This is a genomic window from Pseudomonas sp. (genome assembly GCF_049653025.1).
Taxonomy (GTDB): domain Bacteria; phylum Pseudomonadota; class Gammaproteobacteria; order Pseudomonadales; family Pseudomonadaceae; genus Aquipseudomonas.
This window is the reverse complement of record NZ_JBASFM010000013.1, coordinates 115,344-228,771: the sequence shown is the minus strand read 5'-3', so window position 1 is coordinate 228,771 and position 113,428 is coordinate 115,344. Positions and strand designations below refer to the sequence as shown.

The following is a 113,428-nucleotide window of genomic DNA, read 5'->3' as shown; positions in this document are numbered from 1 at the left end:
GACGTCGTAATCGTCGGTGTCGCGCTCGGCGCGCTTGTAATCCAGCGCCGCATCGATATTGCCCTTCCAGACCAAATCCTCAACCAATGGCTTGGGCTTGAGAATCTGCGAAATGCTGGCCAGCTCGATGGTCTTCGGCGCTTCACCGTTGGCCAGCGTCACCTTGCCGGGTTCGGCCGCCTGCAAGGACTTGGCGCGCTCGCCGTGCACGGTGTTTTCCTTGACCAGCAGCTCCTGATCGCTCTCCAGGGTGGCGATTTTCGCCCAGTCCAGGGCGATTGCGCCGCCGTAATCGGTTTCCAGCAGCAATTTGCCGCCGTCATAGAACTTGATCTTGCCGGTCAGGCGATCACCGTTTTTCAACCATACGGTGTCCGCCAGGGCGGAGGTTGCAGCCACAGAAAGGGCCAGGCACAGCAGAGTCTTGGAGAACATAAGGCTGATTTGCATATCTCGAGTTCGCGAAAGGCCGGGCATTATCCGTAAGCGCGCCAGCAGAGCAAGCACTGACCGACAGAATCACTGCGAGTTCAGCCAACGCGGCGGCTACGGCCTACCAGCCCACGCCAAGCCCCAGCAGATAACGCCGCTCGCTGGTGGTTTGCCCCAGCCCGCGCACCTGGTCCAACTCATACAACAGCGATAGGCGCGCCCAGTCGTTCAGGCGGTAACGCAGGCCCATTTCACTGTCGAGCGCGTAATCGATTTCCTCGATCGCGGGCAGCTGCAACTCGGCATTGGTGTAGAACTCCAGCCGCGAGCCCCAGAGCAGGCGCTTGTAATCCCACTCCAGGGAGTAGGTGTCGAACTCCAGATCAGCCTGCGCCGTTTCGAAACGCACGCGATTGAACTGGCTGATCAGGTCAAAGCGTCCCAGCTCGTTGTCCCAGAAGCGATAGCCAGGCCCGGTACCGACAATGCGCTGGCGGTTGACCTGCGCGAACTCGTCTTCGCGCTGCTCAACACCGGTTCGCCAGAACCAGTGATCGGTAAAAAAGCGGTCGAGGTCGTACTCCAGCTGCCAGTTATCGTCGGTCTGGCTGCCGTTCTTGGTTTCGCGCTCCAGCTCACCGGTCAGCACATGCCGCCAACGCCCATGCTCGATGCGTGTATTGCCCTTGATCTTCCACTCGTCGGTTTCATCCTCGTTGCGCTCCATGTCCAGCTTGGCGTCGAGGTTGCCCTCCCAGATCCGGTCTTTGAACAGCGGACGCGGCGGCACCAGGCGGGTGATGCTGGCCAGTGGCACGGTCTGCGTGGTGGCATTGAGCACCCGCACCATGCCCTTGCCAGCGGCATCCAGTTGCTGGCTATGCTCGCTGTCGAGCCCCTGGCGGCGCACCAGCAAGGGTTTCTCCGAGCGCAGGGTGTCGATATCCTTCCAGGCAATCAGCACCTGGCCGGCATACTTGGTTTTCAAGGCCAGCTTGCCGCCATCGAGCAGGATGATCTCGCCGCTCAGACGGTCACCATTGTTCAGCCAGACCGTATCCGCCCATACAGGCGCGGCCAAGCCAAGAACCAGCGAAAACAGCAGGGTACGTAGCAGCATGATCGGAGAGCCAGATAGCGAGCCAGGACAGGTGCCGCAGCATGCCGCGCCGAGCATGCCGACAGCAAGCCAGGTGGAACGCCGCACGGCACTTTATGGCGTGCTGGCCCAGGTGCCCACCGGGTGCGTGGTGAGCTATGGTCAGCTGGCCGAGTATGCCGGCCTGGGCCGCGCGGCACGCTGGGTCGGGCGCACCCTGAGCCAGCTGCCAGACGGCAGCACACTGCCCTGGCACCGGGTGATTGCCGCCGGCGGACGCCTAAGCCTGCCGGCAGGCAGCCTCTCGGGCACGGAGCAACGCCTGCGCCTGCGCGAGGAAGGCGTGCAAATCCATAACGATCGGGTGGATATGCCCCGCTATGGCTGGCGTCCAATGGAGCACAGCGGTTAGAGTGCGCCCTTTATTAGGTCAAACTCAGGCTGAAACTCGCTCAATGCCCCGTAAAAGCTGGCGCGACGCCATTGCTGCTTACTCCAGCCCCTCGACACTGGTGCTGTTACTGCTAGGGTTCGCCGCCGGCCTGCCTTACATGCTGGTGTTCTCGACTCTCTCGGTGTGGTTGCGCGAAGCCGGCGTGGCCCGCGAAACCATTGGCTTCGCCAGCCTGATCGGCCTGGCTTATGCCTTCAAATGGGTCTGGTCACCCCTGCTTGACCAGTGGCGCTTGCCATTGCTCGGGCGCATGGGCCGTCGGCGCTCCTGGCTGGTGCTGTCGCAGGTGCTGATCGCCATCGGCCTGGTCGGCATGGCCCTGTGCGACCCACAAACCCACCTGACCTGGCTGATTTCCCTGGCCGTACTGGTGGCCTTCGCCTCCGCCACCCAGGACATTGCCGTCGACGCCTACCGCCTGGAGATCGTCGACGACACCCGCCAGGCCGCCCTCGCCGCCAGCTATATGGCCGGCTACCGGGTAGCTGCGCTGCTGGCGACCGCCGGCGCACTGTATTTCGCCGAAGGCTTTGGCTCCACCGTGCAGCTCTACCAGCACGGTGCCTGGGCCGGCACCTACATGCTGTTCGCCATACTGATGCTGCCGGGACTGCTGACCAGCCTGTGGATGCGCGAGCCGGCCGTACCGCTGCGCACCCAGCTGGCCGCCGCCCGCTATGGCTTCAGCCATCAGATTGCCTCGGTGCTGGTACTGATCGTGCTGCTGGTGTCGGTGCCGGCGATGTTCACCCAGTTCTTCCACAGCGACTTCGCCAGCCTGGTCAACGGCGAAGCCAGCCTGCTCGACCTGCTGCTGGAGGACCGCGCCTTCCTGCGCGCCCTGCTCTACACCATTCTCACCGCCCTGTGCCTGTCGTCCATGGGCCGCCGCGGCCTGGCCCCAGTGCTGACCCCAGTCAACGACTTTATCCTGCGTTACCGCTGGCAGGCTTTCCTGCTGCTGGGGCTGATCGCCACCTACCGCATGTCGGACACCGTGATGGGCGTGATGGCCAACGTCTTCTATATCGATCAGGGCTTCACCAAGGACCAGATCGCCAGCGTCAGCAAGCTGTTCGGCCTGGTCATGACCCTGATCGGTGCCGGCTTCGGCGGGCTGCTGATCGTGCGTTTCGGCATCCTGCCGATCCTGTTTATCGGCGGCGCGGCCTCGGCGGCGACCAACCTGCTGTTCCTGATGCTGACCGGCATGGGCGCAGACCTGCAGATGCTGATCGTGACCATCTCCGCCGACAACTTCAGCGCCGGCCTGGCCACGGCGGCATTTGTCGCCTACCTGTCGAGCCTGACCAACCTGAAGTTCTCCGCCACCCAGTACGCCCTGCTCAGCTCGATCATGCTGCTGTTGCCACGCCTGATCGGCGGCTACTCCGGGGTCATGGTAGAGAAGCTCGGCTACGCGCAGTTCTTCCTCGCCACCACCCTGCTCGGCATTCCGACCCTGATCCTGATCATCCTGCAATGGCGGCGCGAACGGCCGCAGGACAACGGCAGCGCCCCGCTCACGCAGCCTGAGCAAGCATAAAAAAGCCCCGCCATGCGGGGCTTTTTTATATCGCCGTGCTTAGCTGGCCTGCAGCAGATGCACCACCCGCTGCGGCAGCGGAATGCCGATGCCCGCCTCGGCCAGGCGCTCCTTGGCCTGCTCGGTAAAGGCGAAGGTCACCGGCCAGAAATCCGCCGTGGCCACCCAGACCCGTAGTGACAGGCTGATCGCGCTCTCGCCCAGAGCCGTCACCACCACCATTGGCTCAGGCTCACGTCGCACACGCGGATCCTGGGCGATGCTCAGCAGCACCGCACGGGCCTGCTGGATATCACTCGAGTAGCCGATACCCAGGTTGATATCGACACGCCGCGTGGACTCCCGCGAATAGTTGATGATATGGCCGTTCGAGAGGCTGCCGTTGGGCACGATCACCACCTTGTTATCCCCCGTCTTCAGCGTGGTGTGGAAGATCTGGATGCTGTCGACGCTGCCGGCAACGCCCTGTGCCTCGATCCAGTCGCCGGCACGGAATGGACGGAACAGCATAATCAGCACGCCACCGGCGAAGTTCGCCAGGCTGCCCTGCAGCGCCAGGCCAATGGCCAGGCCGGCGGCACCGATTACCGCGATAAAGGAGGTGGTTTCCACCCCGACCATCGAGGCAACGCTGACCAGCAGCAGAATTTTCAGCACGATGCTGGCCAGGCTGCCGATAAAACTGTGCAGCGCGCGGTCGACCTGGCGCTTGTCGAGCAAACGGCCGACCTTGCGCGTCAGCGTATTGATCAGCCACCAGCCGAGCAGCAAGGTAAGCCCTGCCAGCAGCAGCTGGGCACCGTACTGCAGCACCACCGGCAGCCAGGTCTCAGACATCTTCACCAGTTGTTCGAAGTTCATTTCCATCGTGCAGATCCTTTTCCATGGTTGAAAACAAACCGCCACGGCAAGCCGTGGCGGTTTTAGTGCGGCTCCTTGCGACGCCCGAACGGCGGCAAGGTTCAACCTCTGCGCTTAATCGCGGAAGTTGTTGAACTGCAGCGGCATGCCGAAATCCTTGGCGCGCAGGGCGGCAATCGCCTCCTGCAGGTCATCGCGCTTCTTGCCGGTAATGCGCACCTGCTCGCCCTGAATGGCCGCCTGCACCTTGAGTTTGCTGTCTTTGACATGCGCGACAATCTTCTTCGCCAAGTCTTTTTCGATGCCTTCACGCAGGATCACTTCCTGCTTGACGCTCTTGCCCGACGGGTAGGCATCTTTAAACTCCAGGCACTGCACATCGATCTTGCGCTTGACCAGGCAGAGCTTGAGAATCTCAACCATCTGCTCCAGCTGGAAATCCGCATCGGCTGTCAGGTTGACAGTCAGCTCTTTCAGCTCAAAGCTACCTTTACCGCGCAGGTCATAACGACGGTCCAACTCTTTGATGGCGCTGTCGATGGCGTTGGTGACTTCATGTTTGTCCAGCTCGGACACCACGTCGAATGAGGGCATGGGCTTGCTCCAGATAGACGGCGCGCCCTGCATCACGAATGGGGCACACCTGGCTTGACGGTTAAAAAACCGGGCCATTATATAGCGGTAGTAACAAACACTGCCCGGCGATGTACCGGGCCCATGTGATTTCCCTAGCGAGCCTGCCCATGCCTAACCCCCACCTGAGCATTTTGGTCGTCGATGACGCCAAGTTCTCCAGCGCCATGATTGGTCGCGCCCTGAGCCAGGCAGGCTACCAGGACCTCCGCTTTGCCAGCAGCGCCGCCGAGGCGATCAAGCTGCTCGAACAACGCCCCGCCAGCGTCTTGTTGGCCGACTGGCTGATGCCCGAGATGAACGGCCTGGAGCTTACGGTACAGGTGCGTCAGTTCGATGAAATGGCCCACCACTACACCTACGTCATTCTGCTTACCGGCAAGGAAGGCGAAAACGTACTGGGCGAGGCCTTCGACAGCGGCGTAGATGACTTCATCAGCAAGGCGGCGATGAACGAACAGCTGGTGCCACGGGTATTTGCCGCCGACCGCCTGTGCAACACGCTGCAGCGCCTGCTGCAGGAAAACCGCCTGCTCACCGAGAACATTGCCAGCCTGGAGCAGCGCAACCTGATCGATCCACTGACCGGCCTGGGCAACAACCGCTACCTGAACCAGAAGATGCTTGACAGCCTGCGCCAGGTCGAATCCCGCGGCGGCGCGCTGTGCTACCTGCTGATTGGCCTGCAGGACGTGCACGAGCTGCACCAGCAGCACGGCGACGCTTTTTACAACGAGTTGCTCAGCAGCGTCGCGCGCCGCCTGCAACAACTGGTCAGGCCGCTGGATGTGCTGGTGCGCCTGGATGAAAGCCACTTTGGCCTGATCACCCTGCTCAGCGACCTGCACGAATGCTCGCCGAGCAGCTTCAAGCGCCTGCATGAAGGCATCAACCTCAAGGCCTTCAAGACCAGCGAAGGCTTTCTCAGCCTCAAGGCCGGCATCAGCCTGGTCGGCCTGGATGCCAAAGGCCTGCCCATCACCCCGGAACAGATCATCAACCACGCCGCCCGACTCATGCCCGAGTCGCACAGCACCGGGCTGGTGACGGCCCTGCGCCTGCCATTGCCGCAATAAGCGGCGCAGCGCATGTGGCATATCCTCGGTGCGGGCAGCCTCGGTAGCCTCTGGGCCACGCGCCTGGCCCGTGCCGATATTCCGGTACAACTGATCCTGCGTGACCCCGCGCGCCTGCACAGTTATCAGCAGGCCGGCGGGCTGACTCTGATCGAGCAAGGCCAGACGCAGCGCTACCCCATTCCCGCACAGACGCTAGATCACCCCGAGCCCATTCAACGCCTGCTGCTGGCCTGCAAGGCCTACGACGCGCAAGCCGCCGTGGCGCGCCTGGCTCCACGCCTGGCCGCCGGAGCCGAAATCCTGTTGCTGCAGAATGGCCTCGGCAGCCAGGATCAGGTCGCCAGGCAGGTACCGCAGGCGCGCTGCATCTTTGCCTCCAGCACCGAAGGCGCGTTTCGCCCGGCGGATTTTCAGGTGGTGTTTGCCGGCCACGGCCATACCTGGCTGGGCGACCCGCACAACCTGCACGCGCCGGCCTGGCTGAAAGACCTTCACCAGGCCGGCATCGTCCACGACTGGAGCCTGGATATTCTCAGCCGGCTGTGGCGCAAACTGGCGCTGAATTGCGCGATCAATCCGCTCACGGTGCTCTATGACTGCCGCAACGGTGGCCTGCGCGAGCACCCGGCGGAAATCGCCAGCCTGTCTGCCGAGCTCAGCGAACTGCTCTGCGCCGGCGGTCACAGCGCCGCCGCCGAGGACCTGCACGGCGAGGTGCAGCGGGTGATCCAGGCCACCGCCGCCAACTACTCCTCCATGCACCAGGATGTCAGCCAGGGCCGGCGTACCGAAATTGCCTACCTGCTGGGTTACGCCTGCACCAGCGCGCAGCGCCACCAACTGGTGCTGCCGCACCTGCAAGCCCTGCATGGGCGGCTGCTGGCGCACCTGCACGCACGCGGATTGCCCAGCCACTGAGCCACGCGTTAACCTGCCCGCACGTTCACCACCGACCCTCCTCGCCATGTCCCTGCGTCAGCGCCTTGAAAACCTTCCGGTCGGTCGCAAACTGCTGGCCGCCCTGCTGGCCGTGCTCGCCACCGTGCTGCTGGTGGCCAACCTGGCCTTTATCAGTGCGGCCTACTGGATCTCCCAGGAAAGCGTGGCCCCACAGGCGCTGCATACCCTCGGCCGACTGATTGCCAGCCCAGCCCTGAGCGAGCAGGCACTGACCTCGGCCAGCGCCGCCGAAGCCCTGCTCAAGCGCATGGATGACTACGAGCCGCTGCGCGCCGCAGTGATCTACGACAGCAATGGCGTCAGCCTGGCGCAGCTGCAACAGGGCGACCACCTGCAATTGCCGCTGCGCCTGGAACAGGTCGAGTCCTGGCGCCACAGTGAGTTTCGCATCAACCAACTGATTGAGCTGCCACAAGCCGAGGGTAAGCCCGGCCACCTGCTGCTGGTCGCCTCCAGTGAGCTGCCAGGGGTGTTCTACACCGGCACGCTGACCGCCAGCCTGGCGATCCTGGCGCTCAGTGTGCTGCTCTGGCTGATCGTCTCACGCCAGGTGCGCCGTCTGATCACCCGGCCAATCCGCCGCCTGGAAGAACTGTCGCGCCAGGTCACCCGCGAAGAGAACTACGCCCTGCGTGCGCGCCGTGGCAACGCCGATGAAATCGGCAGCCTGGCCGACGCCTTCAACACCATGCTGGTGCGTATCGAGGCCCGCGAGCAGCAGCTCAAGCGCGCCCGTGACGATGCCCAGGCCGCCTTCGACCAGGCCCAGCACCTGGCCGAGGAAACCCGCCACTCCAACCGCAAACTGGAGCTGGAAGTGCAGGTACGCAGCAAGATCGAGAAGAAGCTCACCGGCTTTCAGAAGTACCTCAACAGCATCATCGACTCCATGCCCTCGGCGCTGATCGCCCTCGACGAACAGCTCTACGTTACCCAGTGGAACCAGGAAGCCAGCAGCCTGTCCGGCACCCGCCTGGACGAGGCGCTGAACCAGCCGATCTTCCTCGCCTTCCCGCCGCTCAAACCGTTTCTGCCGCAACTGCGGCGCACTGCCGAGCAGCACAAGGTGGAGAAGGTCGAGCGCGTCACCTGGGGCAGCAACGAAGAGCCGCGCCATTACGCCCTGACCTTCTACCCGCTGGTGGGCGGCAGCGGGCGCGGCGTAGTGATTCGTATCGACGACATCACCCAGCGCCTGAGCCTGGAAGAAATGATGGTGCAGTCGGAGAAGATGCTCTCGGTCGGCGGCCTTGCCGCCGGTATGGCGCACGAGATCAACAACCCGCTGGGTGCCATCCTGCACAACGTGCAGAACATCCGCCGGCGGCTGTCGCCCACGCTTGAGAAAAACCGCGAACAGGCCGAGCAGAGCGGCGTCTGCCTGGAAGCCATCGACAGCTACCTGCAGGCGCGGGAGATTCCCCGGCTGCTCGACGGCATCCAGCAGGCCGGTACCCGCGCCGCGAAGATCGTCAGCCATATGCTCAATTTCAGCCGCCGCAGTGATCGCCAACTCGCCCCCTGCCAGCTACCGGCGCTGATCGATCAGGCCGTAGAGATCGCTAGCAACGACTTCGACCTCACCGAAAGCTTCGACTTCAAGAGCCTGCACATCCTGCGCGACTTCGAGGCCGAACTGCCCGCCGTGCCCGGCACCGCCAACGAACTGGAACAGGTGCTGCTCAACTTGCTGAAAAACGCCGCCCAGGCCATTCACCAGCGCAGCCAACCCGCCACGCCCGGACAGATCACCCTGCGCGCCAAAGTGGCCGCGCCCTGGGCGGAAATCCAGGTGGAAGACAACGGCGTCGGCATGCGCGAGTCGGTGCGCAAACGCATCTTCGAGCCGTTCTTCACCACCAAGGAAGTCGGCCAAGGCACCGGGCTCGGTCTGTCGGTGTCCTACTTCATCATCACCAACAACCACAAAGGGCAGATGGAAGTGCAATCCAAACCCGGTCAGGGCACCTGCTTCACCCTGCGCCTGCCATTGACTGCACCCAGCCCCGACACAGGTCTTTGAACATGGGTTACCGCCTCTCGAAAATCTACACCCGCACCGGCGACGCCGGCGAAACCGGCCTGGCCGATGGCCGCCGGGTGAGCAAGGATCACCCGCGCATTGAGGCCATCGGCGAGGTCGATACGCTGAACAGCCAGCTCGGCCTGCTGCTGGCAGACCTGGCCGAACAGCAGGTCATCTGCCCAGGCCTGGCCGAGCTGATCGAGGTACTTACGCCCTGCCAGCACCGCCTGTTTGACCTCGGCGGCGAACTGGCGATGCCCGACTACCAGGCCCTGCAGACCCCGGAAACCGAGCGACTGGAAGCCGCCATCGACCGCTGGAATGAAGAAGTCGGCCCGCTGGAGAACTTTATCCTGCCCGGCGGCTCCCGCCTGATTGCCCAGGCCCACGTCTGCCGCAGCCTGGCGCGCAGCGCCGAGCGGCGCTGCCAGCACCTGAACGCGGTGGAGCCGATCCGTGCAGTCGGCCTGGCCTATATCAACCGACTGTCTGACCTGATGTTCGTCGCCGCCCGACTGATCGCCACACGTCAGCAGATCAGTGAAGTGCTCTGGCAAGCGGCGGCCAAAGAGCCACAAAACTAGAGCAGACTGAGTCGGCTTTCGAAACTGCGCCGTTCACCCGTAATGGGGTCGTCGAACGCCAAGCCGCGGGCCAGCAGTTTGAGCGGCTTGCTGTAGTCGTCGGGCGCGTCCGGGGCATCCGTGACCTCGGGGTAGAACGGGTCATTGAGAATCGGCGCGCCCAGCGCGGCCAGGTGCACGCGCAGCTGATGTTTCTTGCCCGTTACCGGGTACAGCCGATACAGCCAGTGCTCACCGAGCTGCTGGGCAACCTCGATGCGCGTTTCGGTGTTGGCCTCCCCCGCCACCTCCTGCATGCGAAAGAACGGCTCAGCACCCTTCAGCCGCGTCGCCCGCAGCAGTGGAAACGTCAGATGCGGCAAGGCTGGGGCCAGCGCTTCGTAGCACTTGTGCATTTCGCGCAGGCGAAACAGCGCCTGGTACTGGCCACGGCTCTGGCGGTTGGTGGAGAACAGCACCAGGCCGGCGGTGTGCCGATCGATCCGGTGCAGCGGCACCAGGTCGGCATTACCCAGACGCTTGGCCAGCCGCGCCTGCAACGTCTGCTCGACGTACTCGCCGGCCGGCATCACCGGCAGGAAGTGCGGCTTGTCGGCCACCAGCAGGTGCTCGTCGACATGCAGCAGCGTCTCCTCAAAAGGAATCGGCGTTTCCGCCGGCACCTCGCGAAAGTAGTGCACCTTGAGGCCCTCGCGGTACGCCGTGAGCGGGCTGAGCGGCTGCCCCTGGGCATCCAGCACGCGCTCGCGGGCCATGCGCTGCAGCCACACCTCGCGGCTGATTGCCGGGAAATGTGCGCACAGGCAATCGAGCACCGTCGCCCAATTACCGCGCGGCAGATGCAGGGTGCTGGGACGCATATTCGAGGGAGAACGGGCTTGCACGGACATAACGCTACTCAAGGGGTTTTCTGCGGATCAAACAGCCTGCGCCGCAGCCGGTGTGGGAGTCGGTGAGGGAGCCTGCAAGGACATGCGGAACAACGCCGCGAGCAGGTCCGACTGACTAACCAGCCCGACCACCCGGCACCGCTCATCCAGTACCGGCACCTGGTGCACATCGGTGTCGCTGAGAATCTGCAACAGGTAGGTGATGGGCCAGTCGGCACGGCAGGTCGGCGGCTGACGACGCATGCACTGGGCCACCGTGGTCTGCTCGGCAGTGGCTTGCAACAACTCATGCACGCTGAGCATGCCTTGCAGCTCATGCTGTGGATTGAGCACTGGCATGGCCGTCAGGCGGTGCTCACGCAGGCTGGCGCGGGCCTCGTCGAGGCTGCTGTCAGGCCGCAGGCTGAGCACATCGCGGGACATGATGGTGGCGCAACGCACTTCGCCGAAACGCCGCTGATAGGCCCGCGCTTCGGTTTGCAGCAGGATGTCTTCGAGGTCTTCGCGGGAAATATCCAGCAGCTCGCCACGCGCCTTGAGCACGGCATCCAGGTCATCCGGGGTAAAGCCCAGGCGATCGCGGGGAATCGGGTCGCGCGTCTGGTGCACGTTGGCATGCTCCAACGGGCGGTGCGGGTAACGCCGCCGTAGCGCGTTGTTGAACAGCAGGCCGATCAGCAACAGGCCGCAGGAGTTGAGCGCCACCGGGTAGAGGGCAAAGGAATAACCGAGTTGGGCAATCTCGCTGCCCGCCAGTACCGCCGTCAGGGCCACCGCACCACCGGGTGGATGCAGGCAGCGCAGGGCAAACATCACGGCAATCGCCAGGCCGCCAGCCAGCGCCGCCACCGGCGCGCTATGGCCGAGCCAGGCGGCACAGGTCACCCCGACCAGGGCCGAGACCAGGTTACCGCCGAGAATCGACCAGGGCTGCGCCAATGGGCTGGCTGGCACGGCAAACAGCAGCACCGCCGACGCGCCCATCGGTGCGATCAACCAGGGACTGGCGCTGCCCAGTACCGCGTGGCACAGCCAGCCGCTGAACAGCAAGCCCAGTACCGCACCGACACAACTCAGGGCGCGCTCGCTGGTGCTCACGGCCATGGGGGCCGGCCAGAAGCGCTTCAACCACTCGATCAACATCTGCACTGCCAGACTCTCGCTGTTCACGCACTGTTTCAGGGCGCGACTATACCGTTGCTGGCGAGCAAAGCGCCAAACCCGGCGTTCAGTCCGGCCAGAACGAGCGAATCCCCGCCACGCCCTGAGCCCCTACCTGCCAGGCGCGTTCGAGCTCCGCAGGGCCGACACCACCCAACAGATACACCGGCTTATTGAAGCCCTGCAGCAGCTCGCCCACCTGCTCCCAGCCCAGCGGCTGCGCCTCGGGATGGGTCTGCGTGGCCTGTACCGGCGACAAGGTGACGAAATCCACGCCCATCTGCGTGGCCAGGACCAGTTCGGCAGCCGAATGACAGGATGCCGCCAGCCAGCGCTCGGCCGGCAGCGGGCGACCGCCGGAGGTCAATGCCTGCAACTGAGCGGAGGTCAGGTGCCAACCGGCGGCCGGAAAATCGCCCAGCCACTCCAGCGGCCCCTTGAGCATCAACTGCGCCTTGCCCGCACACAGGCCGAGGGCGTCCACCGCGATATCGCGGTACTGCGCATCGAACATCGACGGTGCGCGCAGTTGCAGCAGGCGAATGCCGCTTTTCAGCGCGGTCTGAATGCCGCGCAGCAGCTCCGGACCGCTCAAGCCTTCGGGGGTAATCAGATAGCGCTCGGGCAAACGTGCCGCAGCGACTATCGGCTGGTTGGCCGCGGGGAACTCATAGTCGCCCAGCTGGCGTGGGCTAACCCAGGCCAATGGCTGGCCTTCGGCACCATGCGGTTCGCCGGTAAAGGCCGAGACGTCCCAGACATCCAGCAGCACCTGTTTGTCCGGGTAATCGTGGCGTACCTGAATCAGTGGCCGCGCGGCCGTTGGGCAAATCCCCAGCTCTTCCTGCAATTCGCGATTAAGCGCGGCGGGCACCGTTTCATCGGCCTCCACCTTGCCGCCGGGAAACTCCCAGAGACCGCCCTGATGCTGCTCATCCGCGCGCTTGGCGATCAGAATGCGTCCGTCGGCCCCACGGATCACCGCGGCCGCTACATGAATACGTTTCACCCCAGATGTTCCTCCTGCGCCGCCTGGTACCAACGCTGGAACGCTGGCCACTGATAAATGGTTTGCACATAAGCCGCCGCCTGCGCCGGCAACGGCACCCGATAACTGCGCAACCGCGCGGCCACCGGAGCAAAGAATGCGTCCGCCAGGCTGACCTGGCCGAACAGGAAAGGCCCATCCTGGCCAAAGCCGCGGCGGCACTCGGCCCAGAGCGCGCAGATGCGCTGGATGTCGGCCTGGACCTCGGCAGGAATCTCGGCCAGCGCCTGATCGCGCTTGAGGTCCATCGGCAGGTGCGTACGCAGGGCGACGAAAGCGCTGTGCATCTCGGCGCACACGCTGCGCGCCACTGCCCGGGCATACTGCCCGCGCGGCCACAAATGGGCCTCGGGGAAGCACTCGGCGAGGTATTCGGCAATCGCCAGGCTGTCCCACACCGGGCCGTCCTCGCTCACCAGCAGTGGCACCTTAGCGGTCGGAGAATGCTGCAGAATCTGCGCGCGAGTGTCGGCACGATTCAGCGCAATCACCACTTCGCGGTAAGGCGCGCCGGCCAGCTCCAGCGCCAGTGCGGCGCGCAGCGACCAGGACGAATAGGTTTTGTCACCGATAACCAGAGTAAGAGACATGGGCAGCGCTCGATGCGGGGAAGGTCAAAAGACCTTAAGAGGCGACTCCCCGAATAGCAAATTCCCGATATTCATAGCCCCATGAATATCGGGAATGTGGGGCAGCCAAACAGCAGCGTGGATCAGGTGCGGTATTCGGCGTTGATCTTCACGTACTCGTGGGACAGGTCGGTGGTCCAGATGGTTTCGCTGCAGCTGCCGCGGCCCAGTTCGATACGGATGGTAATTTCTTCCCTGGCCATCACCGCCGCGCCCTGCTCTTCGGTGTAGCTGACGGCGCGACAACCCTTGCTGGCAATGCACACCTCGCCGAGGAACACGTCGATCTTGCTCACGTCCAGTTGCGCCACGCCGGCGTAGCCGACGGCGGCGAGAATACGCCCCCAGTTCGGGTCGGAAGCGAACAGCGCAGTCTTGATCAGCGGCGAGTGGGCCACGGCGTAGGCCACGTCCAGGCACTCCTGGTGGGTGCCACCACCATTGACCTGCACGGTAACGAACTTGGTCGCGCCTTCGCCGTCACGGACGATGGCCTGGGCGACTTGCATAAACACCTCGAACACCGCCTGCTTGAGCTTGGCGAACAGCTCGCCGCTGGCTTCGCTGATTTCCGGCAGCTGGGCCTGGCCAGTGGCAATCAGCATGCAGCAGTCGTTGGTCGAAGTATCGCCATCGATGGTGATGCGGTTGAACGATTTGTTTGCCGCGTCGCGCACCAGATCCTGCAGCACGCTGCGCACCACCGTCGCATCAGTGGCGATATAGCCAAGCATGGTCGCCATGTTCGGCCGGATCATCCCGGCACCCTTGCTGATGCCCGTCACGGTGACGGTCACGCCATCGTGCTGGAACTGGCGACTGGCACCCTTGGGCAGGGTGTCGGTGGTCATGATGCCGGTGGCGGCTTCGGCCCAATGGTTCTCGGACAGATCGTCGAGGGCGGCTTGCAGCGCGCCTTCAATTTTTTCGACCGGCAACGGCTCGCCAATCACCCCAGTGGAAAACGGCAGCACTGCGCCCTCATCGACACCGGTCAATTGGGCCAATGCTGCGCACGTGCGCTGGGCATTCAGCAGGCCCGGCTCGCCGGTGCCGGCGTTGGCATTGCCGGTGTTGGTCAGCAGGTAACGCACGCTGCCTTGCACGCGCTTCTTAGCCAGAATAACTGGCGCAGCGCAGAACGCATTGAGGGTAAACACGCCTGCTACGGTGGAGCCTTCGGCACATCGCATCACCACCACATCCTTGCGCCCGGGGCGTTTGATGCCCGCCGAAGCGATGCCCAACTCGAAACCTGGAACCGGGTGCAGGGTAGACAATGGGCCAAGACCAACAGCCATAGAGAACGCTCCTTGAGGTAGTGAGACGACTAATTACGATGGTAAAACGCCGCGAGCGGTCAGACCGTTCGCGGCGTTATTCAAGCTGGGTAAAGCATAGCCAACGTCACTGTCGGCTCAACCCGCTCTACACGGTCAGCTTAGTTAACCTGACCGTGGCAGTGCTTGTACTTTTTGCCGGAACCGCACGGGCAGGCCTCGTTGCGGCCGATCTTCGGTTCGGTGCGCACCGGCGCGACGGCAACCGCAAGGTCACCCTCTTCGTCAGCGGCTTGCGGCTGCAGCAGTGCAGACGCTTCGGCGTGCTGGAACTGCATGCGCTCGGCCATGGCTTCGGCTTCGCGGCGCAGGCGCGCTTCTTCTTCGATCGGGTCTTCGCGGCGCACCTGAACGTGCGAGAGCACGCGGATGGTGTCGCGCTTGATCGATTCCAGCAGTTCCTGGAACAGGGTGAAGGACTCGCGCTTGTATTCCTGCTTGGGGTTCTTCTGCGCATAACCGCGCAGGTGAATGCCGTGACGCAGGTGATCCATAGTCGACAGGTGGTCTTTCCACAGATCGTCCAGTACGCGCAGCAGAATCTGCTTCTCGAAGGTGCGCAGGGCTTCTACGCTGGCCTCGATTTCCTTCTCGTTGTAAGCCTTGACCAGCTCTTCGAGGATGCGCGCGCGCAGGGTTTCCTCGTACAGCTTGTGGTCATCGTCGAGCCACTGCTGAATCGGCAGCTTAAGGTTGAAGCCGCTGTACAGCGCAGCTTCCAGACCAGAAACATCCCACTGCTCGGGCAGCGATTGCGGCGCGATAAATTCGTTGATGGTGTTGTCCAGCACTTCCTGACGGAAGTCGGCGATGGTCTCGCCAATGTTGTCGGCAGCCAGCAGGGTGTTGCGCATGTGATAGATCACTTTGCGCTGCTCGTTAGCCACGTCGTCGAACTCGAGCAGTTGCTTACGCATGTCGAAGTTGCGCCCTTCGACCTTGCGCTGGGCCTTCTCGATGGCGTTGCTGACCATGCGGTGCTCGATGGCTTCACCGGCCTGCATGCCCAGGGCCTTCATAAAGTTCTTCACCCGATCCGAGGCGAAGATGCGCATCAGGTTATCTTCCAGCGACAGGTAGAAGCGGCTCGAACCCGGGTCGCCCTGACGGCCGGAACGGCCACGCAGCTGGTTGTCGATACGGCGCGATTCGTGACGCTCGGAGGCGATCACGTGCAGGCCGCCCGCTTCGATCACTTGCTGATGGCGCTTCTGCCAGTCGGCCTTGATCTGCGCGATCTGCTCAGGCGTGGCGTTTTCCAGGTTGGCGACTTCAACTTCCCAGTTACCGCCCAGGAGGATGTCGGTACCGCGACCGGCCATGTTGGTGGCGATAGTCAGCGCACCCGGACGACCGGCCTGGGCAATGATTTCGGCTTCTTTCTCATGGAACTTGGCGTTGAGCACCTTGTGCTCCATGCCTTCCTTGTCGAGCAGCTGCGAGACGTATTCAGAGCTTTCGATGGTCGCGGTACCGACCAGGATCGGACGGCCCAGGGCCATGCACTCCTTGATATCGGTGACGATGGCGGCGTACTTCTCTTCCTGGGTCAGGTAGACCAGGTCGTTGAAGTCCTTACGCGCCAGGGCACGGTTGGTCGGGATCACGATCACCGCCAGGCCGTAGATCTGATGGAACTCGAACGCTTCGGTGTCAGCCGTACCGGTCATGCCGGACAGCTTGCTGTACAGGCGGAAGTAGTTCTGGAAGGTGGTCGAGGCCAGGGTCTGGCTCTCGGCCTGGATCGGCAGGCCTTCTTTGGCTTCGATGGCCTGGTGCAGGCCTTCGGACAGGCGACGACCCGGCATGGTACGGCCGGTGTGCTCGTCGATCAGCAGCACCTGGTCCTTCTGCACGATGTATTCAACGTTGCGGTTGAACAGCTTGTGCGCGCGCAGGCCCGAGTAAACGTGGGTCAGCAGACCCAGGTTGTGCGCCGAATACAGGCTTTCGCCCTCGGCCAGCAGGCCGACTTCGGTGAGCATCTCTTCGACGAACTGGTGGCCGGCTTCGTTCAGCTCAACCTGACGCGCCTTCTCATCCAGCTTGTAATGGCCTTCCTGAGTGACGACGCCCTCTTCTTCCTCGACATGCAGCTTGAGGCGCGGGATCAGCTTGTTGATTTCGGTGTAGAGGCGCGAGCTGTCTTCGGCCTGGCCGGAGATGATCAGCGGAGTGCGCGCTTCGTCGATCAAAATGGAGTCAACTTCGTCGATTACGGCGAAATTCAGCTCGCGCTGGAATTTGTCTTCCAGGCTGAACGCCATGTTGTCGCGCAGGTAATCGAAACCGAATTCATTGTTGGTGCCGTAGGTGATATCGGCGGCGTAGGCTTCGCGCTTCTCTTCCGGCGGCATAAACGGGGTAACGATACCCACCGACAGGCCGAGGAATTCATACAGCGGACGCATCCAGTTGGCGTCGCGGCGGGCCAGGTAGTCGTTGACCGTGACCACGTGTACGCCCTTGCCGGACAGCGCATTGAGGTACACCGCCAGGGTCGCCACCAGGGTCTTGCCCTCACCGGTACGCATCTCGGCGATCTTGCCTTCGTGCAGGGTCATGCCACCAATCAACTGCACGTCGAAGTGGCGCATGCCCATCACGCGCTTGCCGGCCTCACGGGCGACGGCAAAGGCTTCAGGCAACAACTGATCGAGGGTTTCACCTTTCGCCAGACGGGCTTTGAACTCCTCCGTCTTGGCACGCAGTTGCTCATCGGAGAGGGCAAGCATCTGCTCCTCGAAGGCATTGACGGACTGAACCGCCTTGAGCATGCGTTTGACTTCACGCTCGTTCTTGCTTCCAAAGAGTTTTTTCAACAAAGGCGCAAACATATCGACAGGATCTTCCAGGCGTATGGATTGAGGGCGGCTGATAAAACGACCCATGCAGCCGGCACGGCTGCGTGCGAAGGGGGCATTCTACCCGGATTCGCAAATGAGGAAAGCGGCGTTATCAGCCCGTTTCAAAATGTAACGAGCGCAGGTCTGGAGCGGTCAAACCGGGCCACGGGATTTACCCAGCGTACTTACTCGACATCATTGACGCGGGCGATATAGCTGGCCGGATTGACCAGCCGGCCATTCTTGGTCACTTCAAAATGCACGTGATAGCCACTGGAGCGCCCAGTGCGGCCAACCTTGGCGATGACCTGACCACGCTGCACCAGGTCGCCAACCTGCACCTGATTGCTCTGGTTGTGCGCATAGAGCGTCACATAGCCGTCGGCATGGCTGATTTCCACGGTATTGCCATAACCACTGCGGCGATCCGCGGCGGTCACCACGCCGGCGGCCACAGCAACCACTTCACTGCCAGCCTTGGCGGCGAAGTCGACACCCTTGTGCACGGTCAGACGCCCAGTCAGTGGGTCGCTACGACGACCAAAGGGTGATGACATATAGCCGTGCAGCACCGGCTGGCCGGCCAGGTACTCGGCATCGCCCAGGCTGCGCTCGGCCATCAACTGCTCCAGCACTTCCAATTGCTGCTCGCGGCTATCGAGACGCAGGCTCAGCTCATCCAGCGCACTGATAAAGGAAGGCGGCGCATAAGGCGAATCGCCGAGCAGCTCTTCCGGGCCGCCCTGACCAACGCTCAGGGAGAAATCGAATTCGCTGGCATCCAGATCGGCCAGCTCGGTGAGCCGCGCACCCAGCGCATCGAGGCGCGTCAGACGCGCCTGCAACTCGGCCACATGGGCGGAAAACGCATCCAGCTGGCGCTGCGCATCGCGGCGTACCGCGCCCACTTCGGCGCGCTGCTGATCCAGCGCCTGGGTCATCTGCGCATCATCATGCACCGCGACCACGCTCGCCGGAGCCCACCAGGCACCGACGGCGACACCACTGGCCAGGGCGACGCCGAGTGCCAGCAGCAATGCCAGCAGCAGCCAGCGTAGATCCAGGCTGAGTGAGCGCGCGGCACCGTGCTGCCGGCTGAGTAAAATGATCTGCATGGCCTTCCCCTAGTGGTGGAGCCCCGGTGGACAGCAGCGATTCTGCTACCATGGCGGCTTCACTTTTTCAGGCGTCCTGCCATGACTTTTCGTCCTTTGCCGGCCCGGGCTCCCGCCGCGCTGTTGCGCGAAGCGAAACCCCTGAAGGGGCTGTTCAATCAAGCGCAACGCATTGATCGTCTGCAGCACCTGCTGGAAAGCCAGCTGCAACCCGCCGCTCGCGAACACTGCCATGTAGCCTCATGGCGCGAGGGTTGCCTGCTGCTGATAATCACCGATGGCCACTGGGCCACGCGCCTGCGCTATCAACAAAAACGCTTGTTGAAACAACTGCAGGCACTCGAAGAATTCGCGACCTTAACGAAGATCCTGTTCAAGGTGCAACCTCCGACTGCCGAAAGGCGCGCACCAGGTCGCACAATCACGCTATCCAGCAGCGCTGCAGAAAACATCCAGGCCACCGCCGACGGCATCAGCGATCCCAAGCTACGCGCCGCCCTAGAGCGCCTGGCCAAACACGGCAAGCCCAGCGAATAACACCCGACCGCCAGGCACAGCGGAATAAATTTCAGGCCATAAAAAAAGGCCACCCAAGGGTGGCCTTTGAAAGCAAAGAAGGAGGATGTTGCGTTACACGGCCGCAACCGGGCGCATGTAAGAGATTGGCGCAGTGTTGGGGTCGTCGAAGGTGACCACTTCCCAAGCATCGGTCTGCTCGATCAGGGTACGCAGCAGGCGATTGTTCAGCGCATGCCCCGACTTGAACCCCTTGAACTCGCCAATCAAGCTGTTACCCAGCAGATAAAGGTCGCCGATCGCATCGAGAATCTTGTGTTTGACGAACTCGTCCTCATAACGCAGGCCGTCTTCGTTCAACACGCGGAACTCATCTACAACAATGGCGTTATCTACGCTGCCGCCGAGTGCCAGGTTCTGTGAACGCAGGAACTCGATGTCACGCATAAAACCGAAGGTCCGAGCGCGGCTGACTTCCTTCACGAACGACGTGCTGGAGAAGTCCACGCTGGCCGACTGGGTGCGATTGCGGAAGACCGGGTGATCGAAATCGATCTCGAAGGTCACCTTGAACCCCTCGAAAGGCACGAAGGTGGCGCGCTTGTCGCCCTCTTCAACTGTCACTTCACGAAGGATGCGGATGAACTTCTTGTGGGCTTCCTGCTCTTGCAAACCAGCAGATTGAATCAGGAATACAAAGGGCCCGGCGCTGCCATCCATGATCGGCACTTCGGACGCGGAGAGCTCGACGTAGGCGTTATCGATGCCCAGGCCAGCCATGGCCGAAAGCAGGTGCTCTACCGTATCCACCTTGACATCACCATTGACCAAAGTGGTCGACATGGTGGTTTCACCAACATTGCCTGCACGCGCGGGAATTTCCACGACAGGATCGAGGTCGGTACGACGGAACACGATACCGGTGTCCACAGGTGCCGGCTTCAGGGTCAGGTATACCTTTTCCCCGGAATGCAGGCCGACGCCAGTGGCGCGGATAATGTTCTTCAGGGTGCGTTGTCTGATCATGGCTTTGGCCGCTATAGCACTAGTTGCGAATTGTTTTCAACAATGGCCGGCGATGATAGCAGAACCGGCCTTTGCTGAACACCAATCACCCCAATACTCCTGATACATTTCATCAATCGGCCTGGCGACGCAGGAAGGCCGGAATGTCCAGGTAGTCCAGGTCATCCTGCGGATTCAGCTTGGCTGCAGTAGCCGCGCCGCCGTGGCTTTGACGCTGAACAGTTGGGCGTTCGTAGTCTTTGTAGTTGACGCTGTGTTCGGCGCGAGCCGGCGCAGCAGTGCTGTGCGCGCTGTTACCAGCAGACACTTGCACGGTGTTGTCGATGACTTTGACCGGCTTCTCGATGCGCGCGCCCAGGCCAGTAGCGACCACGGTTACGTGCAGCTCGTCGCGCATGTCCGGATCGATCACGGTGCCGACCTTGACGGTGGCGTGCTCGGAAGCGAACTGCTCGATGATGTTACCCACGTCGGAGTACTCACCCAGGGACAGGTCAGGACCGGCGGTGATGTTCACCAGGATGCCGCGTGCGCCTTGCAGGTTGACGTCTTCCAGCAGCGGGTTGCGGATCGCCGCTTCGGTGGCTTCACGTGCACGGTTCGGACCGCTGGCGCAGCCAGTGCCCATCATCGCCATGCCCATTTCGCTCATCACGGTTTTCACGTCGGCGAAGTCGACGTTGATCATGCCCGGACGCTTGATGATGTCGGAGATACCGCGCACGGCACCGGCCAGTACATCGTCTGCCTTGGCGAAAGCCGACAGCAGGCTGGCGTCTTTACCGAGGATGGTCAGCAGTTTTTCGTTGGGGATAGTGATCAGCGAGTCGACACTTTCCGACAGCGCGCGGATACCTTCTTCGGCGATCAGCATGCGCTTCTTGCCTTCGAACGGGAACGGACGAGTCACCACCGCAACGGTGAGGATGCCCATTTCCTTGGCCACCTGAGCAATTACCGGAGCTGCACCGGTACCGGTACCGCCACCCATGCCGGTGGTGATAAAGACCATATCGGTGCCTTGCAGCACTTCAGCGATACGCTCGCGGTCTTCCATGGCCGCCTGACGGCCGACTTCTGGATTGGCACCCGCGCCGAGGCCCTTGGTCACCGCAGTGCCCAGTTGCAGCACGGTACGTGCGCCGATGTTTTTCAGTGCTTGCGCATCCGTGTTGGCGCAGATGAACTCGACGCCTTCAATGTTGTTTTTCGCCATGTGATTGACAGCATTACCGCCGCCGCCGCCCACGCCGATGACCTTGATAACCGCACTAGCTGGAGCGCTGTCTACGAGTTCAAACATTTTCCCTCTCCTTTACTTTCTAGTTATAACGCCTACTGCAAAATCAGAAATTGCCCTGGACCCAGCGCTTCAGCCGTTCCAGAACAGGTTGTTTGGGTTCATCGCTGTAGCTGCCAAGTGCAGACATGGAGATGCCGTCGGCCTGCTTTTGCAGTCCGTACAGCAGCAGGCCTACACCTGTGGAATAGATGGGGTTACGCACGACGTCGGCCAATCCTTTGACACCTTGCGGCACGCCCAGGCGTACCGGCATATGGAAAATCTCTTCAGCCAGCTCGACGGCTCCTTCCATCTTCGCTGTACCGCCAGTGAGGACGATCCCGGCCGGGATCAGGTCCTCGTAGCCACTGCGGCGCAGTTCAGCCTGAATCAGGGTGAACAGCTCGTCGTAGCGCGGTTCGACCACTTCGGCCAGGGACTGACGCGAGAGGTCACGCGGCGGACGATCACCGACGCTTGGCACCTTGATGGTTTCGCCAGCACCGGCCAGTTTGGCCAACGCGCAAGCATAACGAATCTTGATCTCCTCGGCATACTGAGTCGGCGTACGCAGGGCCATGGCGATGTCGTTGGTGACCTGGTCGCCGGCAATCGGGATCACCGCAGTGTGGCGGATCGCGCCTTCGGTGAAGATGCAGATGTCGGTGGTGCCGCCGCCGATGTCGACCAGGCACACGCCCAGCTCTTTCTCGTCGTCGGTCAGCACCGCATACGCGGAGGCCAGTTGCTCGAGGATGATGTCGTCGACTTCCAGGCCGCAGCGGCGCACGCACTTCTCGATGTTCTGCGCGGCATTTACGGCACAGGTCACCACGTGCACCTTGGCTTCCAAACGTACGCCGGACATACCCAGTGGCTCACGCACGCCTTCCTGGTTATCAATCACGTAATCCTGCGGCAGGGTGTGCAGCACACGCTGGTCTGCCGGGATGGCCACGGCCTGGGCGGCATCGAGCACGCGCTCGAGGTCTGCCGGGCTGACTTCACGATCACGGATGGCGACGATGCCGTGGCTGTTGAGGCTGCGGATATGATTGCCGGCCACGCCGACAAAAGCCGAGTGGATGCGGCAGCCGGCCATCAACTGCGCTTCCTCGACGGCGCGCTGGATCGACTGCACGGTGGATTCGATATTAACCACTACGCCCTTTTTCAGGCCGCGCGACGGATGAGTGCCGATGCCGACGATTTCCAGCTGGCCGTCCGCATTCACTTCGCCCACCAGCGCCACCACCTTGGAGGTACCGATGTCGAGGCCGACGATCATCTTGCCGCTCTGCACGTTTGCCATGGCTCTTGCCTTCTCCTGATTCACTGCACGACAGCGGTTGGTGCCGCCGTGGGCGCTACCGGCTCGCGCCACGCCACGGCCAGGCCGTTGGCATAACGCAGGTCGATCCGCGCAATATTCGTTTGCTGCTCTTTCAATGCCTTGGTGTAGATGGCAGTGAAGCGGCGCATTTTTTCCACCAGATGGTCACGCCCCAGCAGCAGTTCAATGCCCTGCCCAGTGGAGAGGAACCAGCTGCCGCGCTCACGCAACTCCAGGCGTGCCACGGAAAAACCCATCGGCCGGAGCATCTGGCTGAGCACCTGGTATTGCTGCATCACCTGCTGCTGCGCACGCTGGGGGCCATACAGCTGCGGCAGGTGTTGGTAATTAGCCAGTTCCTGCGGCGCGAACGCGTCACCCTGGTTGTTCAGCAGCGCCTCATCGCCCCAGCGGGCAATCGGCAATTGTTCTTCCAGACGCACCACCAACTGGTCGGGCCATACGCGGCGCACCTGGGCGCTGGCAATCCACGGCATCAGTTCCAGCTCGCGGCGCAGGCTCAGCAGGTCAACGCTGAAGAAGCTCGCCGAGGCATAAGGCGCGATGCGCTGCTGCACGGCCTGCTGATTGATGTAGCTGAGGTCGCCTTCGACGCTGATCTTGGCGATCGGCTGGTCGGCATAAGGCAGTGCACGCAACGACAACTCGTAAGTGCCATAACCCAGACCGAGCAACAGCAGCGGCCAGGTCAGACGCTTAAGCCAAGCGAAGTTGGCTTTCGGCAGATTCACCCGCAGGCTGATCGGCTCCTTGGCCACCATACGGCTTGCGCCGCGCTGCACAGGCTTGCCGCGCACGGGGGCGCGGGAAGAACCTGGCTGGTGACGCAGAGTGGCCGTCATGACTTAACCCCGCGCCTCAAGGCTGTCGGCAAGAATCGCCAACACCAGTTGCTGGAAATCCAGGCCGGCGGCACGAGCCGCCATCGGCACCAGGCTGTGATCAGTCATGCCCGGTACGGTGTTGACTTCCAACAGCCAGAACTTGCCGTCGGTGTCCTGCATCACGTCGGCACGGGCCCAGCCCTGAGTGCCAACTGCTTCGCAGGCGCGCGCGGTGAGCTCTTTCAGCTCGGCCTCCTTGGCAGCATCGAGGCCACAAGGAACACGGTACTGGGTGTCATTGGCCAGGTACTTGGCGTCGTAGTCGTAGAAGCTGTGCGGGGTACCCAGACCAATCGGTGGCAGCACCTGGCCGCGCAGCATGGCGATGGTGAATTCCGGGCCGGCAATTACTTGCTCGACCAGTACTTGCGAGTCGTACTGGCTGGCGTCTGCCCAAGCAGCAATCAGAGTGTCGACATCGCTGACCTTGGCCATGCCAATGCTCGAACCTTCATGGGCTGGCTTAACGATCAGCGGGAAACCCAGTTCGGCGGCGGCCGCACGGCAATCAGCCTCAGAGGCCAGGGCGGCATGATTCGGCGTCGGCAGGCCGAGGCTCAGCCACACACGCTTGGTGCGCAGCTTGTCCATGGCCAGGGCCGACGCCAGGATGCCGCTGCCGGTGTAAGGAATCCCGGCGCACTCGAGCAGGCCCTGCATCGAGCCGTCTTCGCCGCCACGGCCGTGCAGCACGATAAAGGCGCGGTCAATTTTCTCGGCAGTCAGGCGCTGCAGCAGGTCATCGCCAGCATCGATGCCGAACGCGTCCACGCCAGCAGCCTGCAGCGCTTGCAGCACGGCATTGCCGGATTTCAGCGAGACTTCACGCTCGGCGCTCTTGCCGCCGAACAGCACGGCCACGCGGCCAAAGGCGCTGACCGGATATTGTGATTGCAGACTGGCAGCACTCATTTCGACTTACCTTCAGCCACGGCGAACAGCGGGCTTTGCAACAGTTGCGGGGCCAGGCCGCCGATATCGCCGGCACCCTGACAGAGAAGAATGTCGCCAGCGCGCAGCAGCGGCTTGACGATCGGCGCGAGGTCCACGCCGCGCTCGATATAGATCGGGTCGAGCTGGCCACGCTGACGGATGCTGTGGCACAGATTGCGGCTGTCAGCCCCAGGAATCGGTGTTTCACCGGCCGGGTAGACTTCCATCAGCAACAGCACCTGGGCATCACCGAGTACCTGAACGAAATCGTCATACAAGTCACGGGTGCGGCTGAAACGGTGCGGCTGGTAAACCATCACCAGGCGACGCTCCGGCCAACCACCGCGCACGGCCTTGATCACTGCGGCAACTTCACGCGGGTGGTGACCGTAATCGTCGACCAGCATCACGCTGCCGCCATCCACCGGCAGCTCGCCGTAGACCTGGAAGCGCCGGCCAACGCCCTGGAACTGCGACAGGCCCTGGACGATGGCTTCATCGCTGATGCCTTCGTCGCTGGCGATGGCGATGGTGGCCAGGGAGTTCAGCACGTTGTGGTTGCCCGGCATATTCACGGATACATCCAGCGGCTCACGGTCGCGGCGCAGCACGGTGAAGAAGGTTTGCATGCCCTGCTGACGCACGTTGATCGCACGGACGTCAGCACCTTCATCGAAACCGTAGGTCACGGTTGGACGGGCTACCTGTGGGAGGATCTCGCGCACGATCGGGTCATCCACGCACATCACCGCCAGACCGTAGAACGGCAGGTTGTGCAGGAACTCAATGAAGGTTTTCTTCAACTTGTTGAAGTCGCCGCCATAGGTGCTCATGTGGTCCATGTCGATATTGGTGACCACCGAGACCATCGGCTGCAGGTGCAGGAAGCTGGCGTCACTCTCATCGGCTTCGGCGATCAGGTAACGGCTGCTGCCCAGCTGCGCGTTGGTGCCGGCTGCATTCAGGCGGCCACCAATCACAAACGTCGGGTCCAGGCCGCCAGCGGCGAACACCGAGGCCAGCAGGCTGGTGGTGGTGGTCTTGCCATGGGTGCCGGCAACGGCAATACCGTGGCGGTAGCGCATCAGCTCGGCGAGCATCTCGGCGCGCGGCACCACGGGGATGCGACGCTCCAGGGCCGTGGCGACTTCCGGGTTGCTGGTATTGACCGCGCTGGACACCACCAGCACGTCGGCCTGCTCGGCGTTTTCGGCGCGATGGCCAATAAATATCTGTGCACCGAAGGTTTCCAGACGCTCGGTCACGGCCGAGGCCTTGAGATCGGAACCGGAGACTTCATAGCCGAGGTTGAGCAGCACTTCGGCGATACCGCACATGCCGGCACCACCGATGCCTACAAAGTGGATGCGGCGAATGCGGCGCATACGGCGGATTTCCGAACGTGCAGCGGCGGGAGACTTAGCCACGGGCCACCTCCAGGCAGATATCGACAACGGTGCGGGTTGCATCGGGCTTGGCCAGACGACGTGCGGTCTGGCCCATTTCATTCAGGCGTTCGGGGTGCATCAAAACCTCGGTCAGCTGCGCGGCCAGCTTGGCGGCGTCAGTGGAGCGTTGTGGCAGCAGTACGGCAGCGCCGGCACTGGCCAGATAATCGGCATTGCGGGTCTGGTGGTCGTCAATTGCATGCGGCAGCGGCAGCAGGAACGCCGGCAGGCCGGCAGCGGCCAGCTCGCTGACGGTCAGCGCACCGGAACGGCACACCACCAGGTCGGCCCAGGCGTAAGCCCTGGCCATGTCCTGGATAAACGGCGCGACCTGCGCTTCGACGCCGACGGCGCGATAACGTTCGCCGGTCACACCATCGTGCTGCTTGCCGGCCTGATGGAACACTTCAGGACGCAGCTCAGCAGCCACCAGCGCCAGCGCTTCGGGCAGTAACTTGTTCAGCGGTTCGGCACCCAGGCTGCCGCCCAGTACCAGCAGACGCGGGCGGCGATGGCGCAGCGAATCACGCGGAGTCGCCAGGAACAGCTCTTCGCGCACCGGGTTGCCGGTGGTACGGCGTTTGTCGCTGTTGCCGAAGGTATTCGGGAAGGCTTCGCACACGCGGCTGGCGAAGGCCACCAGACTGCGGTTGGCGGTGCCGACCACGGCGTTCTGCTCGTGGATGATCAGCGGCGCACCAGTCATGCGTGCAGCCAGGCCGCCGGGTCCGGTGACATAACCGCCCATACCGAGCACGCAAACCGGCTCAAGCTCGCGCATGATCTTGCGCGCCTGGAACAGCGCCTTGATCAGCTGGAACGGCGCTTTCAGCAGCGACAGCTTGCCCTTGCCACGCAGGCCAGTGACGTCGATCAGGTGCAGCGGCAGCCCAGCCGCCGGCACCAGTTCATTCTCGATGCCACGCGGCGTACCCAGCCAATGCACGCTGTAACCACGCGCCTTGAATTCGCGGGCACAGGCCAGCGCCGGGAATACGTGCCCGCCGGTACCGCCGGCCATGATCAGCACATTACCGCGCATGCTGAACCTCCTCGGCGGCTTGGCCTTCAAAGAAATCGGCCTCGTTGAAATCGACATCCTCGCTGCCCAGTTGGGTGCGACGCTCCCACTCGATGCGCAGCAGCAGCGCCAGGCTGACGCAGCAGATCACCAGCGAGCTGCCGCCGTAGCTGAGGAATGGCAGGGTCAAGCCTTTGGTCGGCAGCAGGCCGACGTTCACGCCGATATTGATCAGCACCTGGCCGATCCACAGGAACGCCAGGCCGTAAGCCACATACGCCGAGAAGAACTGCTTGGCCTTCTCCGCCCACAGGCCGATATACAGAGCGCGCACGCTGACGAAGACGAACAGGGCGACGGTGATCAGTGCGCCAACCATGCCCAGCTCTTCGGCCAGCACGGCAAACACGAAGTCGGTATGCGCTTCCGGCAGGTAGAACTGCTTCTGCACGCTGTTGCCCAGACCGACGCCGAACCACTCGCCACGGCCGAAGGCGATCAGCGCCTGGCTCAGCTGGTAACCGGCACCGTACTGGTCAGCCCAAGGGTCGACAAAGTTGGTCAGGCGCTCCAGGCGATAGGCCTGGCTGGTCATCACCAGCACGCCGAGACCGAGCACACAGGCCGCCAGCGGAATAAAGCGCAGCAGGTTGACCCCGCCGAGGAACAGCATGGCGATGGCCGCACCCACCAGTACTACGGTGGCACCGAAGTCAGGCTCGGCCAGCAGCAACGCGGCGATCGGCCCCAGCACCAGCATTGGCTTGATAAAGCCGGTGAGCTTCTCGCGCACTTCTTCCTGGCGACGCACCAGGTAGGCGGCGATAAACATCACGGTGAACAGCTTGGCCAGCTCGGACGGCTGCAGGTTGAAGATGCCGAAACCGATCCAGCGCTTGGCGCCGTTCACTTCGCGGCCAATGCCTGGCAGCAATACCAGAATCAGCAGCACCACCGCCGCCAACAACAGCATGCCGCTGTACCGCTGCCACAGCGCCATTGGCACCAACAGGGTCGCGAGCGCGGCACCGGTGCCGAGCGCCAGGTAAATCAGGTGACGAATCATGTGATAGAGCGGGTTGCCCGACTGCACCGCGGCCACTTCCGAGGACGCCGAAGCGATCATCACCAGACCCAGGCCGAGCAGCGCCAGGCAGCCAGCCAGCAGCGGGAAGTCGATGTCGATACCGCGACGGGTATGCAGCGGCGAAGGCGCGGCGAGCAGGCGGGCCAGCATCATTGCAAACCCTCCACGGCCTGGGCGAACAGACGTCCGCGCTCTTCGAAGTTCTTGAACATGTCCAGGCTGGCGCAGGCCGGCGACAGCAGCACGGCATCGCCCGCCTCGGCCAGCTCGGCGGCGCGCTGTACGGCTTCTTCCAGGGTCTTGACCCGGATCAGCGGCGCGGCATCGCCCAGCGCGGTGGCGAGCAATTCGGCATCGCGACCGAGCAGCACCACGGCGCGGCAGAACTTGCTAGCCGGCGTTTTCAGTGCGGAGAAATCTGCACCCTTGCCATCGCCACCGGCGATCAGCACCAGCTTGCCGCTGATATCCGCGCCCAGGCCTTCGATGGCGGCCAGTGCAGCGCCGACGTTGGTGGCCTTGGAGTCGTCGTAGTAGCTCACGGCCTTGCGCTCGCCAACCCACTGGCAGCGATGCGGCAGGCCAGCGAACTGCTTGAGGGTTGCCAACATCGGCTCGAACGGCAGACCGACGGCATGACCCAGCGCCAGCGCCGCCAGGGCATTGGACTGGTTATGCGCGCCGCGAATCTTCAGCTCACGCACCGGCAGCAGCGCAGCGAACTGATAAGCCAGAGACTTCTCGCCGTTTTCTTCGAGTAGGCCGAAACGTTTGAAATCTGGCTTGCCCAGACCGAAATACCAGCACGGCAGTTGGTCGGCCACCAGCGGACGCGACAGCGCGTCATCGCGGTTCACCACCACCTGCCGCGCGCCGCGGAAGATGCGGTGCTTGGCCAGGTGATAAGCCGGCAGATCGGCGTAGCGATCCATATGGTCGTCGCTAATGTTCAGGCAAGTCGCCACTTCAGCGTTGAGCTGGTCGGTGGTTTCCAGCTGGAAGCTCGACAGCTCCATGACATACAGCTCGATCTCATCATTCAGCAGGTCCAGCGCCGGCGTACCGAGGTTGCCACCGACCGCGACCCTCTTGCCCGCCGCTGCGGCCATCTCGCCAACCAGGGTGGTCACGGTGCTTTTGGCGTTGGAGCCGGTAATGGCGACGATCGGTGCCTTGGCATAACGGGCGAACAGGTCGATATCACCCGACAGCTTGACGCCACGTGCAGCGGCCGCCTGCAGCGCCGGGGTGGCGATAGCCAGGCCCGGGCTGACCAGCAACTCGCTGGCGCGGCAAAGGAACTCCACATCCAGTTCGCCACAACGCACTTCCACCTGCGGGAACTGTTCACGCAAGGTGCTCAGTTCCGGCGGGTTGGCACGGGTGTCTACCACGGCGAACGGCAGGCCCTGGCGTGCGAGGAATCGCACCAGGGACATGCCGCTCTTGCCGAGGCCGACAACGATGCGGAAGTGGTCAGAAGCGATCAGGGTCATGCTGTTATAAATCCTCAGTCCTTAACGCAGTTTCAGAGTGGCAAGGCCGATCAACACCAGAATCACGGTGATGATCCAGAAGCGCACGATCACGCGCGGCTCGGGCCAGCCTTTCAGTTCAAAGTGGTGATGGATCGGTGCCATGCGGAACACGCGCTTGCCGGTCAGCTTGAAGCTGGCGACCTGGATGATCACCGACAGGGTTTCCACCACGAAGATGCCGCCCATAATGAACAGCACCACTTCCTGGCGGACGATCACCGCGATGGTGCCCAAAGCCGCGCCCAGCGCCAGCGCGCCGACATCGCCCATAAACACCTGCGCCGGGTAGGTGTTGAACCAGAGAAAACCGAGGCCAGCACCGACCAGGGCGGCGCAGAACACGATCAGCTCACCCGCGCCCGGCACGTAGGGAATAAACAGGTATTCGGCGAACTTCACGTTGCCCGACAGGTAGCAGAAGATCCCCAGCGCACCGCCGACCATCACTGTGGGCAGAATCGCCAGGCCATCGAGGCCGTCGGTGAGGTTGACCGCGTTGCTCGAACCGACGATGACGAAGTAGGTCAGCACCACAAAGCCCAGGCCCAGCTCCAGGCTGAAGTCTTTGAGCATCGGCAGAATCAGGGTGGTTTCCACCGGGCTCTGCGCAGTCATATAAAGGAAGAACGCTGCACCGAGGCCGAACACCGACTGCCAGAAATACTTCCAGCGGCTCGGCAGGCCCTTGGAGTTCTTCTCGATCACCTTGCGGTAGTCGTCGACCCAGCCGATGGCACCGAACAGCAGGGTCACGGCCAATACGGTCCACACGTAGCGGTTGGACAGGTCGGCCCAGAGCAAGGTGCTGACGGCAATGGCCGAAAGAATCAGCGCGCCGCCCATGGTGGGCGTGCCCTTCTTCGACAGATGCGACTGCGGGCCGTCGTTGCGCACCGACTGGCCGATCTGACGAATCTGCAGGGTGCGGATCATCCACGGGCCGAGCCACAGCGACAGGGCCAGCGCGGTGAGCACGCCCAAGATGCCGCGCAGTGTCAGGTACTGAAACACTGCGAAACCCTTGTGGAACTGTTGCAGGTATTCCGCCAGCAGCAGCAGCATTAGTGAATCTCCCCAGACGTGCCACACAGTGCCGCTACGACTTTTTCCATCGCGGCGCTGCGTGAACCTTTAATTAGAAGGGTGGTGTCGCCCTGCTCGGCGCTTTGTTCTACGAGCAGCGCGTCGATCAGGCTGGCTTGGTCGGCGAAGTGCCGGCCATTGGCACCGAATTCTTCAATGGCGTGGGCCATCAGCGGGCCAACGGCATAAACCGCATCAACCTTACCGAGCGCGTAACTGCCGACCTGGCGATGGCCCTGCTCGGCCCACGCACCCAGCTCGCCGATATCGCCCAGCACCAGCACGCGGCGGCCAGGGAAGCCGGCGAGGATATCGATGGCCGCGCACACGGAAGTCGGATTGGCGTTGTAGCTGTCGTCGATCACGCGCAGGCCATTCGGCGCAATCTGCGCAACGGCGCGACCCTTGACCGGCTGCAGGCGTTCCAGCCCGGCCTTGATCGCCGCCGGGGAAAGGCCCAGCGCCTGGGCAGCCGCAGCAGCAGCCAGGGCATTAGCGACGTTGTGCTCACCGAGCAGATTGAGCTGAATACGGGCCTGACCGCTGGCGCAGTGCAGGCTAAAGGCCGAGCAACCACGGGCGTCGCGAGCCAATTCGCTGGCGTAGACGTCAGCCGCTGAATTACGCAGGGCAAAGCTGCTGAGCGTGCGGCCCTGGGCGCGCTGCTGCCAGATGGAGAACGCGCTGTCATCGAGGTTGAGCACGGCCACGCCGCTATCGCTCAGGCCTTCGAGGATTTCGCCCTTGGCCTGGACGATCTTCTCCGGCCCGCCGAACTCGCCGACATGGGCGGTGCCGGCATTGTTGATGATGGCTACATGCGGCTGGGTCAGGCCCACGGTGTAGGCGATCTCGCCAACATGGTTGGCGCCCAGCTCAATCACGGCGGCGACATGCTCAGGCGCCAGCTCCAGCAGGGTCAGCGGCGCGCCGAGGTCGTTATTCAGGTTGCCACGAGTCGCTAGCACCGGGCCTTGCAGGCCTTCACGCAGGATGCTGGCGAGCATTTCCTTGACCGTGGTCTTGCCGCTGGAACCGGTAATCGCGACTACTGGCGCGCTGAACGCCTGGCGGTTGAACGCGCCCAGTTGGCCGAGAGCCAAGCGGGTATCGGCGACCAGTAATTGCGGCAGCGGCGCATTCGCCACTTCACGCTCGACCAGCGCAGCAACCGCGCCTTGGCCGGCGACGTCTGCCAGGTAGTCATGGCCATCGAAACGCGGGCCGGTCAGAGCGACAAACAGCTGGCCAGCGGCAATCGCCCGGCTGTCGCTGCTGACGGCATTGAATGCCACGTCTGCACCGATCACCCGAGCGCCCAGCACGCTTGCCACTTCGCTCAAACGCAGCGCCTTAAGCATGCGCCACCTCCCATGCCGCCAAAGCGTTAGCCGCTTCGACCAGGTCGGAGAACGGCTGACGCACGCCGTTGATTTCCTGATAGTCCTCGTGGCCCTTGCCGGCCAGCACCAGCACGTCATCGGCACTGGCAGCGGCAATCAGCTGGGCAATCGCCTGGCCGCGGCCATGGACGAACTGCACGGACTCTGGCGCGGCAAAGCCGGCGCGAATGTCGCGGAAAATCTGTTCAGGGGTTTCCGTACGCGGGTTGTCGTCGGTCACCAGCACGCCATCGGCCAGACGCTCAACCACGGCGGCCATCAGCGGGCGCTTGCCGCTATCACGATCACCACCGCAGCCGAACAGGCACAGCAGGCGACCTTTGACATGCGGGCGCAGGGCTTCGAGGACTTTTTCCAGGGCATCCGGGGTGTGCGCGTAATCCACTACAACCAGCGGTTGTTTGACGCCACCCAAGCGCTGCATGCGGCCGATCGGGCCCTGCAGCTGTGGCAGCACCTTGAGAATTTCGTCCAGCGGGTAATCCATACCGAGCAAGGCACCGACCACCGCCAGCAGGTTGCTCAGGTTGAAACGGCCGAGCAGCGAGCTGCGCAGATTGCCCTCACCACGCGGCGTCACCAGCGTGGCGCGCACGCCCTGCTCGTCGAACTGCGCATCACGGCAATACAGATAGGCTTCAGCGTCGATCAGGCTGTAGCTGATCAGCCGCGACTCGTGCTCAGCCGCTGCCAGCTCACGGCCAAAGGCGTCGTCCAGATTGAGCACGCGGCAACGCAGGCCGCTCCAGGCGAACAGCGCAGCTTTCGCTTCGGCGTAAGCCTGCATCGAACCGTGGTAATCCAGATGATCGCGCGACAGGTTGGTAAACACCGCCACATCGAAGGCCAGCGCCGCCACGCGGCCCTGGTGCAGGCCGTGAGACGACACTTCCATGGCCACGGCGCGAGCACCGGCGTTTTTCATATCAGCCAGGGTCGCCTGCACACCAATCGGGTCAGGCGTGGTGTGGCGGCCCAGCTCCAGCGCGCCGTAGAAGCCATTACCCAGGGTGCCAACAATGCCGCAGCGCTCGCCCAGCAGATCCAGCGCCTGAGCCAGCAACTGGCTGACGCTGGTTTTGCCGTTGGTGCCGGTGATGCCAATCAGGTGCAGGCCACGGCTTGGCTCGCCATAGAAGCGCCCGGCGATGGCCGACAGCTGATTGGCCAAACCTTTGAGCGCAACCAGTTCAGCACTGTGCGCGGTCATGGCCGCAGCGCCTTCAGCTTCATAGGCCACGGCAGCGGCGCCACGGGCAACCGCATCAGCGATATGCACGCGGCCATCCTGCTGGGTGCCCGGCACGGCAAGAAACAGGTCACCCGGACGCACCTTGCGGCTGTCCAGGGTCAATTCACGAATCAGTACAGAACTAGCCGCTTCCGGCAGCAGTTGATTCAGGGGCATAGGCATCAGATACGCCCTCCTTTAACAGGTACGACGGCGGCGGTTTCGACCTTCGCAGCCTCGGGTAGCGGCAGGTTGTCCGGGGCGACGTTCATCAGGCGCAGCGCGCCGGCCATGACTTTGCCAAACACCGGCGCGGCGACCAGGCCGCCGTAGTAACCGCCCTCGCCTGGTTCATCAATCATGATCACGGCGGCAATACGTGGGTTATCGATAGGAGCAACACCGGCGAAGAACGAGCGATAAGCCTTGTCGACATAGCCCTTGCTGCCGGTTGCCGCTTTACGCGCCGTGCCGCTCTTGCCGCCGACGTGATAGCCCGGCACCTTGGCCCGCGCACCGCCGCCGCCCGGCTCTTCAACCACCGACTGGAGCATGCCAAGTACGGTCTTGGCGATCTGCTGGTCGATTACCTGAGTGGACACCGGCTGACGATCCAGGCGCACCATCGACAGGTTTACGTTCTTGCCTTCGTTGGCCAGCACCGAATAGGCATGCGCCAGCTGCACCGCGGTCACCGAGAGGCCATAGCCGTAGGCCAGGGTGGCGGTCTCGGCCTGCTTCCAGACGCGGTAGTTGGGCAGGTTGCCGACGCGCTCGCCAGGGAAGCTGAGGCCGGTGTCCTGGCCCAGACCGACTTGCTGCATAACGGCGTAAATCGGCTCTGCGCCGATATCGAATGCCACCTTGCTGATGCCGACGTTGCTCGACTTCATTAGGATCTGGGTCAGGTTGAGTACACCGCCGCGGGAAACGTCACGAATGGTGTAGCGGCCGATGCGCAGGGTTCCGGGATAAGTGTCCACGGTCATTTCCGGAGTCCAGCGCCCGCTACCCAACGCCGCAGCGATGGAGAACGGCTTGACGGTGGAGCCCGGCTCGAACACGTCGATCATCGCCCGGTTGCGCATGGCAGCGGGTTGCAGGTTGCGGCGGTTGTTCGGGTTGTAGGTCGGCTGGTTGACCATCGCCAGCACTTCGCCGGTCTGCACGTCGAGCAGCACCAGGCTGCCGGCCTTGGCGCCGAACTCGGTGACGGCGTTACGCAGCTCGCGATGGGCCAAGTACTGCAGGCGCAGATCAATCGACAATGCCAAGGCCTTACCGGCCTTGGCATTCTGTGCAACCTGGACATCCTTGATCAGCCGACCGCGGCGATCCTTAAGCACCTGGCGCTGGCCTGGTACGCCGGCCAGCCAATCCTCGAAGGCCAGTTCCATGCCCTCGCGGCCACGGTCGTCGATATCGGTAAAGCCGACCACATGGGCAGCCACCTCACCGGCCGGGTAGAAGCGGCGAAACTCTTCGATGCCGTATACGCCAGGCACTTTCAGGTCGAGGATGCGCTGACCTTGCTCAGGCGTCAGGCCACGCACCAGGTACATAAATTCGCGCCCAGCATTGGCTTGCAGGCGCACGCTAAAGGCTTTTGGCTCCTGACCCAGAGCGGCGGCCAGAGCGTTCCACTTGGCCTTGCCGTTCTGCAATTCCTTGCCATTGGCCCACAGGGTGGTGACCGGAGTGCTGACCGCCAGCGGTTCGCCATTGCGATCGGTAATCAGGCCACGGTGTGCAGGAATCGGGATATGCCGCACGCTGCGCGCGTCGCCATGGGCCTGCAGGAAGGTCTGGTCGAACACCTGCAGATCGACAATGCGCCAGGCAATAGCGCCGACCATCAGTGCCAACAACAGCAGCACCAGGCGGAAGCGCCAAGGATAGAGGGCGCCTTCCAGGCCGATCATGGCGCCACCATCTGAACTTCGGCGGCATCCGGGATGCGCATGCTCAAGCGTTCGCTTGCCAGAGCTTCGATGCGGTTGTGCGCAGTCCAGGTGCTTTGCTCAAGAATCAGCCGGCCCCACTCCGCCTGCGCCTTGTCGCGCACGCTCAGTTCGGCATACAGGTCATTGAGCAGCTGGCGGTTCCAGTGCGCGCTGTAAGAAACCCCCACCGCCGAAACCAGCACGGCCAAAAACAGCAGCAGCATCAGCAGACTGCCGCCGGGCAATGGCTTGGCGTAGAGCGCGCTCACCGCAGCTTCTCGGCGATGCGCATGACCGCGCTGCGCGAACGTGGGTTGGCCTGCAATTCCGCCTCGGAGGCGAACACTGGCTTACCAATCAACTTCAAACGCGGTTCGAAGGCTTTCGGGATGATCGGCAGATCGCGCGGCAATTTGTCCATCTCACCCTTGGCATGCTTACGCATAAAGAGTTTGACGATGCGGTCTTCCAGCGAGTGGAAGCTGATCACCACCAGGCGACCACCGACTTCCAGGGTCTCTAGGGCCGCGTCGAGGCCGCGTTCCAAGTCACCCAGTTCGTTGTTGATATAGATGCGCAGCCCCTGGAAAGCGCGAGTCGCCGGATTCTTGCCCTTTTCCCAGGCAGGGTTGGCGACAGTCAGCACCTGAGCTAGGTCGGCGGTGCGCTCGAATGGCTGCTCGGCGCGGCGCAACACCACGGCGCGGGCCATGCGCTTGGCGAAACGCTCTTCGCCATATTCCTTGAACACCCGGGCGATTTCTTCTTCGGCCGCACTGGCGATGAAGTGCGCGGCACTGACGCCGGCGTCCGGGTTCATACGCATGTCCAGCGGGCCGTCATTCATAAAGCTGAAGCCGCGCTCGGCGTCGTCCAGCTGCGGCGACGACACGCCCAGATCGAGCAGGATGCCATTGACCTTACCGGCCAGGCCGCGCGCAGTAACTTCGTCGCCCAGCTCGGCAAAGCTGCGCTGCACAACGACAAAGCGGCCGTCTTCGGCCGCCAGCGTATTGCCCGTGGCAATGGCCAGGGGGTCTTTATCAAACCCTAGCAAGTGACCGTCCGGGCCCAGCTTCTCGAGGATCAACCGGCTATGCCCGCCGCGCCCAAAGGTGCCGTCCAGGTAGCAACCATTCGCGCGCACAGCCAGCCCTTCGACAGCCTCGTCGAGTAGCACGGTAATGTGGCGGAAATTGCTGGTCATGGTCACAGGATCAAGTCACGTAGGTCGTCGGACAAAGCACCCGGTTGCTTGATCGCGGCCAAATCGGCATCGGCCACAGCATTCCAGGCATCTTCATCCCACAGTTGGAATTTATTGAGTTGGCCGACCAGCATCGCGCGCTTATCCAGCTTGGCGTACTCACGCAGACGCGGCGGAACCAGGAAACGACCACTGGCATCCAGCTCAAGGTCGACCGCATTGCCGATCAGCAAACGCTGCAGGCGGCGGTTTTCTTCACGGAAGGAGGCGAGCTCGCGGAGTTTGGCTTCGATCAGCTCCCACTCGGCCAGCGGGTAGACGCAGAGGCAAGGGTCAATGGCATCAATCGTGACGATAAGCTGGCCAGCACAACGCGACACGAGCTCGTCCCGATACCGACTTGGCATCGCGAGTCGCCCTTTGGCGTCGAGACTGATGGCGTTTGCTCCACGAAACACGATTGCGTTTCCCCTTTTTTATTAGCTATCCGTGCCTAAAAAACCCACTTCGTGCCACTTCTTACCACTCGCGCACACTATAGGAACGCACGCACCCCACCGTCAAGGCGCGCTTGGCGGGAAAAAACCTTATAGAACGGCGATTTAGCGAACTTTCGAGGGGGCAAAACGGCTAAAAAACATGAGATGCGAGATATAAAAACAAGCCTGCACAGCAAGCTGAACTTCGAACTTAAAGTAGTTTGTTAAGAGTAAGATTTTTTCGGTCTTAGAAAGGAGGCGAAGCACTGAAGCGGATAAATGAGGAAGGTGGAGAGTCGATCTGTAAGCCGGGTTCTGTCGAGGACAGTCATTCCTCTACGACGTACATCACTGCACGCCTTTAGCAACCTACCCGGTTCCAGCGCGGGCCACGCCAATGGAACCCTATTTGGTCTTGCTCCGAGTGGGGTTTGCCTAGCCACGAACTGTTACCAGTCGCGCGGTGCGCTCTTACCGCACCTTTTCACCCTTACCGGCACCGAAGTGCTTAGGCGGTTATTTTCTGTGGCACTTTCCGTAGGCTCACGCCTCCCAGGCGTTACCTGGCACTCCGCCCTATGGAGCCCGGACTTTCCTCCCCCGCATTACGCAGAACGCAACACGGCAGCGACTGTCCGATCGACTCTCCGCCGACAAGGGTAACGGCCCGCACCGGATAGAACAAGGTTTAAGCGTCTTTCTGCTGCTCCAGCGCCACCTGATAGAGCAAGTTCTTGCGCACTCCGGTGATCTCTGCCGCCAGCGCCGCCGCGCGTTTCAGCGGCATTTCCGCCAAGAGCAGATTCAACACGCGCATGGCTTCGGCGCTCACCGCCTCCTCGCCCTCAGGCGCCTGCCAGCCTGCAACCAGCACCACACACTCGCCGCGCTGCTGATTACTGTCGCCAGCCACCCAGGCGGCCAGTTCGGCCAGCGGCATGCCCTTGAGCGTTTCGAAGGTTTTAGTGATTTCTCGGGCGAGCAAGGCCGGGCGCTCGTCGCCGAACACCGCCTGCATATCCTGCAGGCATTCAAGAATGCGGTGCGGGGCCTCGTAGAAGATCAGCGTGCGCGGCTCTTCCTTTACCTGCTCAAGGCGCGCGCGGCGTCCTGCCGCCTTGGCGGGCAGAAAACCTTCGAAAATAAAACGATCCGACGGCAAACCCGCAGCCGACAACGCAGCAATCAGCGCGCAAGCCCCCGGCACAGGCACCACCGCAATACCGGCGGCGCGCGCCTGGCGCACCAGGTGATAGCCCGGATCGGAAATCAGCGGCGTGCCGGCATCGGAGATCAACGCCACATCATCACCAGCCAGCAGGCGCGTCAGAAAGCGCCCACCCTGATCGCGCTCGTTATGCTCATGGCAGGCTGCCAGCGGCGTACCGATGCCGAAATGCTGCATCAGGCGCGCCGAGTGGCGGGTGTCTTCGGCGGCAATCAAGGCGACGCTGCGCAGAATAGTCAGCGCTCGCGCACTAATGTCATCCAGATTGCCAATCGGCGTAGCCACCACATAAAGACTGCCAAAAGGCGGATTCGCAGCAGCAGGAGTGGTCACAGCACAGGCCTCATCAATCAGCAAAGCGCGCATTGTAGCCCGTTTCCAACCTTCAACATCGCGTCGCTGGCCGGGCTTGGGTACAATTCACCGCTCATTTGATCAAGTATCAGGAACGCCCTACATGCTCACCCGCCTGATCGCCTGCCTGCGCCCACTCTCCACCCTTTGCCTCGCTGGCCTGCTTGCCGCTTGCGCCGGCAGCCCCTCCTCGAATCTGGGTGAGCTGCCGCGCACACCGCAAGCCAGTATCGACCAGCTCTTGCAGCAAGCCGGCGACAGCCCATCGGAGCAAGCCGAGCTGCTGCGCCTGTCCGCCGCAGATCTGGCCTTCCAGCAGAAGGATGCCGCTCGCGCCAGCAGCATTCTCGACCAGGTACAGCTGGAAAGCCTGAAGCCGGCCCAGCAGATCTACGCCAGCACCCTGCGCGCCGAGCTGGATATGGCCAATAACCAACCCAAGGCCGCCTTGCGCGCGCTTGACCACCCAAGCATGGCTCGCCTCGCCGAGCTACCGGTCGAGCAGCAAGTTCGCAGCCAACTGGTTCGCGCCAGCGCCTTGCAGGCCACCGGACAAACCCTGGCAGCGGCGCGCGAGCGTGCCTTTATCGCGCCACTGCTCAGCGGTACAACCGCCACGCAGAACCACGAAGCCATCTGGGCGCTGATCTCCAGCCTGCCACTGAACGAACTGCAAGCCAGCGGCGATGCCGATCTCAACGGCTGGCTTGAGCTGGCCCGCGCATCCAAGAGCGCCGGCACACTGGAACAGCAGCAGGCCGCGATTGACGCCTGGGTCGCAGCCAACCCGCAGCACCCTGCAGCCCTGCAATTGCCGCAAGCACTGACCGACCTGAAACAACTCGCCAGCCAGCCACTGAGCGAAATTGCCCTACTGTTGCCACAGGACGGCCAGCTGGCCAGCGTCGCCCGCGCCTTGCGTGATGGCTTCCTGGCCGCCCACTACCAGGCGCAACAAGCCGGGCAGAACCCACCGAATATTCAGATTTTCGACAGCTCGCGCATCGGTTCCATGGACGCCTTCTACGCCCAGGCCCAGGCCTCCGGCGTACAACTGGTGATCGGTCCGCTGGAAAAAAACCTGGTCAGCCAGCTGAGCAGCCGCGAACAACTGCCCATCACCACCCTAGCCCTGAACTACAGCGAAGCCGCCCAGGAAGGCCCGGCGCAACTGTTCCAGTTCGGCCTGGCCGCCGAGGATGAGGCCCGCGAAGTCGCGCGCCGCGCCTGGGCCGACGGCATGCGCCGCGCCGTAGCACTGGTACCCAGCGGCGAATGGGGCGATCGTGTGCTCGCCGCCTTCCGTCAAAGCTGGCAAGCCCAGGGCGGCACCCTGATCGCCGCCGAACACGTCGACCAGCCGGTCGAACTGGCCCAGCAGATCGCCGACCTGTTCCAACTGCGCCAGAGCGAAGCGCGCGGCAAGCGTCTGCAGAACACCCTGGGCACCCCGGTGGCCGCTGCGCCATCACGTCGCCGCGATGTCGACTTCATCTTCCTGGCTGCTACCCCGCAACAAGCGCAGCAGATCAAGCCAACCCTGGCCTTCCAGTACGCTGGCGACGTGCCGGTGTACGCCACCTCGCACCTGTTCACCGGCACCTACAACCAGGCGCAGTACATCGACCTCAACGGCATCATGTTCTGCGAGACGCCCTGGCTGCTGAACGTCAATGATCCGCTGCGCCAGCAGGCCAGTACGCAATGGCCGCAAGCCGCGGGCAGCCTCGGCCGCCTGTACGCCATGGGTGCCGACGCCTACCAACTCGCCCCACGCCTGAACCAGCTCAAGGCCCTGCCGGAGACTCGCCTGCAAGGCCTGTCCGGCAGCCTGAGCCTGAGCCCGACGCAGCGCGTGGAGCGTCAACTGCCCTGGGCAGAGTTCCGCGATGGCCAGGTACAACCCCTGCCTGACAGCATCAATTGACCGAGCGCATCAGCACCCAACAACGCGGCAATGCCGCCGAAGCCCTGGCGCGCCAGCACCTCGAGCAACAAGGCCTGCGCCTACTGGCGCAGAACTGGCGCTGCCGCCTCGGCGAGCTTGATCTGGTCATGCTCGACGCCGATACAGTAGTATTTGTCGAGGTTCGCTATCGGCGCTATAGCGCCTGGGGCGGCGCAGTTGAGAGCGTGGATGCACGCAAACGTGAGAAACTCAGCCGCGCCGCTCAGCATTTCCTGCAACAAGAATCACGCTGGGCCAAGCACCCATGCCGTTTTGATGTGATTGCCATAAATGCCGACAGCCAAGCCCCCGCGCAACTGAACTGGATTCAAAACGCCTTTGATACCTGAACAGAAGCCACACTGAAGGTTATATCTCCAATGGATATGCAAGCCCGTATTCGCCACCTGTTCCAAGCCAGCATTGATACCAAACAGCAGGCCATGGAAGTGCTGATCCCCTTTATCGAGCAAGGCAGCCTGGCCATGGTTCACGCCCTGCTTAACGAGGGCAAGATTCTCTCTTGCGGCAATGGCGGCTCGGCCGGCGATGCTCAACACTTCTCCTCCGAACTGCTCAACCGCTTCGAGCGCGAGCGCCCGAGCCTGCCGGCCATCGCCCTGACCACCGACAGCTCGACCATCACCTCGATCGCCAACGATTACAGCTACAACGAGGTGTTTTCCAAGCAGATTCGCGCCCTCGGCCAGCCGGGCGACGTGCTGCTGGCAATTTCCACCAGCGGCAACTCGGCCAACGTGATCCAGGCCATCCAGGCCGCACACGACCGCGAGATGACCGTAGTCGCCCTGACCGGCCGCGACGGCGGCGGCATGGCTTCGCTGCTGCTGCCGGAAGACGTGGAAATCCGCGTGCCCTCGAAAGTCACCGCGCGCATCCAGGAAGTCCACCTGCTGGCCATCCACTGTTTGTGCGACCTGATCGACAGCCAATTGTTTGGGAGTGAAGAATGACCCGTTCACCACTGCTGCTTGCCGGCCTGGCACTGACCCTGGCGCTCGCCGGCTGCGGTAACCGCAGCGTCGGCAACAAGATCGATGACCAGTTTATTGCCCCGGAAGTCAGCTCCAACGTTGCCCGTGCGCACATCGACCTGACCAGCCCCACCTCGCACATTGTGGTGACCAGCTACAACGGTGTGGTGCTGCTAGCCGGGCAAACCCCGCGCAGCGACCTGAAAGGCATGGCCGAACAGGCCGCGCGCAAGGTCAACAACGTCAGCAAGGTGCACAACGAGCTGCAAGTGCTGCAACCCACCTCGCTACTGGTGCGCAGCAACGATTCGCTGCTGACCAGCCGCATCAAGACCCAGATGCTTGCCGACAGCAACGTACCGAGTACGCGCATCAAGGTGATCACCGAGAACGGTATCGTCTACATGCTTGGCCTGGTGTCGCAAGCCGAGGCCACCCACGCTACCAACCTGGTGCAAAGCGTGTCCGGCGTGCAGAAAGTGGTGAAGCTGTTCCAGTACAGCAACTGACTCACCGCAGAAATAAAAAAGGCGATCCTAGGATCGCCTTTTTTGTGGCCCTTCATCCCTGACGACCACCCTTCGGGCCGTCGCTGCGCAACGTCAAAAATGGCTCCCTGCCATTTTCTGCTTACTTGACCACTTTCAGACTCGGCCTACCGCTGGGTCGCGGCGGCTCATCATCCGGCGGGCTCTGATCACCCGGGTCATCGATCTCATCACCCTGCAACATCGACGGCTCGGAGTCGAAGACCATGCCCTGGCCGTTCTCCCGCGCATAGATCGCCAATACTGCGGCAGACGGGATATACAGGCGCTGCGGCACACCGGCGAAACGGCCTTCGAAGCTGACGGCGTCGTTATCCATATGCAGGTGACGCACTGCGGTCGGCGATACGTTGAGGACAATCTGCCCATCACTGGCAAAGCCAGAAGGCACCTGCACACCGGCGAATTCAGCATTCACCAGCAGGTGCGGGGTGCAATCGTTATCGACGATCCACTCATACAGAGCACGAACCAGATAGGGGCGACTCGACTTCATCACAACCTCCTCGGGTTAACGCATATCACGTTCAACGGGCGACAAACTGGCCTGGAACGCCTCACGGGCGAACTGCCGCTCCATGTAATCCAGCAGCGGTTTGGCCGGCTTGGGCAACTCGATCCCCAGCAGCGGCAAGCGCCAGAGAATCGGTAGCAGGCAGCAATCCACCAGACTCAACTCCTCACTGAGGAAATACGCCTTGTCGGCGAACAGTGGCGACACCCCGGTCAGGCTTTCGCGCAGCTCCTTACGGGCCACCGCACGGGCTGGCTCCTTGCTACGCGGATCGAGGATCAGATCCACCTGTGCGCACCAGTCGCGCTGGATACGATGAATCAGCAGACGGCTATTGGCCCTGGCCACAGGATAGACCGGCAGCAAGGGCGGATGCGGATAACGCTCATCCAGGTATTCCATGACCACTGTCGACTCGTACAGAGCCAGGTCACGATCCACCAGGGTCGGCAGGCTGGCGTAGGGGTTAACCTCCAGCAGCTTGGCCGGGTAACGGCCTTTTTCGACACTGATGATCTCGGCGCTGACACCCTTCTCGGCGAGCACGATGCGTACGCGGTGGGAATAGTGGTCGGCGGGGTCGGAGTAACAGGCCAACCGATTGGTCACGCCCATGGCGGTCCTCCTCGCTTATAAAGTTATGTAAAGCAGAAAGACCTGCGCGCCCAAAGGGGCGCGCAGGTCAACAGCGGAGATGCAACGGATTAATGCACGTCCTTCCAGTACTCGCGCTTGAGCAGATAGGCGAATACGAAGAAGAAGGCAAGATACAGCAGAACGTAGGTACCGATGCGCTGACTTTGCAATTTGACCGGATTGGCCGAGTACGCCAGGAAGGTCACCAGGTTCTGGATCTTCTCGTCGAACTCTTCCGTGCTCAGCGCGCCAGTCTTCGGCTCGATGGTCAGCTGATCACAGGCTTCGTGGGTGATCGGCGTGCCGGTCAGCGGATCGAACTGCTTCTTGCCGTCTTCAACCACCTGAACCTGCTTGCAACCGATGTACTGACGACCTTGCAGGCCCACCAGCACGTTCGGCATGCCGACGTTCGGGAACACCTTGTTGTTGGCACCTAACGGACGCGCGGTGTCTTCATAGAAGGTGCGCAGGTAGGTGTACAACCAGTCATTGCCACGTACACGAGCAACCAGGGTCAGGTCGGGCGGAGCCGCACCGAACCAGGTCTTGGCGTCAGCCGGCTTCATGCCGATTTTCATGTGCTCGCCGATTTTCGCACCACTGAACACCAGGTTCTTCAGCATGACGTCATGCGGAATGCCCAGGTCATCAGCGACACGCTCATAGCGCTGGTATTGAGCCGAGTGGCAGCCCATACAGTAGTTGGCGAAGGTACGCGCACCATCCTGCAGAGCCACTTTATCGGTCAGATCGATTTCCACCTTGTCCAGGTGATAGCCGGCACCGGAGCCCAATGCAAGGGCTGGGATGGCAGCAATAACGAGTGCAGCAAATAGCTTCTTCATCAGCCAGTCACCCTTTCCGGAACCGGTTTGGTCTTCTCGATTTTGGTATAGAACGGCATCAGGATGAAATACGCGAAGTACAGGAAGGTACACACCTGCGACAGCAGCGTACGACCTGGCGTTGGCGACAGCACGCCCAACACGCCCAGGATCACGAAGGACACGCAGAAGATCAGCAGCCAGACCTTGCTCATCCACCCCTTGTAGCGCATCGACTTGACCGGGCTACGGTCCAGCCACGGCAGCACGAACAGCACTGCGATAGCACCACCCATGGCGATTACGCCCATCAACTTGTCAGGAATTGCCCGCAGGATCGCGTAGAACGGGGTGAAGTACCAAACCGGGGCAATGTGCTCAGGCGTCTTGAACGGGTTCGCCGCTTCGAAGTTCGGCTTCTCGAGGAAATAGCCACCCATCTCCGGGAAGAAGAAGATCACGAAGCAGAAGATGAACAGGAACACCACCACACCGACGATGTCTTTCACCGTGTAGTACGGATGGAAGGCAATGCCGTCGATCGGGATACCGTTCTCGTCTTTGTTCTTCTTGATGTCGACGCCGTCGGGGTTGTTCGAACCGACTTCGTGCAGCGCCAGGATGTGCAGCACCACCAGGCCGAGAATAACGATCGGCAGAGCCACCACATGCAAGGCGAAGAAGCGGTTCAGGGTGATCCCGGAGATCAGGTAGTCACCACGAATCCACTGGGTCAGGTCCGCACCGATCACCGGGATGGCACCGAACAGCGAGATGATCACCTGGGCCCCCCAGTAGGACATCTGGCCCCACGGCAGCAGGTAACCCATGAAGGCTTCCGCCATCAGCATCAGGTAGATCAACATGCCGAAGATCCACACCAGCTCGCGCGGCTTCTGGTAGGAGCCGTAAAGCAGGCCACGGAACATGTGCAGGTAGACCACCACGAAGAACGCCGAAGCGCCGGTGGAGTGCAGGTAGCGCAGGATCCAGCCGTACTCCACGTCACGCATGATGTATTCGACGGAAGCGAACGCCTCTTCAGCCGAAGGTGTGTAGCTCATGGTCAGCCAGACGCCGGTGACGATCTGATTGACCAGCACCAGCAGCGCCAGCGAGCCGAAGAAGTAGAAGAAGTTGAAGTTCTTGGGTGCGTAGTACTTGGACAGATGGTCTTCCCACATCTTAGTCGCGGGGAAGCGTGCATCGACCCATTCCATGAATTTGCTCATCATGCTTTCTCCTGGTCCACACCGATGACGATCACATCATCCGACTCATACGTGTGCGGCGGCACCGGCAGGTTCATGGGCGCAGGCTGAGCCTTGTAGACGCGACCAGCGAGGTCATAGCGCGAACCGTGGCATGGGCAGAAGTAGCCTCCCACCCATTCGGCACCCAGATCAGCAGGAGCCACTTCCGGACGGAAGGACGGCGCGCAACCGAGGTGCGTGCACAGCCCGACCAGCAGCAGCAATTCCGGCTTGATCGAACGGGTCTTCGGATCGACATAGCTCGGCTGCTCGGACTTCTTGGAGTCGAAGTCAGCCAATTGGCCCTCGATCTTCACCAAGTTGCTGAGAATCTCCTCGGTACGGCGCACGATAAACACCGGCTGCCCTCGCCACTCAGCAACCATCTGCTGGCCCGGCTCAATCTTGCTGACGTTCACCTTAACGGGTGCTCCGGCAGCTTTAGCCTTGGCACTTGGGAACCAGGACCCCACGAACGGGACCGCGGCACCCACCGCTCCTGCAGCGCCCACCACAGAGGTGGCCGCTACCAGAAAGCGACGCCGGCCTGCATTCACGCCGTCATTGCTCATTCAGTCGTCTCCCATCAGCTTTATGGCCTGTTGGTCAGGCCTATACTAGGTAAAAATCGAGTCGCGCAAAAAATTTGCCAAATGGTAAAGAAAAGCCCCTTTACTGACAAGGTAATAACTGGACACAACATGGCTGAAAGCCTTGTCGGACGCGGCATTTACCAGTGCGGCAAGTTGTCGCAACCGCCATTTTCATCGATAAAAAGTGACGCCCATAAAAAACGCCCAGATCCGTAAGGAAACTGGGCGTTTTTGTGAACGCAGGTAGCGAATTAACGCTTGGAGTACTGCGGACGCTTACGCGCTTTACGCAGACCAACCTTCTTACGTTCAACTTCACGGGCATCGCGAGTCACGAAGCCAGCTTTACGCAGAGCAGGACGCAGAGCTTCGTCGTAGTCCATCAGTGCGCGAGTGATACCGTGGCGGATTGCACCAGCTTGACCACTTACACCACCACCGATAACGGTGATGTAGATATCGAACTTCTCGGTCATCTCAACCAGTTCCAGCGGCTGACGAACTACCATGCGGGCAGTTTCACGACCGAAGAAGGTGTCGAGAGTACGGTTGTTGATGGAGATCTTGCCAGTACCAGCACGCAGGAAAACGCGAGCGGTTGCAGTCTTGCGACGGCCAGTGCCGTAATTTTGAGTCGCCGACATAATGAACTATTCCGTTAAAACTTCAGTTCTTGGGGCTGCTGAGCAGTGTGGGGGTGAGCAGCGCCCGCATACACTTTCAGCTTACGATACATGTCGCGACCCAGCGGGTTCTTCGGCAGCATGCCTTTAACCGCGGTCTCGATCACGCGCTCAGGGGCTTTAGCGATCAACTTCTCGAAGTTGATCGACTTGATGCCGCCCGGGAAACCGGAGTGGGAGTAGTACATCTTGTCAGTGGTCTTGGCACCGGTAACGCGAATCTGCTCAGCGTTGATGATGACGATGTAGTCGCCGGTATCAACGTGCGGAGTGTATTCAGGCTTGTGCTTGCCACGCAGACGGCTTGCAACTTCGGTAGCCAGACGACCCAGGGTCTGACCTGCAGCGTCGACGACAAACCAGTCGCGCTTTACTGTTTCCGGTTTAGCAGTAAAAGTTTTCATTCTTTATAGCCTCAGGGGCCGCCCTGATAAATAAGACGGCGGATCTTACTGAATAGTGCGTACTTTGACAAGGTCAAAGGCAGCCGAAAACAGGCGCTATCGGGGGCTCGGGTCAGCGCGTCCGTAATACGGCAAGATTCTTCGGCAGGCGGCGCATCACTTCCACTGCAGAAAGAGGTGCGCAATTATGCAGATTGCGCGGAGAATTTCAACACGATTTTGCCAATCAGTTTTTTCAAGGAGCCTGCAATGGATTACCGCCAACTCGGCCGAACGGACCTGAAGGTCAGCGCCATCTGCCTGGGCAGCATGACCTGGGGCGAGCAGAACAGCGCCAGCGAAGGCATGGCCCAGATCGAACGGGCCAAAAACTACGGGGTAAATTTCCTCGATACTGCGGAAATGTACCCCGTACCGCCACGCGCCGAGACCTACAGCAAGACCGAGCAGATCATCGGCGATTACTTCAAGCAGCGCGGTGATCGCGCCGACTGGGTACTGGCCAGCAAGATCGCCGGCCCCGGCAATGGCATCGGCTATATCCGCGGCGGCCAGCTCAAACACAACCGCGAACACATAGTCGCCGCACTCGACGCCAGCCTAAAGCGCCTGCAGACCGACTGGATCGACCTGTACCAGTTGCACTGGCCGGAGCGCCCGACCAACTACTTCGGCCAGCTCGGCTATCGCCATCAGGACGGTGACTTCACGCCCCTGGAAGACACCCTGGAAGCCCTGAATGAGCAGGTCAAGGCCGGCAAGATTCGCCATATCGGCCTGTCCAACGAAACGCCCTGGGGTGCCATGAAGTTTCTCCAGCTGGCCGAGCAACGCGGCTGGCCGCGCAGCGTTTCCATTCAGAACCCCTACAACCTGCTCAACCGCAGCTTCGAGGTCGGCCTGGCGGAAATCGCCATGCGTGAAGACATTGGCCTGCTCGCATACTCGCCCCTGGCCTTCGGCATGCTCAGCGGTAAATACGCGAACGGCGCACGCCCGGCCAATGCACGGATCAGCCTGTTCAGCCGCTTTACCCGCTACACCAACCCACAATCCGAAGCGGCCTGCACACGTTACGTCGCCCTGGCACGTGAGCATGGCTTGGACCCGGCGCAGATGGCCCTGGCCTTCGTCACCGCGCAACCATTCGTCACCAGCAATATCATCGGCGCGACCAGCCTGGAACAGCTGGACAGCAACTTGGCCAGCGCCGAACTCACACTGAGCGCAGAAGTGCTGGCCGGCATCGAAGCCATCCACAAGAACCAACCCAACCCGGCCCCCTGAAATAGAAAAGCCCAGCAATTGCCGGGCTTTTTCATCTCAACGCCAGATCACAGCGAGCGGGCGATGATCTCTTTCATGATCTCGTTGGTACCGGCATAAATACGCTGCACCCGCGCATCGGCCCAGGCCCGCGCTACCGGGTATTCCCACATGTAGCCGTAGCCGCCGTGTAGCTGCACGCACTCATCCAGCACCTTGCACTGCAGATCGGTGCCCCAGTACTTGAGCATGGCCGCGGTTGGCACATCCAGCTTGCCCTCAAGATGCAGCTCTAGGCAGCGGTCGACAAACACGCGACCGATCTGAATCTCAGTGGCCATCTCAGCCAGCTTGAAGCGGGTGTTCTGGAAATCACCAATCGGCTTGCCGAATGCCTTGCGCTCGCGGGTGTACTCAAGCGTCCACTGCAGCGCCGCCTCGGCCGAGGACAACGCACCGATGCCGACGGTCAGGCGCTCCTGCGGCAGCTCCTGCATCAGGTAGGCGAAGCCCATGCCGGCCTGGCCCAACAGGTTTTCCTTGGGCACGCGCACATCCTGGAAGAACAGCTCGGAGGTGTCCTGAGCCTTCATGCCGACTTTTTCCAGGCGCTTGCCTTTGGAGAACCCCGGCGTATTAGCCTCGACTAGGAACAAGCTGGTGCCCTTGGCTCCGGCTTTCGGATCGGTCTTGGCCACCACGATTACCAAATCAGCCAGAAAACCGTTGGTAATAAAGGTCTTCGAGCCGTTGATCACATACTCATCACCATCCAGCACGGCGGTGGTTTTTACGCCCTGCAGATCGGAGCCCGCGCCAGGCTCGGTCATGGCGATGGCAGTGACCATCTCGCCAGACACCAGTTTGGGCAGGTAATGCTGCTTCTGCGCCTCGCTGCCGTAATGCAGGATGTAGGGCGCGACGATGTCCGAGTGCAGGGAGAAACCGATACCGGTCAGCCCCAGACGACCGACCTCCTCGATCACCACGGTGCTGTAGAGAAAATCCGCCGCCATGCCACCGTATTCTTCCGGGATGTGCGAACAAAGCATGCCGGCCTCGCCCGCCTTGTTCCACAGCGCGCGATCGATATGACCGTCCTTTTCCCACTGCTGATGGAAAGGCACGGCTTCCTGCTCAAGGAACTTGCGCACGCTGTCGCGAAACTGTTCGTGTTCGGAGCTGAAAATCGTTCTGGGGATCATGGCAACACCTACAAATATGGACGGTTTTAAACTGGCCTCGACTTTAGCCAAGCAAACGCTTGGTCACACTGGACACAAGCGCCAAAAAATAAGACGATCCAGCCAGCTCATGACCACTTAGCCTTAATAAGAACAATATATATGCCCACTCAGTCGCCAGCTCCTTTGCAGCGCGTCAGCATTCTCGCCACCGAAGGCGTGTTCGCCTCCACCCTGATGCAAGCCAAAGATTTCTTCCATATGGCCAGCCTGCGCTACGGCAAACAGCAAGGCCGCGGCCTGACTCCAACCTTCGAAATCCATCTGGTCAGCCCGGATGGGAAGCCGGTGCGCAGCTTCAGCGATGTGCTGATCCCGGTCGATGGCGCACTGGATGATGCTGACGTGATCATCCTGCCGGCCTTCTGGGACGACTTTGACGCACTGTGCCAACGCCACCCACAAGTGCTCAGCTGGCTGAAACAGCGCCACGCCGCCGGAAGCGCGATCTGCGGCGAAGCCACCGGGGTGTTCTGGATGGCCCAGGCCGGTCTGCTCGATGGCAAGGAAGCGACCACCTACTGGCGCTTCTTCAACGAGTTCGCCGAGCGTTTTCCCAAGGTGCTGCTCAATCAGGAAAAGCACCTGTCGGATGCCGACAACCTGTACTGCGCCGGCGGCACCACATCGGCCTGCGACCTCTACATCTACCTGATCGAACGCTTCTGCGGGGCCAGCGTGGCACAGGGCGTGGCCCGCGACATCCTCTATGAAGTGCAGCGTAACTACGCCCCCGGCCGCATCGGCTTTGGCGGGCAGAAGCTGCACCACGACCTGACCATCCTGCAGATCCAGCAATGGCTGGAGGATCACTTCGCCGACAAGTTTCGCTTCGAGGATGTCGCCCGCGAACACGGCATGAGCATCCGCAACTTTATGCGCCGGTTCCAGACCGCCACCGGCGACAAGCCGCTGCACTACCTGCAACGCCTGCGCATCGAAACCGCCAAGGGCCTGCTCAGCGCCACCCGCAAGAGCATCAAGACCATCAGCTACGAAGTCGGTTACGACGATGCCAGCTTCTTCGCCCGACTGTTCCGCCAGCACACGGAACTGTCACCCAACCAGTACCGCCGGCAGTTCCAGCACAAGGACAGCCATGCTTAAGGTCGGTGCGTAACACCGCGCGCCTGCCTACCCAAGCGCGCAACTCATCCTTGGATGGGTGGGCCGCCAGCGCCAGCGCTCTATGATCGGCGCACTGATAACAACAACAGGTTGACCGCCATGCGCCGCACTCTTCTTGCCTTACTCGCCGCTTGCAGCTTCAGCGCTGTCGCCGCCGACGACTGGAAACCCTTCCCCTACGATCAAAGCGCCTACGACTACAGCGGCGACAAACTGCGCCAGGCCTGGCCGCAGCTGACCCGTGGCTTCGGCACGGATTACCCGTTCCCGGACGCCGACTGGGTGCTGACCATGGCCACCACCTACCCCAAGGCCCTGGAGCTGACCGTTACCGGCAACACCGGCTTTACCGGCAAACCCGAGGAAGCCGAGCTGTACGCCGCCAAGTTGCAGGATGTATGGCGCCTGATGTTCCGCGGCGACTTTGCCGAGGCCAAGAAGCAGGGCCTGGCGCTGGGTGTGGGCGGGCAGATTCCGGCGATGTTCGCCCAGGTGGTCTACGCCATGTTCCTGGTGCCGAATCAGGAGGAAAAACACAAGCTTCTGGAAGAAGTGATCACCTACACCGAGCAGGCCGGCGAGCTGGTCAAGGCCGACACCGTGGCGCAATTTGGCAGCGTGTATGCCAAGGCGCGCCTGGGTGAAGAACTGTCGGTACCGGTGGTGCTGAAACGCGGCTACACCTCGCAGATCCCCGCCGAACTGAAGGTGCTGCTGGCCAAGCAGCCGCAGCAACCCTTCGCCCTCGCCCTGTACGGCGGTTATGAAGCCGGGGTGATCCGCAAGGTTGGCAAGGTGGTTGGGCGCATGACCTACGGCGTCAGCGCTGACAATATGGAGAAGTATTTCAGCCGCAGCTTCAAGGCCCAGGACAACCTGCCGATCGGCCACTACGAATATGCCAACGCCCTGACCTACGTGTACGGCGACGACGAACAGGCCAAGGCCCTGCAACACCTCAAGCGCGCCGTGGCGATCAAACCGATCAACGCCATGGAAGCCCTGGAAGTGGCCTACGCGCAGAAGATGCTCGCCCAGTACGAGCAGAAGCTGGCGCAGCACTGAGTCATACCCGCCATGAAAAAAGGCTGCCCATGGCAGCCTTTTTTCATGGCGGGGTTCGTTCGCTAGCTGAATGCGTGATCACGCACCTTCTGCAACGCCTGCGCCATCTTCGCCGCCGGCACCCGCTGCAGGCTGCATAGCAGCTCGTGGGAAACCTCGGCGATGCCATGTCGCTCACGCAACAGCGCCGCCATAAAACAGGTCAGGTTGGCGGCCATTTCCGCATCGGCCAGGGCCCGGTGCGCCTTGCCGGTATCGGGCAGGCCGACCCACTGATTGAGATTGCCCAGTTTGTGGCTGGGTGCCAGCGGCAGCAGTCGCCGCGCCAACAGCAAGGAACAGGCAAACGGCTGCACACGCTGGCGGCGAATCAGCGCCAGTTCGGCGTCCCAGAACTTCTGATCGAAACTGGCGTTATGCGCCAGCAGCGGTCGCGTGCCGACGAACTCCGCCACTTCCTGCATCACCTGCGCGGCCGGCGGTGCCGTGCGCAGCATGGCGTTGCTGATGCCCGTGAGCTGCTCGATAAACGGCGGCACCCAGGCCCCGCTGTTCATCAGGCTCTGGTAGCGCGCAACGATCTGCCCGTCCTCGACGATCACCACGCCGATTTCGGTGGCGCGGGCCTGCTGGGCCGGCGATAGGCCGGTGGTTTCAAAGTCGAGTACGGCGATGGAATCGGCAAGCATCGATCAGTTTCTCAACAGCAGTGCGCCGTCAATCGGCACATAACGACTGGCTGCACGCACCAGCGATTGCGCGGTCAGCCCCGGCACGCCATAGGCCACCGCCTCGACGCCATAACTGCCGCGGATCTTGTCCAGCAACAGATCGAAGTCGCCATCGCCGGACGCCAGCACCACTTCGTCGACACGCGGCGCGGCGTCCATGATGTCGATGGTAATGCCGACATCCCAATCGCCCTTGGCCGAGCCATCGCTGCGCTGGATAAATGGCTTGAGCTTCACGGTGAACCCCAGGTTGCGCAGGATCTGCTGAAACTGCTGCTGCTTCTGGTCACCGCGGTCGATGGCATAGGCGTACGCCTCGACGATCTGCCCATGCTGACTGATGTCGGCCCACAGCGCGGCGTAGTTGAAATGGCAACCATAGGCCTGACGCACGGTGTAATAGAGGTTCTGTACATCGGCGAATACGGCGATTTTCTTCACCGGTAATCCTCGTCGGGCGGCTGACGGGCAGAAAGCCCTCAGGTTAAAGTCAGCGCGCAGTATGCCAGCCAACAGCCAAGGACGGTCGAAATGCATCCACACCCTAGCGAGACGCCCGCGCTACTGATCATCGATATGCAGCAAGGCATCCAACGGGTTAGCACACCGCGCAACAACCCTGGAGCCGAAGCCTGCATCGCTCAGCTGCTGGAATACTGGCGCAGTGCAGGCCTGCCGCTGGTGCATATCCGCCATATTTCACGCCAGGCCGACTCGGTGTTTGCACCGGGACAGAGTGGCGCACTGTTCCAACCGGCACTCGCACCACGGGATAGCGAGCAGGTATTCGAGAAGAACGTGACCGACGCGTTCACCCATAGCGGCCTGGAGCGCTGGCTACATGCGCGAGGGATTCGCCAGGTGGTGATCGTTGGCGTGGCCAGCGAAAACTCAGTCGAGGCGACAGCACGCAGCGCTAGCAACCTGGGTTTTGTCACCCAGGTTGTTGCCGACGCCTGCTACACCTTCGGCAAAACCGACTATTCCGGTCGCCAACGCAGTGCTGAAGAAGTGCATGACATGGCGCTGGCCAACCTGCGCGACGAATATGCCGATGTCGTGCAAAGCCAGGAGCTACTCCAGTCGCTATTGGGAGGCGCTACGAGGATCAGCTAGAGTAGTCACCCGCCCTTAAAACACGATCCCCGCACATGAATGTGCTCTCGGTATTACGCGACTCCTGGTACTTCTTTAGCCACAACCTGGCGGCGATTGCCCGCCTGTGCCTGCCGTTGATCGTGCTCGAAGGTTTGCTGCTGCAACAGGTCGACAGCCTGGTTACGGGCGAATCGGCAACGATCTGGCGGCTGCTGGCCGGCCTGTTGTTCTACCCGCTGTACAGCGCCGCGCTGATTCTGTTTCTCGATGCGCGCAGCAATGGCGGAACACCACGGGCGCGTGACCTGCTGGCTGCCAGCCTGCGCCTGTGGCCAAGCTTCGCCCTGTTGGCGGGGCTAACTACCGTGGCGATTCTGCTGGGGGCTTCGTTACTGGTGCTGCCGGGGCTTTGGCTGATGGTCAAGCTGGCGTTTGCCGAGTACCTGCTGGTGTTGCGCGGCCTGCAGCCGTTACAGGCGCTGCAGACCAGCTTCAGGCTGAGCAACGGTTATTTCTGGCCGATGCTGGCGTGCATCCTGGGCATCATGCTGCCGCTCTGGCTGCTCGACGGCTGGGGCCAGAACACCCCGAGCATTGCCGACGACCCACTGGCCAGCCTGCTGCTGGACTGCACAAGTCGCTTTCTCCAACTATTCTCAACTGTCGTGTTATTTCGCTTATTTATGCTGCGCAGCACCCAGCCCGTAGTCGAGTGACAACCCGCTACAACCCAAGGAGGACGGCCCCATGGCTGACGCCAACCCCAGCATCCTGTCGCATATCTCCATCGGCACCAATCAGTTCGACCAGGCCACGGCCTTCTACGATCAGGTGCTCGCCACCCTCGGCTGCACGCGCGTACTGGCCCACCCGGGCGCGGTTGCCTACGGCCGCGAATACCCGGAGTTCTGGGTACAAACGCCGATCAACGGCAAACCGGCGAGCATCGGTAACGGCAGCCATTTCGGCTTTGTCGCGTCGAACAAGGCCGCCGTACATGACTTCTATCAGGCCGCCCTCGAGGCCGGCGCCAAAGACGAAGGGGCACCAGGCCCGCGTGCCGAATACGGCGAACCCTATTACGGCTGCTTTGTTCGCGACCTCGACGGGCACAAGATAGAAGCGGCGTTCTGGGACCCGGAGATGGTCTACGAACTCTATACCGAGCCGCACGAGCATTAAGAAAGAGGCCTAGGGCTGGGCAGACTGATAGCGCCGCGCCGCGTTGGCTACCCAGCCCTCATGGCGCATTTGCTCCAGCGCCTCAGCGACCTTCTGGTATTCGGCGGTTAAGCCACGCTCGCGGGAAAAGCCGATATACAGATCGGTGTGCGCCTGCGGCTCAAATGCCGCCTTGACGATACGGCCACTCCAGCGCGGGTCACGCAGCTCGTAATCAACCTGGCAGTCGGTGCCGATCACCGCTTGCAGGCGACCCCGCACCAGCATCTCCAGCAGCTGAGTCTCGTTATTCACCGCGCTCTTGCGCAACTGCTGATCCGAGTCGAACGGCTCGAAATAGGCCGATTCCAGCACATAGCCAATCGTCAGTCCGGCCAACTCGGCGTAGTTGCGCAACGCGGCCGCCTGCGTAGGCTTCGCGTAGAAGCGTGGCGCACAGGCGTAGTAAGGCTGCGGTAGATAATCGATATAGCCTTCGCGCTCCGGGGTTTTTGCCAGGCCGGTCATCAGGTCGGCTTTGCCTTGCTGCAAGGCGGCCAGGCCACGGGCCCAGGGCGCACGCTGCACCTCGAAGCGCAATCCGGTGCGCTCGCTCAGCTGGTTCAGCAGATCGATATCCAGCCCATGCAGCGCGCCGTCTGCGCCTTGCATGCGAAACGGTGGCCAGACATCGGTCATCACCAACAACGCTGCCGGCTCGGCGGCCTTGAGTGGGGCGCTGAGCAGCAACAGCCCGAGCCAGAACACGCGCATCAGAACCACTCCAGATCGGCGGCGCAGAGCAGAGCAAGGCCGAGCACCACCCGGCGCTCAGCTGCCCTGTTTGCGAATACCTTGCGGCGCATAACGATCCCCAGTACGGCTTATGGCAAAGCGACTATTGCAACTGCTTATGGCTGCCATCGCAACAGGGCGGCGTGTGGCTGTGCTTGCAGCCGCAGAAGTACAGGGTCGCGTCCTCTTCGGCGTGGTATTTCAGCGGCACGATGCCACTGCCTTTGTGCTTACCATCGCAGAACGGCTGGGTCGCGCTACGGCCGCAGCGGCACCAGAAGTAATCCTCACCAGCCTTGACCGCAACCGGGTAAGGGCCGCGTTGGGCAATCACCACAGCGTCCATCCACCACCTCCTGAAGCGCCCGCCGCACGCGATGGAGCATCGGCACCGGCGAGCTTCTCCGGTATGCTCGATCACCTCAGCATAGCCCACCCCCCAACGACCCGATCCGCCCATGCCCCGTATCCTGCGCACACTCCTGCTTAGCGCCTGCTGCCTGCTCGGCGTACTGGCCGCACTGGTGTACACCCTGACCTGGCACCCTGGTGCCCGGGAAAGCGCGCCCGTGAGTTGTCCGGCCAGCGCGCCCATGCTGCAACCGGGGCAAGCGCTCAAGGTGATGACCTGGAACGTGCAGTACCTGGCGGGCAAGCGCTACGTGTTCTGGTACGACCTGGCCGATGGCAGTGGCCCGGACCTGCGCCCCAGCAGCGAGGACCTGGCCTTCAGCCTGGATGAAGTGGTGTGCATCATGCGCGACGAACAACCGGATATCGTGCTGCTGCAGGAACTGCACAACGGTGCCAGGGCCAGCGACTACCAGAACCAGCTGGCGCTGCTGCAGGAGCGCCTGAGCGACCTCTACCCCTGCAGCAGCCAGGCCTTCTACTGGAAAGCCGCCTTCGTGCCACACCCGAAGATTCTCGGCAGTGTCGGCATGCAACTGGGCACCCTCAGCCGCTACCAGATCGCCCGCGCCGAACGCCTGCAATTGCCACTGATGCCCAGCGATTGGCTCAGCCGACAGTTCAACTTCAAACGCGCCCTGCTGGTCAGCTACCTGCCGCTGCGCGGTGGCGGCCAGTTGGCGGCGATCAACACCCACCTCGATGCCTTCGCCCAGGGCGATGACACCCTGCAACAGCAAGTGGCCATGACCAGCAGCCTGCTCGACCAACTGCAAGCCGACGGCACGCCCTGGCTGCTCGGTGGCGACTTCAATCTGCTGCCGCCCGGCCAGTACCAACACCTATCCCCGACGCAGCGCAGCTGGTATGCCGAAACCAGCGAGCTGCAAGCGCTGGCCGAGCGCTACCCGATGATCCCCAGCCTGCAACAGGCAGGCGGTGTCGAGCAGGCCAAGTGGTACACCTATTACCCCAACGACCGCAGCGTCAAAAGCGCCGACCGCACCCTCGACTACCTGTTCCACAGCCCGCAGCTGACGCGGATCGACGCCCAGGTCAGGCAGCACGACACCCAGGGTATTTCCGACCACCTGCCCGTGCTCGCCCGCCTGCTCCTGCCCGCGCTGGACTAAGCTTGGCAGCAATGCCACTGGACAAAGCAGCTGGCAACTGGCCATGCTCCGCCATGTGACAGTTTTATAACGAAAAGACGGCAGATAGCCGCAGTACGTACCTATTTGATGCCACGATTCCTCTGCCTAGCACTGGCCGCCGTCCTGCACTGCGCTGCCAGCCACGCCGCGACTGCCGCCAATGACCCACAGCCGTTGGTGCATGTGGGTTATTACGAATTCCCGCCCTATTCCTACACCGACAAACGCGGGCAACCGCGTGGGGCCATCCTCAACCTGAGCCGCCGCCTGCTCGAACACGCCGGCTACCGCGCCGAACTGCGCTCCTACCCCAGTGCACGCCTGTACAACGGCCTGCAGGATGGCAGCGTACAGCTCTGGCCCGGCGCGCCCGGCAAGGCCGATTTACGCGAACACACCCTGGAAGCCCGCACATCGCTGGGCGAGATCGTGCTGAACCTGTATTTCCGCCGTGACACCCTGCTGCCGCGCCTGCCGGAAGACCTGAAGAACCGCGGCATGATCCTGATCACCGGCTACAGCTACTGGCAGCCGATCCGCGAGCTGCTCGACGATCCGCAACTGGGCATCCAGCAGCACCGTACCGCCACCCACACCGCGGCGCTGGAAATGCTCCAACGCAAGCGCGGCGATTTCCTGCTCGACTACCAAACGCCGGTGGAGCAAGCGCGCCGCCGCCTGGGCATGGCCGAGCTGCCCTTTGTGCAGCTGCAGCGCATTCCGTTGAAGTTCATCGTCTCCAGCCATGCGCCAGGGGCCGAGAAACTGCGCGACGACCTCGACCGCGCCTATCAGGAATTGCAAGCCACCGGCGTGGACTTGAGCCTGCCTTGACGGGGCGCGGCCTATTTGCGCGGCTTGGCCCGCGCAGTGGGCTCGGCGATCAGCGGGTCATCCGGCCAGTAGTGCTTGGGGTAGCGGCCTTTCAGGTCCTTCTTCACCTCGGCGTAGGTATTGGCCCAGAAGCTGGCCAGGTCCTGGGTCACCTGCACCGGGCGACGCGCCGGCGACAGCAGGTGCAGCTTGACTCCCTGGCGGCCGCCGGCAATGCGCGGGGTGGCGGCCAGGCCGAACAACTCCTGCAAACGCACCGCCAGCACCGGCGGCTGCTCGCTGTAATCCAGGCTGATGCGCGAACCGGACGGTACCTGCAGGCTGCGCGGGGCCAACTCGTCCAGGCGCTGCGGCAACGGCCAGGGCAACAGATTCTGCAGCAGGCCATTCAAATCCAGATTAGCGAAATGACTGAGCCGGGTGACGCTGGCCAGATAAGGCTGCAGCCACTGCTCCAGGCTGGCCAGCAAGGCCGCATCACTGACATCCGGCCATTCGCTCGCGCCCTTGGCGGCCAGGTCCAGTTCGCGCAGCAGTGCAACCCGCGCCTGCCACTGACGCGTTTCCGGGCTCCACGGTAGCAGCGCCAGGCCCTTGCGCCGCACCAGGCCGAGCAAGGCGCGGCTGCGTTGCTGCTCAGTCAGGCCGCTGAGGGCTTCACGCGCCAGCACCAATTCGCCAACCTTGCGCTGACGCTCGGCACGCAGCGCGCCCTCACGCTCGTCCCAATCCAGCACCTCCAGGCTGCTGACCTGCTCGGCCAGCACGCCGTCGAACAATGCCGGGGCGAGATCGGCGGCCAGGTAAATGCGTTCCTCGCGCTGGCCCTGGCGGCTACCGAGATCGGCCACCACCAACCAGGGGTGTTTCATCAAGGCATCGGCCTCGGCGAACAGCGCCGCGCGGCCATTGGCCAGGCGATATTCCGCGCCGCCTTCACGGCGCTGCTGGGCGATCCGGTCCGGGTAGGCGAAGGCCAGCAGCGCGCCCAACCAGCGGCCATGCTGCGGGTCGGCCACCGGGGTCGAAACCGTACGGCGCTTGAGGTAGCCCTGAAACTGCCGCGCCAGTTGCCTTGCGCGCTGCACCCCGCCCTGGGCACCGCGGGCGGCGCGCGTCTCGCCAGCAAGCAAGGCCAAACGGCTGTGCAGATCCGCCCCTGCGCCGCGCAGGATGTCGCGCTCACCGAGCAACGCGGCTAGGTCGCAGGCCAGTTCACCCAGCCCCAGCTCGTGGCCGCGTAACAGCAAATGCGCGATACGCGGATGAGTCGGCAGCTCGGCCATCGCCTGACCATGCGCCGTCAGCGTGCCCTGGGCATCCAGCGCGCCGAGACGTGCGAGCAGCTCCAGCGCCTGGGCGTAAGCCGCGGCCGGCGGCGGATCGAGCCACACCAATTCATCCGGGGTTACCCCCCAACGCACCAGCTGCAAGGCCAGCCCGGCCAGGTCGGCCTGGAGCATCTCCGCCGTGCCGTAGGCCGCCAGCTGCTCATGCTGCGCCTGCGACCACAGCCGGTAACAGGCACCGGGCTGCAAACGCCCGGCGCGGCCGGCGCGCTGGGTGGCCGAGGCGCGTGAAATACGCTGGGTATCCAGGCGAGTCATGCCGCTGTTCGGATCAAACCGCGGCACCCGCGCCAGGCCGGTATCGACCACCACGCGCACGCCATCGATGGTCAGGCTGGTCTCGGCGATATTGGTCGCCAACACCACCTTGCGCAACCCCGCCGGAGCCGGCTCGATGGCTGCACGCTGGGCGCTGAGGTCGAGTTCGCCATGCAGCGGGCAGAGCAGGATGTCGCCGCGCCCGTTCAGAGCCTCACTCAGCTGTTCATTGACCCGACGGATCTCCGCTTGCCCCGGCAGAAATACCAGCAGGCTGCCCGGTTCATCATCCAGGGCCTGCAACACCGTCTGCACCACCCGCGGTTCCAGCCATTCGCCCTGCTGAAACGGCGCACCCCAGCGCTGCTCCACCGGGAACATGCGGCCCTCACTGCGCAGCACCGGCGCGTCATCGAGCAAGGCGGCCAGGCGCTCGCCTTGCAGGGTCGCAGACATCAGCAGCACCTTAAGTGGCGCGTCTTCACGAAATAGCGCCCGGCCATTTAGGCACAGGGCCAGGGCCAGGTCGGCGTCCAAGCTGCGCTCGTGGAATTCGTCGAAGATCACCAGGCCGACGCCTTCCAGCGCCGGGTCGTCCTGCAGGCGACGGGCGAGGATGCCCTCGGTGACCACCTCGATGCGGGTGCGCGGGCCGACCTTGCTGTCCAGGCGAATGCGATAACCGACGGTTTCCCCCACCGCCTCGCCCAGCTCAGAGGCCAAGCGCTCGGCCGCTGCACGCGCGGCCAGCCGACGCGGCTCAAGCATGATGATGCTCTGCCCGGCCAGCCACGGCTGCGTGAGCAAGGCCAGCGGCACGCGGGTGGTCTTGCCGGCACCGGGCGGCGCTTCGAGCACCGCCTCGTCGCGCAGGGCAAGGGCCTGACAGAGATCAGGTAGCAACACATCGATTGGCAGGGAATTCATGCGGGCTCCATTCAAGGGGCACGATTATAGCGGCGAACCCGGCCGGCTTTTACGCTGTCTGAGGTGAGCGCAGCGGTATTGCAATGACAGGATTGGTATAGTTGCGCCACTTTTTAGGAGATGCTCAATGCGTACACACAACCGCGTTATCGGCGGCATCCTCGCCGCCGCCCTGCTCACCCAGCTGACCGCCTGCGGCACCCTGTTCTTCCCGGATCGCCGTGGCCAGATCGAAGGCCGCATCGACCCCGTGGTGGCTGGGCTCAACGCCATCGGCATTCTCTTCTATGTACTGCCCGGGCTGATCGCCTTCGGCATCGACTTCGCCACCGGCGCGATCTACCTGCCCGACGGCCAGACCGCCCAGGTCGACCCACAGGACCTCAAGCAGGTGGTGGATGCCGACGGCAATATCGACCCGGCCAAACTCAAAGCCCTGATCGAAGTACAGACCGGCCACAGCCTGCCGCTCGACGATCCGCGCCTGATCCGCCACAGCGGTAACGTCGAACAACTGGCCGCCTACGGCTTGCGCCCAGCGGCGTAACACCGCCATGACCACCCTGCCCCAGCACGCGCGGCTGATGCGCCTGGCCACGGTCGCCGCACTCGCGGTGGCCCTGAGCCTGGTGCTGGCCAAGGCCATCGCCTGGTGGCTGAGCGGTTCGGTCAGCCTACTGGCCGGGCTCACCGACTCGCTGCTCGACAGCGCCGCCTCGCTGCTCAACCTGATCGCCGTGCACTACGCCCTGCGCCCCGCCGATGACGACCACCGCTACGGACACGGCAAGGCGGAGGCCCTGGCGGGTCTCGGCCAGGCGCTGTTTATCGGGGCCAGCGCGCTGCTGGTCGGCAGCCATGCCATCGAGCGCCTGCATAACCCGCAGGCACTGGGCGCGCCAGCCCTGGGCATCGCGGTGATGCTGCTGTCACTGGCTGCGACCATCGCCCTGCTGCTGTTCCAGCGCCATGTGGTCAGGCTCACCGGCTCCACCGCGATCCGCGCCGACTCGCTGCATTATCGCTCCGACCTGCTGCTCAACAGCGGCATCCTTCTCGCGCTGCTGCTGGCCAGCTATGGCTGGCTACAGCTGGATGCGATCTTCGGCATCGGCATTGCCCTGTATATCTTCTGGAGTGCGATCAGCATCGTGCGCGAAGCGGTGTCGGTGTTGATGGATGAGGAACTGGCACCGGATGTCAGCGAACGCATGCATGCACTGGCCTGCGCGGTGCCCGGGGTACTCGGTGCCCACGACCTGCGCACGCGGGTTTCCGGCACTCACTGGTTCGTCCAGTTGCACCTGGAACTGCCCGGCGAGCTACCGCTATCAGCCGCGCACAGTCTCTGTGATCAGGTGGAACGAGCGATCCAGGCGGAATTCCCGCGGGCCGAGGTGCTAGTACACGCCGACCCGATCGAGGTGGTAAAACGCTAGGCCACAGCGGCCCAGCGTCACAGGCGTTTCGCTCAATGCCCAATCAACTGAACGCGCAGTTCACCTCACCTAATCCCGTAACCTGAAAGCGCAACTGATCGCCAGCAGCGACTGCCGCAATCGGTGCCAGTGCCCCGGTCAGCAGCACATCGCCGGCGCGCAGCGGCTGGCCGAGCGCGGCCATCTTGCGCACCAGCCACAGCGCCGTGCTCAGCACGTCGTCCAGCACGATGGGCACATTCGCCCGTAGCGGCTGGCCATTGCTCAGCAAGGTGCCGGTCAGCGTCTGCCCGTCGAGCTGCGCCAGCGACACCGGCCGATCGCCCAGCACATAGAAGCCTGAGGACAGGTTGTCGGCGACCGCATCGAGCAGGGTCAACTGCCAACCGCTGATGGCCGAGTCGTTGATTTCCAGCGCCGGCACCACCCCGGCGATGCTGGCCAGCAGCTGCTCGCGGCTGATCTCGCCAGCCGGCAAATCCGCACTCAGCAGCAGGGCGATCTCGATCTCGACCTTCGGTTGCAGCATGCGCTCCCAGGCGATGGTTTCGCCCGAGCGGCAGGCGGTATCGGCAAACAGCCAGCCGTACAGCGGCTCCTCGACCTTGAGCGCTGCGCGCAGCGTCGCCGAAGTCAGCCCGGCCTTGGCCCCGCTCAAGTGGCGGCCCTGGGCCAGGGCGTGCTGCACGCCGGCGGCCTGCACCTGGTAGGCCTCATCCAGGCTGGCCAGGGTAAAGCTCTCGCTGACCCGTGGTCCGGGCTGACGCTGAGCACGGGCGTTGGCCAGGCTATTGGCGGCGTCCAGCAGGCGTGTATCGGTAGTGGTTGACTGGCTCATCGGCTTGGCACCTCGCCGACCACGGTGGTACGGAACATTTCGCGGCGCATGCCATGGTAGTCGGCCACCGGCAGATGCCAGGTGCTGCGATTGTCCCAGATCGCCAGGGTGCCCTGGCGCCAACGCATGCGGCAGGTGAAGGCCTCGGTGGTGGCCAGCTTGAAGAGGTAGTCGAGCAGCGGCCGCGCCTCGTCCGGGCGCAAACCGCGGATGCCGGTGGTGTAGGCCGGGTTGATAAACAGCACCTTCTTGCCGGTTTCCGGATGGCGGGTCACCAGCGGGTGGCTGCGCGTTTCCGCCGAGGTATCGCTGCCATAACGGATCGCCATGTTTTCCAGCAGCGCGTTGTGGTTGGCGTTGACCCCATAGGCCATTTCCGGGCTGTGCACCGCGTCGAGGCTTTCCAGCAGCTTTTTCATCCCCGGCGACAGCCATTCGTAGGCCAGCGCCAGGTTGGCGAAGCAGGTATCGCCGCCGAAGGGCGGGATGTCATGGCCATAGAGCAAAGTGAACGCCGGCGGGCGCTCCTGAAAGGTCCAGTCGGTGTGCCAGGCACCACCGAACACGAACGGGGTCTTCTCCGTGGCTTCCTTGACCACGTGCACCACATGGGGATGGTCGTCCATGCAGGTCACGTAAGGCTCGCGGCCGAATTCGCCGAGGTGCTGGGTGACCCGTTCCAGGTCGCTGATGCTGAGAGCCTGGTCGCGGATAAAGATCACCTTGTGCACCAGCAGCGCCTGGCGCAGCTCGGCAAAGCCCTCGTCGCTCAGGCGGGTCAGGTCGAGGTCTTCGACGTCCGCACCGATGGCCCCGGTGGTCGGGGTCACGCGCATATGGCTGTAGCTGGCGGCACGGTTCTGGCTGGGCAGGCAGTAGATAAACTCGCTCATGGCTCGCACTCATTGTTGTTGGAGTGCTTACAGAATGCAGGGCGAATGCTAGGCTCGACCATGATGATTACCGCCAAAAAATGATAATCACTGCCAGCGTATTGATCAGCTTGAGACCGACCTGAACGAGGAAATTCCCGGATGGATTGGCGCCAGAACCGCCCGCTGACCGGCGTGCTCTACCTGCTGGAAACCGCCCAGGCAGAAGGCGTGGACGCCGCCACCTGCCTGATCGGCAGCGCCATCTCCAGCGCAGCGCTGCAGCAGCGCAATGCGCAGATCGAGGCCTGGCAGGAACTGGCGGTGATCCGCAATGTGATTGAACATGCCGGCCGCCCAGGCCTGGGCTTCGTCGCCGGGCAGCGCTACCACCTCACCTCGCTAGGCCTGCTGGGGTTCACCATGCTCGCCAGCCGTACCCTCGGTGAAGCGTTCGCCACCTTTAGCCGCTTTCAGTTGCTGGCCCTGACCCTGTGCCCGGCGCGGATCGAGGTGGAGCGGCGCGGCACCTGGCTGCTGTTCGATGCCAGCGTGCTGCCGCAGGACGCCCGCGCATTTGTTATCGAGCGCGGGCTGGCCGGCTGCCTGGGAGTGGCCTGCGAACTGCTGCAACGGCCAATCGCGCCGCTGGCGGTAGAGATGATGGCCAGTGCCCCGACAGATATGGCCGCCCTGCAGCGCGATTTCCCCTACCCCGTGCAGTTCGACGGTGTGCGCAACGGCATCCTGTTTGCCCATGCTGACCTGCAGCTCAGCCTGCCGCAGGCGCATATCAGCGCTCACAGCGAGGGCGAGCAGCTGTGCGAACGCCTGTGCCTGGAGATTTCCCACAGCCTGGTCAAGGCGGCCACTGCACGCCTGGTGCAGCAGGTGCTGATCCGCGATTCGGCAAGCCTACTCAGCAGCCGCGCGGTGGCCGAACGTCTGGGCCTGTCCGAACGCACCCTGCACCGCCGCCTGGCGAGCGAAGGTCACGCCTTCCAGCAACTCAACGAGCAGATCAAGCAGCGCCTGGCCGAACGCCTGCTCAGTGACTCGCGCCTGGATCTCAACAGCATCGCCCAGCGCCTGGGCTACGCCGAGGCGGCCAGTTTTTCCCGCGCATTCAGTCGCTGGACGGGCTACGCGCCGGGGCAGTGGAAACGCCAGGTGCTGTAGGGCTGAGACCGCCCAGGTCGGGCAACTGCGGCGGCAACGCCAGTGGCAGCAGCGGCGTCAGGCCGAGCACCAGCAGGATGCCGATATCGGCCAGGATTAATGGGGTACGGCGCATGCGAAAGTCTCCGAAATAAGCCCGGTCAGTCTCGCAGAGGCTGGGTAAGTGCGCGGTAAAGCCTGAGTAAAGAGCGCGTAACGTCGGCGCAAATACTTTGATAACCCTGAACAGATCCGGCCTGGTGGGCTGAACAACGCCACCGCCCAGCAACAAAAAAGGGAGGCCTGCAGGCCTCCCTTTTTTGCGTGTCCCTCATTCTGGCGATGGTAACGCCTTTTCTGCGCCCGCCTGGTTGGGCAGTGCGGACCCGGGTGCCGTGACGACCCGGTGGGATCGGCGGCGACCGTTCGCCTGGTTGGGCGAAGCGGCTGGACGTGTCGTCCGGGCCTTGAAACTGAGGTAAAGCTTACGCCCGCCGGCGCAGCGAAAGATTGCTAATATTGCTGAAATACCTATCACTTGCGCAATTAATGACTAACAGCGCATGATTTAGCACAACTAAAGCACGCAAGCAGGGCAAAGATGAACAGACTTGATCGCTACGACCTGAATATCCTCGCCGAATTGCAGCGCGACGCCACCCTGTCCAACCAGGACCTCGCCGAACGCATCGGCCTGTCGCCCTCACCCTGTTCGCGACGGGTAAAACAGCTGGAAGACGACGGTTATATCCTCGGCCAGGTCGCCCTGCTCGACCGTAAGCAGCTCGGCCTAACACTGACCGCCTACGTGCTGATCGGCATGGACAAGCACACCCCGGAACGCTTCGAGCACTTCCAGGACATGATCCGCAAATGCCCGGAAGTGCTCGAATGCAGCCTGGTCACCGGGATGGATGCGGACTACCAGCTCAAGGTGGTGGTGCCGGATATGGATCACTACCAGAAGTTTCTGCTCGGCACCCTGACCCGCATCGAGGGGGTATCCAGCGTACGCTCCAGCTTCGTGCTGCAGCAGATTCTCTCCAGCACCCAGCTGCCGTTGCAGCATCTGCGCGTATAATCGCCGCCCGTTGAAACTCCGCCACCCCGAAGAGGCCCCATGGAAACCGAACAGTTCGAATCCCTGATGATGTACGCGCTGGTCGGCGGCCTGATGGTGTTTATGTTCTTTATCATCTGGGACCTGGCCAAGACCTCCAAGGCCGGCCGCCTGGGCACCGCGATCCTGTTCTTAGGCCTGGGGCTGTGCCTGTTCGCCTTCCTCGCCAAGCCGCTGATCAGCTACATCATCGAAGCGACCCGCGGCATCCACGGCTGAGCAAGCCGCCCTGGCTATAGCCGCGCCTCAACCTCTTTCCACTCGCCGGGCTGCAGGCCGTCGAGGCTCCAGGGGCCGATGCGCACCCGCACCAGACGCAGCGTCGGCAGGCCAACTGCAGCGGTCATACGGCGTACCTGACGGTTGCGCCCCTCGCGAATAACCAGTTCCAGCCAAGCTGTAGGGATGCTTTTGCGAAAGCGTACCGGCGGGTTGCGTTCCCATAACTCGGGCACTTCCAGTAGACGCGCCTCGGCCGGCAGGGTCGGCCCATCATTCAACTGCACACCGTCACGCAGCTGCTGCAACTGCGCGTCGCTCGGTTCGCCCTCCACCTGCACCCAATAGGTTTTCGCCAGCTTGTGCTTGGGGTCGGCGATGCGCGCCTGCAGGCCGCCGTCGTTGGTCAGCAACAGCAAGCCTTCGCTGTCGCGGTCCAGGCGTCCGGCCGGGTAGACGCCTGCCACGCTGACAAAATCCTTGAGGGTGGCGCGGCCCTGCTCGTCGTTGAACTGGGTCAGCACGTCGAACGGTTTGTTCAGCACCAGCAAACGCGGCTCGGCGGGTGGCGCCTTGGCCACGCGGCGCACCGCAGGTTTGCCGCTGTGCGGGCGGGAGGACGCAGGACGGGGTGGGCGCGACATAGGTGATCCAGCAACAAGTTACGAGGCGGCCAGTGTAACCGAGGCCAAGGTTGGACTATCAGGCTGAGTGATCCGCGCAGCCTTGGCCGGTGTAGCGGGCTATGCTGGCAAGGTTGTGTTTCCCGTCCTGAGGCCATTGTTATGAGTTCGTCCGAATCCATCGTCGAAACCTTTACCGGCTGGGCCGCAAAAGCCCCCGGCGCGCCCCTCGAACCGCACAATTATGATCCCGGCCCGCTGGGTGCCGAAGAAGTGGAAGTGGCGGTGGAATACTGCGGCATCTGCCACTCCGACCAGTCGATGATCGACAACGAATGGGGCAATGCGCGCTACCCCTTTATCCCCGGCCATGAAGTGGTCGGCACCGTGGTGCGCCTCGGTCCGCAGGCACGCGGCCTGAAACTCGGCCAGCGCGTGGGCATCGGCTGGTACAAGGGCAGCTGTATGCATTGCAGCTCATGCATGGAAGGTTCCCATCAGCTGTGCGGCACAGTAAAACCGACCATAGTCGGCAGCAACGGCGGTTTCGCCGACCGCCTGCGCAGTCACTGGGCCTGGGCCGTGCCGCTGCCGGACGGTCTCGACCCAGCCCTGGTCGGCCCGCTGTTCTGCGCTGGTTCCACGGTGTTTAGCCCGCTGCTGGATTTCGACGTAAAACCCACCGACAAGGTCGGCGTGGTCGGCATCGGCGGCCTCGGCCATCTGGCCCTGGGCTTCCTCAATGCCTGGGGCTGCGAAGTCACCGCCTTCACCTCGTCCTTGAGCAAACAGGAAGAGGCCAAACGCCTGGGCGCACACAAGGTGGTGGCATCAACCGACAGCGCTGCACTCAAGGCGATTGCCGGCAGCCTGGATTTCCTCCTGGTCACCGCCAGCGCCGACCTCGACTGGAACGCCATGATCGGCACCTTACGTGGTAAAGGCCGCCTGCACTTTGTCGGCATCGTGCCCAGCGCGATTCCGGTGCATGTATTCAACCTGATCCCGAAACAGAAGAGCCTTTCCGGCTCGCCCGTTGGTTCGCCGGCGAATATGGCGACCATGCTGGAGTTCTGTGCGCGTCATCAGATCCTGCCGCAGGTCGAACACTTCCCCATGAGCAAGGTCAACGAGGCCATCGACCACCTGCGTGCCGGTAAAGCGCGCTACCGCGTAGTGCTCGACGCCAAGGCCTGAGCCACGGCTGGCGCTCGCCCCGAGCGCCAGCCTCCCACAGCACAACCGCGCTCTACACTAAAAGCATTCGCCCAAGGATGCCGACCATGCGCCTCCCCACCTGCCTGCTGTCCTGCCTGCTTACCGCCCTGGCCACCGGTACCCAGGGCGCAGACGAATCACGCGTGCTGGTGATGGCCGGCGACGACTACTGCCCGCTGACCTGCGACCCCGACTCCGGCAATAAAGGCCTGGCCTATGACTTTGCCGTGCAGCTGTTCGGCCCCCTGGGCTGGCGCATCGAATACCGCTACCTGCCCTGGCAGCGCGCGGTGAAACAGTTCAAGGCCGGCCAGATCGACCTGCTGCCCGGAGTGCCCCTGGAGGGCTCCAGCGAGCAGGAACAGGCGCAGTTCGCCAAGACACCGCTGATGAATCCGCCCTTCTGTTTCTACACCCAGGCCGGCCGCACCTGGTACTTCCAGGGCAGCGACTCGCTGCTCAGCGGCAAGCTGGCGGTGATTGGCGGCTACTACTACTGGCCCGAGCTGCGCGAGTACCTGGCCGCGCATCGGCAGGATGGCCAGGTGATCACCCTGGCCAGCGAACGCCCCATGCAGCTGGCCATGCTCGGCCTGCAGCGCGGGCGCTTCGACTACTTCGTGGAGCTGCGCCCGGCGGTGGAATACCAGCTGCGCCAACAGCAGCTAGGTGAGCAGATCCGCGAGGCCGGCTGCCAAGGGCCCTATCCGCTGTATATAGCCTTCGGCCCCGACTTTGCCGGTGCCGCCGAGCTGAGCCTGCACTGGGACCGCCACTACCTGGACGCCCTGCACAGCCCCACCGGCCGCGCCCTGCTGCAACGCTATGGCCTTACGCCGCAGAGCCTTATGGAATAGGTAGTCCCTCCGGAGAAGTCGATGCACTTAACGTCTCGCCCCCCTGCAACAAATTACCTTCAGCCTGCCGTCCGCGGCACTACCAAGCACCAGCGCTCTGCCCCGCATGCATGGCTTGGCTAACATGCGGCACCACCGGCCTCAGAAGTCCGCGGCTCGATAGACCTCTTCACCGCCGAGCAAGGTCCAGAGCACCTTGGCCTTGCCGATCTGCTTAACCGGCAGGTCGAAGATGTTCTGGTCCAGCACCACCAGATCCGCCTGCTTGCCCACTTCCAGCGAGCCGGTGTCCTGCTCTTGGCGCAGGGTGTAGGCGGCATCCAGGGTGTAGGCCTTGATGGCGGCTTCCAGGTTCGGCAAGCCGCGCTCACCCAGGCTCAGGGCGTTCTGCATGATGCCCAGTGGCGACAAGGGATTCACATCCCAGTCGGAGCTCAGGGTTACCCGCGCACCGGCGTCATACAGTTCGCGCATGGGCAGCAGCTTATAGGCGCGATCACCGAGCACCGGCACGTTGTCTTTCAGGAAGGACGGGGCGAAGAACGGGCTCGGCTGGAAGTCGGCAATCACCTCGAGCTGCTTAAAGCGTGGGATGTCCTGCTTATCCACCAGTTCGACGTGGGTGATGCGGTGGCGACCCTGACCGTCGGTGGCGTCGATGGCGTCCAGGGCATCGCTGACGGCCTGGTCGCCGATGGCATGGATATGCATATCGAAACCGACCTTGGCCAGTTCGCGACTGTAGCGCTCAAGCCGTTCCGGGCTGAAGTAGTACAGGCCCTTGGGATCGACGCCGGGCAAGCTCTGGTTATAGGGCTGCTGCAGGCGGGCGGTGGTGTTGTGGGTGATGCCGTCGACATAGAACTTGATCTGGGTGACGCGCAGCAGGCTGTCGGCGGAGCCAGCGTCATACATGGCCTTCAACTCGGCCAGCTGCTCGTCATCCTCCAGCGTCGGATAGGCCCACAGGCCCAGCGCGGTGCGCGCCTTCAGCTCGTCGTTTTGGGCGGCTTTCTGCCAGGCGTCGAGGTAACCACGACGCCAGAACACCCGGGCATCGGCCACCGAGGTGATGCCGTTTTGCGCCAGCTCGTCCTGCCCGGCCAGCACCGCCTGGTAGTAGACCTCGTCGAGCGCCTTGGACGGCGGCAGCGCCCTGTCCAGCGCCAGATCGCCGGCGTTGTCCAGCAACAGACCGGTGGCCTCGCCGGCCGCGTCGCGCAGGATAATGCCCCCCTCCGGATTGGCTGTAGCGGCAGTGATGCCGGCCTGCTCCAGCGCCTTGGAGTTGAGCCAATAGGCGTGCGAGGTCTCTTCCATGATCGCCACCGGACGATCGCTGACGATGCTGTCGAGCAGTGCACGCGGGGTTTGCTTCTCGTCCAGCAGACCACGCAGGGAGAAGCCCCAGCCCAGCAGCCAGTCACCGTCGTCCTGCTCATTGCAGGCTTTTATCGCTTGCAACCACTGCGGCACATCATCCGCGGCCTCGACCTTGCAATCGCCCTGAGCCTCGGAGGAGGCATCCAGCACGTGAGTGTGGGTGTCCTGGAAACCCGGCAGCACCAAGCGGCCGTCGAGATCGACGGTTTCGGTTTCATCATCGACGTATTCGGCGACATCCTCGTCATCACCGATGGCGACGATGCTGCCGTCTTCATCGATCACCATCGCGCTGGCCCAGGGCTGCTGCGCATTGACGGTGTAGATCGTGCCGTTGTGCAGCAACAGGGGGCCGGACTCATCGGCCAACGCAAGGCTGCTGCCGAGCAGCAGAACCAGCGCCAGGGAACGTGTGCTGCGCATGGGCAAAACCTCGTAGTAATTGTGCACCGACCTCGATAGCCGGCACCGGGATAAAGCAGAAAATCGTTACCGCCAGCGCTGGCGGTAACGGCTGATTGCTCTGCAGAAAATATAGCCGTGCACGCACGGCCGCGCCTGGCTTAGAGAATATCCAGCGGGTAGGCGGTAATCAGGCGGAACTCGTCGTTGTCGCTGCCTGAGTTGGTGGCGTTCATGTCGTCATTGCCGCGGTAGGTGGCTTGGCGCAGGGTGAAAGACAGGTCCTTGGCCGGGCCGTCCTGCAGCACGTAGGCCACCTGGATATCGCGCTCCCACTCCTTGCCATCTTCCAGGTCGTTGTAGAAGCCGTAGGCACCCTCGGCGTCGGCCGCCGTGCCGTCTGCACCAGTACCCTTGACGTAGCGGACCATAAAGCTCAGGCCCGGCACCCCGAAGCTGGCGGCGTCGAGGTCATATTGCAGCTTGTAGGACTTCTCGCCGGGGGCGTTGAAGTCGGCGAACTGCGAGGAGTTGGCCAGCCAGATGGAACCGGCCGGGTTGAACTTGCCGTCGCCGGTTTCCACCCCCAGGTAGTCGAACGGCGTATCACCGTTGACCCGCTGGTGGGCGAAGGTAAAGCTGTGCGCACCCGTGACCAGGGCCAGCGCCACGCTGTAGGCGTCGGTGTTGATCTCGCCGGCCGTGGCATCGCCGCTGTCGTCGGTTTTGTAATAGGCGATGCTGGTGTTCAGCGCGGTTTCTTCACCCAGCGGCAGGCTGTGGTAGAGGTCGGCGTAATACTGCTGCCACACGTCTTGGTACTTGGAGGCATGCAGGCCACCGGACAGGGTGTCGCTGAAGCTGTAATCCGCGCCAACGAAATCGGCACGTTTGAACGCGGTCTGGCCGTAGGTGGTGCCCAGGTCGCCGTCCTGGTTGGTGCTGTTTTCCGCATTGCCCGAGGTAAAGTGACCGCCTTGCAGGGCCAGGCCACTGATCTCGTTGCTGGTGACCAGGCCGCCGGTAAAGTGCTGCGGCATCAGGTACAGGTCGCTGTAACCGAACACCGGGCTATTGGGTTGCAGGTTGCCGACTTTCAGCTCGGTCTCGGAAACCCGCAGTTTGACCGCGCCACCGGCCAGGCCGTAGGCGTCCTGCCCCTGGCAGGTGCCGGTGAGGGTATCGCAGTGGCCACTATTGCCCGGCAACACGTTGCTGCCACCAGTGCCGGCACCGCCCGTCAGGCGCACCGCGCCATTGGCAAAAGCATCAACCCCAAAGCCGACGGTGCCCTGGGTAAAGCCCGAGGTGAAGGTGAGCATTTCTGCTTGCCCCCACTCGTTGACGTAATTCTGGCTGCTGTTCACCCCATCAAGGCTATCCGCGGCGTTGTTGTTGTTTTTGAGGTTGCGGTACAACGCAACGTTACGACTCAGCAGCGTCAGGCTGCTGTCTTCGATAAAGCCCTTCGACTGCCCTTGGCTGGAGTCCGCCAGGCCTTGCGCCAATTGCTCGACAGCCACTTCATCGGCGGCGTACGCCAACTGCAGGGTGGCCACCGAGATGGCCAGCGCCAGGGCGCTGCACGTCTTCATTTGCATGGAAGGTGTTCCTTATTATTAAAAGTTAGAACGGACCGTTTACGGCGTTGCTGCGCTCGACTCGACGCCCACGGGGCTGACGAACGTGCGGCTAGCGCCCTAATGCCACGGAATAAAAACAGCCATGCCGCGGCCAAAACCCGCCTGTACTGACGGCAAGCAGCCAGGCGCGTGCACGGGCTAAGCCTCGAAAGACCCACCACCGGTGCACAACCACGACACAGCTAAATAAGGGGCTACACAAAACCCCTTATGGAGCAAAAACCCAATCAGACCGCCGGCATGTTCTTGGTCACGCAGTGAATACCGCCGCCGCCGCCGGCGATCGGGTCGATGTTCACCTGCACCACCACACGCCCCGGATACAGCTTGGTCAGCAGGTCCTTGGCGAACTTGTCGGCGGCGGTGTCGCCGAACTGCGGCACGATCACCGCGCCATTGATCGGCAGGTAGTTGATATAGCCGGGGGCGAAATCCGGGTTGTTCTGGGTGTAGACGTTGCTGCGCTTCTTCAGGGGTGGCGGCAGGGTGTGCACCACCAGCTTGTTGCCATCGGCGTCGGTGGCGGCCTTGAGGATATTCAGGTGGGTGCGGGTTACCGCGTAGTCGTAAGACTTGGGGTCGTTGTCGAGGTTGGCGATCACCACGCCTTTGGAGGCGAAGCGCGCGTAGAAGTCGACGTGGGCATCGGTGATGTCCTTGTTCTTGATCCCCGGCAGCCAGATGATCTTGCGCAGCCCAAGATTGGCCTTCAGCTCGGCCTCGATCTGCGCCTTGCTCATGCCTGGGTTGCGGTTGCTGTTGACCCAGCAGCTCTCGGTCATGATCGCCGTGCCATGGCCATCCACTTCAATACCGCCGCCCTCGCCGGTCAGCTGGCTGGCGATATAGGTGGCATAGGTTTCGTAGCTCAGGGTGTCGGCCACCTGGGTGTCGTTACTTGCCGTCTGCTTGCCGCCCCAACCGTTGAAGTTGAAATCGACCAGACCGCGCCCACCCTGACCGTCGACCACGAAGCAGCCACCGTAGTCACGCACCCAGACATCGTCCAGCGGCATGGTGATGAACTTGATATTGGTGGTGCCGCACTTGCTCTTGGCCAGCGACAGCTGGTTGGCGCGGCACAGCACGGTCACCGGCTGGTACTTGGCAATGGTCTTGGCCAACAGCGCGACGCAGTTGTTCACCGGGGTCGCCCAGTCGTCCCAGATCGCCGTCGAGGCGGCGAAGGCCAGGAAGATCCGTTCCTGCAGCTCGTTCTCATCGGGCATGTGCCAGCTGTTACCCAGCGCGGCGCGCACCTTCGGCGCACTCAGGCCGATGCCCATAGTGGCGACGGCACCCAGACCAGCGGCGACCGTCAATTGTTTGATGAAATCACGACGTGTAGACATAGTTCTGCACCCTCTTCTTATGATGGATACCCGCCGGTCAACGCCACTCTCGACGCCCGGCCATACCCTCCCTGGTGTGCTGCTCCTGAGCCGCCACTGGCGGTTGCAACGCGTTGCTCTTGCTGGCGGCCGGGATGGCCTTGAACCCGTGTTCCACTGAGGCTCTCGCCTGCTGTTGCGGCCGTTTCGGCAGCCCGCTGCCGCCTGACCGCGCCCGGGGCGCGGCAGTTGGCAGGATGATGGGTTGGCGAGCGGTCGCAGGCAGGCAATAAGGCCTAGATGTCGGTCTTGAACGTGCTCCAGGTGCGCATGCGCGCACGCATGTCGCGCTGCGGGATGTCCTTGCCGGGAATCAGCCGTGCATAGGTGGCCTCATCGACATAGATATCCGGGTTGTTACGCATGTCTGCCGCGACCATCGGCCGGGCCTTGGCACTGGACGTGGGGTAACCGGTAGCGGTGCTGATCGCCGCCATGTTCTCCGGGCGCATGATGAAATTGATCAGTGCGTAGGCATATTCCGGGTGCTGGGCATCGGCCGGGATGGCCATGGTGTCCATCCAGATGGTGCTGCCCTGAACCGGTATGCGGTAACCGAAGTTCCGGCCCGCTTTCGCTTCATCAGAGGTGCGCTGGGCCTGAATCATGTCGCCGCTGTAACCGAGCGACAGGCAGATCTCGCCATTGACCAGTTGGGTGACCGGCTGCGACTGGAACTTGCGGATATAGGGCTTGATGCTTTTCAGCAGCGCCAGCGCCTCGGCCAGGTCTTCCGCCTTGCCACTGCGCGGCTCATGCCCCAGGTAATTGAGCACCACGGCCAGCACTTCGTCCGGCGAGTCGATCATCGAGATACCGCAGTCGGCGAACTTGGCGGCCAGCTCCGGCTTGAACAGCAGGTCCAGGCTATTGACCGGCGCCTGAGGCATGCGCTTCTCGATCATCTGGGTGTTGTAGGTCAGGCCGATCGAACCCCAGGTGTAGGGCACCGTGGCGTGCCGCGAATAGGGGTACTTGGTCTGCAGGGTGCGCAGGCCCGGCTCGATGTCATCCAGGTGCTCCAGCTTGCTGGTGTCCAGTTTCTGCAGCGCGCCGGCGCGCATCAGGCGCTCGGCCACGGTGTCGCCGGGGAAGATCAGGTCATAACCGCTACGCCCGGCCATCATCTTGGCCTCCAGCGTCTCGCTGCCTTCCATGACGTCGTAGACCACCCGGATACCGGTTTCCTTGGTGAAGTTGCTGAGGGTATCGGCGGCGAAATAGTCGGCCCAGTTATACAGGCGCAGGGTCTTTTCCTCGGCCTGGCCCCAGGCCTGGGCACAACCCAGGGTGAGGCTCAGCGAGCCGATCAGTAAGGCTTTACCAGGTTTCATAGTCAGACTCCTTGGTGATTCCAGCGCACATGGGTTTGCCGTCCGTCCAGGCCCAACAGCGGGCCGTACATTTCCGGGCGACGATCACGGTAGATGCCCCAGGTCAGGCGTTCCTCGCGCATGGCAGCGAGGTCCAGTTCGCGCACCAGCACGCCGCTGGTGTCGCGGTCGGCCTCGGCGAGCAACTTGCCCTTGTGGTCGGTGATAAAGGACGAGCCGTAGAAGCTCATCTGCAGCGCCGGATCGCCGGTCGCCACCTCGTGGCCGACGCGGTTGGCGGCGATCACCGGCATGATGTTGGCGGCGGCATGGCCGCGCTGGGTGAGCTGCCAGTGGTCACGCGAATCCAGCGCCGCGGCACCCGGTTCGGAACCGATGGCGGTAGGGAACAGCAGCACCTCGGCACCCTGCAGGGCCAGGCAGCGCGCGGTCTCGGGGAACCACTGATCCCAGCAGATGGCTACGCCGATGCGGCCGAAGGCGGTATCCCAGACGCGGAAGCCCGTATCGCCGGGGCTGAAGTATTCCTTCTCCTGATAACCGATGGCGTTGGGGATGTGGGTCTTGCGGTACACCCCGAGCAGACGGCCATCGGCATCGGCCACGCTCAGCGAATTGAAGTAGGCATTGCCGGCTTTCTCGAACCAGCTCAGCGGCAGCACCACACCCAGCTCCTTGGCCAGGGCGGCGAAGCGTTTGAGCACGCGGCTCTGGCCATACTCCTCGGCCAGCGCCAGGTGTTTATGGTCCTGCTCGATGCAGAAATACGGGGTGGCGAACAGCTCCTGCAACAGGATCAGCTGGGCACCCTTGGCCGCGGCCTCGCGTACCAGGCGCTCGGCCTGGTCGAGGTTCTGCTCAAGGTTCCAGCTGCAGGCGAACTGGGTGGTGGCGACGGTCAATTTGCTCATGACCTCACCCCTTCAACGGCCAGGCCGGCTGCTGCTGGGTGATGCAATGCACCCCGCCGCCGCCATGGGCCAGCTGGTTGATCTGTACCGGCACCACTTCGCGGCCCGGGAAGGCCATGCGCAGGGTCGCCGCCGCTTCCTCATCGGCAGCAATGCCGTAGGCCGGCATGATGATCGCGCCATTGCAGATGTAGAAGTTGGTGTAGGAAGCGCAGAACACCTCGGCCTCGGTATCCACCGCATCGGTGGCCTCGAACAGTTCAAGCAGCTCGAACTTGCGCCCGCGGGCATCGGTGGCCAGTTCGATAGCGCGACGGTTCTCGCGTACCACTTCGGCATACACCGAACCCTGATCGCGGGTAGCGTCCACCAGCAGCGCGCCGGGCTTGGCGAAGGCACAGACGCCATCAATATGGCCGTCGGTCATGTCGCCGGTCACGTACTGCGGGTCACCCGGCAGCCAGATGGTCTTCTTCACGCCCAGCAGGCGGGCGAAGATCTCTTCCATCTCGGCCTTGTTCATGCCCGGATTGCGGTTGGGGTTGAGCAGCACCGACTCGGTGGTGATCAGGGTGCCGTCGCCATCCACATGGATCGCGCCACCTTCGTTGCTCAGCGGCGTGCCAAAGCAATCCATCCCCAGGCCATTGAGGATGCGCCGCGCCAGGCTCTCGTCCAGATCATGCTCGGACTTGCCGCCCCAGGCGTTGAAGCGCCAGCTGACCCCAGCCACGCCGCGCTGCGGGTGGCAGACGAAGCTCGGTCCGGAGTCGCGGCACCAGCTGTCGTTGACCGCCAGTTCGATCAACTCGATGTTGGCCCCACACAGCGTACGAGCACGCAGCGCCGCGGACGGATCGACCACCATCTTCACCGGCTCGAAACGGGCAATGGCGTTGGCCACACGGGCGAAATCGACCTGCACCTCGGCCAGGGTCACGCCCCAGCCAGACTCCCACAGCCCTTGGTTGTGCGGCCAGACCATCCAGGTGGCGGCGTGCGGGACCCACTCGGCGGGCATCACCCAGCCAGTGCTGACGACATCGTTCTGCTGCATACAAGTACCTTTCAGTTAAGTCTTTGTTATCACTGAAAACCGCAAATGCGGTGATGACTTGCATGCTAGGCCTGTAAAAATGCTGCAACAAACGATAGATTTTGCACAAATCTGATTAGACAGGCTTATCAATCATGCTCAAGCACTGGCCACCCCTAAACGCCCTGCGCGGCTTCGAAGCCGCCGCCCGCCTGGGCAGCTTCCACAAGGCCGCCGAGGAACTGCACCTCACCCAGTCGGCGATCAGTCAGCAGATCCGCAGCCTGGAAAGCTTCCTCGAACAGCCGCTGTTCTACCGCAGCGGCCGCAGCGTCAGCCTCAGCGACGCCGGCCACGACCTGCTCAGCACCACCCAGGGCCTGCTGCAACAACTAGCCGTGGGCATCCGCCGCCTGGAGCAGTACCGCAAACCCAACCAGTTGGTGGTCAATACCAGCCCGGCCTTCGCCCGCCACTGGCTGGTGCCGCGCCTGGGCGAGTTCCACCGCCTGCACCCGGAGATCGACCTGTGGTTGCTGACCAGCGACGAAATCCCGGACATGGCCAGCCAGACCATCAACGTGGCCGTGCGCGACGACCTTACCGCGCAGGCCGAATGCAGCTTTCGCGTATTGCTGGAAGACCGCCTCTATCCGGCCGCTCACCCCAGCCTGTTGGCGCAACAGCCAGACGAGCGCTGCACCTTGCACGGTGAGCGCGAAATGGATTGGAGCCACTGGGCGGTACAGGGCGGGGTGGACGTGGGCCAACAAAGCCGAGGGTTGAATTTCTCCGACCCTGGCCTGCTCCTGGATGCGGCCACCCAGGGCCTGGGCATCGCCCTGGTCAGCCAGTTGCTGGCTGACCAGGCGCGACGCAATGGCCTGTTGCAGCCCCTGGTGGAACAGAGCGTGCGCGGCCCCAACTGGGCCTGGCTGGTGCACCGCGACAGCGAAAACGACCCGCTGACCCGCAGCTTCTGCGCCTGGCTGCAGACGGCGCTGACCGGTATTTAGCGGAATGGAGGTTCGTCGAAGCTGCGTAATTTTCGCGAGTGCAGCGAGTTGAGCTGGTTACGCAGCAAATCGAGCGCGGTGATGCCGATATGCAAATGCTGGGTCACCGCGCGCTCGTAGAACGCACCGGCCGCGCCCGGCAGTTTGATCTCGCTGTGCAGCGGTTTGTCCGAGACGCATAGCAGCGTGCCGTAGGGCACCCGCAGGCGATAGCCCTGGGCGGCGATGGTGCCGCTTTCCATATCCACCGCGACCGCGCGCGACAGGTTGATCAGCGGTCGTTCCTGGGCCCAGCGCAGTTCCCAGTTACGGTCGTCGTAGGTCAGCACGGTGCCAGTGCGCAGGCGCTTTTTCAGCTCGTCGCCCTGCTCGCCGGTGACCTGCTTGGCCGCTTCCTGCAATGCCTGCTGCACTTCGGCCAGGGCCGGCAGCGGGATATGCGGCGGCAGCACCCGGTCGAGAATGCCGTCGCGGCGCATATAGGCGTGGGCCAGCACATAGTCGCCGATGGTCTGCGACTGACGCAGGCCGCCACAGTGGCCGATCATCAGCCAGCAGTGCGGGCGCAGCACAGCCAGGTGGTCGGTGATGTTCTTGGCATTGGACGGGCCGACACCGATATTGACCAGGGTAATGCCGTCGCCATCGGCGGCTTGCAGGTGGTAGGCCGGCATCTGGTAACGGTGCCAGACCACCGTCTCGATGATCGCCTGCATCTCGCCTTCGGCCATGCCCCGGCTGATCACCACGTTGCCGGGCATGACCATGCGGGTGAAGCGCGAATCGCCGACCAGCATGTCCAGGCCGTGCCGGATAAATTGATCGACGTAGCGGTGGTAGTTGGTCAGCAGAATCCACGGCTGCACATGGCGCCAATCGCTGCCGGTGTAATGCACCAGGCGGCGCAGGGAGAAATCCACCCGCGCCGCATCGAACAGCGCCAGCGGCAGCGGGTCGGTGTTTTCCCAGTCGTACAGGCCATCGGCGGTGCCATCGGTGGCGGCGGATAGATCAGTGCTGGGGAACACCCGCGCCAGTTCGGCGGCGGTCACCCCGGAGCCGGCCAGCTCATCGCCCTGCTCGACCACATAGGGATAGGGAATGTTCTGCTGGCTGATACCCACTTCAACGCGCACGGTGAAGTCGCTCATCAACGGGCGCAGCTGCTCCAGCAGGTATTTGCGGAACGCCGCCGGGTGGGTGACGGTGACGCTGTAAGTACCCGGCACCTGCACCTTGGCGTAGGCACGCACGGTGGTCGGCACTTCGCCCTGGCACAGGTAGATCAAACGCAATTCGGGGTAGCGGAATTGGCACTGCTGAGCGGCGTCCGGCTTGACGCGCTCTTTCAGGTAGCGCTTGAGCGCCTGGCTGAGGGCGGTGGTCGCCTGCAGGTGCAAGGCGGCCAGACGATCCACCGCTTCTTCAGCGGTATTGGCGACAATAAAGTCATCGGAACACGGGTTCACAAGGCACCTTCCTGGCTGATCTCAATGGCTCTATCTTGCCTTGTTCACTGCGCCTTGGCATAGCGCGCAGTGGCGCTCTGGTCGGCAGCACCAGCTATTTCACGATCTTGTGCTGGTTATTCCGGTTGGCCTGATACCAGAGCAGTTTCAAGCCGTTGTAGTCGCGCTTGGACAGCGCACGGAGGAATACCAGGCGTTCGAGCATCTGCGGATCATCGATGCGCGCATCGGTTATCTCTTCGGCCGAGAGGTACTGCCGAGCATTGAAATTGACCGGGAAGGTGGTGGTCTTGCGCACGACCACTTCGGCCTGCTTCTCGGCACTGATAAAGAAATTGATATATTCCTCGGCAATCCGCCGCAGCAGCGGCTTGTCGCGCAGGTGCTGGGTGATGGCCCAGACATCGATCCAGCCACTGGCCCCTTCGACTGGCACCGTCAGTTTCCAGGTTTCGCCCAACGTTTTGACCTCGGCCAGCCCACCGCCCCAACCCGCCCCGAAGGCCAGGCCCTTGAGATGACCACCATGGGACTCGCCGGCCCACTGCACCTTGGAGTTGTCCGCCAAAGCCTGTAACCGCTTGACCACACCCGGGGTATTGAACTGCTCGATATCGAACACCGCTTCGCGCTTGATACCCTCCATCAGCGCGGCAACCACCACGTTCTCGCCACCCGGCGAAGTGCCATTGATGCCATAGCGCCCAACATATTGCGGCTCCCAGAAAATGCTCCAGCTGCGTGGCGGCTCCTTGAATACCTGGGTGTTATACAGAATTCCGTAGGGCCCCCAGGCATAGGGCACGCCATAGACTTCGCCGCCCTGGCGAATATCGGGCAAGCTCTGGAAGTACGGCTGCAACGCGGTGAAGTTGGGGATGTGCTCGAGGCGCAGCGGCAAGACCAGGCCGCCCTTGATCATGTTCCACTTGAAATGCATCAGCACGCTTTTCGAGGGAGAGATCAGGTCCGCCTGTTCGGACGCCACCCGTGAGCGGGCGGCATTGAAGAATTCATCTTCATCCGCCACCTCACGGATATGAAACGTCAGGCTCACCCCATACTTGCCCTGGATATAGGTCTTGAACTCCTGCACATCCTCGGGCGGCGCATAGCGCCCCCACACCAGCAGGCGCAGGGCCATTTCCTCGGTCGCAGCGGTAACAGCCGAGAAGCAGAGCACGCACAGGAAAAGCACAAACCGGAGCATCGCGCCCCCAGGTTCTGACCCACTAGCGTAAGGGTGTGCTGGCTCGCCACAGCCGTTTTACCCACTGTTGATACCCTCTAAACAGTAGTGCACGCAGCGACTTATTTCACTGCCGAAGCAGACCCACGGTCAGGCGCGCCCAGCCCTTCAACGCAACAGCCGGGCCAGATCCTCGGGCAGCGGCTGCGGGGTCAATGGGCCGACCCGGCGCGTACCCGGGTTACCCAGGGGAAACAGCCCCAACAGCGAGCCCAGGCTGCCGGGGATGCGCAGCAGTTGCGCCCGGCCCTCGGCCCAATCACGTTGCCGCCAGGCCCAGGCGAGCATCCATAGATGACTGCGCAGGTGCTCGCTGAAATAACGCTGGCCGAGAATATGCGCTCGCTCCAGATGGCGCAGCTCGGTGGCGGGTTCAATGCCGCGCTGGGCGCGGGCCAGCTGGTATTCCTGCCAGAAGGCTTGTTCACGGGTCATGGCAACGCTCCTGTTGAGGCTCAACGCCAGCCTGCAAGCGCGGGGCGGCACCCAGGTCAAGCCGCAGTTGCTAATCTTCGTTCAATCCATCGCTTGAGGACAATGCATGCCACGCGCCCTGCTTATGTTTGCAGTATGCCTGCTGCCCAGGCTGCTGCTGGCCGACACGCTGGACGGCCACTACCTGACGACGCTGGACGGCCAGCCCGCCGAAATACACCTGCGCAGCCAGGGCCAGCAGGTCACGGGGGAATATGTGGAAGGTGGCAAGTTGCGCCTGCAGATCAGCGGCAGCTTTGACGGCCAGTTGCTTAGCGCGCGGATCAGCGAGCCGCAATCCGGGCAATTGATCGCCAATATGAATGCCACCTACGCCAGCGGCGTGCTCAACACCCACATCGTGGCCCGCAGCCCGAGCACCGGCGAGACGCTGGAGCGCAAGACGCTGTTCCAGCGCCAGGTCCTCGGCACCACCACTACGCCGGCGCAGCACAGCAGCCCAACGCACGACCCGGCGCTGATCGGCACCTGGGTGCACGAGAAGATCATCAACAGCGGCGGTGCCAGTTTCGCCGCCATGACCACCCAGATGATTTTGCAATTGAGCGAGGACGGCAGCGTTTCACAATGGACGCGCAGCGTGGCCGGTGGTACCGACTGGAGCCATGACAGCCCTGGCGAGCTGCAATACAGCGGCCGCTGGCAGAGCAACAACGGCTTGCTGGAAGTGCAGATGCAGGGTCGCAGCGACTACCAGCCGGCCGCCTACTACCGCTTCAGCGAGCAGTATCTGGTCACTGAGAGCAATACCGGCAAGATGCTCTGGCAACGGCGCTAACGCCTAAGCCGCCGCAGCCAGAACACCCCCGATGATTTAAATCAGGTGCGGCGTGCTGCGCGCCAGCAGGGCCTCGGCATCGATGCCGCGCGGCAAAGTGCCATAGACCCGGCCACCCTGACCGCCCAGACGGCTGGCGATAAAGGCATCCGACACCGACGCGTTACCGGCCTCCAGCAACAGCTTGGCCTGCAGCGCCAGGGCCACGTCTTCGGTGAGCTGGCGAGCGCGGTACTGGATATCGGCTGTGTCGCGGAAATCCGCCTGCAGCTTGGCGATATGCGCTTTCAGGCGCGCATCGCCATGGCCATCGCCCAGCTCGGTGAACAGCGCATCGAGCACGCCGGGCTCCTTGGACAGTGCGCGCAGCACGTCCAGGCATTGCACGTTGCCCGAGCCTTCCCAGGTCGAGTTGACCGGCGCTTCGCGGTACAGGCGCGGCAGGATGGTTTCCTCGACATAACCGGCACCGCCCATGCACTCGGCGGCCTCGTTGATCATCGCCGGCGCACGTTTGCAGATCCAATACTTGCCCACGGCCGTGACCAGGCGGGCGAACTTGTCTTCCTGCTCGTTATGGGCGTTATCCAGTGCCTTGCCCATGCGCAGGGTCAGCGCCAGCGCCGCCTCGCTTTCCAGGGCCAGATCGGCCAACACGTTCTGCATCAGCGGCTGTTCGCTGAGCACGCGGCCGCCGACCTGGCGATGCGCGCAGTGGTGCGCGGCCTGGCTCAGGGCCTGACGCATCAGGGCGCTGGAACCGATCATGCAGTCGAAGCGGGTCAACGCGACCATCTCGATAATGGTCGGCACGCCGCGGCCTTCCTCGCCGACCATCCAGGCCAGCGCGCCACGGAACTCCACTTCACTGGAGGCGTTCGACCAGTTGCCCAGCTTGTTCTTCAGGCGCTGGATATAGAACTCGTTGCGGGTGCCATCCGGGCGATGGCGCGGCAGCAGGAAGCAGGTCAGGCCCTTGTCGGTCTGCGCCAGGGTGAGGAAGGCATCGCACATCGGGGCCGAGCAGAACCACTTGTGGCCGACCAGTTCATAGGCCTGACCAGGGCCACCCATGCCAACCGGATAGGCGCGGGTGGTGTTGGCGCGCACATCGGTGCCGCCCTGCTTCTCGGTCATGGCCATGCCGATGGTCGCGCCGGTTTTCTGCTCGATCGGCAGGTTGCGCGGGTCGTACTGGGTCGAGAGGATCTTCGGCAGCCACTTCTCGGCCACGTCGGCCTGCAGCTTGAGCGCCGGCACACTGGCGAAGGTCATGGTCAGCGGGCAACCGCTGCCTGCCTCGGCCTGGCTGTGCAGGTAACTCATGGCGGCGCGGCCCACCTGGGCACCGGCACGCGGATCGGTCCAGGGCATGGACGGCAGGCCATGCTCGATGGCCGCGCTCATCAGCTGGTGGTAGGCCGGGTGAAATTCCACCAGATCGACCCGGTGGCCGTAGCGGTCATGACTCTTGAACACCGGTTTGTTGTCGTTGGCCAGGAAGCCCGCCGCCATCAGCTCGCCGCCCGCCAGGCCGCCATACACATCCAGACGCTGCTCGGCCCAACCCGCGCCGAAGCGCTTGCTCCATTCCTGCAAAGGCAGGTCGACGCGGTACAGGTTGGCCCCATCGAGCGACGGCACCTGGTTGAACACTTCATGGGTTTCGGCGTGCTGACTGGCGTTCATGGCTGAGTCTCCTCTTCGGGCAATGGCGCGCCGACGGCGCGTAGGCAGAAAATGACCAAGGCCTGGCTGACTTCGGCCAGGCTGGGGGCGGGATATCCGGCTTCACGGGCGGCGCGGGCCGGTGGCGACAAGGGGCCGACCAGCGCCTCGGCGATAGCACCGACCAGGCAGGCGGCGACCAGATTGACCTGCTGCACATGGAACTGGCCGGCGGCCACGCCCTCCTGCAGCAGCTCGATAAACAGCTCGGCGTAGGCTTCACGGTAGAGCAGGCGCTGTTCGTCGACTTGCGGGTCGACCGGTTCGGCGATCAGCGCAAAGGCCAGCCGCCGGCTGTCCCAGGCCCGCGCGGCGAAACGTTCGAGGCCAGCGGCCAGGCGCTGCCTTGGGCTGCCGGGGCCGCGCACGGTCTGCGCCAGGGCATCGACCTCACGCTGGCTGGCCAGGGCAAACACCTCGGCGGCCAGCTCGCCCTTGTTGCGAAAATGCCGGTACAGGCTGCCGGTGGCGATACCCGCCGCTTCGGCCAGCGCCTGCATGGTCAGAGCGGCGAAACCGCCGTCGGCGACACGCACCAGGGCGCAACTGAGGATGTGTTCGCGCAGGGCCTGATCACGGTCAACGCGTAACGGGGTGGTGCGGTAGACCATGATCTGAATCCGGATTCACGTTTTAATCAGTGAATCAGGATTCAGATCATGACTAAAGCGGGATTTCAGGCACACAGAGCGACATAAGCGCCATCGGCTGACGCTTACATCATCAGCCGATCGCGGGATTACAGCTCACGGCACAGCACCCAGTCATGCAGCAACTCGCGCAGCTGCTCGAACTTCACCGGCTTGGCCAGGTAGTCGCTCATGCCGGCGGCCAGGCAGCGCTCGCGGTCGCCGCTGTGGCTGTGGGCGGTGATCGCCAGCACCGGCAGCTCACGGCAGTCGGGCAGGTTGCGCAAGGCGCGACAGGTGGCAAAGCCATCCATCACCGGCATCTGGCAATCCAGCAGCACCGCGTCGATGATCTCGTTGCGCAGCACCTCCAGGGCCTCGGCCCCGTTGTCGGCAGTGCGCACCTGATAACCGAGCTTGAGCAGCATGCCGCGGGTGACCAACTGGTTGATCGCATTGTCTTCGACGATCAGCACCGTGCACTGCTGTGGCTGACGCAGCGCCGGGCCACTGACGCGGCGCGCGGCAAACGCCGGCGTGGCCACCTGCACCGGCAGCGCCAGGGGAACCTGCAGGCGGAAACAGCTGCCCTGGCCCAGGTGCGACTCATGGCTGAGGGTGCCACCGAGCAGATCGACCAGTTGCCGGCAAATCGCCAGACCAATCCCCAGACCGCCATATTCACGGGTCATCGAGCCATCCAGCTGGCGGAAGCGCTGATACAGCGGGGCGTCATGCGATGTATTGAAACCCACCCCGGTGTCCACGACTTCGATGCACAGCGGCAGGCTGTCCGCTGCCGTGCCGCCGCGCGTGACGCGCAGGCGCACCGTGCCATGGGCGGTGAACTTGATCGCGTTATCCAGCAGGCAATTGAGGCTCTGCACCAGCTTGGCGGCATCGCCTTCGAGGGTGTCCGGCAGGCTTTCATCCAGTTCCAGGACAAAACGCAGGCCCTTCTCCTCGGCCCGTGCGGCGTACTGAGTGCGCAGGCCATCGAGCAGCCCGCGCAGGCTGAACGGCTCGCGGCGCGGGTAGAGGCGACCGGCCTGCAATTCGGTGAGGGCGAGAATGTCGTTGACCATGCGCATCATGTCGCGCGCCGAACTGGAGGCGGTGCGCTGGTAATGCGCCAGCTCGCCATCGATATTGAGCATCTGCATCAATTCCAGCGAACCGATCACCCCATTCATCGGTGTGCGCAGCTCGTGGGTGACGGTGGCGAGGAACTCATCCTTGAGGCGGTTGCTGTTGGCCAGTTCCAGGTTGAACGCCTCCAGCTTGAGCCCGGCTTCCTGCAGGATCCGCGTGCGCTCTTCCTTCATCGCGTTGATACGATCGGCCAGGGCTAGCGACAGCAGGCCGACCTCCAGCGCCGAGCCGATCTGGCTGGCGTACATGGTGAGGAACATGTTGGGCAGATAACCCAGCACCATCAGGGTATTGATCGCGCCGCCAGCGAGGAAGGCGGTCCAGGCGATGATGAAGTAGCGCGCCACGCGCATGCCGCGCAGCCAGGCGAGGATGCCGGCGACGAAGATCACCACGGTGAACATCAGCGCCAGGTAGGTCGCCAGGCGCAGCGACAGGCCATAACTGGCGGTCACCGCCAGCACCATCACCGCCGCGCCACTGGCCATCATCACCAGCAAGGTGCGGTCGACCCAGGGGCTGTGTTCGGCGGTGTGCAGGAAGCTGCGCGCAAACTGGCAACCGAACAGCGCCGCCGCGCCAATCAGGAACGGCGTCGCAGCGTTCGCCCACCAGGGGCTGTTGGGCCAGAAGTACTCGATCGCCGCACCGTTGACTGACAGCTGGTAGAAGCCGAACGAGGCGATATAGAGGATGTAATACAGGTAGCTGGTGTCGCGCACGCTGAGGAAGATAAACAGGTTGTAGATCAGCATCACCAGCAGCACGCCGTAGATGATGCCCAGCACGTAGATCCGCGCTGGCTGCTCTTCCAGGTAGGCATTGGGGGCCCAGAGCGTCAGCGGAGCCTGGATCGAGCCCTGGCTTTCCAGGCGCAGGTAGACGCTCTGCGGCTGTGCGGGCGGCAACCTGAGTTCGAACACATAGTTGTGCTGCTTGATCTGCCGACTGGAGAACGGCAGCCCATCGCCGGTGCGCTGGGCCAGCTGAAAGCGCCCCTGCTCGTCGGGCAGATACAGCTGCACATCATCCAGCGGCGGGTACGCCAGCTCCAGCAACCAGGGCTGCACGCCCGCCAGGTACTGCGGGCGATACTCAAGGTCCAGGCGCAACCAGAACACCGAGCGCGAATAACCAGCGTTGAGCACACCCTTGTCATGCTGGCGGAAGCTGGCCTGCAGCGCCGGCGAGGTGATCTCGTCGATGCTGGCATCGCCACGCACATCCTCGAACACCGACATGGCCTGCCCCAGCGGCAGGCTGCGGGTGTTTTCGTCGAATGTCACCGCACCAGCCAGTGCCGGCCAGAGCATGAAGAAACAGAGAAGGATGTAGTGCATGCAGCTCAGCCAGGGTAAGCCCGCGACGCTATGACGCGCCGCCGGAGCGGTCTATTCGGAAGGTCGGCACTCTAGCATAGGCCCTGGCGGGCTGAGAGCAGGGCGGTGCTGCGCCTAAAGGACTTTTTAGCCGCACTGCAGGTCGTCCGCCAGGCGGGCTTTCCTCCACGCCCGGGGTCTGCAATCGGTGGTTTGGTGGTAAGCTCGCGCACCATGAAAACGCCTACCTTCCGTCCCGTAGTGCTGTGCCTGTCCGGTCATGACCCCAGTGGTGGTGCCGGCCTGCAAGCTGATATCGAAGCCCTGCTCGCCCAAGGCTGTCACGCCGCTCCAACCGTGACCGCGCTGACCGTGCAGGACACTGTCAATGTCTCCGACTTCCGCGTGCTCGACCGCGAGTGGGTGCTGGCCCAGGCCAATGCGGTGATCAACGACCTGCCGATCGAAGCGGTTAAACTCGGCATGCTCGGCTCAGTCGAGATGGTCGAAACCGTCTTGGAAATCAGGCAGCGCCTGCCGGGTATCCCGCTGGTCTGCGACCCGGTGCTGCGTGCCGGCGGTGGCGGCGCACTGGGCAAGGATGAAGTCGGTTACGCCATGCGCGAGCGCCTGTTCCCCGTCTCGACCATCGCCACGCCGAACCTGCCGGAAGCCCGCATCCTCGCCGAACTGCCCGACGGCACGGCCGATGAGTGCGCCGAAAAACTGCTGCCGTATATCCAGCACCTGCTGATCACTGGCGGCCATGGCGATGAGCACGAAGTGCACAACCGCCTGTACTCGCGTGACGGCAGCCGCCACACCTTTACCTGCCAGCGCCTACCCGGCAGCTACCACGGTTCCGGCTGCACCCTGGCCAGCACCCTGGCCGGTCGCCTGGCTCTCGGCCAGGAGCTGGTCAGCGCCGTGCAGTTTGCCCTCGATTACACCTGGCGCACCCTGCGCGACGCCGAACAGCCTGGCCATGGTCAGTACATTCCGCGCCGCCTGCCGCTGGATCTTTCTTGATGAACTGCTGTTGATGGAGCGCCCCATGAAACTGCGTGGCCTGTATGCCATCACCGATAGCGAATTGCTCAAAGGCCGATTGCTGCCCTACGTCGAGGCCGCGCTCAAGGGCGGCGCGACGCTGCTGCAATACCGTGACAAGTCCAGCGATGACGCCCGCCGCCTGCGTGAAGCCGAGACCCTGCGCGAGCTGTGCAACCGCTACGGCGCGGCGCTGATCATCAATGATGACGCCGAACTGGCCGCCCGCCTCGGCGTGGGCCTGCACCTGGGGCAGACCGACGGCTCGCTGTCCGTCGCACGCGCCCTGCTCGGGCGCAAGGCGATCATCGGCGGCACCTGCCACGCCCAGCTGGAGCTGGCCGATGCAGCCGCCAAGGAAGGCGCCAGCTACGTCGCCTTCGGTCGCTTTTTCAACTCCAACACCAAGCCCGGCGCACCGGCTGCCACGGTCGAACTGCTGGAGGCCGCGCGCGCCCGGATCAACCTGCCGATTGTCGCCATCGGCGGCGTGACCCTGGACAACGCCCCCGCGCTGATCGAACGCGGTGCAAGCATGGTCGCCGTGGTCCACGCCCTGTTCGCCGCCGACTCAGCCGCTGAAGTCGAGCGCCGCGCCCGCGCCTTTAGCGACCTGTTTATCACTGATTAATATTTATAGAGGGCGACTCAGCTCGCCCCGACTCCAAGCTTGAGAGGCCCTGCCATGTCCCGTTCCGAAATCCTCTTCGCCAACGCCCAGAAGCACATCCCCGGCGGCGTCAACTCGCCGGTGCGCGCGTTCAAAAGCGTCGGCGGCACGCCGCTGTTCTTCAAGCATGCTGAAGGTGCCTACGTCACCGACGAAGATGACAAGCGCTATGTGGATTACGTCGGCTCCTGGGGCCCGATGATCCTCGGCCACGGCCACCCGGACGTGCTCGACGCGGTGCGCAACCAGCTGCAGCACGGCCTGTCCTACGGCGCACCAACCGCCATGGAAACCGAGATGGCTGATCTGGTGTGCTCAATCGTGCCGTCGATGGAGATGGTGCGCATGGTCAGCTCCGGCACCGAAGCGACCATGAGCGCCATCCGCCTGGCCCGTGGCTACACCGGCCGTGATGCGATCATCAAGTTCGAAGGCTGCTACCACGGGCATTCCGACAGCCTGCTGGTGAAAGCCGGCTCCGGCCTGCTGACCCAGGGCGTACCGAGCTCGGCGGGCGTGCCGGCGGACTTCGCCAAACACACCCTGACCCTGCCGTTCAACGACATCAACTCCGTCGAGCAGATGCTCAGCGAAGTCGGCTCGACCGTCGCCTGCATCATCGTTGAACCCGTCGCCGGCAATATGAACTGCGTGCCACCGGCACCGGGCTTCCTCGAAGGTCTGCGCGAGCAGTGCGACAAACACGGCGTGGTGCTGATCTTCGACGAAGTGATGACCGGTTTCCGCGTCGCCCTCGGCGGTGCTCAGGCGTATTACGGCGTGACCCCGGACCTGTCGACCTTCGGCAAGATCGTCGGCGGCGGCATGCCGGTTGGCTGCTTCGGCGGCAAGCGCGCGATCATGGGCTGCATCGCCCCGCTCGGCCCGGTCTACCAGGCCGGCACGCTGTCGGGTAACCCGCTGGCCATGGCCGCCGGCCTGACCACTCTCAAGCTGATCAGCCGTCCGGGCTTCCACGCCGAACTGACTGACTACACCAGCCGCATGCTGGCTGGCCTGCAAGAGCGCGCCGATGCCGCTGGCATCCCGTTCGTCACCACTCAGGCCGGCGGCATGTTCGGCCTGTATTTCAGCGCGGCTGACGATATCGTCACCTTCGACGACGTGATGGCCAGCGATGCCGAGCGCTTCAAGAAGTTCTTCCACCTGATGCTGGAAGGCGGCGTGTACCTGGCCCCGAGCGCCTTCGAGGCCGGTTTCACCTCCATCGCCCACGGCGAGGCCGAGCTGCAGCTGACCCTCGCCGCCGCCGAACGCGCCTTCGCCCAGCTCAAGTGATGCAGTACAGCACCGCGCTCAGCGACGGCGTACTGGCCCTAGCCTGCCTGGCCTGCGCCATCGCCGTCGGCAAAGCCCGCAAGCACTATGCCGACGCCGATCAACCGGCACTGTTCTGCGCCCTGCTGGGCTTTCTTCTGCCGGCCGCAGCAGCGGCCGTCGGGGTTATTCGCTTTGGCATCGACCCCAGCGCGCAGGCCGCGCATCTGTGGCTAAGCCAGGCCAGCAGCTTTCTCGGCCTGCCGCTGCTCGGCGCGGCGGCGCTGGCCCTGGGCCGCGGCTGGCAGTGGAGCCGCGCCAACTGGGGGCGCATCCTGCTTGGGCTGTGCGCCTTCTTCGAACTGTTCAGGCAGATGAATCAACTGGAGGGTTACCGCCTGCTGCTCAATCTGGCGACGCTGCTGATGATTCTGTATGCCGGCGCGCTGCAATGGCCGCGCCGCCTGCCATTGGCCGCCGCGGTCGGCGTAGTCAGCCTGTTTTTGCTGGCCGGGCTGGCGGTCGGCACCCAGGGCTTTATTGGCCCGTTACGCCGGGTTGACCTGTTTCACGCCCTGCTGACACCCGCTTATCCGCTGCTGGCCTGGCTGCTTCTGAGCCTTGCGGCTGGCGTTGTGCGAGAAAAGCCGGTAAAGACTTTGTAAGAACGCCGCTGCTTATTTCATAATGTGACGGCCGCCGCGTTCCGCCGGCCAGGCACACCGCCTGCTTTGCATCCCGAGGTACACGGATTTTCATGAAACGCACCGGCCGCACCCTGTCCCTGGGCTGCCTGTTGCTCCTGCTGCCACTGCTCGCTTCGGCGGGCGGCAACTCCTTGCTGATCCCCGCGCCCGGCAGTTGCTCGCTGAATACCACCCCCGAAGAACTGCCTGCCGCACTCAATGCCTGCCAACAAGCAGCGCAAGGCGGCGACCTGCAGGCCGAATTCGAGCTGGGCGAGTTCTACTACGACGGCAAACGCATCGAACGTGACCTCAGCCAGGCGCTGAAATGGTTCGAGCAGGCCTCGCTGCAAGGCCATGCGCAATCGCAGTACCGCCTGGGCATGATGTTCTTTCGCGGCGAAGGCGTGCCGGCGAACGCTGTGCAGGCCTATATTGTGCTGAAGATGGCCGCGGTAAACGGCTCGGACGAGGCCATGGACAGCGCCGACCTGATCGCCGCGCAAATGCCCCGTGATGAACTGGAGATCGCCAGCCAGGTGCTCGGGCAGATCTTCCGCAACTACCTGCTGGAACTGCAGAACGCCGACAGCCTCACCTCGCCGTTCGCGCCACTGCCCTGATTCAACCCATCTAACACGCGTAGACGCTGCTTAATATCTCGCGAGCTAGAGCACTGCAAGGCAAAAACAGGCGAGGAAGCGGAGTGTACTTTTGTACATGAGCATTCCGAGCCTGTTTTTAACGCAGCAGGGCCGACGCGCAGCAGATCGTATGCCGACTGCTTACTTATCAGGCATCGGCATGGGAAACGGCATCACATTGCCGCCACCCTTGGCTTCGCTGATCTTCGGCGTACCCAGGCGCTCGACTTCATCGATACGCACGATCGCGTTCATCGGGATAAAGCTGCGCACTACGCCGTCGAACTGCGCCTTGAGTTTCTCTTCGCTGGGGTCGACGACCACCTGGGTGCGCTCGCCGAAGACGAACTCCTCCACCTCCAGGAAGCCCCACAGATCGCTTTGAAAGATCTGCTTGGCGTACATCTCGTACACCTGACCCTGGTTGAGGAAAATCACCTTGTAGATAGGCTCGCGCTTGCTCATGGCTATGCAGTTCGCATCGTGGGGTTAATTGGAAGGGCGCGGATCATAGCATAGCCGCCTGGCCGCCAAGGCTAGGAAGCCTGAGTCATGCCACCTATAATGCGCGGTTCTTCGAGCCAGCCTTTTTTGAGCACGCATGACCAAAAAGCTTTATATCGAAACCCACGGTTGCCAGATGAACGAGTACGACAGCTCGCGCATGGTCGACCTGCTGGGCGAACATCAAGCCCTGGAAGTCACCGAGCGAGCGGACGATGCCGACATCATCCTGCTCAACACCTGCTCGATCCGCGAACGCGCCCAGGACAAGGTGTTCTCGCAACTTGGCCGCTGGCGTGAGCTGAAGCTGGCCAACCCGGACCTGGTGATTGGCGTCGGCGGCTGCGTCGCCAGCCAGGAAGGTGCCGCCATCCGCGACCGCGCGCCCTATGTCGACGTGGTGTTCGGCCCGCAGACCCTGCACCGCCTGCCGGAAATGATCGACGCCGCGCGCACCACCAAGATCGCCCAGGTGGACATCAGCTTCCCCGAGATCGAGAAATTCGACCACCTGCCCGAACCGCGCGTCGATGGCCCCAGCGCCTACATCTCGGTGATGGAAGGCTGCAGCAAGTACTGCACCTTCTGCGTAGTGCCCTACACCCGTGGCGAAGAAGTCAGCCGACCCATGGCCGACGTGCTCAGTGAAATCATTCACCTGGCCGAACACGGCGTGCGCGAAGTCACCCTGCTCGGGCAGAACGTCAACGGCTACCGCGGTGCAACCGGCGACGGCCAACTCGCCGATTTCGCCGAACTGCTGTATGCGGTGGCCGCCATCGACGGCATCGACCGCATCCGTTACTACACCAGCCACCCGCTGGAGTTCTCCGACGCGCTGATCCAGGCCCACGCCGACATCCCCGAACTGGTGAAGTACCTGCACCTGCCGGTGCAATCGGGCTCCGACCGCATTCTCGCGGCGATGAAACGCGGCCACACCGCTCTGGAATACAAGTCACGCATTCGCAAGCTGCGCGCGGCGGTGCCGGACATCCTGATCAGCTCGGACTTTATCATCGGCTTCCCCGGCGAAACCGAGAAGGACTTCGAGCAGACCATGAAGCTGGTGCAGGACGTCGACTTCGACTTCTGTTTCTCTTTCGTCTACAGCGCGCGCCCCGGCACCCCGGCGGCCGACCTGGTCGACGACACCCCGGCCGAGTTGAAAAAGCAGCGCCTGGCGATTCTGCAGCAGCATGTCACCCAGCGCGGCGCGGAAAACAGCCGCCGCATGGTCGGCACGGTGCAGCGCATTCTGGTCAGCGATTACTCGAAGAAGGATCCCGGCATGCTCCAGGGCCGTACCGAGAGCAACCGGGTGGTCAACTTCCGCTCAGATAACCCGCGCTTGATTGGCCAGTTCGTCGATGTGCATATCGACCAGGCCATGCCCAACTCGCTGCGTGGCAGTCTGTTGAGCGAAACCGTCTCCCACTAAAGCCGTCTGCCGGGCTTGGCCGCCAAAGGCGGCACGCTCGACAGGCACCTAGCAGCCCGAGCTTTCCCCTCGCGGCCGCTAGCGCTATTCTTCGTTCCACTACCCCAGCCGACTGGCGGCCATCACACGACCTTGAACGCATCCATAGAACCGCTGCGCTTTATCCTGGAACCCTTTGAGGCTCGCCGCTTCGCTAATCTGTGCGGCCAATTCGATGAGCACCTGCGTCTGGTCGAAGCGCGCTTGGGTATCGAAATCCGCAACCGCGGCAACCAGTTCGAACTGGTTGGCACCGCTGGCCAGACCAACGCCGCCGAGCAGTTGCTGCGCCACCTCTACCGTGAAACGCAAAACACCGAGCTCTCGCCCGATCTGGTTCACCTGTTTCTGCAGGAGTCCGGGATCGAGGAAATGAGCAATCCGACCGTCGAAGCCAGTGTCGCCCTGCGCACCCGCAAGGGCATGATTCGCCCACGCGGGGCCAACCAGCAGCGCTACGTCAAAGCCATCCTCGACCACGACATCAACTTCGGCATCGGCCCGGCCGGTACCGGCAAGACCTACCTGGCAGTGGCCTGCGCCGTGGATGCCCTGGAGCGCGAACAGATCCGCCGCATCCTGCTGGTGCGCCCGGCGGTCGAAGCCGGCGAGAAGCTTGGCTTCCTCCCCGGCGACCTGTCACAGAAGATCGACCCCTACCTGCGCCCGCTCTACGACGCGCTGTACGAGATGCTCGGCGTCGAGCAGGTGGCCAAGCTGATCGAGAAACAGGTGATCGAGGTCGCACCGCTGGCCTATATGCGCGGGCGCACCCTTAGCAATAGCTTCATCATTCTCGACGAAAGTCAGAACACCACCCTCGAGCAGATGAAGATGTTCCTCACCCGTATCGGCTTCGGTTCTACCGCAGTGATCACCGGCGACATCACCCAGGTCGACCTGCCGCGCGGCACCAAGAGCGGCCTGACCCACGTGATCGACGTGCTGCGTGACGTGCCCGGCATCAGCTTTACCCACTTCAAGCCCAAGGACGTGGTGCGCCACCCGCTGGTGCAGCGCATCGTCGAAGCCTACGAGCGCTACGACAACCGCATGCACGGCAAACTGGATGACGAGCAGGACGACCGCAATGCTTGAGCTTGATCTGCAAGTCGCCAGTGAAGGCGCAGGCCTACCCACTGAGGTGCAGCTGCGCGCCTGGTGCGAAATTGCCCTGCGCCAGCGCACGGCCGACTCCGAGCTGACCATTCGCCTGGTCGATGAAGCCGAAGGCCGCGAGCTCAACCACACCTGGCGGCACAAGGACTACGCCACCAACGTGCTGTCCTTCCCCGCCGATGTGCCGGACGAACTGCTGGATATTCCCCTGCTCGGCGACCTGGTGATCTGCGTGCCAGTGGTCGAGCGCGAAGCGGCCGAACAAGCGAAAGCCCTTGAGGCGCATTGGGCGCACCTGGTGATCCACGGCTGCCTGCACCTGCTCGGCTACGACCACATCGAGGATGAGGAAGCCGAGGAGATGGAAGCGCTGGAACGAGAATTGCTGGCTGAACTGGGTCACCCCGACCCGTACGCCGACCACGAATAAGAGGGCACTTACAAACTACTGCGCTCGACCATGCCGCGTTGCACTCAGTCTCAAATGCTCATGTACAACTCGTACACTGCGCTTTTCGACTGAGTGCGCCTTGCCTGGCCATCGCTCGCTACGTTTGTAAGCACCCTCTACACCCCACAGAACAGACAGAAGGTTCCCGAGTACCCACCATGAGCGAAGATCGATCGAGCAACGAGCAAAGGTCCTGGTTTAACAAGCTTACCCAGGCGTTTGCTCATGAGCCGAAAAACCGCAAGGAACTGCTGGAAGTGCTGCGCGAAGCGCATCAGAACAAGCTGCTCGACAGCGAAGCACTGGCCATTGTCGAAGGCGCGATTCAGGTCGCCGACCTGCAGGTACGCGACATTATGGTGCCGCGCTCGCAGATGATGAGCATCAAGGCCAACCAGACGCCTCGGGAGTTCCTGCCCTCGATCATCGAAGCCGCGCACTCGCGCTACCCGGTGGTGGGTGAAAGCCTCGACGACGTGGTCGGCATTCTGCTGGCCAAGGATCTGCTGCCGCTGATCCTCTCGGGCGAGCAGCCCAATTTCAATATCAAGGACCTGCTGCGCCCGGCCACCTTCGTGCCCGAGTCCAAGCGCCTTAACGTGCTGCTGCGCGAGTTTCGCGCCAACCACAACCACATGGCCGTGGTCATCGATGAATACGGCGGCGTCGCGGGCCTGGTGACCATTGAGGACGTGCTGGAGCAGATCGTCGGCGACATCGAGGACGAACACGACGTCGAGGAAGACAGCTACGTCAAACCGCTGCCCTCCGGCGACTTCCTGGTCAAGGCACTGACCCCGATCGACAGCTTCAACGAAGCCTTCGATACCGAATTCTCCGATGACGAATTCGACACCGTCGGCGGCCTGGTGATGAGCGCCTTCGGCCACCTGCCCAAGCGCAATGAAGTCACCCAGATCGGCGAATTCCGCTTCCGCGTGCTCAACGCCGACAGCCGGCGCATCCACCTGCTGCGCCTGACCCCGATCAACAACTGATCGCGCCGCACCCGGCCGCCAGCCAGGCGGCCGGCCTGCAACACTTCCCCCGCCCGCTCCCACGCTCTACCCTTGCGCCACCTCAATCCAAGGACCTGCATACAATGCACTGGATAACCCGACCGGGCTGGCCCGGCAACCTGATCGCCCTGCTCGCGGGGGCCATTACCCCATTGGCGCTGGCCCCGTACGATCTGTGGCCGCTGGCGCTGCTGTCGATTGCGCTGTTCTACCTCGGCCTGCGTGACCTCACGCCGCGCCAGGCGGCGCTGCGCGGCTGGGTCTACGGTTTCGGCCTGTTCGCTGCCGGCACCAGCTGGGTGTATGTCAGCATCCACGATTACGGCGCGGCCTCGCCGCCCTTGGCAGTGTTCCTCACCCTGCTGTTTGTCGGCGGCCTCGGCCTGCTGTTCGCGCTCAGCGCCTGGGTCTGGACGCGCTGGTTGCGCCGGGTCGAAGCGCCGCTGGCCGACGCCCTGGCCTTCGCGGCCCTGTGGCTGGCGCAGGAAGCCTTCCGCAGCTGGTTCCTCACCGGTTTCCCCTGGCTGTACGCCGGTTACAGCCAGCTCGACGGCCCGCTAGCCGGCCTGGCCCCGGTCGGCGGCATGTGGCTGATCTCCTTCGTCCTGGCACTCAGCGCCGCGCTGCTGGTGAACATGCTGCAACTGCGCGCGCGCAAGGCCTTTCTCGCCATCGGCATCGCCCTGCTGATCGCCCCCTGGATCGCCGGCCTGGCCCTCAAGGACCACGCCTGGACCCAGCCGGTGGGAGCGCCGCTGACGGTCGCCGCCATGCAGGGCAATATCGAGCAGAACCTGAAGTGGGACCCCGAGCAGCTCAATGCGCAGCTCGCGCTGTACCGCGACATGACCTTCAGCGCCAAGCCGACCGACCTGATCATCTGGCCGGAAACCGCCATTCCGGTGCTCAAGGACCGTGCCCAGGGCTATCTGGGCGTGATCAATCGCTTCGCCAGCGAGCGCAACGCCGCGCTGATTACTGGCGTGCCGATTCGCCAGAGCAACGAGCGTGGCGAGGCGCGTTACTACAACGGCATCAGCGTGGTCGGTGATGGCAGCGGCGATTACCTCAAGCAGAAGCTGGTGCCTTTCGGCGAGTACGTGCCCTTGCAGGAAGTGCTGCGTGGACTGATCGCCTTCTTCGACCTGCCTATGTCGGACTTCGCTCGCGGCTCATCTGAACAAAGCCTGCTGCAAGCCAAGGGCCATGCGATTGCCGCGTTTATCTGCTACGAAGTGGTCTACCCAGAATTCGCCGCCGGCCTGTCCGCGCAAAGCGCGCTGCTGCTGACCATCAGCAACGACACCTGGTTCGGCCGTTCGATCGGCCCGCTGCAACACCTGCAGATGGCGCAGATGCGCGCGCTGGAGGCCGGCCGCTGGATGATCCGCGCCACCAACAACGGCGTCACCGCGCTGATCGACCCGCAAGGGCGGATCACCACACAACTGCCGCAGTTCGAACAGGGCGTGCTCTACGGCCAGGTACAACCCATGCAGGCGCTGACACCCTACCTGTACTGGCGCGGTTGGCCGATGCTGATGATCTGTCTGTTGCTGTTTGCCTGGGCGCTGCTGGCCAGCCGCATGGCCAAGACGCTCTAACGGCCGAAAAATCGATAGAACTCGCGCATCTCGGCCTGAGCATCACCGATGCTCACCGGGGTGAAGCGCAGCGGATGGTGCGCCGGGCATTGCGCCAAGCGGCTCTGGTCCAGCGGGTGCAGCCAGCCGAGCAGCGGATAGCCGCCCATGGTCTGGTGATCGGCCTGCAAGATGATCGGCTGGCCATCCGGCGGCACCTGGATGGCCCCCCGACTGACGCCAAGCGACCATTCCCGCACAGGCGGTTGCAAGGCCTCGCCGAGCAGGCGTGCGCCCATGCGATCCGAGTGCGGGCTGAGCTGCCAGGTCTGGGCGAAGAAGCCCTGCACCTGGTCTTCCTCGAAGCTCGCCGCATCACCACCGGTAATTACCCGCAGCAAGGGCTTGCAGCTGTAATCCGGCTGATAGGGCCAGGGCACGCTGGCCGGATGGCTGAACGCCGCCGCCCGGCACGCCAACAGGTCACCCGCCTGCAACGCCGCGCCCTGCCCATCCAGCCCGCCAAACCGTTCGCGGGTGTGAGCACTGACGCTGCCCAACACCGGTTTACCGAGAAAACCACCGGCCACCGCCAGATAGGCGCGCTGGCCGCTGCGGGCGAAGCCCAGCTTGAGGCGCTGCCCGGCGCGCACCGGGAAACGCGTCCATAGCGGCACGGGCTGCTCATCCAGGGTCAACACCAATGACGCGCCGCAGAGTGCCAGCCAAGTGTCCTGCTCGACCAGCAACTCGACATCACCCAGGGCGATTTCCAGCAACGACGTGCCCCAGGGGTTGGCCAGCAGCCGGTTGGCCCAGGCCGCTGCATGCAAATCCAACGGCCCGCCGGGCGATACGCCGAGGTGCTGCCAACCGTGGCGGCCGGCATCCTGCAGCAGGCTCAGAGGGCCAGGCTTGAGCACCCGCAGGCCTTTCACGGGCGGCCACCTTCGGCGATAAAGCTGCGTTCATCGATGGCCCGAAACCGCACCCGATCACCCAGCGCCAGCGGGCATGGCGGCTCGCGCGCGGCATCGAACAGCGGCCACGGGCAACAGCCGAGCAGGTGCCAGCCGCCGGGCGAGCTGTGTGGATAGATCGCCGTCTGCCGCTCGGCAATCGCCAGGCTGCCGGCTGGCACGGCGATGCGTGGGGTGGCGCGACGCGACAAGGCCAGGCGCGGGTGCAATTCACCCAGGTAAGCAAAGCCCGGGGCAAAACCAATCGCGCCAACGCGGTACTCCGTCGCCGCATGCAGCTCGATCACCTGGGCGGCACTGAGCTGACACAGACGCGCGACCTCGGCCAGGTCTTCGCCGATATAGCAGACAGGGATTTCATGCAGCCGCCCGGCTTGCGCCACAAACGGCTCGGCCAACCAGACTTCCAGCAACGGCTTGAGGCGCTCGGCCAGCTGCAGGTGATCGGTACGGCTCAGGTCGTAGTGCAGCAGCAGGCTGGTCCAGCCCGGCACCAGGTCGGTCAGCACGTCACTCATTTCGGCGCGAATGCGCGCGGTCAGTAAGGCGATACGTTGCGGCAGCTGCGCATCCGGCTGCTCGGCCAGCACCAGTAGCAGGGCCTCGGCACCGGCCGGTTCGAGGCGGATCACGAGGCGTCCAGCAGCGCTCGTAAACGCCGCAGTACGGCCAGCGAATCGGCGTTGTCGCCATGCACACACAGACTGTCGGCGCGCAGCTGCAACGGCTTGCCATCGATATCGGCAAACGCCTCGCCGTGGGCAATCGCCAGCGCCTGATTAAGGATGAGTTCCGGCTTATGGTGCACCGCACCACTCAAGCGGCGTGGTGCCAGCTGTCCATCAGCCAGATAGGCGCGGTCGGCAAAGGCCTCGAAGATCAACGGCACATCGGCCGCATCGGCCAGCCGCAGCTCGCGCTGATTATCGGCCAGCGCCAGCACCATCAACGGCAAACCCTGGCGGTAACTGCCGCAGGCCTCAAGCACCGCGTTGAACAGCGCATCGTCACGCACCAGGTCGTTGTACAGCGCGCCATGCGGTTTGACGTAAGCCAACTGGGTGCCGGCCGCGCGGCAGAAGGCATCCAGCGCACCGAGCTGATACAGCACCAGCGCGGTGACCTCCTCCGGCGAGCAGGCCAGATGACGACGACCGAAGCCTTGCAGATCGGGATAGGCCGGGTGCGCACCGATGCTCACCCCATGCTGCACAGCCAGGGCGACGGTGCGTTGCATGGTCAAGGGGTCGGCGGCGTGAAAGCCACAGGCCAGGTTGGCTTGATCGATCAGCGGCATGGCATGCACGTCATCGCCCACGCTCCACACGCCGAAGCTTTCACCCATATCGCAATTAAGGGAAATTCTGTTCATCTGCGAAGCTTAGAGCCACTTGCTGATGGCGCAAAGCGGCAATGCGCCCGCGGGCAACACCCGACAGCAGCAGCGCCCTTACTGCAGTGCTGGAACCACATACTCGCGACCAGCCCCCGGCAGCCTGGACACCGCCAACTGCCGATCATCCAGACCACCGCTGTCGCCCAAGCGCTGGCGAGCCACGCCACGCCCATACAACGCCCGCACGTTCGCCGGACTCGCCGTCAATGCGGCCTCGAAGTCCGTTAAGGCATCCTGATTACGCTGCAGCGCCAGGTACGCCTGCCCCCGCGCGACCAACGCATGCCCCGGCGGCCCGGGCTGCGCCAGTGCCTTGCTGCAATCGGCCAACTCCGCACTGGCGGGTGCGGCCACCACCCGAGCCACACAGCGCGCACCGAGAAAGCGCGGGCTATTCGGCTGCTGTGCGACGGCGCGATCAAAATCGGTCATGGCCTCCTGCAACTGGCCCTGGCTCAGCAAGAGCTGGCCCCGGTCGAAGCTGGCCCAGGCGTGCTGCGGATCAAGCGCCAAGGCCTGCTCGAGCACCTTGCGCGCGGCCTGGGTACGCCCCTGTTCGGCCAATACGTGGCCTTGCCGAGCCAGCCTGTCGACAGCGCTCGGCTTCGGCGAATGACTGGCACAGCCAGCAAGAAGAACGGTGCTCAGGGCCAAAGTGACGGGTACTTTCATGTGAAGCTCCTTATTAACTGCCTTAAAACATCCTGTTATTGCAGGCGTCGATCTACGCCTGCACGCCATGAAATACCTATCCCAACTCAGTAAACGTCGCGACGATAACGTCCCTCTTCGCGCAACGTGCTGACAGCAGCCTCGCCCAGCAATTCGTGCAGCACGGCGTCAACGCCGGCAGCCATGCCCTCGAGGCTGCCGCAGACATAGATCGCCGCGCCTTCGGCCAGCCACTCACGCAGCTGCTCGGCGGATTCACGCAAGCGGTCCTGCACATAGACCTTGGCGGCCTGGTCGCGGGAGAACGCCAGGTCCAGGCGCGCCAAGTCGTCGCTGGCCAGCCAGCCTTGCAGTTCGGCCTGGCAATAGAAGTCATGCGCGGCATTGCGCTCGCCGAACAGCAGCCAGTTATTCGTGTGCCCCGCAACAATCCGCGCCTTGAGCAGGCTGCGCAGCCCGGCCAGGCCGGTGCCATTGCCAATCAGGATCACCGGCCGCGCATCGTCCGGCGCATGGAAGCCGCTGTTACGGCGCACCCGCGCCAGCAGCTGGCCGTGCAGCGCCGCGCCCTCGGTCAGCCAGCCGGAGCCGAGCCCCAGCGAGCCGTCGGCATGCCGCTCCTGACGCACGATCAGTTCCAGCTCGCCGTCGCTGGGCAAGGAGGCGATGGAGTATTCGCGCGCGGCCAACGGCACCAGCGCGTCCAGCACAGCCTGGGCATGCAAGCCGACCAGATGAGTGAACTGCTCGGGCAACTGCTTGCCACGCAACGCCTGGTGCAGCGACTGGGTCAGGCCATCGAGGCAGACCATCTGGCTGCCATCCAGCGCATGCACCTGCAACCAGGCCTGTACCGTGACCTCGGCGTGACGCGGTGGCACTTCAAGAATATCGCCAGCCGCCCATGCGCAGGCTCGCTCGGCGCGCAGCCCCAGCAGGTAGGTCGACGCGCCCTGGCTGCCCGGGTTGAGCAGCTCGCGGCGCGTCAGCGCCCACAGGCCGTGCGGTGTTTCGCCCTGCTGCAACGGCTGGGCCCCGGTCAGCTCGCCGAGCTGACGCTGCCAGCTGGCCAGCGCGGTCGCATCGGCGGCGTCCACCTGCACCGGCTCGAACAGGCTGCGCGCGCCCTGCTGAGCCAACCAGCCTTGCACCCGCTGGGCAAAGCCGCAGAAGTGCTGATACTGGCGGTCGCCCAGAGCGAGCATGGCGTAGCGCAAATGCCCGAGGCCCAGCGCCTGGCCGAGCAACTTGCGCTCAAAGCCGCGTGCACTGTCCGGGGCCTCGCCATCGCCAAAAGTGCTGAGCACGAACAGCGCGTTGTGCGCCTGGCGCAGCATCTGTTCATTGAGCTTGGCCAAGGGCTGTACGTTGACGGCCAGGCCGGCGGCCTGTAATTGCCCGGCGGTTTGCCAGGCCAATTGCTCGGCGAAACCGCTCTGGCTGGCAAAGCCGATCAACCAGCCATCGCCCCCTGCCGCACTCGGCTGCAATGCGCCACGCGCCTTGAGCATCGCGCGCTTCTTGCGCCGGCGGTCGAGGTACAACAGCCAGCCGGTGATGGCGAACAGCGGCATTGCCAAGCTGGCGAGCATCATCAGGATGCGCCCGGTCAGGCCGAAGTAGCTGCCCACATGCAGGGCATACACGCTGGTCAGCAACTGGTCGCCAAACGCCTGTTGCTCATAGCGTTTGTGCTTACCTGGCTCGCCGCTCAACGGATCGAGTGCCAGTTGATTGAACGCACGCTCGTGCGCGGCATCATCACGCAGGTAGAACACCGTCGCCGGTTGCCCGGCCACCGGCGGCAAGCGCAGGTTGTAGCTGCGCAGCTGACTGCCGGCGGCGCGTTGCAGGCCATCCCACACGGCCTGGTAATTCACCGGCGGCAGCTCCCCGGCCGGTGGCGGGCCGCGTTTACCATCGCGCTTCTGGCCGCCCGGCTCAGAACTGAGCAACGCAGTGGCTCCTTCGCGGTACCAGTCATACGACCAATACAGCCCCGTCAGCGCGGCCAGCAGGTACAGCGCCAGGCACCAGGTGCCGGCCACCGCATGCAGGTCCCACTTGAAGCTGCGGCCCTTGCGCGCCCAATCCAGGGTCAGCCAGGCGCGCCAGCTGCTGGCTTGGCGCGGCCAGCGCAGGTACAGCCCCGACAGGCAGAAGAACACCAGGATCAGGGTGCTGGCCGCGGTGATTTGCTTGCCGTACTCGCCCATGGCGAGGAAGCGGTGCAGCTTCAGCATCAGGTCGAAGAACCCCTGTCCGCGCGGCTCGCCGAGCAGCTCGCCGCTGTAGGCATCGAAGTAGCGCGACGGCCCACGACGCTCACCCGGCGGCGGCGCGAAGAACACCCGCGCGGCACGCTCACCCTGCACATCCAGCCACAGGCCGACGACCCGCTGCTGGCTCGCGGCCTCTAGCTTGGGCACCAGCACGGCCGGCGACAGCACACCGCTGTCACGCACCTCGACCCGCAGCACATCGGGGTTGAGCGCACGCATCAACTCGTCCTGGAACGAATAGGCCGCCCCCGTCACCCCCATCAGGGCCAATACCAGGCCAGCAGTGATGCCGAAAAACCAGTGCAGCTGAAACAGCGTTTTCTTCAACACGATGCATCACTCTTACATTAAGGCCGGCGCACTGAGGCGGGGCGATGGTGTGGCGCGCGGATCGCGACCATCAAACGAGAAGCTATTTTATTTGATAACTATTAACGAAGGAGGCAGCGCAGCTGGGGTTTACACATCCTTTACCTAGGCCGGCGTGGCAGCCGCACTCCGCCAGTCAGGGCCAGTCGCTGCTGCGCCGCAGCGAGTCCACGGTTATGTCGTCCAGGGTGCGACAACCGCTCAATGCCATGGCCACTTCCAATTCCTCACGCAACAACCTGAGCAGATGGGCCACGCCCAGCGCACCAGCAGTTGCCAGGGCATGGATATAAGGCCGCCCGAGCAGCACCGCCGAAGCGCCCAAGGCCATGGCCTTGAACACATCAGTGCCACGGCGAATGCCGCCGTCCACCAGCACCGGCACGCCCGGTCCGACAGCGGCGCGGATGCCCGGCAAGGCTTTTACCGCCGGCCATTGCGAATCCAGTACGCGGCCGCCGTGATTCGACACGATGATGCCGGCGGCACCCGCCTGCATGGCCAGGCGCGCATCGTCCGCATGCAGGATGCCCTTGAGCAGCACCGGCAGCCGGGTCTGCTGGCACAACCACTGCACGTCGTCCCAGCGCGGGGCCACGGCCAGCAGGCCATCGAACACCGCGCTGGCACCAGGAGCCAGTTCGGGCAGCGCCGCTGGGCTGGCAATATTCACCGCCGCGATCCCCGCCGGCAGCTGAAAGCCGGCCCGCTGCTCACGGTTGCGCAGCCCGGACACCGGCGCATCCACAGTCAGCACCAGCGCCCGGTAACCGGCCTGCTCGGCGCGCCGAACCAGTTCCAGGGTGCGCTCGCCATTGCCCTGCCAGTACAGCTGGAACCACAACGGACCGGGCGCGGCCTCTGCCACCTGCTCCAGGCGGGTGGAGGCAAAACAGCTGAGCACCGCGCCGCCGCCCATGACCCCAGCCGCCAGCGCACTGGCCAATTCGCCCTCGGGGTGAAACAGCTGCTGGTAGGCCACGGGGGCGAGCAGCAGCGGATGCTGCAACTCATCGCCCAGCAGCTGACAGCGGGTATGGCCGCCGCGTAGGTCCCGCAGCATGCGCGGGACTATTGCCAGCTCTTGCCAGGCAGCCAGGTTGGCGGCGCAGGTCAGTTCGTCGCCGGCACCGCCCTGCAGGTAAGCCAGGGCATTGCTGTCCAAGCGCTCCAGGGCATAACGCTCATAGTCACGGGCGGATACCAGGTCGGCCGGAATAGCCGTAAGCGGCGGCAGGCTGGCCATCATTGCGCCCATTGCCGCAGCAGGTTGTGATAGGTGCTGGTCAGGCTTACCACTTCTTCGCTGTCGCCCAGTTGCTGGCGCAGCTTGAGGATGTTCATGTCCAGGTCGAAGAGCATCTTGCGCTGCCAGGCATCCCGCACCAGGCTCTCGCTCCAGAGGAAGGAGGCGATGCGCGAGCCCGCCGTCACCGGCTCGACCCGGTGCAGGCTGGTGGCCGGGTAGATAATGGCATCGCCCGCCTCCAGCTTGATTTCGTGCTCACCGTAGGTGTCCTCGACGATCAGCTCGCCGCCTTCGTACTCCTCCGGTTCGGACAGAAACAGCGTGGTCGACACATCGGTGCGCACCGGCTTGCCCTGGGCATCGCGCTGGATAGCACTGTCGACGTGATTGCCGTAGCGGCCCCCACCGGCGTAACAGTTGAACATCGGCGTCAGCATCTGTCGCGGTAATACCGCGGAGGCAAACAACGGGTGACGCGCCAGTGCATCCGCCACCTGCCGGGCCAAACCGGTATACACGGGCGAGTCCGCCGGCAACTGCAGATTGCGCTTGCGACTCGCCGCCTGGGCACCCGAACTGTGCGCACCGTCGACCCACGCATGGGCGGCCAGTTCGCCACGAATCTGGGCGACTTCCTGCTTGGTCAGAACCTGGGGGATATGCAGCAGCATCGGCACCCTCTCGATAAATTCAAAATGCAAGAAGCCCGCGCTTGCGCGCAGGCTTCGGGTACAGCAGGTGTTGCTATCAGAAACTCAGCTCGGTGGTGAACATCGCCGAGCGCGGCGCGCCGAGACGGGCACGAGCACCGCTGTTGTTCAGCGACTCGATGTACTCCTCGTCGGTCAGGTTATACAGGTTCACACGCAGGTTGAGGTTCTTGTTCACGCGGTAGGCAGCCATGGCGTCTGCCACCCAGTAGGATGGGATTTCCGGCATGTTCTGGGTGCCGGAATCAACCCCGGCCACAACGTAGCGGTCCTGATCGGAAACATAGCGTGCACCGCCGCCCAGGGTCACATCACCCAGGGTGTAGGACGTCCACAGGGTCGCGGTCAAGTCTGGCGACCAACGTACGCCGGAGGTCTGGCTGACGCCGCTGGTAGCGCTGAAGCTGGCCTGATCCATCTGCTTGGTCTCCATATGGGCGACGCCAGCGGAAACCTGCCAGAAGTTGGTGAGTTGCCCAACCAGCGCCAGCTCGACGCCATCAACACGGGTCTTGCCTTCCTGGAAGTAGACCTGGGCGATCGAGTCGTAGGAGACCTGGTTCTCGTTCTCGGTGCGGTAGGCTGCCAGCGTCACGTTCAGGCGCTCGTCCAGCAGGTCCCACTTGGTACCCAGCTCGACGTGCTTGGTTTCCTGCGGATCCAGGCCTGGGTTATCGGCCGAACTTTCACTGCTCGACAGCGAGAAGTTACCGCTACCTGGCGGGGTCTGCGAGTTGGCATACGCCAGGTAGATGCTGCCGTTTTCCAGCGGTTTGAACACCAGGCCAGCGTTCCAGCTGAGCAGGTTATCCGAAGCGTCAAGACTAGAAGGCGTCAACAGGTAGTCGTTGGTCGCAGGAGTGGCTGCAATGGCCACCAGCGAAGCACCATCGGTCTCGGTCTTGTAGTGCTCGTAACGCATGCCGGCGTTGACCGACCACTGCTCGTTCAGATGCAAGGTATCGAAGACATAGAGCGCGGCAGTCTCGGTCTTACCATCGACAAACGCACCGGTCTTGTAAGGCTTGCCCATCACGTCATGCACATTGGGGTCGTACAGATTGGCATTCGGTACCGCCACCGCGGCATAGGTCACGCCGTCGATAACCTGCAAGGCCGTGGCAGCGCTCTCGGTACGCTGCTTCTCGCTCATCAGCTCCATACCGGCGGACAGGTCGTTGCGCAGGCCGAAAGTGAAGAATTCGGTGGTCAGATTGGTCTGGTTGGCGAGGATCTCGTTCTGCTGGTCGAGCAGCTGACGCGTGCGGGCCACTGTCCAGCTGTCCGGATTGGCCGTGGGCGCGGCCATGGCGTTGATGCCGGTGAGGACGCGGTCGTTGTCACTCACACCCCAACGCGAGAGGTTACGGATGGTGGTCACGTCGTTAAGGTCGTGTTCGAACTTGATCGACAGCATGTCCGCATCGATGCGCTCGTAGTCGCCCTTAGAACCGTAGTAGTTGTCACTGTCGACCTTGCCACCGGAATTCAGGCGCGCGGCCTGGGTCGCATTGGCCAGGTTGCTCTTGAAGCCTTCCATATCGATGGTAGGAATACCGCCATCAGGGGTGTTGTCCTGATGCACGTGCTGGCTGTAGACGTACAGACGGCTTGCGGTATCCAGGCCGAAGGCAATCGATGGGGCCACACCATAGCTGCTGTTGTCGACGTAATCGCGGCCATCGACATCGCCATCGCGACGCATCAGATTCAGACGGAAGGCCGAGGTGTCGCCGAGCTGGCGATTGATGTCGGCAGTGAGGTTGCTCTTGTCGGCAGTGCCGTAGCCCAGAGTGCCGAAGGTTTCGTCGGTCAGGGTCGGCAGCTTGGAGATCAGATTGATATAGCCCGACGATGCACCACGACCGATGTCGGAGCCGGCGGCACCCTTAACCACTTCGACCTGTTCAAGGTTGAACACATCGCGGCTGACCGCGCCGAGGTCACGCACGCCGTCGACGAAGGTGGCGTTCTGGGTGGAGAAGCCGCGCATGGTGAAGGTATCGCCGGCGGAGGTGTTGCCGTTCTCGCCGAGCTGCATGGTGATGCCGGGGGTGTTGCGCAACGCCTCCATCAGGCTGTTGGCACCCTGCTCGCGCAGCACTTCCTTCTTGATCACCTGAATGGTCTTGGGGGTGTCCAACAGCGGCTGGGTCAGCTTGCTGTTGGCACTGCGGGTCGCCTTGTAAGGCACTTCGGCAGTGGAGGTCACATTGGTAGCCGGTAGGCTCAGCTCGTTTTGTGTGCTGCCATCCTGGGCGGCAAATGCCATTACGGGAACGGCGGCAGCGATTAGCGCGGCAAGGTGGCTGCTCTTGTGATGCTTGCGGCTACGGATGGACATGGACTCTCCCCTGATAAAAAGATGCCCCCGCTCTCTGTTTTTGACTGTTGGCGAGAGGGGGATGATCTAAAGCGGGCGAGATAGTAATTATTTACATTTGCAGTAGCAATACTTACAGAGAACTATTCTCATTATTTTTTGTCGCACCTCGACCAATGGCGCGAAACGCAGCAAAACCACGCCCTCGCGGCAAATCGCAGGCATAAAAAACCCCACCAATGGGTGGGGTTTTCAAGCTGACACGCTCTTTACAAATAGAACGACTTCAGCGGTGGGAAGCCGTTGAACTCCACCGCGCTGTAGCTGGTGGTGTAGGCACCGGTGGACAGCCAGTACAGGCGGTCGCCGATCGACAGGTTGAGCGGCAGACCGTACTTGTAGTTCTCGTACATGATGTCGGCGCTGTCGCAGGTCGGCCCGGCGATCACCACCTCTTCCATCTCGCCCTTCTTCTCGGTGTAGATCGGGAACTTGATCGACTCGTCCATGGTTTCGATCAGGCCGCTGAACTTGCCCACGTCCACGTACACCCAGCGCTCGACAGCGGTACGCGACTTGCGCGCCACCAGCACTACTTCACTGACCAGGATGCCGGCATTGGCGATCAACGAACGACCTGGCTCCAGAATGATTTCCGGCAGGTCGTCGCCGAAGTCTTCCTTGAGGAAGCGGATGATTTCTTCGGCGTAGGTTTCCAGGCTGTTGGTGCGGGTGATGTAGTTGGCCGGGAAGCCGCCGCCCATATTGATCAACTTGAGCTCGATGCCGTCTTCTTCCTTCAGGCGCTCGAAGATCACCTTGACCTTGGCAATCGCCGCGTCCCACACCGAGATGTCGCGCTGCTGCGAACCCACGTGGAACGACAGGCCGTACGGCACCAGGCCCAGATCACGGGCGAGGATCAGCAGGTCCATGGCCATGTCGGTCTGGCAGCCGAATTTGCGCGACAAAGGCCAGTCGGCCGTGGTCGAGCCTTCGGTGAGGATGCGCACATAGACTTTCGAACCCGGCGCAGCCTTGGCGATATTGCGCAGGTCGGCTTCCGAGTCGGTGGCGAACAGGCGCACGCCTTTCTCGTAGAAGTAGCGGATGTCCTTGGATTTCTTGATGGTGTTGCCGTAGCTGATGCGCTCCGGGCCGACGCCGGTGGCCAGCACCTTGTCCAGCTCGTAGATCGAGGCGATGTCGAAGCTCGAGCCCTTGTCGCGCAGCAGTTCGATGATCTCGGCGGCCGGGTTGGCCTTGACCGCGTAATACACCTTGGCGAACTCGAAACCGGCGCGCAGGTCGTCGTAGGCCTGGCTGATGATCGCGGTGTCGATCACCACGAACGGGGTTTCCTGGGTGTCGGCAAACGCCTTCATGCGCTGAAAAGTAGCGGGTGCGTAGTAGTCTTCGACCTTGATCGACATGCTTGGGACTCCAGTTGGCGGAACCAGTTAAAACGCGTTCAGTCAGGCAAGGGCTGCATAGCAGTCACTTGCCCACCATTTAGGGATGCTCGGCGGTTAACCCACGCGAGCCGAACGTCTGATCAGTTTCCCCACTTTGGTTCGCCTACTTCCCAAGGCATGTCGCCGAGGATTACCCGCATCGGAGCAACCTCTCGTCGTCAGTACTTGAGCCGGATGGATCGTTGCCAGCATGGACGTTCGGGCGCGAACTTTAGGGCCATGGGGGGCTGAGATCAATCAAAAAATGCCGTGCTTTTGACCCCCTTTGTCGCCTTATTGATTGATCGTTTTATATTCAAAACAAAACGTCAGGAATGCTGCACAAAGCGCGAAAAAACCGTGGTTTTATCCCCTGACTACAGGTCGCCGCGCTGACCGACGTTTACCGTTATAATCGCCGCCTTTTTTGACAGACCGACTATTCAGTCGACGGGTTCCCGCACAATGACCATCCAGGCCACCGAAGTCGGCAAACGCCGTACATTCGCGATCATCTCCCACCCCGACGCCGGTAAAACCACCATTACCGAGAAGCTGTTGCTGATGGGCAAGGCGATTGCCGTGGCCGGTACGGTGAAGTCGCGCAAGTCCGACCGCCATGCGACCTCCGACTGGATGGAAATGGAAAAGCAGCGCGGCATCTCCATCACCACCTCGGTGATGCAGTTCCCCTACCGCGAGCACATGATCAACCTGCTCGACACCCCCGGCCACGAAGACTTCTCGGAAGACACCTACCGCACCCTGACTGCAGTAGACAGCGCGCTGATGGTGCTCGACGGCGGCAAGGGCGTGGAGCCGCGCACCATTGCCCTGATGGACGTGTGCCGCCTGCGTGACACGCCCATCGTCAGCTTCATCAACAAGCTCGACCGCGATATCCGCGACCCGATCGAACTGCTCGACGAGATCGAAGCCGTCCTGAAGATCAAGGCCGCGCCAATCACCTGGCCGATTGGCTGCTACCGCGACTTCAAGGGCGTGTACCACCTGGCCGACGACTACATCATTGTCTACACCGCTGGTCACGGCCATGAGCGCACCGAAACCAAGATCATTCAGCACCTCGACTCGGATGAGGCCCGCGCCCACCTGGGCGACGAGTACGAGCGCTTTATCGAGCAGCTGGAACTGGTGCAGGGCGCCTGCCACGAGTTCGACCAACAGGAATTCCTCGACGGCCAACTGACCCCGGTGTTCTTCGGCACCGCGCTGGGCAACTTCGGCGTCGACCATGTACTCGACGCCGTGGTCGACTGGGCACCCAAACCGCTGGCGCGGGTGGCCAACGAGCGCACCGTGGAGCCGGTGGAAGAGAAGTTCAGCGGCTTCGTGTTCAAGATCCAGGCGAACATGGACCCCAAGCACCGCGATCGCATCGCCTTTATGCGCATCTGCTCGGGCAAATACAGCCAGGGCATGAAGATGCGCCACGTGCGCCTGGGCAAGGACGTACGCATCGGCGACGCCCTGACCTTCTTCTCCAGCGAGCGTGAAATGCTGGTCGAGGCCTATGCCGGCGACATCATCGGCCTGCACAACCACGGCACCATCCAGATCGGCGACACCTTCACCGAAGGCGAGGCCCTGGGCTTCACCGGTATCCCGCACTTCGCCCCGGAACTGTTCCGCCGCGTGCGCCTGAAGGACCCGCTGAAATCCAAGCAACTGCGCCAGGGCCTGCAGCAGCTGGCCGAAGAAGGCGCGACCCAGGTGTTCTTCCCCGAGCGCAGCAACGACATCATCCTCGGCGCGGTCGGCGTGCTGCAGTTCGACGTGGTCGCCAGCCGCCTGAAAGAGGAATACAAGGTCGAGTGCGCCTACGAGCCGATCACCGTGTGGTCAGCGCGCTGGATCGACTGCAGCGACAAGAAGAAGCTCGAGGAATTCTCCAATAAGGCGGTGGAAAACCTCGCCCTGGACGGCGGCGGCCACCTCACCTACCTGGCCCCGACCCGGGTCAATCTGGCGCTGATGGAGGAGCGCTGGCCAGACGTGAAATTCCGCGCCACCCGCGAGCATCACTAAGGGCCTCACGCCCAGCTAGTCGCCAGCCCGCGGGCGACTAGCTGGGCGTGCCTTGGTCGACTGGCGCAACGCCAACAAATCGCCGATGCTCTGCCCATGCGCCTGACCGACACCCACACCCATCTGGACTTCCCCGACTTCGATGCCGATCGCGGCGAGCTGCTAGCCCGCTGCCGCGATCTTGGCGTCGAGCGACTGGTGGTGCTGGGGGTGTATCAGGCCAACTGGCAGCGTGTGTGGGATCTGGTACAGGCCGAAGACAACCTGTACGCCGCCTTCGGCCTGCACCCGGTCTACCTGGATGAACATCGCCCTGAGCACCTAGGCGAGCTGCGCGACTGGCTGACGCGCTTCGCCGGCCACCCCAAGCTCTGCGCTGTGGGCGAGTTCGGCCTGGACTACTTTCTCGAACAGCTGGATCGCGCGCAGCAGCAACAGCTGTTCGAGGCGCAACTCACACTCGCCATCGAGTTCGAGCTGCCCGCCCTGCTGCATGTGCGGCGCGCCCATGCAGCAACCATCGCCACATTGAAACGCCTCAGGCCGGCACGCGGCGGCATCATTCATGCCTTTGCCGGCAGCATCGAGGAGGCCCGCGAGTACATTAAGCTCGGTTTCAAACTCGGCCTCGGCGGCGCGCCCACCTGGCCGCAGGCGTTACGTCTGCGCAAAGTGCTGGCACAGCTGCCACTGGAGGCCATCGTGCTGGAAACCGACGCCCCGGACATGGCCCCCGCCATGCACCCCAATCAGCGCAACAGCCCGGAATACCTGCCGGATATCTGCGCAGCCCTGGCCGAATTACGTGGAATCAGCGCGGAACAACTGGCCAGCGCCAGCAGCCGCAATGCCGCCGAACTGTTCGGCTGGGATCGCTAAGCCGACCTAACCCCCATAAAAAAGGCCCGCCAGTGTGGCGGGCCTTTTTTATGGGGCAGACAATCAGACGCGGAAGGCGCTGATCAACTGCTTGAGGCGCGCCACCAAACCCGAGAGCTCGCGGCTGGCCTGCTCGGTCTGGCTGGCCCCTTCGGCGGTACGTTCGCCGGCCTGGCTGATCTCGACGATGTTCTGGTCGATATCGTGGGCCACAGCGGTCTGCTCTTCGGCAGCGGTGGCAATCTGCTGGTTCTGGTCGACGATCATGCCGACCGCACCAAGGATGTTCTCCAGGGCCTGCTGCACCTTGCCCGACTCACTGACCGTGCTGTCGGCCATCTGATGGCTGATATTCATGGCCTTGACCGCCGCGCCCACACCGCCTTGCAGCTTGGCGATCATCTTCTCGATCTCCTCGGTGGACTGCTGGGTGCGCTTGGCCAGATTGCGCACCTCATCGGCCACCACGGCAAAACCGCGGCCCTGCTCGCCGGCACGCGCCGCCTCAATGGCCGCGTTGAGCGCCAGCAGGTTGGTCTGTTCGGCGATGCCCTTGATCACATCCAGCACCTGGCTGATCGAGGCGCTGTCGCTGGCCAGCTTGTTGATCACCGCTACTGACTGGTCAATCTCACCAGCCAGACGCTGAATGCTACCAACCTGGGACTCGACCAGGGCACGCCCACTCACCGTCTCATCATTGACACTCTGCGCGCTGCCAACCGCGGCGGCGGCGCTGTGCGCAACCTCCTGCGCGGTCGCGGACATCTGGTTCATCGCGGTGGCGATCTGGTCGATCTGCCCACGCTGCCCGGCCACGGCCTGATTGCTTTCCGCCGAAACATGCTGCACGCGATCGGCCTGACGCTCGACCTCGACCACCGTCTGCCCCACACGCTCGATCAGCTCGTGGATCTTGCCCACGGTCTCGTTGAACACCTGACCCAGCTCGCCCAGCTCGTCCTGGCTCTGTGCCTTGAAGCTGACGGTCATGTCGCCCGCTGCCACCTGGTTCATCACCTGACCCAGGCTCTTCAGGGTGGTGCGGATCGAGACGTAGAAGCCGCCGTACAGGTAGACGATCAGCAGGAACACCACCACCAGGGCCACGACCAGCAGGATCATCTGCGTGCGGTTTTCCTGCAGGCGTACCTGCAGTTGCTTGTCGAGGAACACCAGCACCGCATCGTTGAGCTGATAGGTCTGCTCCATCGAAGCGCTGACATCGGCGTAGAACTGCACCCACGGCATGTCCAGCGAGTCGGCGACCACCACCTTGTCCTCGAACATCACCGCACTGCTTTTCAGGGTTTCCAGGCTGGCCGCGGCCTGCGTGGCCAGCGCCGCGCGGGCCTGCGGGCTGCTGCTCAAGGTCGCCTGCACGTTCAGGCCGTACTCGGCGTGAAGCTTCTCCAGCTCCAGCAACAGCTCGTCAAACTTGGTACTGGCCGACGAGTTGAGAAAGCCCTGCCCCAACGAATAGGCACCGACGGCGCGCCCTTCACTGAGGGTGGCGCTGACTTTCGGGGTCAGCACGGTGACCAGTTCGATCAGCTGCCGCACCGAGCCCTGACGATCCTGGCTCAGGCCGGCTTGGCTGGCGACCAGCTTGATAAACACCTGGGAACTGCCCAGCAGCTTCTCGGCCAGGGCAATCTTGCCTTGCAGAGAGTTTTCGCTCTGCACGGCAGCCAGCTCGGCAATCAGCTGATCGCGCTTGCCGTTGAATTCTTCGATCTGCTCGGCCTCATGTACCACCG

At 63.0% G+C, this 113,428-nt stretch carries 107 protein-coding genes, 1 other RNA gene and 2 pseudogenes (1 of these 110 running past the window's edge); 40 read left to right on the top strand and 70 right to left on the bottom strand.

The genetic code is table 11. From position 1 onward, the window contains the following. Together WBK23_RS11165 and WBK23_RS11160 are read right to left on the bottom strand one after the other, a co-directional pair. On the bottom strand, nt 1-435 hold the start of the coding sequence (locus WBK23_RS11165) for a DUF481 domain-containing protein (RefSeq protein ID WP_424484035.1). Its footprint begins 570 nt before the window's first position; 435 of the gene's 1,005 nt are visible here — the first part of the coding sequence; its start codon is at nt 433-435; its stop codon lies beyond the left edge, outside the window. 118 nt (nt 436-553) lie between these two features. Beyond that, nucleotides 554-1,552 (bottom strand): DUF481 domain-containing protein, encoded by a 999-nt coding sequence (locus WBK23_RS11160; protein WP_424484022.1) that lies wholly within the window; start codon nt 1,550-1,552, stop codon nt 554-556. A 55-nt stretch (nt 1,553-1,607) separates the two neighbouring features. Between WBK23_RS11160 and WBK23_RS11155 the strand changes: the two genes are divergently transcribed. Both WBK23_RS11155 and WBK23_RS11150 read left to right on the top strand, forming a co-directional pair. Continuing rightward, entirely contained in the window at nt 1,608-1,943 is a 336-nt protein-coding gene (locus WBK23_RS11155) for an MGMT family protein (RefSeq protein ID WP_424484034.1), read from the top strand. 43 nt (nt 1,944-1,986) lie between these two features. After that, nucleotides 1,987-3,531, top strand: coding sequence for an AmpG family muropeptide MFS transporter (locus WBK23_RS11150; protein ID WP_424484021.1), 1,545 nt, complete (start codon nt 1,987-1,989; stop codon nt 3,529-3,531). Nucleotides 3,532-3,570: 39 nt separating this feature from the next. Here WBK23_RS11150 and WBK23_RS11145 read toward each other — a convergent pair whose 3' ends face one another. Both WBK23_RS11145 and WBK23_RS11140 read right to left on the bottom strand, forming a co-directional pair. Then, complete coding sequence (locus WBK23_RS11145; protein WP_424484020.1) at nt 3,571-4,398, bottom strand: mechanosensitive ion channel family protein; 828 nt, start codon at nt 4,396-4,398, stop codon at nt 3,571-3,573. Nucleotides 4,399-4,506: 108 nt separating this feature from the next. Next, nucleotides 4,507-4,986, bottom strand: a complete 480-nt coding sequence (locus WBK23_RS11140) for a YajQ family cyclic di-GMP-binding protein (RefSeq protein ID WP_422579639.1) — start codon at nt 4,984-4,986, stop codon at nt 4,507-4,509. 94 nt (nt 4,987-5,080) lie between these two features. On the opposite strand from WBK23_RS11140, the pseudogene WBK23_RS11135 reads away from it, so the two are divergent. From WBK23_RS11135 to WBK23_RS11120, 4 genes and pseudogenes are all read left to right on the top strand, one after another. Continuing rightward, nucleotides 5,081-6,003, top strand: a pseudogene (locus WBK23_RS11135) (response regulator); the annotation flags it as partial. 110 nt (nt 6,004-6,113) lie between these two features. Further along, the gene (locus WBK23_RS11130; protein WP_424484019.1) at nt 6,114-7,022 is read left to right on the top strand and encodes a putative 2-dehydropantoate 2-reductase; all 909 of its coding nucleotides are present in this window, start codon (nt 6,114-6,116) and stop codon (nt 7,020-7,022) included. A gap of 46 nt (nt 7,023-7,068) precedes the next feature. Continuing rightward, on the top strand, nt 7,069-9,087 hold the full coding sequence (locus WBK23_RS11125) for a sensor histidine kinase (protein ID WP_424484018.1): 2,019 nt from the start codon (nt 7,069-7,071) through the stop codon (nt 9,085-9,087). 2 nt (nt 9,088-9,089) lie between these two features. Beyond that, nucleotides 9,090-9,674 carry a cob(I)yrinic acid a,c-diamide adenosyltransferase gene (locus WBK23_RS11120; RefSeq protein ID WP_424484017.1) on the top strand — a complete coding sequence of 195 codons (585 nt, stop codon included), beginning with the start codon at nt 9,090-9,092 and terminating at the stop codon, nt 9,672-9,674. Here WBK23_RS11120 and WBK23_RS11115 read toward each other — a convergent pair. The 7 genes from WBK23_RS11115 to WBK23_RS11085 form a co-directional block, all read right to left on the bottom strand. Then, nucleotides 9,671-10,564, bottom strand: coding sequence for an RluA family pseudouridine synthase (locus WBK23_RS11115; RefSeq protein ID WP_424484016.1), 894 nt, complete (start codon nt 10,562-10,564; stop codon nt 9,671-9,673). The genes WBK23_RS11120 and WBK23_RS11115 overlap by 4 nt on opposite strands. Nucleotides 10,565-10,591: 27 nt before the next feature. Beyond that, nucleotides 10,592-11,734 (bottom strand): HPP family protein, encoded by a 1,143-nt coding sequence (locus WBK23_RS11110; RefSeq protein WP_424484015.1) that lies wholly within the window; start codon nt 11,732-11,734, stop codon nt 10,592-10,594. Between the two features lie 58 nt (nt 11,735-11,792). Beyond that, nucleotides 11,793-12,734, bottom strand: coding sequence for a Nudix family hydrolase (locus WBK23_RS11105; RefSeq protein ID WP_424484014.1), 942 nt, complete (start codon nt 12,732-12,734; stop codon nt 11,793-11,795). Then, nucleotides 12,731-13,363 carry a glutathione S-transferase gene (locus tag WBK23_RS11100; protein ID WP_424484013.1) on the bottom strand — a complete coding sequence of 211 codons (633 nt, stop codon included), beginning with the start codon at nt 13,361-13,363 and terminating at the stop codon, nt 12,731-12,733. Before WBK23_RS11100 ends, WBK23_RS11105 begins: the two co-directional genes overlap by 4 nt. A 122-nt stretch (nt 13,364-13,485) precedes the next feature. After that, entirely contained in the window at nt 13,486-14,703 is a 1,218-nt protein-coding gene (gene argJ / locus WBK23_RS11095; RefSeq protein WP_424484012.1) for a bifunctional glutamate N-acetyltransferase/amino-acid acetyltransferase ArgJ, read from the bottom strand. Between the two features lie 140 nt (nt 14,704-14,843). Next, entirely contained in the window at nt 14,844-17,579 is a 2,736-nt protein-coding gene (gene secA, locus WBK23_RS11090; protein ID WP_424484011.1) for a preprotein translocase subunit SecA, read from the bottom strand. A gap of 194 nt (nt 17,580-17,773) precedes the next feature. Then, nucleotides 17,774-18,703 carry a M23 family metallopeptidase gene (locus tag WBK23_RS11085; protein ID WP_424484010.1) on the bottom strand — a complete coding sequence of 310 codons (930 nt, stop codon included), beginning with the start codon at nt 18,701-18,703 and terminating at the stop codon, nt 17,774-17,776. 81 nt (nt 18,704-18,784) lie between these two features. Between WBK23_RS11085 and WBK23_RS11080 the strand changes: the two genes are divergently transcribed. Next, a complete protein-coding gene (locus WBK23_RS11080) occupies nt 18,785-19,240 on the top strand; it encodes a DUF721 domain-containing protein (protein WP_424484009.1) in 456 nt (151 codons plus the stop codon). A 93-nt stretch (nt 19,241-19,333) separates the two neighbouring features. Here WBK23_RS11080 and lpxC read toward each other — a convergent pair whose 3' ends face one another. From lpxC to rsmI, 18 genes are all read right to left on the bottom strand, one after another. Beyond that, nucleotides 19,334-20,245 carry a UDP-3-O-acyl-N-acetylglucosamine deacetylase gene (gene lpxC / locus WBK23_RS11075; protein WP_424484008.1) on the bottom strand — a complete coding sequence of 304 codons (912 nt, stop codon included), beginning with the start codon at nt 20,243-20,245 and terminating at the stop codon, nt 19,334-19,336. A 112-nt stretch (nt 20,246-20,357) separates the two neighbouring features. Further along, nucleotides 20,358-21,548: a cell division protein FtsZ gene (gene ftsZ, locus WBK23_RS11070; RefSeq protein ID WP_424484007.1), complete on the bottom strand. Its 1,191-nt coding sequence runs from the start codon at nt 21,546-21,548 to the stop codon at nt 20,358-20,360. Nucleotides 21,549-21,591: 43 nt separating this feature from the next. Then, entirely contained in the window at nt 21,592-22,839 is a 1,248-nt protein-coding gene (gene ftsA, locus WBK23_RS11065) for a cell division protein FtsA (protein ID WP_090251236.1), read from the bottom strand. A gap of 20 nt (nt 22,840-22,859) precedes the next feature. Further along, entirely contained in the window at nt 22,860-23,723 is an 864-nt protein-coding gene (locus tag WBK23_RS11060; RefSeq protein WP_424484006.1) for a cell division protein FtsQ/DivIB, read from the bottom strand. A 3-nt stretch (nt 23,724-23,726) separates the two neighbouring features. After that, nucleotides 23,727-24,677 (bottom strand): D-alanine--D-alanine ligase, encoded by a 951-nt coding sequence (locus WBK23_RS11055; RefSeq protein ID WP_424484005.1) that lies wholly within the window; start codon nt 24,675-24,677, stop codon nt 23,727-23,729. After that, nucleotides 24,674-26,083: a UDP-N-acetylmuramate--L-alanine ligase gene (murC, locus tag WBK23_RS11050; RefSeq protein WP_424484033.1), complete on the bottom strand. Its 1,410-nt coding sequence runs from the start codon at nt 26,081-26,083 to the stop codon at nt 24,674-24,676. The genes WBK23_RS11055 and murC overlap by 4 nt, the downstream gene beginning before the upstream one ends. Before the next feature lie 34 nt (nt 26,084-26,117). After that, nucleotides 26,118-27,188 carry an undecaprenyldiphospho-muramoylpentapeptide beta-N-acetylglucosaminyltransferase gene (murG, locus tag WBK23_RS11045; RefSeq protein WP_424484004.1) on the bottom strand — a complete coding sequence of 357 codons (1,071 nt, stop codon included), beginning with the start codon at nt 27,186-27,188 and terminating at the stop codon, nt 26,118-26,120. Next, on the bottom strand, nt 27,178-28,404 hold the full coding sequence (gene ftsW, locus WBK23_RS11040; RefSeq protein WP_424484032.1) for a putative lipid II flippase FtsW: 1,227 nt from the start codon (nt 28,402-28,404) through the stop codon (nt 27,178-27,180). The genes murG and ftsW overlap by 11 nt, the downstream gene beginning before the upstream one ends. Further along, on the bottom strand, nt 28,404-29,750 hold the full coding sequence (gene murD, locus WBK23_RS11035; protein ID WP_424484003.1) for a UDP-N-acetylmuramoyl-L-alanine--D-glutamate ligase: 1,347 nt from the start codon (nt 29,748-29,750) through the stop codon (nt 28,404-28,406). The genes ftsW and murD overlap by 1 nt, the downstream gene beginning before the upstream one ends. A gap of 21 nt (nt 29,751-29,771) precedes the next feature. Next, on the bottom strand, nt 29,772-30,854 hold the full coding sequence (mraY, locus tag WBK23_RS11030; protein WP_397492708.1) for a phospho-N-acetylmuramoyl-pentapeptide-transferase: 1,083 nt from the start codon (nt 30,852-30,854) through the stop codon (nt 29,772-29,774). After that, nucleotides 30,854-32,236 (bottom strand): UDP-N-acetylmuramoyl-tripeptide--D-alanyl-D-alanine ligase, encoded by a 1,383-nt coding sequence (locus WBK23_RS11025; protein WP_424484002.1) that lies wholly within the window; start codon nt 32,234-32,236, stop codon nt 30,854-30,856. The genes mraY and WBK23_RS11025 overlap by 1 nt, the downstream gene beginning before the upstream one ends. Beyond that, nucleotides 32,229-33,692, bottom strand: a complete 1,464-nt coding sequence (locus WBK23_RS11020; RefSeq protein ID WP_424484001.1) for a UDP-N-acetylmuramoyl-L-alanyl-D-glutamate--2,6-diaminopimelate ligase — start codon at nt 33,690-33,692, stop codon at nt 32,229-32,231. Before WBK23_RS11020 ends, WBK23_RS11025 begins: the two co-directional genes overlap by 8 nt. After that, complete coding sequence (locus WBK23_RS11015) at nt 33,692-35,431, bottom strand: peptidoglycan D,D-transpeptidase FtsI family protein (RefSeq protein WP_424484000.1); 1,740 nt, start codon at nt 35,429-35,431, stop codon at nt 33,692-33,694. The genes WBK23_RS11020 and WBK23_RS11015 overlap by 1 nt, the downstream gene beginning before the upstream one ends. After that, on the bottom strand, nt 35,428-35,721 hold the full coding sequence (ftsL, locus tag WBK23_RS11010) for a cell division protein FtsL (protein WP_424483999.1): 294 nt from the start codon (nt 35,719-35,721) through the stop codon (nt 35,428-35,430). Before ftsL ends, WBK23_RS11015 begins: the two co-directional genes overlap by 4 nt. Next, complete coding sequence (gene rsmH, locus WBK23_RS11005; protein WP_424483998.1) at nt 35,718-36,659, bottom strand: 16S rRNA (cytosine(1402)-N(4))-methyltransferase RsmH; 942 nt, start codon at nt 36,657-36,659, stop codon at nt 35,718-35,720. The genes ftsL and rsmH overlap by 4 nt, the downstream gene beginning before the upstream one ends. 2 nt (nt 36,660-36,661) lie before the next feature. After that, nucleotides 36,662-37,117: a division/cell wall cluster transcriptional repressor MraZ gene (gene mraZ, locus WBK23_RS11000; protein ID WP_069517860.1), complete on the bottom strand. Its 456-nt coding sequence runs from the start codon at nt 37,115-37,117 to the stop codon at nt 36,662-36,664. A gap of 309 nt (nt 37,118-37,426) precedes the next feature. Further along, nucleotides 37,427-37,785, bottom strand: an RNA gene (rnpB, locus tag WBK23_RS10995) — RNase P RNA component class A. Nucleotides 37,786-37,826: 41 nt separating this feature from the next. After that, nucleotides 37,827-38,732 carry a 16S rRNA (cytidine(1402)-2'-O)-methyltransferase gene (gene rsmI / locus WBK23_RS10990; protein WP_424483997.1) on the bottom strand — a complete coding sequence of 302 codons (906 nt, stop codon included), beginning with the start codon at nt 38,730-38,732 and terminating at the stop codon, nt 37,827-37,829. A 103-nt stretch (nt 38,733-38,835) separates the two neighbouring features. Here rsmI and WBK23_RS10985 point away from each other — a divergent pair, with 103 nt between their 5' ends. Genes WBK23_RS10985 through WBK23_RS10970 form a run of 4 tightly spaced genes read left to right on the top strand, consistent with a single transcriptional unit; the run spans nt 38,836 to nt 42,172 of the window. Then, nucleotides 38,836-40,647 carry a penicillin-binding protein activator gene (locus WBK23_RS10985; RefSeq protein ID WP_424484031.1) on the top strand — a complete coding sequence of 604 codons (1,812 nt, stop codon included), beginning with the start codon at nt 38,836-38,838 and terminating at the stop codon, nt 40,645-40,647. Then, nucleotides 40,644-41,018 (top strand): YraN family protein, encoded by a 375-nt coding sequence (locus tag WBK23_RS10980; protein WP_424483996.1) that lies wholly within the window; start codon nt 40,644-40,646, stop codon nt 41,016-41,018. The genes WBK23_RS10985 and WBK23_RS10980 overlap by 4 nt, the downstream gene beginning before the upstream one ends. A 30-nt stretch (nt 41,019-41,048) precedes the next feature. Next, nucleotides 41,049-41,642, top strand: a complete 594-nt coding sequence (locus WBK23_RS10975) for a phosphoheptose isomerase (RefSeq protein WP_424483995.1) — start codon at nt 41,049-41,051, stop codon at nt 41,640-41,642. After that, the gene (locus WBK23_RS10970) at nt 41,639-42,172 is read left to right on the top strand and encodes a BON domain-containing protein (RefSeq protein ID WP_424483994.1); all 534 of its coding nucleotides are present in this window, start codon (nt 41,639-41,641) and stop codon (nt 42,170-42,172) included. Before WBK23_RS10975 ends, WBK23_RS10970 begins: the two co-directional genes overlap by 4 nt. A 121-nt stretch (nt 42,173-42,293) precedes the next feature. On the opposite strand, the gene WBK23_RS10965 is transcribed toward WBK23_RS10970, so the two are convergent. The 7 genes from WBK23_RS10965 to rplM form a co-directional block, all read right to left on the bottom strand. Further along, a complete protein-coding gene (locus WBK23_RS10965; protein WP_424483993.1) occupies nt 42,294-42,707 on the bottom strand; it encodes a ClpXP protease specificity-enhancing factor in 414 nt (137 codons plus the stop codon). A gap of 15 nt (nt 42,708-42,722) precedes the next feature. After that, nucleotides 42,723-43,340 (bottom strand): glutathione S-transferase N-terminal domain-containing protein, encoded by a 618-nt coding sequence (locus WBK23_RS10960; RefSeq protein ID WP_424483992.1) that lies wholly within the window; start codon nt 43,338-43,340, stop codon nt 42,723-42,725. Between the two features lie 89 nt (nt 43,341-43,429). Beyond that, complete coding sequence (locus tag WBK23_RS10955) at nt 43,430-44,209, bottom strand: cytochrome c1 (RefSeq protein ID WP_424483991.1); 780 nt, start codon at nt 44,207-44,209, stop codon at nt 43,430-43,432. Continuing rightward, entirely contained in the window at nt 44,209-45,420 is a 1,212-nt protein-coding gene (locus WBK23_RS10950) for a cytochrome b (RefSeq protein ID WP_424483990.1), read from the bottom strand. Before WBK23_RS10950 ends, WBK23_RS10955 begins: the two co-directional genes overlap by 1 nt. After that, the gene (gene petA / locus WBK23_RS10945) at nt 45,420-46,013 is read right to left on the bottom strand and encodes a ubiquinol-cytochrome c reductase iron-sulfur subunit (RefSeq protein ID WP_424483989.1); all 594 of its coding nucleotides are present in this window, start codon (nt 46,011-46,013) and stop codon (nt 45,420-45,422) included. Before petA ends, WBK23_RS10950 begins: the two co-directional genes overlap by 1 nt. Nucleotides 46,014-46,285: 272 nt before the next feature. Beyond that, the gene (gene rpsI / locus WBK23_RS10940; protein WP_305621007.1) at nt 46,286-46,678 is read right to left on the bottom strand and encodes a 30S ribosomal protein S9; all 393 of its coding nucleotides are present in this window, start codon (nt 46,676-46,678) and stop codon (nt 46,286-46,288) included. A gap of 14 nt (nt 46,679-46,692) precedes the next feature. Then, on the bottom strand, nt 46,693-47,121 hold the full coding sequence (rplM, locus tag WBK23_RS10935) for a 50S ribosomal protein L13 (protein ID WP_090249152.1): 429 nt from the start codon (nt 47,119-47,121) through the stop codon (nt 46,693-46,695). A 249-nt stretch (nt 47,122-47,370) separates the two neighbouring features. Here rplM and WBK23_RS10930 point away from each other — a divergent pair, with 249 nt between their 5' ends. After that, nucleotides 47,371-48,408, top strand: coding sequence for an NADP(H)-dependent aldo-keto reductase (locus WBK23_RS10930; RefSeq protein WP_424483988.1), 1,038 nt, complete (start codon nt 47,371-47,373; stop codon nt 48,406-48,408). 47 nt (nt 48,409-48,455) lie between these two features. Here WBK23_RS10930 and WBK23_RS10925 read toward each other — a convergent pair whose 3' ends face one another. Then, nucleotides 48,456-49,592, bottom strand: coding sequence for an acyl-CoA dehydrogenase family protein (locus tag WBK23_RS10925; RefSeq protein WP_424483987.1), 1,137 nt, complete (start codon nt 49,590-49,592; stop codon nt 48,456-48,458). Between the two features lie 240 nt (nt 49,593-49,832). Here WBK23_RS10925 and WBK23_RS10920 point away from each other — a divergent pair, with 240 nt between their 5' ends. Beyond that, nucleotides 49,833-50,738 carry a GlxA family transcriptional regulator gene (locus tag WBK23_RS10920; protein WP_424484030.1) on the top strand — a complete coding sequence of 302 codons (906 nt, stop codon included), beginning with the start codon at nt 49,833-49,835 and terminating at the stop codon, nt 50,736-50,738. 120 nt (nt 50,739-50,858) lie between these two features. After that, nucleotides 50,859-51,824 carry a hypothetical protein gene (locus tag WBK23_RS10915; RefSeq protein ID WP_424483986.1) on the top strand — a complete coding sequence of 322 codons (966 nt, stop codon included), beginning with the start codon at nt 50,859-50,861 and terminating at the stop codon, nt 51,822-51,824. 62 nt (nt 51,825-51,886) lie between these two features. Here the strand turns inward: WBK23_RS10915 and WBK23_RS10910 are convergent, their stop codons facing one another. Further along, entirely contained in the window at nt 51,887-52,513 is a 627-nt protein-coding gene (locus tag WBK23_RS10910; RefSeq protein ID WP_424483985.1) for a 3'-5' exonuclease, read from the bottom strand. 3 nt (nt 52,514-52,516) lie between these two features. Continuing rightward, nucleotides 52,517-52,996 (bottom strand): NYN domain-containing protein, encoded by a 480-nt coding sequence (locus tag WBK23_RS10905; RefSeq protein ID WP_108489414.1) that lies wholly within the window; start codon nt 52,994-52,996, stop codon nt 52,517-52,519. A 90-nt stretch (nt 52,997-53,086) separates the two neighbouring features. Here WBK23_RS10905 and WBK23_RS10900 point away from each other — a divergent pair, with 90 nt between their 5' ends. From WBK23_RS10900 to WBK23_RS10890, 3 genes are read left to right on the top strand one after another with little or no spacing between them, the layout of a single operon-like run. Beyond that, a complete protein-coding gene (locus WBK23_RS10900; RefSeq protein ID WP_424483984.1) occupies nt 53,087-53,671 on the top strand; it encodes a cysteine hydrolase family protein in 585 nt (194 codons plus the stop codon). A gap of 35 nt (nt 53,672-53,706) precedes the next feature. After that, nucleotides 53,707-54,369, top strand: coding sequence for a hypothetical protein (locus WBK23_RS10895; RefSeq protein WP_424483983.1), 663 nt, complete (start codon nt 53,707-53,709; stop codon nt 54,367-54,369). A 31-nt stretch (nt 54,370-54,400) separates the two neighbouring features. Continuing rightward, nucleotides 54,401-54,835 (top strand): VOC family protein, encoded by a 435-nt coding sequence (locus WBK23_RS10890; protein WP_424483982.1) that lies wholly within the window; start codon nt 54,401-54,403, stop codon nt 54,833-54,835. Nucleotides 54,836-54,844: 9 nt separating this feature from the next. Here WBK23_RS10890 and WBK23_RS10885 read toward each other — a convergent pair whose 3' ends face one another. After that, a complete protein-coding gene (locus tag WBK23_RS10885) occupies nt 54,845-55,588 on the bottom strand; it encodes a substrate-binding periplasmic protein (protein WP_424483981.1) in 744 nt (247 codons plus the stop codon). 124 nt (nt 55,589-55,712) lie between these two features. Further along, the gene (locus tag WBK23_RS10880) at nt 55,713-55,955 is read right to left on the bottom strand and encodes a CDGSH iron-sulfur domain-containing protein (RefSeq protein WP_424483980.1); all 243 of its coding nucleotides are present in this window, start codon (nt 55,953-55,955) and stop codon (nt 55,713-55,715) included. Nucleotides 55,956-56,067: 112 nt separating this feature from the next. On the opposite strand from WBK23_RS10880, the gene WBK23_RS10875 reads away from it, so the two are divergent. Together WBK23_RS10875 and WBK23_RS10870 are read left to right on the top strand one after the other, a co-directional pair. Then, nucleotides 56,068-57,153, top strand: a complete 1,086-nt coding sequence (locus WBK23_RS10875; RefSeq protein ID WP_424483979.1) for an endonuclease/exonuclease/phosphatase family protein — start codon at nt 56,068-56,070, stop codon at nt 57,151-57,153. A gap of 108 nt (nt 57,154-57,261) precedes the next feature. Next, nucleotides 57,262-58,008 carry a substrate-binding periplasmic protein gene (locus WBK23_RS10870; protein WP_424483978.1) on the top strand — a complete coding sequence of 249 codons (747 nt, stop codon included), beginning with the start codon at nt 57,262-57,264 and terminating at the stop codon, nt 58,006-58,008. Between the two features lie 11 nt (nt 58,009-58,019). Here the strand turns inward: WBK23_RS10870 and hrpB are convergent, their stop codons facing one another. Continuing rightward, a complete protein-coding gene (gene hrpB / locus WBK23_RS10865; protein WP_424483977.1) occupies nt 58,020-60,542 on the bottom strand; it encodes an ATP-dependent helicase HrpB in 2,523 nt (840 codons plus the stop codon). A gap of 127 nt (nt 60,543-60,669) precedes the next feature. On the opposite strand from hrpB, the gene WBK23_RS10860 reads away from it, so the two are divergent. Both WBK23_RS10860 and WBK23_RS10855 read left to right on the top strand, forming a co-directional pair. Continuing rightward, nucleotides 60,670-61,089, top strand: coding sequence for a polyribonucleotide nucleotidyltransferase (locus WBK23_RS10860; protein ID WP_424483976.1), 420 nt, complete (start codon nt 60,670-60,672; stop codon nt 61,087-61,089). Between the two features lie 7 nt (nt 61,090-61,096). Then, nucleotides 61,097-61,981: a cation diffusion facilitator family transporter gene (locus WBK23_RS10855; protein WP_424483975.1), complete on the top strand. Its 885-nt coding sequence runs from the start codon at nt 61,097-61,099 to the stop codon at nt 61,979-61,981. A gap of 43 nt (nt 61,982-62,024) precedes the next feature. Here the strand turns inward: WBK23_RS10855 and WBK23_RS10850 are convergent, their stop codons facing one another. Further along, nucleotides 62,025-62,819, bottom strand: a complete 795-nt coding sequence (locus WBK23_RS10850) for a 2-keto-4-pentenoate hydratase (protein ID WP_424483974.1) — start codon at nt 62,817-62,819, stop codon at nt 62,025-62,027. Then, a complete protein-coding gene (locus tag WBK23_RS10845; RefSeq protein WP_424483973.1) occupies nt 62,816-63,712 on the bottom strand; it encodes a TauD/TfdA dioxygenase family protein in 897 nt (298 codons plus the stop codon). Before WBK23_RS10845 ends, WBK23_RS10850 begins: the two co-directional genes overlap by 4 nt. Before the next feature lie 141 nt (nt 63,713-63,853). On the opposite strand from WBK23_RS10845, the gene WBK23_RS10840 reads away from it, so the two are divergent. After that, a complete protein-coding gene (locus WBK23_RS10840) occupies nt 63,854-64,870 on the top strand; it encodes an AraC family transcriptional regulator (protein WP_424483972.1) in 1,017 nt (338 codons plus the stop codon). Here WBK23_RS10840 and WBK23_RS10835 read toward each other — a convergent pair. Then, nucleotides 64,818-64,985, bottom strand: a complete 168-nt coding sequence (locus tag WBK23_RS10835; RefSeq protein WP_424483971.1) for a hypothetical protein — start codon at nt 64,983-64,985, stop codon at nt 64,818-64,820. The two genes, WBK23_RS10840 and WBK23_RS10835, sit on opposite strands and share 53 nt — an antisense overlap. Before the next feature lie 465 nt (nt 64,986-65,450). On the opposite strand from WBK23_RS10835, the gene WBK23_RS10830 reads away from it, so the two are divergent. Further along, nucleotides 65,451-65,930 carry an Lrp/AsnC family transcriptional regulator gene (locus WBK23_RS10830; protein WP_424483970.1) on the top strand — a complete coding sequence of 160 codons (480 nt, stop codon included), beginning with the start codon at nt 65,451-65,453 and terminating at the stop codon, nt 65,928-65,930. Between the two features lie 39 nt (nt 65,931-65,969). Further along, complete coding sequence (locus WBK23_RS10825) at nt 65,970-66,188, top strand: DUF2788 domain-containing protein (protein ID WP_424483969.1); 219 nt, start codon at nt 65,970-65,972, stop codon at nt 66,186-66,188. 14 nt (nt 66,189-66,202) lie between these two features. Here the strand turns inward: WBK23_RS10825 and WBK23_RS10820 are convergent, their stop codons facing one another. Next, nucleotides 66,203-66,769 (bottom strand): pseudouridine synthase, encoded by a 567-nt coding sequence (locus WBK23_RS10820; RefSeq protein ID WP_424484029.1) that lies wholly within the window; start codon nt 66,767-66,769, stop codon nt 66,203-66,205. Nucleotides 66,770-66,973: 204 nt separating this feature from the next. Between WBK23_RS10820 and ahr the strand changes: the two genes are divergently transcribed. Together ahr and WBK23_RS10810 are read left to right on the top strand one after the other, a co-directional pair. Then, nucleotides 66,974-68,008, top strand: coding sequence for an NADPH-dependent aldehyde reductase Ahr (ahr, locus tag WBK23_RS10815; protein WP_424483968.1), 1,035 nt, complete (start codon nt 66,974-66,976; stop codon nt 68,006-68,008). Between the two features lie 86 nt (nt 68,009-68,094). Next, nucleotides 68,095-68,886, top strand: a complete 792-nt coding sequence (locus WBK23_RS10810) for a substrate-binding periplasmic protein (protein WP_424483967.1) — start codon at nt 68,095-68,097, stop codon at nt 68,884-68,886. A gap of 141 nt (nt 68,887-69,027) precedes the next feature. Here the strand turns inward: WBK23_RS10810 and WBK23_RS10805 are convergent, their stop codons facing one another. The 6 genes from WBK23_RS10805 to WBK23_RS10780 all read right to left on the bottom strand — a co-directional run bounded on the left by WBK23_RS10805 (nt 69,028) and on the right by WBK23_RS10780 (nt 77,007). Next, nucleotides 69,028-70,692 carry an amidohydrolase gene (locus WBK23_RS10805; RefSeq protein WP_424483966.1) on the bottom strand — a complete coding sequence of 555 codons (1,665 nt, stop codon included), beginning with the start codon at nt 70,690-70,692 and terminating at the stop codon, nt 69,028-69,030. 140 nt (nt 70,693-70,832) lie between these two features. After that, on the bottom strand, nt 70,833-72,272 hold the full coding sequence (locus WBK23_RS10800) for an OprD family porin (RefSeq protein ID WP_424483965.1): 1,440 nt from the start codon (nt 72,270-72,272) through the stop codon (nt 70,833-70,835). A gap of 269 nt (nt 72,273-72,541) precedes the next feature. After that, nucleotides 72,542-73,666: an agmatine deiminase family protein gene (locus WBK23_RS10795; protein WP_424483964.1), complete on the bottom strand. Its 1,125-nt coding sequence runs from the start codon at nt 73,664-73,666 to the stop codon at nt 72,542-72,544. A gap of 275 nt (nt 73,667-73,941) precedes the next feature. After that, the gene (locus tag WBK23_RS10790; protein ID WP_424483963.1) at nt 73,942-75,039 is read right to left on the bottom strand and encodes an extracellular solute-binding protein; all 1,098 of its coding nucleotides are present in this window, start codon (nt 75,037-75,039) and stop codon (nt 73,942-73,944) included. Between the two features lie 2 nt (nt 75,040-75,041). After that, nucleotides 75,042-75,950, bottom strand: a complete 909-nt coding sequence (aguB, locus tag WBK23_RS10785; protein WP_424483962.1) for an N-carbamoylputrescine amidase — start codon at nt 75,948-75,950, stop codon at nt 75,042-75,044. A gap of 4 nt (nt 75,951-75,954) precedes the next feature. Continuing rightward, nucleotides 75,955-77,007, bottom strand: coding sequence for an agmatine deiminase family protein (locus WBK23_RS10780; protein ID WP_424483961.1), 1,053 nt, complete (start codon nt 77,005-77,007; stop codon nt 75,955-75,957). 134 nt (nt 77,008-77,141) lie between these two features. Here WBK23_RS10780 and WBK23_RS10775 point away from each other — a divergent pair, with 134 nt between their 5' ends. Further along, the gene (locus WBK23_RS10775; RefSeq protein WP_424483960.1) at nt 77,142-78,002 is read left to right on the top strand and encodes a LysR substrate-binding domain-containing protein; all 861 of its coding nucleotides are present in this window, start codon (nt 77,142-77,144) and stop codon (nt 78,000-78,002) included. On the opposite strand, the gene amn is transcribed toward WBK23_RS10775, so the two are convergent. The 3 genes from amn to WBK23_RS10760 all read right to left on the bottom strand — a co-directional run bounded on the left by amn (nt 77,999) and on the right by WBK23_RS10760 (nt 81,155). Next, on the bottom strand, nt 77,999-79,471 hold the full coding sequence (gene amn, locus WBK23_RS10770) for an AMP nucleosidase (RefSeq protein WP_424483959.1): 1,473 nt from the start codon (nt 79,469-79,471) through the stop codon (nt 77,999-78,001). The genes WBK23_RS10775 and amn overlap by 4 nt on opposite strands. Nucleotides 79,472-79,565: 94 nt before the next feature. Beyond that, nucleotides 79,566-80,615: an ABC transporter substrate-binding protein gene (locus WBK23_RS10765; protein WP_424483958.1), complete on the bottom strand. Its 1,050-nt coding sequence runs from the start codon at nt 80,613-80,615 to the stop codon at nt 79,566-79,568. 213 nt (nt 80,616-80,828) lie between these two features. Beyond that, entirely contained in the window at nt 80,829-81,155 is a 327-nt protein-coding gene (locus WBK23_RS10760; RefSeq protein WP_424483957.1) for a DUF3703 domain-containing protein, read from the bottom strand. 124 nt (nt 81,156-81,279) lie between these two features. On the opposite strand from WBK23_RS10760, the gene WBK23_RS10755 reads away from it, so the two are divergent. Next, a complete protein-coding gene (locus WBK23_RS10755) occupies nt 81,280-81,993 on the top strand; it encodes a hypothetical protein (RefSeq protein ID WP_424483956.1) in 714 nt (237 codons plus the stop codon). 36 nt (nt 81,994-82,029) lie between these two features. Here the strand turns inward: WBK23_RS10755 and WBK23_RS10750 are convergent, their stop codons facing one another. The 3 genes from WBK23_RS10750 to WBK23_RS10740 all read right to left on the bottom strand — a co-directional run bounded on the left by WBK23_RS10750 (nt 82,030) and on the right by WBK23_RS10740 (nt 86,842). Then, nucleotides 82,030-83,682, bottom strand: coding sequence for an acyl-CoA dehydrogenase family protein (locus WBK23_RS10750; protein WP_424483955.1), 1,653 nt, complete (start codon nt 83,680-83,682; stop codon nt 82,030-82,032). Further along, complete coding sequence (locus WBK23_RS10745) at nt 83,679-84,332, bottom strand: TetR/AcrR family transcriptional regulator (RefSeq protein ID WP_424483954.1); 654 nt, start codon at nt 84,330-84,332, stop codon at nt 83,679-83,681. The genes WBK23_RS10750 and WBK23_RS10745 overlap by 4 nt, the downstream gene beginning before the upstream one ends. A 128-nt stretch (nt 84,333-84,460) precedes the next feature. Then, nucleotides 84,461-86,842: a 7TM diverse intracellular signaling domain-containing protein gene (locus tag WBK23_RS10740; protein WP_424483953.1), complete on the bottom strand. Its 2,382-nt coding sequence runs from the start codon at nt 86,840-86,842 to the stop codon at nt 84,461-84,463. 213 nt (nt 86,843-87,055) lie between these two features. On the opposite strand from WBK23_RS10740, the gene WBK23_RS10735 reads away from it, so the two are divergent. The 5 genes from WBK23_RS10735 (at nt 87,056) to WBK23_RS10715 (ending at nt 91,128) form a co-directional block, all read left to right on the top strand. Then, nucleotides 87,056-87,850, top strand: a complete 795-nt coding sequence (locus WBK23_RS10735; protein ID WP_424483952.1) for a hydroxymethylpyrimidine/phosphomethylpyrimidine kinase — start codon at nt 87,056-87,058, stop codon at nt 87,848-87,850. A gap of 25 nt (nt 87,851-87,875) precedes the next feature. Continuing rightward, nucleotides 87,876-88,502: a thiamine phosphate synthase gene (thiE, locus tag WBK23_RS10730; protein WP_424483951.1), complete on the top strand. Its 627-nt coding sequence runs from the start codon at nt 87,876-87,878 to the stop codon at nt 88,500-88,502. A 54-nt stretch (nt 88,503-88,556) separates the two neighbouring features. Continuing rightward, complete coding sequence (gene hemL, locus WBK23_RS10725) at nt 88,557-89,840, top strand: glutamate-1-semialdehyde 2,1-aminomutase (RefSeq protein ID WP_424483950.1); 1,284 nt, start codon at nt 88,557-88,559, stop codon at nt 89,838-89,840. After that, nucleotides 89,840-90,484: a hypothetical protein gene (locus WBK23_RS10720; RefSeq protein ID WP_424483949.1), complete on the top strand. Its 645-nt coding sequence runs from the start codon at nt 89,840-89,842 to the stop codon at nt 90,482-90,484. The genes hemL and WBK23_RS10720 overlap by 1 nt, the downstream gene beginning before the upstream one ends. Before the next feature lie 92 nt (nt 90,485-90,576). Further along, nucleotides 90,577-91,128, top strand: a complete 552-nt coding sequence (locus tag WBK23_RS10715; protein WP_424483948.1) for a tetratricopeptide repeat protein — start codon at nt 90,577-90,579, stop codon at nt 91,126-91,128. A gap of 162 nt (nt 91,129-91,290) precedes the next feature. Here WBK23_RS10715 and WBK23_RS10710 read toward each other — a convergent pair whose 3' ends face one another. After that, nucleotides 91,291-91,614, bottom strand: coding sequence for a DUF1820 family protein (locus tag WBK23_RS10710; RefSeq protein WP_090239972.1), 324 nt, complete (start codon nt 91,612-91,614; stop codon nt 91,291-91,293). Between the two features lie 136 nt (nt 91,615-91,750). Here WBK23_RS10710 and miaB point away from each other — a divergent pair, with 136 nt between their 5' ends. From miaB to lnt, 5 genes are all read left to right on the top strand, one after another. After that, entirely contained in the window at nt 91,751-93,094 is a 1,344-nt protein-coding gene (gene miaB, locus WBK23_RS10705) for a tRNA (N6-isopentenyl adenosine(37)-C2)-methylthiotransferase MiaB (RefSeq protein ID WP_424483947.1), read from the top strand. Between the two features lie 132 nt (nt 93,095-93,226). Continuing rightward, complete coding sequence (locus WBK23_RS10700) at nt 93,227-94,231, top strand: PhoH family protein (RefSeq protein ID WP_424483946.1); 1,005 nt, start codon at nt 93,227-93,229, stop codon at nt 94,229-94,231. Next, entirely contained in the window at nt 94,224-94,682 is a 459-nt protein-coding gene (ybeY, locus tag WBK23_RS10695; protein ID WP_424483945.1) for an rRNA maturation RNase YbeY, read from the top strand. The genes WBK23_RS10700 and ybeY overlap by 8 nt, the downstream gene beginning before the upstream one ends. Nucleotides 94,683-94,861: 179 nt before the next feature. Further along, nucleotides 94,862-95,701: an HlyC/CorC family transporter gene (locus WBK23_RS10690; protein ID WP_424483944.1), complete on the top strand. Its 840-nt coding sequence runs from the start codon at nt 94,862-94,864 to the stop codon at nt 95,699-95,701. 104 nt (nt 95,702-95,805) lie between these two features. After that, nucleotides 95,806-97,326, top strand: a complete 1,521-nt coding sequence (lnt, locus tag WBK23_RS10685; protein ID WP_424483943.1) for an apolipoprotein N-acyltransferase — start codon at nt 95,806-95,808, stop codon at nt 97,324-97,326. Here lnt and WBK23_RS10680 read toward each other — a convergent pair. The 9 genes from WBK23_RS10680 to WBK23_RS10640 form a co-directional block, all read right to left on the bottom strand. After that, nucleotides 97,323-98,243, bottom strand: a complete 921-nt coding sequence (locus WBK23_RS10680) for a biotin-dependent carboxyltransferase family protein (RefSeq protein WP_424483942.1) — start codon at nt 98,241-98,243, stop codon at nt 97,323-97,325. The two genes, lnt and WBK23_RS10680, sit on opposite strands and share 4 nt — an antisense overlap. Further along, the gene (gene pxpB / locus WBK23_RS10675; protein WP_424483941.1) at nt 98,240-98,917 is read right to left on the bottom strand and encodes a 5-oxoprolinase subunit PxpB; all 678 of its coding nucleotides are present in this window, start codon (nt 98,915-98,917) and stop codon (nt 98,240-98,242) included. Before pxpB ends, WBK23_RS10680 begins: the two co-directional genes overlap by 4 nt. Beyond that, nucleotides 98,914-99,657, bottom strand: a complete 744-nt coding sequence (locus WBK23_RS10670; protein ID WP_424483940.1) for a 5-oxoprolinase subunit PxpA — start codon at nt 99,655-99,657, stop codon at nt 98,914-98,916. The genes pxpB and WBK23_RS10670 overlap by 4 nt, the downstream gene beginning before the upstream one ends. A gap of 78 nt (nt 99,658-99,735) precedes the next feature. Continuing rightward, nucleotides 99,736-100,353 carry a tetratricopeptide repeat protein gene (locus WBK23_RS10665; RefSeq protein ID WP_424483939.1) on the bottom strand — a complete coding sequence of 206 codons (618 nt, stop codon included), beginning with the start codon at nt 100,351-100,353 and terminating at the stop codon, nt 99,736-99,738. A gap of 86 nt (nt 100,354-100,439) precedes the next feature. Next, complete coding sequence (locus WBK23_RS10660; RefSeq protein WP_424484028.1) at nt 100,440-102,962, bottom strand: PepSY domain-containing protein; 2,523 nt, start codon at nt 102,960-102,962, stop codon at nt 100,440-100,442. 178 nt (nt 102,963-103,140) lie between these two features. After that, complete coding sequence (locus WBK23_RS10655; RefSeq protein ID WP_424483938.1) at nt 103,141-104,250, bottom strand: alpha-hydroxy acid oxidase; 1,110 nt, start codon at nt 104,248-104,250, stop codon at nt 103,141-103,143. Then, nucleotides 104,250-104,924, bottom strand: a complete 675-nt coding sequence (locus tag WBK23_RS10650) for a Fe2+-dependent dioxygenase (protein ID WP_424483937.1) — start codon at nt 104,922-104,924, stop codon at nt 104,250-104,252. The genes WBK23_RS10655 and WBK23_RS10650 overlap by 1 nt, the downstream gene beginning before the upstream one ends. Before the next feature lie 76 nt (nt 104,925-105,000). Continuing rightward, the gene (locus WBK23_RS10645; protein WP_424483936.1) at nt 105,001-107,307 is read right to left on the bottom strand and encodes a catecholate siderophore receptor Fiu; all 2,307 of its coding nucleotides are present in this window, start codon (nt 107,305-107,307) and stop codon (nt 105,001-105,003) included. 248 nt (nt 107,308-107,555) lie between these two features. Continuing rightward, nucleotides 107,556-108,719: a type III PLP-dependent enzyme gene (locus WBK23_RS10640; protein ID WP_424483935.1), complete on the bottom strand. Its 1,164-nt coding sequence runs from the start codon at nt 108,717-108,719 to the stop codon at nt 107,556-107,558. Nucleotides 108,720-109,205: 486 nt separating this feature from the next. Here WBK23_RS10640 and WBK23_RS10635 point away from each other — a divergent pair, with 486 nt between their 5' ends. Next, a complete protein-coding gene (locus WBK23_RS10635; RefSeq protein WP_424483934.1) occupies nt 109,206-110,789 on the top strand; it encodes a peptide chain release factor 3 in 1,584 nt (527 codons plus the stop codon). Nucleotides 110,790-110,885: 96 nt separating this feature from the next. After that, nucleotides 110,886-111,668 (top strand): TatD family hydrolase, encoded by a 783-nt coding sequence (locus WBK23_RS10630; RefSeq protein ID WP_424483933.1) that lies wholly within the window; start codon nt 110,886-110,888, stop codon nt 111,666-111,668. Between the two features lie 63 nt (nt 111,669-111,731). On the opposite strand, the gene WBK23_RS10625 is transcribed toward WBK23_RS10630, so the two are convergent. Both WBK23_RS10625 and WBK23_RS10620 read right to left on the bottom strand, forming a co-directional pair. Then, entirely contained in the window at nt 111,732-112,436 is a 705-nt protein-coding gene (locus WBK23_RS10625) for a methyl-accepting chemotaxis protein (RefSeq protein ID WP_424484027.1), read from the bottom strand. A gap of 153 nt (nt 112,437-112,589) precedes the next feature. After that, nucleotides 112,590-112,793 (bottom strand): annotated as a pseudogene (locus WBK23_RS10620) (HAMP domain-containing protein); the annotation flags it as partial. Nucleotides 112,794-113,428 lie beyond the last annotated feature (635 nt).

Bases quoted from the DNA above. Each gene is read 5' to 3' on its own strand.
- WBK23_RS10650 (WP_424483937.1), bottom strand. From the start codon at position 104,924: ATGCTGCTGCATATCCCCCAGGTTCTGACCAAGCAGGAAGTCGCCCAG.
- rsmH (WP_424483998.1), bottom strand. From the start codon at position 36,659: ATGACCAGCAATTTCCGCCACATTACCGTGCTACTCGACGAGGCTGTC.
- hrpB (WP_424483977.1), bottom strand. From the start codon at position 60,542: ATGAATTCCCTGCCAATCGATGTGTTGCTACCTGATCTCTGTCAGGCC.
- murD (WP_424484003.1), bottom strand. From the start codon at position 29,750: ATGACCCTGATCGCTTCTGACCACTTCCGCATCGTTGTCGGCCTCGGC.
- WBK23_RS10950 (WP_424483990.1), bottom strand. From the start codon at position 45,420: ATGAGCAAATTCATGGAATGGGTCGATGCACGCTTCCCCGCGACTAAG.
- WBK23_RS10845 (WP_424483973.1), bottom strand. From the start codon at position 63,712: ATGAGCGAGTTTATCTACTGCCTGCCCAGCCAGAACCGTGCCGCCAGC.
- WBK23_RS11130 (WP_424484019.1), top strand. From the start codon at position 6,114: ATGTGGCATATCCTCGGTGCGGGCAGCCTCGGTAGCCTCTGGGCCACG.
- WBK23_RS11150 (WP_424484021.1), top strand. From the start codon at position 1,987: ATGCCCCGTAAAAGCTGGCGCGACGCCATTGCTGCTTACTCCAGCCCC.
- WBK23_RS10800 (WP_424483965.1), bottom strand. From the start codon at position 72,272: ATGCAAATGAAGACGTGCAGCGCCCTGGCGCTGGCCATCTCGGTGGCC.
- rsmI (WP_424483997.1), bottom strand. From the start codon at position 38,732: ATGCGCGCTTTGCTGATTGATGAGGCCTGTGCTGTGACCACTCCTGCT.
- WBK23_RS10975 (WP_424483995.1), top strand. From the start codon at position 41,049: ATGGATATGCAAGCCCGTATTCGCCACCTGTTCCAAGCCAGCATTGAT.
- WBK23_RS10870 (WP_424483978.1), top strand. From the start codon at position 57,262: ATGCCACGATTCCTCTGCCTAGCACTGGCCGCCGTCCTGCACTGCGCT.
- WBK23_RS11145 (WP_424484020.1), bottom strand. From the start codon at position 4,398: ATGGAAATGAACTTCGAACAACTGGTGAAGATGTCTGAGACCTGGCTG.
- miaB (WP_424483947.1), top strand. From the start codon at position 91,751: ATGACCAAAAAGCTTTATATCGAAACCCACGGTTGCCAGATGAACGAG.
- ybeY (WP_424483945.1), top strand. From the start codon at position 94,224: ATGCTTGAGCTTGATCTGCAAGTCGCCAGTGAAGGCGCAGGCCTACCC.
- WBK23_RS10790 (WP_424483963.1), bottom strand. From the start codon at position 75,039: ATGAAACCTGGTAAAGCCTTACTGATCGGCTCGCTGAGCCTCACCCTG.
- WBK23_RS10920 (WP_424484030.1), top strand. From the start codon at position 49,833: ATGGCCAGCCTGCGCTACGGCAAACAGCAAGGCCGCGGCCTGACTCCA.
- WBK23_RS10840 (WP_424483972.1), top strand. From the start codon at position 63,854: ATGGATTGGCGCCAGAACCGCCCGCTGACCGGCGTGCTCTACCTGCTG.
- WBK23_RS10880 (WP_424483980.1), bottom strand. From the start codon at position 55,955: ATGGACGCTGTGGTGATTGCCCAACGCGGCCCTTACCCGGTTGCGGTC.
- WBK23_RS10735 (WP_424483952.1), top strand. From the start codon at position 87,056: ATGAAAACGCCTACCTTCCGTCCCGTAGTGCTGTGCCTGTCCGGTCAT.
- WBK23_RS10745 (WP_424483954.1), bottom strand. From the start codon at position 84,332: ATGGTCTACCGCACCACCCCGTTACGCGTTGACCGTGATCAGGCCCTG.
- ahr (WP_424483968.1), top strand. From the start codon at position 66,974: ATGAGTTCGTCCGAATCCATCGTCGAAACCTTTACCGGCTGGGCCGCA.
- WBK23_RS10855 (WP_424483975.1), top strand. From the start codon at position 61,097: ATGACCACCCTGCCCCAGCACGCGCGGCTGATGCGCCTGGCCACGGTC.
- lnt (WP_424483943.1), top strand. From the start codon at position 95,806: ATGCACTGGATAACCCGACCGGGCTGGCCCGGCAACCTGATCGCCCTG.
- WBK23_RS11055 (WP_424484005.1), bottom strand. From the start codon at position 24,677: ATGAGTGCTGCCAGTCTGCAATCACAATATCCGGTCAGCGCCTTTGGC.
- rpsI (WP_305621007.1), bottom strand. From the start codon at position 46,678: ATGTCGGCGACTCAAAATTACGGCACTGGCCGTCGCAAGACTGCAACC.
- WBK23_RS10635 (WP_424483934.1), top strand. From the start codon at position 109,206: ATGACCATCCAGGCCACCGAAGTCGGCAAACGCCGTACATTCGCGATC.
- WBK23_RS10860 (WP_424483976.1), top strand. From the start codon at position 60,670: ATGCGTACACACAACCGCGTTATCGGCGGCATCCTCGCCGCCGCCCTG.
- WBK23_RS11115 (WP_424484016.1), bottom strand. From the start codon at position 10,564: ATGTCCGTGCAAGCCCGTTCTCCCTCGAATATGCGTCCCAGCACCCTG.
- hemL (WP_424483950.1), top strand. From the start codon at position 88,557: ATGTCCCGTTCCGAAATCCTCTTCGCCAACGCCCAGAAGCACATCCCC.
- WBK23_RS10715 (WP_424483948.1), top strand. From the start codon at position 90,577: ATGAAACGCACCGGCCGCACCCTGTCCCTGGGCTGCCTGTTGCTCCTG.
- WBK23_RS10965 (WP_424483993.1), bottom strand. From the start codon at position 42,707: ATGAAGTCGAGTCGCCCCTATCTGGTTCGTGCTCTGTATGAGTGGATC.
- WBK23_RS10915 (WP_424483986.1), top strand. From the start codon at position 50,859: ATGCGCCGCACTCTTCTTGCCTTACTCGCCGCTTGCAGCTTCAGCGCT.
- ftsA (WP_090251236.1), bottom strand. From the start codon at position 22,839: ATGGCAAACGTGCAGAGCGGCAAGATGATCGTCGGCCTCGACATCGGT.
- ftsZ (WP_424484007.1), bottom strand. From the start codon at position 21,548: ATGTTTGAACTCGTAGACAGCGCTCCAGCTAGTGCGGTTATCAAGGTC.
- WBK23_RS10795 (WP_424483964.1), bottom strand. From the start codon at position 73,666: ATGTCTACACGTCGTGATTTCATCAAACAATTGACGGTCGCCGCTGGT.
- WBK23_RS11120 (WP_424484017.1), top strand. From the start codon at position 9,090: ATGGGTTACCGCCTCTCGAAAATCTACACCCGCACCGGCGACGCCGGC.
- WBK23_RS11080 (WP_424484009.1), top strand. From the start codon at position 18,785: ATGACTTTTCGTCCTTTGCCGGCCCGGGCTCCCGCCGCGCTGTTGCGC.
- WBK23_RS11085 (WP_424484010.1), bottom strand. From the start codon at position 18,703: ATGCAGATCATTTTACTCAGCCGGCAGCACGGTGCCGCGCGCTCACTC.
- WBK23_RS10875 (WP_424483979.1), top strand. From the start codon at position 56,068: ATGCCCCGTATCCTGCGCACACTCCTGCTTAGCGCCTGCTGCCTGCTC.
- WBK23_RS10900 (WP_424483984.1), top strand. From the start codon at position 53,087: ATGCATCCACACCCTAGCGAGACGCCCGCGCTACTGATCATCGATATG.
- WBK23_RS11020 (WP_424484001.1), bottom strand. From the start codon at position 33,692: ATGCCTATGCCCCTGAATCAACTGCTGCCGGAAGCGGCTAGTTCTGTA.
- WBK23_RS10830 (WP_424483970.1), top strand. From the start codon at position 65,451: ATGAACAGACTTGATCGCTACGACCTGAATATCCTCGCCGAATTGCAG.
- WBK23_RS10895 (WP_424483983.1), top strand. From the start codon at position 53,707: ATGAATGTGCTCTCGGTATTACGCGACTCCTGGTACTTCTTTAGCCAC.
- WBK23_RS11025 (WP_424484002.1), bottom strand. From the start codon at position 32,236: ATGCTTAAGGCGCTGCGTTTGAGCGAAGTGGCAAGCGTGCTGGGCGCT.
- WBK23_RS10645 (WP_424483936.1), bottom strand. From the start codon at position 107,307: ATGTCCATCCGTAGCCGCAAGCATCACAAGAGCAGCCACCTTGCCGCG.
- WBK23_RS10740 (WP_424483953.1), bottom strand. From the start codon at position 86,842: ATGCACTACATCCTTCTCTGTTTCTTCATGCTCTGGCCGGCACTGGCT.
- WBK23_RS10970 (WP_424483994.1), top strand. From the start codon at position 41,639: ATGACCCGTTCACCACTGCTGCTTGCCGGCCTGGCACTGACCCTGGCG.
- WBK23_RS10760 (WP_424483957.1), bottom strand. From the start codon at position 81,155: ATGACCCGTGAACAAGCCTTCTGGCAGGAATACCAGCTGGCCCGCGCC.
- WBK23_RS10910 (WP_424483985.1), bottom strand. From the start codon at position 52,513: ATGCTTGCCGATTCCATCGCCGTACTCGACTTTGAAACCACCGGCCTA.
- ftsW (WP_424484032.1), bottom strand. From the start codon at position 28,404: ATGCTGGCCCGCCTGCTCGCCGCGCCTTCGCCGCTGCATACCCGTCGC.
- murC (WP_424484033.1), bottom strand. From the start codon at position 26,083: ATGCGCCGCATTCGCCGCATCCACTTTGTAGGCATCGGTGGTGCCGGC.
- WBK23_RS10765 (WP_424483958.1), bottom strand. From the start codon at position 80,615: ATGGCCCTGCGCCTGCTGGTGTGGGGGCGCTATGCGCCGCCCGAGGAT.
- aguB (WP_424483962.1), bottom strand. From the start codon at position 75,950: ATGAGCAAATTGACCGTCGCCACCACCCAGTTCGCCTGCAGCTGGAAC.
- WBK23_RS11100 (WP_424484013.1), bottom strand. From the start codon at position 13,363: ATGTCTCTTACTCTGGTTATCGGTGACAAAACCTATTCGTCCTGGTCG.
- rplM (WP_090249152.1), bottom strand. From the start codon at position 47,121: ATGAAAACTTTTACTGCTAAACCGGAAACAGTAAAGCGCGACTGGTTT.
- WBK23_RS10625 (WP_424484027.1), bottom strand. From the start codon at position 112,436: ATGTCCGCGACCGCGCAGGAGGTTGCGCACAGCGCCGCCGCCGCGGTT.
- WBK23_RS11140 (WP_422579639.1), bottom strand. From the start codon at position 4,986: ATGCCCTCATTCGACGTGGTGTCCGAGCTGGACAAACATGAAGTCACC.
- WBK23_RS10665 (WP_424483939.1), bottom strand. From the start codon at position 100,353: ATGAAAGTACCCGTCACTTTGGCCCTGAGCACCGTTCTTCTTGCTGGC.
- WBK23_RS10955 (WP_424483991.1), bottom strand. From the start codon at position 44,209: ATGAAGAAGCTATTTGCTGCACTCGTTATTGCTGCCATCCCAGCCCTT.
- WBK23_RS10630 (WP_424483933.1), top strand. From the start codon at position 110,886: ATGCGCCTGACCGACACCCACACCCATCTGGACTTCCCCGACTTCGAT.
- WBK23_RS10780 (WP_424483961.1), bottom strand. From the start codon at position 77,007: ATGCAGCAGAACGATGTCGTCAGCACTGGCTGGGTGATGCCCGCCGAG.
- petA (WP_424483989.1), bottom strand. From the start codon at position 46,013: ATGAGCAATGACGGCGTGAATGCAGGCCGGCGTCGCTTTCTGGTAGCG.
- WBK23_RS10755 (WP_424483956.1), top strand. From the start codon at position 81,280: ATGTTTGCAGTATGCCTGCTGCCCAGGCTGCTGCTGGCCGACACGCTG.
- secA (WP_424484011.1), bottom strand. From the start codon at position 17,579: ATGTTTGCGCCTTTGTTGAAAAAACTCTTTGGAAGCAAGAACGAGCGT.
- WBK23_RS10810 (WP_424483967.1), top strand. From the start codon at position 68,095: ATGCGCCTCCCCACCTGCCTGCTGTCCTGCCTGCTTACCGCCCTGGCC.
- WBK23_RS10825 (WP_424483969.1), top strand. From the start codon at position 65,970: ATGGAAACCGAACAGTTCGAATCCCTGATGATGTACGCGCTGGTCGGC.
- WBK23_RS10805 (WP_424483966.1), bottom strand. From the start codon at position 70,692: ATGCGCAGCACACGTTCCCTGGCGCTGGTTCTGCTGCTCGGCAGCAGC.
- lpxC (WP_424484008.1), bottom strand. From the start codon at position 20,245: ATGATCAGACAACGCACCCTGAAGAACATTATCCGCGCCACTGGCGTC.
- WBK23_RS10655 (WP_424483938.1), bottom strand. From the start codon at position 104,250: ATGGCCAGCCTGCCGCCGCTTACGGCTATTCCGGCCGACCTGGTATCC.
- WBK23_RS10925 (WP_424483987.1), bottom strand. From the start codon at position 49,592: ATGATCCCCAGAACGATTTTCAGCTCCGAACACGAACAGTTTCGCGAC.
- murG (WP_424484004.1), bottom strand. From the start codon at position 27,188: ATGCGCGGTAATGTGCTGATCATGGCCGGCGGTACCGGCGGGCACGTA.
- WBK23_RS10850 (WP_424483974.1), bottom strand. From the start codon at position 62,819: ATGAGCCAGTCAACCACTACCGATACACGCCTGCTGGACGCCGCCAAT.
- thiE (WP_424483951.1), top strand. From the start codon at position 87,876: ATGAAACTGCGTGGCCTGTATGCCATCACCGATAGCGAATTGCTCAAA.
- WBK23_RS10690 (WP_424483944.1), top strand. From the start codon at position 94,862: ATGAGCGAAGATCGATCGAGCAACGAGCAAAGGTCCTGGTTTAACAAG.
- WBK23_RS10930 (WP_424483988.1), top strand. From the start codon at position 47,371: ATGGATTACCGCCAACTCGGCCGAACGGACCTGAAGGTCAGCGCCATC.
- mraY (WP_397492708.1), bottom strand. From the start codon at position 30,854: ATGCTGCTGCTGCTGGCGGAATACCTGCAACAGTTCCACAAGGGTTTC.
- WBK23_RS10750 (WP_424483955.1), bottom strand. From the start codon at position 83,682: ATGAACGCCAGTCAGCACGCCGAAACCCATGAAGTGTTCAACCAGGTG.
- WBK23_RS10720 (WP_424483949.1), top strand. From the start codon at position 89,840: ATGCAGTACAGCACCGCGCTCAGCGACGGCGTACTGGCCCTAGCCTGC.
- WBK23_RS11160 (WP_424484022.1), bottom strand. From the start codon at position 1,552: ATGCTGCTACGTACCCTGCTGTTTTCGCTGGTTCTTGGCTTGGCCGCG.
- WBK23_RS10960 (WP_424483992.1), bottom strand. From the start codon at position 43,340: ATGGGCGTGACCAATCGGTTGGCCTGTTACTCCGACCCCGCCGACCAC.
- argJ (WP_424484012.1), bottom strand. From the start codon at position 14,703: ATGGCTGTTGGTCTTGGCCCATTGTCTACCCTGCACCCGGTTCCAGGT.
- WBK23_RS11155 (WP_424484034.1), top strand. From the start codon at position 1,608: ATGCCGACAGCAAGCCAGGTGGAACGCCGCACGGCACTTTATGGCGTG.
- WBK23_RS10710 (WP_090239972.1), bottom strand. From the start codon at position 91,614: ATGAGCAAGCGCGAGCCTATCTACAAGGTGATTTTCCTCAACCAGGGT.
- WBK23_RS11125 (WP_424484018.1), top strand. From the start codon at position 7,069: ATGTCCCTGCGTCAGCGCCTTGAAAACCTTCCGGTCGGTCGCAAACTG.
- WBK23_RS10885 (WP_424483981.1), bottom strand. From the start codon at position 55,588: ATGCGCGTGTTCTGGCTCGGGCTGTTGCTGCTCAGCGCCCCACTCAAG.
- WBK23_RS11060 (WP_424484006.1), bottom strand. From the start codon at position 23,723: ATGACGGCCACTCTGCGTCACCAGCCAGGTTCTTCCCGCGCCCCCGTG.
- WBK23_RS11015 (WP_424484000.1), bottom strand. From the start codon at position 35,431: ATGATCGGCCTGGAAGGCGCCCTCTATCCTTGGCGCTTCCGCCTGGTG.
- WBK23_RS10775 (WP_424483960.1), top strand. From the start codon at position 77,142: ATGCTCAAGCACTGGCCACCCCTAAACGCCCTGCGCGGCTTCGAAGCC.
- WBK23_RS10670 (WP_424483940.1), bottom strand. From the start codon at position 99,657: ATGAACAGAATTTCCCTTAATTGCGATATGGGTGAAAGCTTCGGCGTG.
- WBK23_RS10890 (WP_424483982.1), top strand. From the start codon at position 54,401: ATGGCTGACGCCAACCCCAGCATCCTGTCGCATATCTCCATCGGCACC.
- WBK23_RS10835 (WP_424483971.1), bottom strand. From the start codon at position 64,985: ATGCGCCGTACCCCATTAATCCTGGCCGATATCGGCATCCTGCTGGTG.
- WBK23_RS10640 (WP_424483935.1), bottom strand. From the start codon at position 108,719: ATGTCGATCAAGGTCGAAGACTACTACGCACCCGCTACTTTTCAGCGC.